Below are 115,343 nucleotides of genomic sequence, written 5' to 3'. Positions count from 1 at the left end.
GATTAGCATATCAACAGAATTATGTTTTCCTATGATAAGCTATAATATTCTAAACATAAAAAATATACAATATACTGGTTTAACTTTCCAAATATATTGCATACTCTATGTTAACTCTAAATACTATGAATCACACAACTAAAGAATTATTTTAAGCTTATTTGAATAATCAATTGCATGAGGATAAAAACATTTAAAGTCACTTTCAAGACCTTCGTAATTATTAATTAACTCCTCTATAGGATTTACTAATGGGTGCCTTGTGTTAGCAAATCTTGTAGCAATCCTATCAACTGCTGTTTGAATACCATGTATATCCTTGTAGGAAAGGAGCCAGTTTTCTTCTATAATATAATTCATCCTTCCTAATAACTTATCTGGCAGACAGTAAGAAAACTTTCTAAGTATCTTATAAAAATTATCAGCATAATCTTCTAATGATATTGAGGAATAATCCTTCCAATTTTTAGCTAAGAAATGATCATAAAATATATCAATCAATACACCTGCCAAGCGTCTATTATTTTTTGAAATTCTTTTTCTGCTCCTCATGAAGTCTGGATGTGAATCCGTAAAAGTATCAAGCTTTTTATGCATAATAATCCCTTGTCTTATGGATTGTTCAAATTCATTTTCCAAAGACTTATTTACAAAGTCCCCTAAGAAATTTCCTAACATATTTTCTTCGCTATTATCTGCGAGATATATGTGCGCTAAATAATTCATTTTTTCTCCTTTCAAATTCCTACAAATAATATTCTAAATTTATAATTTCTATAACTTATTGTTTTTCATTCTTTACCAAGATAATATCACTGATATGATCTTTGGTCATTTAAAAGTATCATATTTTTCTCTATTAATTATAAGTTCTTCTTCATATAATAGTTCTTATGGTTTTCTGAACAATTATCTAATATATAAGCATGTTATTGATAATAAGAATTACAAGTGTTAAAATTTAATAGAAATAAATTTAAATAAGGTTCTAATAAATGTAACTATTATAGTATATTATTGAGCATTTATTCTAAATTATATTAAGGAGTGACGTTAATGGAGAAGATAGCAAGTTTTACAATTAATCACCTAGAATTACTTCCTGGTGTATATGTCTCAAGACAAGATAAGTTTGGTGATACAGTTCTTACTACTTTTGATATTAGAATGACTAGACCAAACTTTGAGCCAACTATGAATACAGCAGAGATGCATGCAATTGAGCACTTAGCTGCTACGTTCTTAAGAAATCATAAAGATTATGCAGATAAAACAGTTTATTTTGGACCAATGGGATGCAGGACAGGCTTTTATCTAATTTTACATGGTGATTATAAATCTAAAGATATAGTTCCTCTACTTACAGAACTATATAAATTTATGGCTGAATTTGAAGGAGATATTCCTGGTGCTTCTGCTAAAGATTGTGGAAATTATTTAGATATGAATTTACCAATGGCAAAATATTTAGCAAATAAATTTCTTAACGATATCTTATTAAATATAACTGAGAAAAATTTAGTTTATCCTAATTAATGAAATTATGATAAACTTATATGATATAAAAAATAGGATGCTTTTATGGGCATCCTATTTTTTCTTTACTTAGTATATATACTTATAGAATCTCTTAAAGGATATTCATCTAAAAATAATCCGTTAAAATTTCTACTGCTAGATTATTCGACTCTTTTATTCTTAAAATAAAATTCTTTATCATGTTCACTTATTTTTCTTAATACGCGGCAAGGATTTCCTACAGCAATTACATTTTCAGGAATATCATGGGTAACAACACTCCCCGCACCTATTACTGAGTTATCTCCTATGGTAACACCAGGTAAAATGACTGCATTAGACCCTATCCAAACATTATTACCTATCTTTACTGGAATTGAAAATTGAGTACCTGGCTTACGAAGATCAGGATCTACCGGATGGCCTGTAGGCGTTATTGTTACATTAGGTGCTATCATAACATGCTCACCTATATATACATCAATATCATCTACAATTACAAGATTAAAATTAGCATAGAAACAGTTACCAATGTGTACATTTTTACCGTATGCCATATGTAGTGGTGGTTCTATCCAAATCTCATCCCCCATATCACCTAGTAATTCTTTTAAAAAGTCTTTCCTTTTAATTTTCTCACTTGGACGTGTATGATTATAATCATATAATAATTCCTTGCACTTTTCACGTTCTTCATCAAGACCTTCTCCTATATCGACATATAGCATACCATTTTTTATTCTTTCCCTAATTGTCATAGTAGCCTCCCAATTTATTTTATTAATCTTCTGATTATTCACGGTATTCTTTTATATAGAAATGTTCTGAATTATATCCTTCAGAACATTTTTAGTACTTAATATACGTTTATTACATTTTAGAAATTGCAAAACTATATTCTAAATCTTTACTTGAATCGATACAGAATTCAGGTAGTACTGGTGCTCCCCAGCTATCATCTCCGCCAACACCCATTTGTTTACCTATTATATTCACATGAGTAAAATTAACAGATGGTAATTCTTCTATATGAAGTGCATTTTCTAATTCCATGTTGCTGTATGGTAAAACACTAAATTCAAATGGAGCTTTACCATAAGTAAATTTAAGACCTTCATTTTTATCATTTTTAACTACTAGCCACCTAGTTCCTGTTCTGTTTCCACATTCTTGTGGGACTAGGTATCTTGATAAGTTATCTATTGGTGTGCTATCGTAAATCCCTAGTTTAGAACCTTCACATCTGTCTATATAGTTTTCTTCTGGCCCCATTCCATACCAGCTAAATGAATTAAATTCGGCTAATAATTTAAAATTCATTCCTAGTATAGGCAGTTCAGGTAATCCGCTAACTCCTTTATACTTAACATTTACTTTAATTATTCCTTCTCCAGATACTTCATAAGTTATCTTAACATTAGTAGATGGCACTGTTGGTAATTGATAAGTATAATATAATGTAATCTTCTCATCAAATTCCTCAACCGAAAAATCCACATACTTCTGCCCCATAGTAGCAGCCAGCCATTGACCGCATCTAAATTCATGTTTATTCCCTCTATCATTATCTGTTGTTGCTCTCCAATAGAAAGTTTTTGGTGTTCTTGTTATAAACTCCTTGTTATTATATCTCAAGGATGCAATTCCTCCTTCTTGTTTAGAGAATATAACCTTGAAATCTTTTCCGTGAACCCCTATGTTTACATCTCCATGAATGATCTTCATTTTAGACTCTGAATTATGATTATTCATATCTGATTTTTCTTTAATAACCTTTTGTCCAAATGCTACTTCATATCCTTTTTCTGCCCAAAGTGTATCTTGTACTAATCTTAATGAGGTTGTAAGTACAATTTCTTCAAGAAAATTATACTTTTCTATTGGAAGTTCAATATATTTTTCTTCTCCTGGAGCTACAGATACATTTAGATAACCATCTCTTACTAGTTTTCCATCTCTTTCAACGATATAGTATAAATCATATTTATCAGTGTTAACAAAAAGATTTTGATTCTTAATAGTCACCCCTTTTGCATCTGGTTCTAATTTTACGTTTTGATATAGGTACTTAACTTCCTGTGCTTTAGGCGATATAGTTCTATCTGCATAAATCAAACCATTTCCAGAAAAATTATAATCTGTTGGACGATCTGTAAAGTCTCCTCCATAAGCTAGAACTTCTTTTCCATCTGGAAGTTTTCTATATAAAGCTTGATCGCCATAATCCCAAATAAATCCACCTTGATACATCAAATATTTATCTTCAAGTTCTGTATATTTCATCATTCCACCAGTTGAGTTACCCATTGAGTGCATGTATTCGCAGCTGATATAAGGTTTCTTTGGATTATCATTAAGATACTCTTCTATTTCTGCTGCCTTTGCATACATTCTACTTTCCATGTCACTCGTGTCATCAAATTCTCTACATCTAGTTACCCCTTCATAGTGCACTAAACGTGAAGGATCTTTTTTTCTAAAGTATTCAGACATTTGATAAATATCTTCACCCGCATAAGATTCATTACCACATGACCAAATAAGGACAGATGGATGATTTTTATCTCTTTCAACCATTGATGATGCTCGATCTAAAACTGCTGCCTGCCACTGTGGAAGACTTCCTGGCACATTCCATGATGGTTCAATCTGCCCCATCTTTTGCCATGAACCATGACTTTCTAAATTTGTTTCATCTATTAAATAAATCCCGTATTCATCGCAAAGCTTGTACCATAAACTTTGATTTGGATAGTGTGATGTTCTAACAGCATTAATATTATGTTGTTTCAAGAACTTAATATCCCATAGCATATCCTCTTTCGTAATTGAGCGTCCACGCCTTGCGCTAAATTCGTGACGGTTTACACCTTTAAAAATAATCCGCTTTCCATTTAGACACATAATTTTATCCTTCATTTCAAAGTGCCTAAACCCTATCTTTTGAGTTACAACCTCAACTAAAGTACCATCTTTTTTCTTTACTAAAATATAAAGTGTGTATAAGTTAGGCTCTTCTGCACTCCATAAGCTTATATTTTGCGCATCTAAATATAAAGTCAGCTCATCAGAAAACGGAACTTTTTCAGATATAGCTATTTTATTTCCTTCTTTATCTTCTAAATATGTTTCAACTGTTGTTTCTGCATTGCCAATCATTTTAAGTTCAGCATTTAACTTTGCATTTTTGAAATCGTCATATAAATCTGTTTTTATAAATATATTATTTACATGAGTTTCTGGAACTGCATATAAGTATACATCTCTAAAGATGCCTGAAAATCTCCAAAAATCTTGATCTTCTATCCAACTTGCGCTACTCCTTTTATAAACCTCAACTGCAAGTTTATTTTCTCCCTCTCTTAAATAGTCAGTAATATCAAATTCTGATGGTGTAAATGTATCTTCACTATATCCTACAAATTCTCCATTTACCCATACATAAAATGCTGTTTCAACACCTTGAAAAGAAATAAAAGTCTGCTTATTTTTGAGTTCATCTTTAACTTCAAAAAATGTTACATAGCCTCCCACCGGATTATATGTTTTAGAAATATGAGGTGGTCTTAATTCATCATGGCCTTCCCAAGGATACATAGTATTAATATATTGACATTTATCATATCCTTGAAGCTGAATATGACCTGGAACTTCAATATAATCAAATCCCTTTATATCAAAATCATCCTTATAAAACTCTTTAATTCTTAATGATGGATTTTCACTATATGAAAATCTCCATTTTCCATTTAAATTTTGCTTAAGAGGCATGGCGTCTTCTAATTTAACATCCTCAACTTTTTCATAAAACCAATGATCGGAATGAGCATCCATTCTATTAACTCTAAATATTTCTGGATTTTCTAGCCAATCTAATGACGGCTTATTATTAATCATACTCTTACCTCACTTTCACCTTGTAGAGTTATTGCTTTTTAAAATTAAAATTGTTAATCGTATTAACTAAATGTAACTCTTTTATAAAGTCGCATTTAATTAATACTTAAACATATATGAGAATAAAAAAAATTATGGGCTAATATTATTAGGACATCTTACTTCGTAATCAATTACATTGATTTTTTAATTTATCCTATATCCTGATGTTAGGGTTATGTTATTAATTAAATTTATAATTACATTCTATTATTTTTTTAGTAAAAAATCAATTACATTTTACTAAACTTTACTAAAGTTATTTACTACTTAATTGAAAACCTTTAATTTATACTATATAATCAGTAGTAAGCAATATTAATCTATCTTGTGTTAATTTTAGAATAGGGGTGCTAACTATTGAACGAATATAGTAAAATTTTAGTTGTTGATGATGAATTTATTATGCGACAAGGCATAACTCATATGATTGATTGGGAAAAAGAAGGCTTCCAAATTATAGGACAGGCTTCTAATGGTCAAGAAGCTCTCGAAATGATAAAAAAGGATATTCCTGACATTATAATTTCTGATGTTGTAATGCCTCAAATAAATGGAATTGAATTAGCTAAATTTGTACAGGACAAATACCCTAAGATAAGAATTATCATCTTAAGTAGTTATAGCGATTTTGAATATGTTAAATCATCTTTTCAAAATGGTGCTGTTGATTATATTTTAAAACCTTCTCTAAATCCTTCTGAGTTATTAAGTACTCTAAAAAAGATTTCAATTAAAATGAAAAGAAATACTTTAGAAGGAAACTCTTTAAGTCTCACCAATAGCGCCTTAAATCGACTTATATCTGGCTTTGACAATGATCCTGACTTTAACTATTTTAATACGATATTTACTTTTCAATCATTTTGCTTATTTGGTTTAAACGCAAAGAAAATATATGATAATTATAGCAAACGCCTTGAAATTATTGATTTTACAATTTCAGAGATCGGCAAGGAATTTTCTTTAGAAGGATTAAATGCAAATTATAATATACAAGTCGCTAATATTGAAAACGAAATCATAGTTGTAATTATAAATTTTGATGATAAAAGTTATAATTCTCTATTTAGTAAGCTAGAAAATATTTCAGAAATAGTTTCAAATAGTTTTAAAGAAGCATTTTTTGTATTAAGCAACTTCTTCTATTCTAGTAGAAATATTAAGGATATATACGAAAAGGAATTCCTAGTGTTAACTCAACAATATTTTTACAACAAAAATGTTTCTTTAATGTGCTCTTCCAACTTCAAAACACCATCGCCAATAGAAAAATTTAATTTTAAGCGTTTTTCAGAATCAATTTCTATAATGCAATTTCAGAATGCATTCGAAATGCTAACAATATACGTTACAAATGCTATTGATCAAAGATCTCTTACAGAATTTGAATTAAAAACATTGATTCAAAATTCTTTTTATAATGTGATTACTTCTTTAGAATATTTAAATTTTGATTTAAATAGGCTAAATTCATTAAAGCAAGAGTGCTTTCATGACATAGATAACACTAAATATTCAGAAGACTTACTTGTGGCCTATAACTCTCTCTTAAATAGCTTTAAACAAATAATAGACACATATGAAAATAAAATAAATTCACATATGATTAATAAAATTATTCAATACATTCATGATCATTACGACGAGCAACTTACTTTAACTAATGTATCTAAGCTATTTAATTTTAATTATTCATACTTATCAACTTACTTTAGTTCCCATAACGAAGAGGGGTTTAATGAATTTCTTAATAAAATTAGAATACAAAAAGCTTGTGATTTTTTAAAACAGGACATTCCTATCTCAGATATAAGCGGAATGGTTGGCTACTCAGATCAAAGTTACTTTTGTAAGGTTTTCAAGAAATTTATCGGACTCACTCCTAGCGCTTTTAGAAAAAAAGGATATTAATACTAGTAACAAACGAAAGGACTTTTCATTATGCTAAAATTATCAAAATCAATACATTCTACGAGCCTGTTTTTTAGAGTTGCTTCAGTTGTTCTTATAAGCGTTATTTTAGTATCTATTTCAATAGGAATTATTACAATTAAAATTTCAAAGGATATACTTGCTGATACTTTCAGCAAATCAAATTATAAAGTTTTAACACAAATTAGCAATGAACTTAGTACATTTAATGATAATACAATTAACATTATGAATGCGATTGATTATATCCCTGATTTTCAGCGATACTTATCAGAAAAGGAGCTTACTCCACAGCAAAATTATCGAACTTTATACAATATGTTTACAGGCTTCCATAAAATGATCCCTGATAAAGATCTTTATGATATTACTGTACTAGCTGTAGGCGTTAATGGGAATACCTATGTAGCAAGCGATTATGACCATCTTATCCTTGATACTAATGAAGTTTTAAATAGCAGCTTTACTAAAAAAGCATTAGATAATAAGAATACTGTTCTATATCAATACTTAGATCATGGTTTTACAAAACTCACAAAAAACTCTAGTACAATTGTAGCTATAAAGGTTCTGTGTGATAAACTTACAAGAGAACCCTATGGATTTGTATATGTACTTATTAGTGAGCATACATTCCATAAATATTATGATTATTTTGTAGGTAATGGTAATAGTATTTCTATCATATCAAGTGATGGTACTATTGTTTCTTCTAGCCTTTCTTCAAAAATAGGAACGAAAAATTTAGATTTATATAATATATCAAGTGTCATTTTAAATAATAACCTCAAATACGTTAACACTAAATTAGATTCTTCTGATGTAGCAATATTATCAAAACATTTACCAACTTATAATTTTAATATAGTTGGCACGATTGATAAAAATATAGTATTAAGTGAAATATATGATTCTTCTGAAATTATAGCAGTAAGTATCTTAATTGCATCAATATTCATTGCTATTACTTTCTTCGTAATACGTAGAACAACAAAACCAATTTCAGCTCTTGTTAAAGTTATGCCTAAAATAATTCATGGTGATTTCAATAATCATATTCCCGTTGTCGGAAGCTATGAAGTTCGCGAACTATCAACTAACTTTAACTATATGTTAGATGGATTAAATAATTATGTCCATGCCCAAATAAAAATGCAGAAAGAAAAGAGAAAAGCCGAAATACATGCTTTACAGATGCAAATTAATCCACACTTTATTTACAATACTTTAGCTTCAATCAAATGGCTTATGTGGCAAGGAAGCACAGAAAAATCTATACAAACTATAGATGCATTTATATCACTTCTTAGAAATACTATTAGTAATAAAAATGAAATGATAACAATACAAGAAGAAATCGAAAATTTAAATAATTATGTTTTAATTAATCATATACGGTATGGAGATAATATTAATGTAAATTTTTTCGTAATTCCAAATTGCGAAAACTATGTAATTCCAAAATTAATTTTACAACCTTTTATTGAAAATGCATTTTTTCATGGCTTTAATGAAAGAAATAATGGATCTATACATGTGTTTGTAAATGAACAAAATCAGAATCTAATTTGTGAAATCATAGATAATGGCGTCGGAATGACAGATGAAGAAGTACAAAAGATTCTTAGAGAATCTTCTAAAAAACACGAACATTTTACAAGTATTGGAATTCAAAATGTTAATGATAGAATTAAACTTCTATATGGCGATGATTATGGTATTTCAATTAGCAGCGAATTAGGTAAAGGGACTACTGTAAGAGTAACAATTCCTGCTCAAAAGGAATTTGTGGAGAATTAGCTTTTAACTTCTTTCATTTTCGTTCACAGTAATATACATTTATCACAAAAAAATAAAAACTATAATATGTTCTGCTAAATTTTAAATGCAACATATTATAGCTTTTTTAATATTGAGACAGCCTTTATAATTCTTAACTTTTCTTCTTTAATTCACCATAGAAAAATTGACTCATCGGGACTTCTACTTGACAATTTAAAGCTAGTTCGATTAACTTTCCTGAAAAGACCTCTAATTCATTTTGTCTTCCTGCTTCAATATCTCTTTTTAATGAACTTGTTGATTCTCCAGCTTGCTTATGCATTAAGTGATAAAAATGTTCTTCTTCTAAATCATCAGAAATATTAATTTTTAATTTACGAGCTACGGCACAAGCTTCTTTTAGCAATATTTTAGTTTGCTGAACTGCTTCATCATTTTTTATAATTTCTGCTGTTGTTGCGTTATAATAAGCTGTTATTACGTTATATGCACAATTTAATATATATTTTCTCCAAATTGCAGCTTCTATATCTTTTTCTATTTTACAAATGATTTCAGCTTCTTGTAATATTTTTTGAATTCTAATTAATACATTCTCTACTTCATTATCATTTTTCAATCCATAGCCTATATGTACCTTGCAATAAGAACTTGCATGATGTATTGAAAAATCTTTTTCTGCCCCAGAAACTACATATATTAAACTATCTATAACTTGGCCATCATTTATAAATTTTCTTACTTTTTCAGATACTCCAACTCCATTCATTAATGGAATTATTACAGTATTTTCATTAATCATTGGTTTTATTTGTTTACATACTTGTTCTAAAGAAAAATTTTTAACACATATAAAAATATAATCCATTATTCCAATTTCATCAGCGCTATCGCTTGCTAATTTAGGATGTACGTTTAATTCTCCATGAAGATTACTGTATAATTTCAAACCATTATTTTTTATTGATTCTAATCTTTTGCCTCTTGCTAAAAAATAAACATTAGAAAAATGCTTTGCAAGCATACAGCCAATATATCCTCCAACTCCACCTAACCCTACAACACAAATTTTACTATTATCCATAAATAACTTATCCTTTCACATTTTATCATTTATTTAAAACATTTCATCTAATTTATACCTATTTAGTTTAATTATAGCATATCATTAAATTAATGCATTGTTAATTTTCATTCTTTCTCCTCGCTTATAAATAAGATAAAATCACTACAAACTTTTAAATTATTTATAGTGATTTTATCTTAATTGGAGGTAATATATTAACTTTCTTAATGCACAAAAAATTTTTCTCATTCTAATAATTAATTACAATTAATTTGCTTTAGTATTTTTAGACCATACTTATCTAATATGATCTTTCCACTGATTTCTTCTCCAGAAATCATATCAAAATATATTTTCTCTCCTAAATCTACCTTCTTTTCTTCTTCAGCGAAATTCATAATGAAAGTATATTTATTATTTTTATTGGAACGCATTTGAGCTGTAACACCTTGTGGCAATTCCCCATCTATAACACTCGCAATGTTTAAATCCTTAATAAGCTTTGAATAAAAATCATTGTTAAAATCTGCTCCAGTTCTTGCTGAAATATAATATGCTTTTCCATCTCCATAGTTATTAACTGTTAACGCAGGCATATTAGCATAAAAATCAGCTTTATATACTCCAAGAACTTTTGCTGTTTCTGCATGAATTAAGTCACAGTAATCTCTTACTTCATATCGGTTCTTTAATTCTTCAATTTTATCATTTTTAAATTCTATATAATTTACTTCATTATCATATAGTGAATCTATTTCTTCTGACCAAATTCCAATTACTTCTCGAAGTGGTCCTGGAAATCCTCCTAAGAAGCAAAGATCATTTTCATCCACTATTCCACTGAAATAAGTAGTTACAAAAGTTCCTCCTGCCTTTACAAATTCATTAATTCTTTCTGCAACATTTGGTCTTATCATATATAGCATTGGTGCTATTACAAGTTTATAATCTGATATATCACAATCCATATTAATAACATCTACTGAAATTCCATTTTCCCAAAATACTTTATAAGCTGCTTGACAGCTTTCTTCATAGCCCTTTCTATATTTTTTTAATCCCTGCGCATCATCGATAGCCCATAAGTTTTCCACATCAAATATAATTGCTACTTCTGAGTCTTTAATTGAACCTTGAATTTCTTTAATCTTTTTTAAGACTTCTCCAACTTCAGTAACCTCTCTAAATACTCTAGTATTCTCATGACCACAATGATCAACTACAGCACCATGGAATTTTTCTGAAGCTCCTCTTCCCTTTCTCCATTGGAAGTACAGAACAGAATCCGCTCCATGAGCCACCCCTTGCATTGATGATAATAAATGCATTCCAGGGCGCTTTAATTTATTAGTATCATGCCAATTTACGAGACTCGGAGTACTTTCCATTATTAAAAACGGCTGTCCGCCTTTTAGCGACCTGTATATATCATGCACAAAACTAACATTAGCTGCAAGATCTTCAGTACTTTCAAAATCATTATGCCATGCAGGATAGTTATCCCATGTAGCTACATCCACTTCTTTTGCAAACTTCCAATAATCTAAACCTGTGAACAAGCCCATACGTGGATAATTACCCATGAAATTAGCTGTTACAGGTATGTTAGATGTTATTTCTCTTATGGGGGCAATTTCATTTTTATAAAAATCTATTGTCTGATCTGTAACGAACCGCTTCCAATCTAAATTATGTCCATGAACAAACATCTCCCCCTTTTCAGACGGGCTTTCGATTTGTGACCAACTGTTAAATCTATGACTCCAGAAACCAGTCCACCAAGCCTCATTTAATTTATCTAAATTATTATCGTACTTTCTTTTAAGCCATTCTCTAAAAGCATCTTGACATAGATCACAGTGACATTCTCCTCCATATTCGTTAGAAACATGCCACATAATAAGCGCCGGATGATCTTTATATCTCTCAGCAAGAATTTTATTTATTTCATATGTCTTTTTTCTATAAACAGGTGAGGTAAAACAATGATTGTGTCTCTGACCATGAAGATTTTTACTTCTATCGCTATTTACTCTTAAGACCTCTGGATATTTTTCTGACATCCATGCAGGTCTTGCACCACTTGGAGTGGATAAAATTACATGAATATTGTTTTCTGCCATATCATTCATAATTTTATCTAACCACTCAAATGTATATTTTCCTTCTTCCGGCTCTATTGCACTCCAGCCAAATATGTTTATTGATACGCAATTGCAATTTGCAAGTTTCATAAGCCGCACATCTTCTTTTAACACTTCCGGATAGTTTAGCCATTGATCTGGATTATAGTCACCGCCATGTAAAAATCCATTTATTTTACTATTAAGTACTGGAAATTCCTTCTTCATAAGCTTTCCCTCCAATATTTATAAAACTCTTATTTTTTAAATTTAAATAATTTAATGAATTATATTATTTAAAATTTATATATACTTATATTTTTACTTTTATTAGATTTTATTTTATTGAACCTGTCATTCCTGCAACAAAGTGTTTTTGCATAACAAAGAATACAAGTGCAGTTGGTAATGTCGTAATTACTATAGCCATCATTATTAATCCATAATCTGGGGAGTAACTTGACGCTAACTTTGAAATTATAAGTAAAACAGTTTTCTTTTCTGGTGATTGTAATGCAATCAATGGCCATAAATAAGCATTCCATGCACTCATAAATGTTATAATCGCTGCTGCTGCATAGGTTGTTCTCATAGTTGGGAAAAATATCTTAAAGAAAATTCCAACTTCGCCTAAACCGTCAATTCTTGCTGCTTCTAAAATTTCTTTAGGAAATGATTTAGCATTTTGTCTAAAGAAGAAAATTAAAAATGCAGTACAAACACTAGGCAAAACTACAGCCCATAATGTATTCACCCCAAGAAAGCCCAATGGTGAACTTTTTAAATTTGAGAAAAATTTGAATAATGGAATCATCAAAGCTGAAAATGGAACCATCATAGACAAAAGTAAAATGTTAAATAGTCTATCTCTAGCTTTTGTTCTAAATATTTCAAATCCATATCCTGCTATTGATGAAACGAGGAGTGCAAGAATTGTAGTTATAATCGCAATTTCTGCTGAATTAACTAATGAAGAAGCAAATCCCAATTCTGGCTTAAAGAGATTATTTAAATTTTCCATAAAGCTATGCCCAGGAATTAGTTTTCCTCTTGTTACATCAACAGATTTATTAGTGCTACTTATAACCATCCAAAAAAACGGAAATATAGAAACAAAAGATGCTATACTCAAAAATATATATTTAAATACTCTATTCATTTTACTTGTCATTCTTATCTCCTCCTATTTTGAATTGGATTATAGCTAACACTATCACAATAATAACAACAAGATAAGCTACTGCTGTTGCATATCCAAAGTCTGGTGTATATGTGAAACATAAGTCATATATATATTTAGAAATGGTAGTTGTTGCATTGGCAGGACCACCTTTTGTGATATTCATAGGTTCATCAAATAACTGTAATGTACCAATTGTTGAAGTAATTGTTGTAAATAATATTATAGGTTTTAATAGTGGCACTGTTATAGATGTGAATTTTTTAAATGGAGATGCTCCATCAATTTCTGCTGCTTCATAAATCGAATGATCAATATTTTGTAAGCCTGACAAATAAAATATCATATTATAACCTGTCCATCTCCATGTTATGGCTATAATAATCAATATCTTAGCCCAAAATGGATCTGTAATCCATTCAATTGGTACTGAAATTAAATGTATATTGATAAGCAATTTATTTACTAAACCATCTGATGCAAATATGCTCTTTATAATAACTGAATATCCAACTAAAGATGCTACACAAGGTAAGAAAATTGCTGTTCTAAAAAAGCCACTAAATTTTAATTTTTTATCATTGAGAACTGAAGAAATAATAAGTGCTAAAATAATCATTATTGGAACTTGGACTATTAAAAATATAAATGTATTTCCAACTGCTTTAATCAAAGTTGCATCTGAAAACATTCTTACATAGTTACTAAAACCACTAAATTTTAAATTATTACCTTTACCTGATTGTAGTGACATTATCAAAGATTGTATCATTGGAAAAAACACAAATAGTCCTATTAAAAATGTACCTAATGCTACATAAATCCATCCCCAAAAGTTTTCTTTGCTGTTAATACCAGATCCAATTTTGCGTTTCATTTTTTCAACTCCTTTAGGATTTATAAAAGGCTATTTGCTAAACATATATTTAAACTTTTAACAAATAGCCTTTACAAATTCATATTTTTCAAATTACGGTTATTTTATCTGTGTTATTTGCTTACAGCTGCTTCTGCTTGAGCTTGAGTTTTTTGAAGAGTTTCGTCTATATCGGCTCCATTAACAATAGCCTGCATCCCTTCTGACATAACACTTTCCAATTGATATGTGTAAAGACCATAGTTTACAGATGGAACCTTTTCAGCCCAAGCTGATAAATCCTTAAATACTTGTTGATCTCCATAAAATTTTATTGGCTTACTATAATTTTCACTTGTACTTGCTGATTTTAATGTACTTACTAAACCAATTGCTGGAACTAAATCATTCATTAAAGCATCATCTGATGCAAAAGTATTTGCTAAAAAGTCAGCAGCTAAATCTGAATTTCCAACCTTATCTAGAACATACCAGCTACTACCACCAAGGTTAGCTGCATTAACTGATTTTGGATTTGAAGCCATTCTTGGAATAGCTGCTACTGCCCATTTTCCACTTTGGTCTTCAGAAGCTTGTATTGAAGATGAAACCCAACATCCACTTGGCACAGTAGCAACGTCACCTTTTTGGAATGCTGCTATAAATGCATCCCATCCTGATACTTGCTTTGTAATTCCTGCATCAACCATTTGCTTGTATATATTAATTGCATCTTTTAAAGCTTGATTACCAGCAATATTTACTGTTTTTCCATCATCTTTAACATACCATGAGCCAGCTGATTGCATCATAGCTCTTAGTTGATTTAAATCACTTGGATCTATAGTTATCATAGCTTTTCCAGTTTTAGCTTTAACAGCTTTACCGATTTCTATATATTTTTCCCAAGTAAGGTTTTGCATATCTTCTTTCTTATATCCAGCTTGTTCAATTAAATCTGTTCTATAAAATAAAGCTGTTACACCACTATCAAATGGTACTCCGTAAGTCTTATCACCTTGCTGCATAGATTTTAATTTATAATCCATGAATTTACTTTTATCTATTTTTCCACTTAAATCTTTAATCTCACCAGGATATGATTGCAAATAATTTTGAATTTTATAGTCTTCAATTAGCACAACATTAGGAAGTCCATCATATGTTCCTGATGAAAGACCTGTATTTAATTTTTGTACCACATCATCTTGTGCCATACTTACTACGTTAATAGTTACATCCGGGTGATCCTTTAGATATTTTTCTTTAGCCATATTAGCTGCCTTTATATTGAATGTATCATCCCAAGCCCATATAGTAATTGTTTTATCATCTTTTCCTTTGCTTGATGACGAAGCATTGCTACCACCTGATGATGAACCACACGCCATTAAACTAAAAGCCATCATGCCAGTTACAACTGCAGCCATAATTTTTTTAAGTTTCATTAATTATTCCCCCTTGAAATTAAAGTTTATACATAAGTAATTTTCTAATTTATATTAGTTATGTATTTGTTTACATTATAGCATTTTCAATATAGTAAACGTTATTGCATTATTGGTATTAATTTGTAATAATTTTATAATATTAATATTGGGATTTGTACTTTTTTTGTTTATTAGCATTTTTTATTGGCTTGATATAAATATTAAACTCGTCTTTTTCAATAAAAGAATTTAATCTTCACGTTAGATTTAATGGTGATGAGAATCTAACATGCTTTTTGTATTTTTTCTTTATCTAATTCTTCAAAAGTTTAAATATATATGTTGCAATTCACAATGCACATTTCATAATTATGGCTAAAATTCTTTCAATATTTTTAGAATTATGATGAAGAATTATTTTTGCAGATATATATATTTATTTAGAACAAAAAAATAGTAACCCCTTTCTACAAAAAGGCTACTGCTTATTTTTTATATTCTCTTACAACTCTCTCTAATTTTAAATTCAGTTGGTATTATTACTTTTTTATTATATTCCCTAATTCCATTCAAATTTTCAAGCAGCAAGTCAACAGCTGCTTTTCCTAAATACTCACTTGGTATTCTTATTGTAGTTAGAGCTGGTATCATATACTTTGCGCTAGGCTGATCATTAAATCCAATTATGCTTATATCATCTGGTATTGATAATCCTTCCTCTGAAATTGCTTTGTAAGCCCCGACTGCCATTGTATCATTTCCAATGAAAAAAGCTGTTATGTTATTTTTAGATTTTAATGCTTCCTTCATGAGATTATATCCAGCTTTGAAAGTAAATTTCTCTGTCTCGTAGATATATTTATTATTATAGATATTCTTGCTTTCCATAAATTCCTTATATTTTATGTCCCTTTTATCCAAATATGTATCTCTATAATCTATGCATTCTAATTTATTCCCACCAATAAAACCAATCTTTCTATGGCCTAAACTGTACAAATAATCTAAGATTTCATAAGTTGCTTTTCCTAAATCCGCCATCACTGAATTAAATTTATTTTCATCAGGTGAAAAATCTACAAATACTATATTATCATTGGCACTTGCTAATTTATCTATGATACTTGAAGAGAACTTTCCGATAGCAATTATTCCATTAACATTCTTAATATCCTCAATACTACTATCCTCACTTAGCTTCACCAAATTAAAATTATTTTCATTACATTTTTTTTCAGCAGCTAACCTTATTGATAAGTAATATGGATCTCCTAATTCTTCCTCATAGTTATACCAATAAATAATTCCTATATCCTTACTTTTCTTATTCTTAGCTTTTTTTGTTTTTGCTGAAACATAATCAAGTTCATCTGCTATTTTTAATATTTTTTCCCTTGTTGCATCACTTACATTTAATGTTTCATCAAAATTTAAAACTCTAGAAACTGTTGCTATAGAAACTTCTGCTATAGAAGCTATTTCCTTTATAGTGGCCAACTTAACTTCCTCCTTTAGCTCGCATAGTCCAAAAAAATTAAACACGAGATTTTGCTGAAAACAAATCTAAGTTAAGTGTATCTCACAAGCAAAATATAGTCAAACTGTTACAAGGCTTTTGTATATAGATATCAAGCTTTAAAACTGAATTTATATGATAACTTAACGAAATCATAAATATTTTGATTAAAAAAGAAAACTATAAGAACTTCAGAGATAATTAAGAGAAATAGGGCCCCACTTAAACTTATTCCATTTTAAATTGAATAAGCAAAGCGTTCCCCCTCTTCCCCTAAATAGCTTGGACAACTTACTTTATTTCCGCCACATAATTAATTTGACTTCTTATGTAAATGCACTTATATAATAAATCGACTATACATCTATGCTGTACTAGAAATGATATACTCTCTTATAAGCATAATTAGCCCTTAACCCTGATGTTTCCTATAAATATTTATATATGTACATATGAAAATATTTTTATACGTACATATATTTCTTTAAAAATATATAACTTTAATTCTATATAAATATATACATATATTTATAGTCTTAATTTATTTTCATAGGAGCATAGAATATATCTAAGCTATAAACTAGACTTATATATGAGTTTACTGATTCTCATCAACTTGTTTGAGGAACATGCCATGCAAAAATAGGTACAACCTTTTACTTAGAGATTTCCATCGAAATTTTCTTAAGTCTATGGAACAAATATATATTCGATTCTACTGATGTCCACATAGGCTCACCTATCATTACGCCTATGGATAAACAACTTAGGAATTTGATTTATACTTTACAATAAACGCCATACTAGAAAGCAGAAACATTTTTATGCAACAGGCATTGAAAATGAGCTGCTAAAAGTTCTTAATTGTAGGGTGTTCAACTAATGCTTGTCACAATGAAATTTGGAGCAAGCTTTAGTTGTGCAACCTGCAATTTAGCACTTTCAGTGAAATTTTCATAGTCCTGTGAAATAACAATGTTTCTGCTTTCGGTAGACTATTGCATAAGTCTAAGTCATATATTGTTTATCTATATATGCAAAAATATTTTATCCTATTGTATTAAGTAAATTGGCCATTTCTATTGCTGAAACTGCACTTTCATATCCTTTATTACCAGCTTTAGTTCCTGCTCTTTCAATTGCTTGTTCTATAGTATTTGTTGTAAGAACACCAAAAATTACTGGCTTTCCACTTTCAAGCGAAACACTCGCAACTCCTTTTGATACTTCTGAGCAAACATAGTCATAATGTGATGTAGATCCTTTTATTACTGCTCCTAAACATATTACCCCATCGTATTTAGGGCTCTTAGCCATTTTTTTAGCAATTAGTGGTATTTCAAAAGCACCTGGCACCCATGCAATATCGATATCTTCTTCTTTCACACCATGTCTCTTTAATCCGTCTATTGCGCCTTCTAAAAGTTTTCCTCCAATAAATTCATTAAATCTTCCTACTACTATCCCAAATTTTAATCCTTCTGAAACTAAATTTCCTTCAAATATATTCATTGTTTTTTCCTCCAATATTTTATATTATTTATTTTATTTTTTATCAAATTCAATTAGATTTATATGTAATCTAAATACTAGTTGAACTTATAACCAAAACTATTACAATTAACTTATCACTTCTCATATTGCTCCAAGCAGAGCAATACGTTATTAAACTTTAAGTATCCTATATATCTAGTAAATGATTCATTCTTTCTTTTTTAGTCTTTAAATAAAATTCGTCATTTTCATTCAATGGCATTTGTATTGATACTCTTTCTACAACTTTTATATCATTTTTTTCTAACCCTTCTATTTTATCTGGGTTATTAGTAATTAATTTAACATTCTTTATTCCTAAAATTTTAAGCATATCAGCGCTTATTTTATAATCTCTCATGTCTTCTCTAAATCCTAGAGCTAAATTTGCATCTACTGTATCCAATCCCTCATCTTGAAGTGCATATGCTTTCAACTTATTTAAAAGGCCAATTCCTCTTCCTTCTTGTCTCATATACAGAAGTATCCCCGAGTCCTCTTTTGCTATCATTCTCATCGAAGCTTCATATTGTTCTCCACAATCGCATTTTCTAGATCCTAGAGCATCTCCAGTTAAACATTCAGAATGAACTCTAACAAGTGTTGGTTCATCATTATTTTTAATATCTCCTTTGACTAAAGCCAAATGACATTTTGAGGAATCTTTTTCTTTAAATGCGAGTACTTTAAAATTCCCATACTTAGTTGGAAGATTAGCTTCCGTTTCCATAACGACACTTAAATGTTCTTCTTTTCTGTATTTAACTAGATCAGCTATAGTAACTATCTTTAAGTTATGCTCCTTAGCAAACTTTATCAAATCATCACGTCTTGCCATTGTTCCATCGTCTTTTACTATTTCACATATAGCTGCCGCACCTTTAAATCCTGCAAGTTTTGCAAAATCTACTGCTGCCTCTGTATGACCAATTCTCTCAAAGACTCCCCCATTCTTAGCTACCAAAGGAAATACATGACCTGGTCGTCTAAAGTCATCGCCTTCACTTGCAGTTACAAGTTTATTTATTGTATAAGCTCTTTCAAATGCTGATATACCTGTTGTCGTATCCTTATGATCTATGGATACTGTAAAAGCAGTTTCATGGTTATCAGTATTTTTTTCAACCATTGGATTTAATCCAAGTTTCACTGCAATTTCTTCTTCTACTGGTGCACAAACAAGTCCTCTCGCGTACTTAATCATAAAATTAATATTTTCTCCATTAGCCAGTTCTGCTGGAATTACTAAATCTCCTTCATTTTCTCTTCCCTCGTCATCTACAATTATTATCATTTTCCCTTCTTTAATATCCTTTAATGCCTCTTCTATACTATTAAACATAATGCTCAGCTCCTTAATTTTATATTTTATATATACTTAAAATTCATTCTGATGATTTATATGATTAGAACCCATTTTTTCTTAGGAATTCCATTGTGATATTGCTATTTTCATTTTCTTCTTTTTCTTTTCCACCAAATAACTTTTCTACATATTTCCCAATTAAATCGCACTCCAAATTAACCTTTGAATTAACTTTTTTATATGAAAGTATAGTATTATCTATAGTATGAGGTATAACAGAAACCTTAAATACTTCATCATCAACATAAGCAACAGTTAAGCTTATTCCATCTATTCCAATTGATCCTTTATATATAATGTATCTTAGTACCTCCTCAGGTGCAGATATAGTAAACCAAGTTCCATTACTTTCTTCTTTTATGGAAACTATTTTTCCAACACCATCTATATGTCCACTTACAATATGACCACCAAGCCTATCGCTTAATCTCAATGCCCTTTCAAGGTTTACTTTATCTCCAGCCTTTAAATTTCCTAAGTTACTTTTCTCTAAAGTTTCGCCCATCACTTCTGCTTTAAAAGAATCTGAATATTTTTCTTTTACTGTTAAGCAAACTCCATTGGTAGCTATACTATCTCCGACTCTAGTTTCCTTTAAAACTTCACTACACTTGATTTCCATAACTCCAAAGCCATTACCTGTGCTAAATTTCTCTAACACGCCAACTTCTTCAATAATTCCAGTAAACATCTTCTCCTCCTTATTCTTTCATCTCTTATTTAGCAACATAACCTTCTAGTACTAAGTCCTCTCCAATCGTTCTATAATTAATGTCCTTTAATCTAACTGCGTCATCTAATTTAAAGAAGCCTTTTCCTGCTATACTATTTCTGCTTTTTTGTCCCCCTATTATCTTAGGTGCTATATAAAATCTTACTTTATCTACAATTCTCTCTTCTAATGCAGAAAAATTTAAAGTTCCTCCACCTTCTATAAGTATTGAATCTATTCCTTCTTCTCCAACCCTCTTAACCAGTTCTTTCAGATTAACTCTACTATCTTTATCTGCCACCTCTATAACTTTAATGCCCATAGATCTTAATTTCTTTTTCTTTTCTTTATCTGATTTTAAAGTAGTTACTACTATTGCAGCTTTGTCACTATTTGTGAGAACTTTAGACTCTAGTGGGATTCTAAGATTACTATCTACAATAATCCTGATTAACTTCTTCTCATGGTTGATTCTGCATGTGAGTTCAGGATTATCTTCAATTACTGTATTTACACCTACCATAATCGAATGAAACCTATTTCTTAAGTGTTGTGAATCTTCTCTAGATTCTTTAGATGTAATCCATTTTGATTCTCCACTATAAGTTGCTATCTTCCCATCAATGGACATTCCACTTTTCAAAATAACAAATGGAATCTTTGATGTTATATACTTTATAAAAATCTCATTCAATTCTTTACATTCTTTTTCTTTAATACCTACTACAACTTCAATCCCATGCTGTTTTAACTTTTCCACACTTTTTCCAGAAACTAGCTCATTGGGATCTAACATACCTATTACTACTCTTTTAAACTTTTTTTCAATTATTAAATCTACGCATGGGGGTGTCTTTCCATAATGAGCACAAGGTTCTAGTGTGACGTAAATTGTACTTTCCTCCACAGATTTTGTTGCATTTTTCACTGCATTTCTTTCTGCATGAGCTTCTCCATAGCACTCATGATAACCTTCTCCTATTATCTCATTGTCTTTAACTATAACGGCTCCAACTAGTGGGTTAGGATTTACTTTACCTATTCCTCTTTTAGCTAATTCTAAAGCTATCTCCATGTACTTCTCATCCAAAGCTAATCATCTCCAATTTTTCATACTATTTCCTATAATATAATCTTATAAATACTTAGTTGAATTATAATTTAATGAATAATAAAGAAACTCCGGGATTCAAATCCTCGGAGTTTTAAAAAATTGTAATGATTATTTATATATACAAGTAAAATTTTAAAATTTATCCTATATATTACAGCATATATTTTAAGCCAGTTCTATCAATCTTATATAATTTCAAACTTAAAAATATATTGTAATAAAAAAACCCTGAATTCTAATAAATTCAGGGTACTTAAATACGAACAAATAACATTTAAAACTTTAATTTTAAATATAATTTATAACATTACTCTCTTCTTTCATCCAGACTTTACTGTCGGCTTCGGAATCTAACCGAATCTGCTTTTTAAAGCTCGCGGGCTGTACCGCCGATAGGGAATTTCACCCAACCCCGAAGATTTCTTTATTTAATTTACAATAACTATGATATCATGAAGTTTTATCTTTGTAAAGTGATTAGCTAAAATTTATGATATCGAATTCTTTCTTCTTTTCTTTAATCCATTGAAGCATCTTAGGATCATTCCAAATGTCTAAACCTAAGCTAGCATATTTCATAGCTTCTTCCTCGCTTCCAAATCTAATTAAATTAGGCAAGGTACTTGAAACTCTTTTTTGTTTTAATATGTATGGTATAACATGCGGGTTTCTCTTATATGCTCTTCTTAAAGCACTTTCTGCCGCTTTAATTTCATTAATCTTATATAATAACGCTACTCTACTATAATGTATAGCTGCCAAATTATCTTTTTCATATTTTTCTAGCAGGCTTTTTAGTTGTTCATATCTTTTCTCAATTAAAAGCCAATTAACTACTAAACTTCTAACCACTAATTCATCTTTCTCATCATACTCTAGGATTTCTAAAGCATTCTCTATTGCAGCTTCTTTTTCACCAATTTCCCATAAATGAATCGCTAAACTATACTTAGCTCCAAAAAGTTGCCTCGCTATCTTTAATCTAAGAAGCTCTGCCGGTGCATTTTTCAAATCATCTATTCTTAATAAATTCTTCGCTGCGTTAACTGCTTTTTCTAGAAGTTCTGTCCTCTGATTATTATTTAAACTAGAATCTTTTGATAATATTATATATGCATCCGCACAATCTTCATATACTTCTAATGCTTCTTTTGCATATTTTGCTTTATTTTTATAATTCTTTTGTCTCCATGCATACTCAATAGTTCTTTGAGCCATTATATAATCTTTATGGACAGCAAATTTAAAAGGAACTTTTGTTTCATCCTTAACAGCTTTATCCTCTTCTATTTTATCATTCATAGTTAATGCAACTTCTTCTTTAGCTTTTAGCATAGTACCTTCTGAAGCTTCTGCATCCTTATTTTCGCCTATTATCCATTTATTATTATCTTTTGATATATCTAATAAGCTTTTTACTTCCTTTGATTTACTAGAGCCTGTACTACTACTAACACCAAACTCCTTATATAAGTCAGCAACTTTAATATATGGCTTTTCTTTTGAATCAAATAAGTTATTTGCAGTTCCTATAGCATGCACTATTCCTGCTCCCCATGAAAAGCTCTTCCCCTTTTTAAATTGTTCTTCATAATTCAAAAATAAAGTTTCTGTTGCTAGAACACAAATATTCTTATAATCTTCATTGAGATATTCATCTGAAAAACTCTTTATTTTTTCAATTATTTCTTCATACTTGCTAGCTATTCCGTTAGATAATTCTTGCATTTCTTCTTATAGCTCCTTTATAAAAATCTTTAACAAATTTGACTTTATCCTACAACAATTATAATTTGCAAGTATAGTCACCAAATTTATAATTTTCATTTTAGATTTACAATATTCTCTATAAAAATATTATAAGTTCATTACTTTTTTCGTCCATATTACATTATAACATATTAAATATATTTGTATCTACTTTTAAATTTTTATGAACATTTTTGTTGTTTTAATCTATTATCTAGGGTATTACCAATCTTAATATATATTTTTCTGAAAATTTCAGTTCATTAATGCATACGAAATAAATGAAGTGTTATTTTTTGATTATGCCTAAAGCTCATATTAAACTATCAATCAGGTAATGCAAACAAATAATTTTATAAAAAATGAATTTATTAACACATTTCTATAATTTCCCTCATAAACATATTTAATGATAACAATTTTAAATAAGGAAACTATATGCTAACAAATAGTTTATATAATTTATCCTTTTTACTATCAATGCCTTATAATAATATCAATTTAATTTCTAAACATAAGTATAATTTAGATGATACCATATTAAAAGAAATTTACCTAAAAAAATTATTCAACTTTGAATGGGCAAAAAAATTAAACTCTTCATTTAAAGACTATAAATTTGATTATGCATATAATATACTAGAACAAATTCCAAGTTTTATTAAGGTTAAACTGATTCTGAAGACTTCTTTTATTGTTAAAACTTATCCTCAAAATATAAATTCAGTTTCAATAAATGAATATATACTCATTTTAGAGTATTTGCAAGACAAATGCAAAATACAATTTATAGCAGAGAATGAAGAAAATCCACTTTTATATGAACATATCCTAAATACTGATTTATCAAGCCTAGTAAATAGCCGTAATTTCAATAAAAACAGCAACATAAATGTATATAAGGATAAACTTTCATCAATTGATTCATTATTTGAAATGTTCATAGCTTCTAGCTGGCTTTCTACTAATAACCATGATGAAAAAAGAGCTTCCAAATTTAATGTCACAGATGCCTGCGATTATGCTGAAAGATTTTCATTAAATTATAATCCTGAATACAAATCATTTTCTGGCATCGGAGGGGATTGTACTAATTTTATGTCTCAAATAATTCATGCTGGGGGTTTCAGTCAAAATGCAACTTGGAAACCATATACTCATGCCTGGATTCGAGTTGAAGAACTATATCAATACTTAATAACGCCGAAATTAGAAGCCACTAAGCTTCCAAACGATAAATCATTAGATAGAGGCTGCTTAATTCAATTTTACACTCCGTCTATAGGACGATATTTTCATAATGGCTTTATTACTTATAGGCTTCAAAATGGTGACTGTCTTTATTGCTGTCATAGTTATGACAAATTGAATTATCCTCTTAGCCAAATTTATCCCAACAGATATCCAACACTCAGGGCCTTAAAATTCGATTGATATACAATATCTATCTCAAACTCTAGATCATATATAGATAACCCAACACTATAATCTATACTTATGCGTATAACTCACCGAAATGAATAATATACTTTTGTTCCAGTTTCTGGTTGGAAGATACTTCATAGTTTAAGTATAGTTTATGATTATTATATCTATAAATCTAAGTCAGATACATGTTTACCCGAATACTACAAAACATAACTCTGAAAGCACATAAAAAGAGGTTGCATTAAGGACCAGCTTGCTTCAACTTTAATCTTGCAAGCTAATCCTTAGCAACCTTACTTATAATTAAATCAATTTTTAATAAGTTAACTAAGTTCGTGAACTCAAATTATAAATTTGAACTTTCATTTATAACAGTTAGCTTTCAAATACATATTCATAAATATGTATCTCATTTCTTTGATTCATATATATGCTTAATTTTAACGTTTATATTGTTATACAGTTATCTCACTCTTGATTTTTAATGCATCTTCATTATTCTCAATAATAGGATCTACATATTCATCTATAAACTCAACAACTTGACTTGGTGCTCTTCCAACAAACTTATTTGGATCTATAATTGCTAGAATTTCTTCCTTAGATAGGCCAAATGAATCATCATTTATTATTCTATCTATTAGGTCATTATCTAACCCTTCTCCTTTTACTCTTTGAGCAGCAGCCATAGAGTGCACTCTAATTTGTTCATGTAATTCTTGTCTATCCTTACCTCTTTTCACAGCTTCCATCATTATATTTTCAGTAGCCATAAATGGTAATTCTCTTTGCACGTGAGATGCTATAACTTTATCATATACTACCATGTTTTCAGCAATATTTATGTATAAATTTAACACTCCATCCAATGCTAAAAATCCTTCAGCTACAGATAGTCTCTTGTTAGCTGAATCATCTAGTGTTCTTTCAAACCACTGAGTTCCTGCTGTAATTGCTGGATTTAATGCATCTACTATTACATATCTAGCTAATGCACTTATTCTTTCACTTCTCATAGGATTTCTCTTATATGCCATAGCTGATGATCCTATTTGATTTTTTTCAAATGGCTCTTCCATTTCCTTCATATTTTGAAGCAATCTTAAATCATTACTAAATTTGTAAGCACTTTGAGCAATTTCCGATAATGTATTTAATACAATAGAATCAAGTTTTCTTGGGTATGTTTGGCCTGTTACTCCATAACTTTTTTCAAATCCCATTTTTTCTGCAACAATCTTATCTAAAGACTTAACTTTATTTTCATCTCCATCAAAAAGTTCCATAAAACTAGCTTGAGTACCTGTAGTACCCTTAACACCTCTAAGCTTTAATGTTGATAATAAAAAGTCTATATTTTCAACATCCATTACTAAATCTTGCATCCATAATGTAGCTCTTTTTCCTACTGTAGTTAATTGAGCTGGTTGAAAATGTGTAAAACCTAATGTTGGCATGTCTTTATATTCTAGTGCAAAATTTTTCAAATGATTTAAAACTGTAACTATTTTATTTTTAATTAGATTTAAAGCATCTCTCATTATTATAATATCTGTATTATCTCCAACATAACAAGATGTAGCTCCTAAATGGATAATTCCCTTTGCGCTTGGACATTGAAGACCATATGCATATACATGACTCATAACATCATGTCTAACTTCTTTTTCTTTTTTAGCAGCCTCATCATAATTTATATCATTGATATGTTCTTTTAACTCTTTGATTTGTTCATCAGTTATATTTAATCCGAGTTCTCTTTCTCCTTCTGCTAAAGCTACCCATAATTTTCTCCAAGTTGTAAACTTCATATCATCAGAAAAAATAAAGCTCATTTCCTTTGATGCGTATCTTGAATTTAAAGGTGTGCTATATAAATTTCTCATCTAAAAACCTCCACACGAATATATTTTATGCTTTTTCTTTTAACATTCGTATTATATCATATTTTTTTCATTTTTGCCTATTTAATTTTAGAATTATTTGTACTCTTTTGTATTTAAATTTATTTTACATTTTTGTTATTATTGTCTCTAAGAATCATATATATATACTAAGGATCATATTAAAGATTGGAGTGAAGAAATATGTGTAAGATAGGTATCTTAGATAAACTTTCCTTTTTATTAGTTCTTATAGGTTCATTAAATTGGGGAACAATAGGTTTGTTCAACCTAAATATAGCAAAATTAATTTCTATGAATATTCCAATAATAGAGAGGTTTATCTATATTGCAGTATTTTTAGGTGCCTTAGATTTGGTTTCATTGCTATTTAGATGCAATTTAATAATGGATGAGAATTAGACTTTAATTAAAGATCTGCATGAGTAATCGATATCAAGAATTATACTTATATAAATTATTTAATATTTATACTACTAATGCACCAAAAAAGGTTCCATATTAATAATATGGAACCTTTTTTGGTATATTAGTCTTCTAAAGTTTGAACTAATTTAACGATTTCTTCTACTGCTAAAGCTTCGTCATCTCCTGAAGCAACAACCTTGATAGTAGCATCTTTAGTTACTGCTAAAGATAATACTCCGATTAAGCTTTTTACATTTGCTTTCTTGCCGTTATATTCTATACTAACGTCTGATTTAAATGAAGAAGCCTTCTTAACTAATAATGTTGCTGGTCTAGCATGAAGACCAGATGAATTTTTTACTGTAACCTCTTTTGCTATCATTATATACACCTCTTTACAAAAAATTAATAAATATAGCATTTAACTATTATAGTATAATCGTTTTTATTGATAATTTCAACTTAAAAATGATTGCTCATATGATAATTTAGAAATAATTTTAATTATCTAGGTTGTACTATTAATTTTATGGCCGTTCTTTCTTCTCCATCTATTTGTATATCTGTGAAAGCCGGTATACATACTATATCTTTTCCACTTGGTGCAACAAATCCCCTTGCTATTGCAATAGCCTTAACTGCTTGGTTTATAGCACCTGCACCAACAGCTTGAATTTCTGCAATATTTTTTTCCTTTATTATAGCTGCTAGTGCACCTGCTACAGAATTAGGATTTGATTTTGTTGATACTTTTAATACTTCCATTTTTGTTATTCCTCCTAGAATTTAATACACAAATCGTTTACATTAAATATATTCTATATAATTCCTAAAATTCCTTTTAGAATTACTAAATTAAAAAATATTTTTATTTCTAGGTATTTTGTTTTTATATACTCAATTATAGTTTAAATGAATTAATTACATCTAATCTATAATAAAACGAAGTATATTTCATCACTTAACAAAATATACTTCACTTTTTTTACTTAGCAAAATCTACTGCTCTAGTTTCTCTTATGACATTAATTTTAATTTGTCCTGGATATTCAAGTTCTTCCTCGACACTCTTAACTAAATTACGTGCCAATTCAATTGTTCCAGCATCATCTACTTTATCTGGTTTAACCATAATTCTAATCTCTCTACCAGCTTGAATGGCATATGACTTTTCTACACCTTCATGTGAATTTGCAATTTCCTCTAACTTTTCCAATCTCTTAATGTATGCTTCCAATGTCTCTCTTCTAGCGCCTGGTCTAGCCGCTGATATTGCATCTGCCGCTTGAACTAGTACTGCTTCTAAAGATTGCATTTCTACATCTGAATGATGCGCTGCTATTGCATTTATTACTAATGGCGATTCGTGATACTTTTTAGCTAGATCTCCACCAATTAGAGCATGAGGCCCTTCTTGTTCTTGATCCACAGCTTTACCAATATCGTGTAGCAATCCTGCTCTTTTAGCTAAAGTAACATCTAAACCTAGCTCTGAAGCCATTAAGCCAGCTAAGTATGAAACTTCTATGGAATGCTTTAACACATTTTGCCCATAACTTGTTCTATACTTCAATCTACCAAGAAGTCTTATAATTTCAGGATGTAGTCCATGTACACTAGTTTCAAGAGCTGCTTGCTCTCCTTCTTCTTTTATACTACTTTCCACGTCCTTAGTTGCTCTTTCAACCATCTCTTCGATTCTCGCTGGATGTATTCTGCCATCCACTATTAACTTTTCTAGTGCCATTCTCGCAACTTCTCTCCTAATTGGATCAAAGCTAGAAAGAATGACTGCTTCTGGAGTATCATCTATAATCAAATCAACTCCTGTTAATGTTTCCAAGGTTCTAATGTTTCTTCCTTCTCTACCTATTATTCTACCTTTCATCTCATCATTCGGTAGTGCAACAACGTGTACAGTTGATTCAGACACATGATCGGCAGCACATCTTTGGATCGCAGTTGTAATTACTTCCCTTGCCCTCTTGTCTGCCTCTTCTTTTGCCTTACTTTCAATATCTTTTATCATTAAAGCTGCATCGTGTGTAATTTCTTTCCTTATTTCATCTAGAAGAATCTCACGTGCTTCTTCACTAGATAGAGCCGATATTCTTTCAAGTTCTGCTCTTCTTTCTTCATAAAGCTTCTGTACTCTTGCTTCTACTTGATCTACCTCAAGCATTCTTTGATTGATTGTTTCGTCTTTCTTTTCAAGAAGTTCACTCTTTTTATCAAGTGCTTCTTCTCTTTGAATTACTCTTCTTTCAAGCCTTTGAATCTCATTTCTTCTCTCACGAGATTCCTTATCAAAATCATTTCTTAATTTATGAAGTTCTTCTTTTGCCTCAAGGATTGCTTCTTTTTTAGTTGCTTCTGCATCCTTTTTAGCTCTTACTAGAATTTCTTCTGCTTCTTTTTCAAGCGATTCAATCTTTGCTTTTGATATGTTTTGAATCGTTTTATAAACCACTATTCCTAATATTAATAAAACTATTACATCTATTAATATCATTACTGCTGTTACCACATAAACACCTCCTAATTTATCATTTTCTCATTATATTATTAACAAGAAAGTATAGTAGGTGTCATATTCTTCTCACTGCATTTGGAATATGATAAACCAGTATTCCTTTTTATTCTATATTAAAAACAAAATTATGTCAAGTTTGCGCATATAACTGTTACATACTGCATTATGCTGTTAAATACTTAATATAGCTGCATATATATGAGTTATCATAATATATGCAGCTATACATTTATTAATAAATATTATGAAGTAAATTCACATTTAAACTTTCCATTTATTGCATCTTCTTTATTCTTTTGTGTCTACAGCAACATCATCTTTATCGCTTATATCTTCTTTAGCTCCCTCTGGTGCAGCTGCCTTAAATAGTTCTGCAGGTGGAAGATTATACTTTTCTCTAATTTGATTTTCTATATCTAATGCTACTTCAGGATTTTCTTTTAGATATAATTTAGCATTTTCTCTTCCTTGGCCTAATCTTATATCTCCATAAGAAAACCAAGCTCCACTCTTTTGAACAATCTCTTCTTTTACTCCAACATCTACTATATTACCACATCTTGATATACCCTCATTATACATAATATCAAATTCTGCTTGTTTAAATGGTGGTGCAACTTTATTTTTCATTACCTTTATTCTTGTTCTGTTACCTATTATTGAATCCCCTTGTTTTATAGAATCTATTCTTCTAATATCAAGTCTTACTGATGCATAGAATTTTAATGCTCTTCCTCCAGTTGTTGTTTCTGGTGAACCAAACATAACCCCAACTTTTTCTCTTAATTGGTTAATAAATATAGCAACACAATTAGTCTTATTTATTGTTCCTGCAAGCTTTCTTAAAGCCTGTGACATAAGTCTTGCTTGAAGACCAATATGTGAATCTCCCATTTCTCCTTCAATTTCAGCTTTAGGTACTAAAGCCGCAACTGAGTCTACTACCAAAACATCAATAGCTCCAGAACGGACTAATGCTTCAGCTATTTCAAGTCCTTGTTCCCCTGTATCAGGTTGAGAAATTATTAAGCTATCTACATCAACTCCAAGTTTTTGGGCATAACTAGGATCTAATGCATGTTCTGCATCTATGTATCCTACTGCTCCACCTTTCTTTTGTGATTCTGCCGCTATATGAAGCGCAATTGTAGTTTTTCCTGAACTTTCTGGTCCATAAATTTCAATAATTCTACCTTTAGGTACTCCTCCAATTCCAAGAGCTATATCTAAATCTAAACATCCTGTTGATATAGCATCCATGTTAGAAATATTGTGATCACCCAATTTCATTACTGATCCTTTACCAAATTGTTTTTCTATATGACTCATAGCACTTTCAATTGCTTTTAACTTTTCTGCATTTATAATTCCCATAATACTAATTAACTCCCTTCCATCGAACTTATGTTCTATATTTATTATAAATTAATTACAAACCATAGTCAATAATTAATTCTAAGAAAAGCCCCTTCTTTGCTAGCAAAGAAGGAACCTTTTTAATTCATATCCATTTTTTTATATTTCTAAACATGGATCTTATATATTTTATTTATCGTAAGAAACAGCTTCCTTATTCTTTTTAAAGTAATCGTAACCTGAAAGCAGGGTTACTATAACCGCAATCATAAGCATTATCATTGGAGCGAATTTAAAAAATCCTTTCAAATAATAATTGTCTATTACAAAAATTTTTAACAGTCTTGCATCATGAATATTTACTTTTAATAATAATAAAATTATTGCTATAATTTGTATAACCGTTTTGATTTTTCCCCACCAGCTAGCTGCTATAACTCTTCCTTGCGCTGCCGCTATTGATCTTAAGCCTGAAACAGCAAATTCTCGTGCAATTATAACTACTGCTGCCCATCCTGGTACTACTTGTAAATCAACTAAAGAAATTAACGCCGCAGTAACTAATAATTTATCTGCTAAAGGATCCATAAATTTTCCAAAGTTAGTTATTTGATTTCTAGATCTAGCAATATACCCATCTAACTTATCCGTTAATGAAGCTAAAATAAATATAAATGTAGCAATAAAACTTCCATATGGTATATCTTTAACTGCTATAAATACTAAAAATACAGGAACCAAAAATATTCTAATTAAGGTTAACTTATTTGCAAGATTCATCAACAACAACTCCCACTAAATCATAATCCATAGTCTCTACTATTTTTACCTTTACAAATTCACCATTTTCTATTTTTGCATTTGATTCAAATAATACATTTGCATCTATATCAGGAGCCATTTCATAGCTTCTTCCATAATAGCACTTTCCATTATATCCCTCAACAAGAATATCATATAACTTTCCAATTTTCAATTTATTTATTTCTTCTGAAATATTCTTTTGTAAAAGCATTAAATCTTCTTCTCTTTTTTCCTTAATTTCTTCATCTATTTGCCCATCCATTTTAGCTGCTGGAGTATCTTCTTCCTGAGAATAAGTAAATGCTCCCACTTTATCAAGCTTATATTCCTTCAAGAAATCAATAATTTCATTAAAATCTTCATCAGTTTCGTTTGGAAATCCTACTATAAATGTTGTTCTTATAACAATTTCAGGAACTCTTTCCCTTAAAATTTGTATTTTATTAATTATATCTTTTTTACTAGTTTTTCTTCCCATAAGTTTTAAAATATTATCGCTTATATGTTGAATAGGTATATCTAAATACTTTACAACTTTTTCATTACAAGCAATTTCGTTTATAAGTTCATCATATATCTCTTCTGGATAACAATAAAGTACCCTTATCCATTCAATTCCTTCAATTTTGGATAATTCCTTAAGAAGAACATGCAGATTCTTTTTCCCATAAATATCACTTCCATATAAAGTAGTGTCTTGAGCTATAAGTATGATTTCCTTTACTCCACTCTCACTCAAATCTCTTGCTTCATTTATAATATTTTCCATCTTCCTACTTCTAAATTTTCCCCTTATCTTAGGAATTATACAATATGTGCAAAAATTATTGCATCCTTCTGCTATTCTTATATATGCACTCTCCCTTTGAGTTGTAATAATTCTCTTTCCTTCATTAATATTTTCATCAGAATAATTTAAGAGTTCTGTTGCTAATTTATTTCCGTCTATAAATTCAGTTATAATTTCATTTATTTTATTATAGTCATTAACTCCAAGCATTATATCTATTTCAGGTATTAATGTTCTCAACTCTTCTCCATATCTTTGAGTAAGACATCCTGTAGCTATAAGCAGTTTACATTTATAATTAATTTTATAATTAGCCATCTCTAAAATTGTGTCAATAGATTCTTGTTTGGCACTCTCTATAAATCCGCATGTATTCACTATAATTATATCTGCGTTTTTTGGGTTATTAGTTATCTCATATTCATCACTCATCTTACCTAAGATTATCTCTGAGTCAACTCTATTTTTATCACAGCCTAAGCTTACCATTCCAACTTTATACTTGCTTGAAGCTTCTTCATTATATTGTTCTCTATTCTTCGCTATTTCTATTTTAATTTCGCTCAACTTCTTATATCCTCCTACGTTCTAATAGTCTTAATTATAACAAATTAGAACTACATTTTACAAGTTGCTATTATACATATACTACTCCCAAATCTCATAAAAATCACTTATTATTTTACCTCAAAAGAGTTAAATTAAAAAAGTTAACATAATGTTTAATTTTATTTCATAATTAATCTAAAACTATAGCTTTAAACTTTTTAGACATTATTAATTAATTTTCCTCTTCATGTTCATCTTCTAATAGCTGCTGCTTAGTAATAAGCACCTGCCTTGGTCTACTTCCATCCTTTTCCGATATAATCCCCCGTTCTTCTAATTGATCCATTATTCTAGAAGCTCTATTAAACCCTATTCTGAACTTTCTTTGAATAAACGAAGTTGATGCCTGACCATACTCAACTACAACATTTATCACCTCATTAAGTAATTCATCAACATCGTCATTATTATCATTTGCATCCACAGATTTTGAATCTGACGCATTATTAATATGATCAATTATATCTTCTTCATACTTAGTATCACCCTGTTCACTCTTAATAAACGATACAACTTGCTCTACTTCTTCCTCCGATATGAAGCAACCTTGAACTCTAAGAGGCTTACTTTCTCCCACTGGATAATATAACATGTCACCTTTTCCTAACAATTTTTCCGCTCCGGATCCATCTAAGATAGTTCTAGAATCAATTTGAGATGATACTGCAAATGATATTCTAGATGGAATATTAGCTTTAATTACCCCTGTTATTACATCAACTGATGGTCTTTGAGTTGCTATAACTAAATGCATACCTGCAGCTCTTGCCATTTGTGCTAATCTTCCAATATAATCTTCTACATCATTAGGACATACCATCATAAGATCAGCAAGCTCATCTACTATAATAACTATATATGGCAGTTTTTGTTCTATTATACCCTTATTAAATAATTCATTATACGACTCCATATTTCTAACTCCAGAGTCTGCAAAGAGCTTATACCTATTGGTCATTTCATTTACTGCCCAATTTAAAGCTGCTGCCGCTTTCTTAGGATCTGTAACAACTGGAATCAAAAGATGTGGTATTCCATTATAAACATTTAACTCAACAACCTTTGGGTCTACCATTAAAAGTTTAACTTCTTCTGGATTATACTTATATAATAGGCTTATTATAAGAGAGTTTATGCATACACTCTTACCAGAACCTGTTGCCCCTGCAATCAGTGTATGTGGCATCTTACTCAAATCTCCCACAACACATTTTCCTGATATATCTTTTCCTAAAGCAAATGCAAGCTTTTTCTTAGACTCGATAAATTCATCATTTTCTAGAACTTCTCTTAAAAAGACTGGTTTTTGTTTTCCATTTGGAACTTCTATACCAACTGCCGCCTTACCTGGAATTGGTGCTTCTATTCTTATCCCAGAAGCTGCTAACCCTAAAGCTATATCATCAGATAGATTTACAATCTTACTAACTTTGACGCCCGGACTTGGCTGAAGTTCAAATCTCGTAACTGATGGACCTTTTGTAACTTGAGTAACCTTGGCATCTACTCCAAAATTAGATAATATTTCTTCAAGCTTATTAGCATTCTCTATTAATTCTTTTTTGTCACTGCTATTAAGTTTTGTATTTGAATTTAATTTTAATAATTCAAGGCTTGGATGTTTATACTCCTTAGTTTCTTTTTGTTCCATTATATGTTCTTGTATCTCTTTATTTACTACTTCCTTAACATCATTACCTAAGTTTTCTTTCTTCTTAGTATGACTTTGCGTAGGTTTTTCTATAAAACTCTCTATCTGAATATCTGATGATACTTCAGCTTTTGATATAGGTGAGATTTCTGTATCATCACTAGTATTTTTCATAAAATCTAGAATTTTTATCTTCTTTTCTACACCAGAAAGAAATGCTTCTTTTTCATTTTCTTTATCATCTTTTTCTACTATATTTATAAAGTTCTCTCTAACTGGTTTCTGCTCATCCCTTACTTTTCTACTTCTTCTGCTATTTCTTATTTTTTCACCTTTATTGTAGGCCTTTATCCCTAAATCATAAAGAGTAATATCGAAAATCAAAGTGATGGCAATTATTGAAAATGCGAGAAGAACTATATATGTCCCAAGGGCCCCTATAATTTTATACATTGGATAACATATGAGATATGCCATTATTCCACCATGAGGAGTCTGGGCGCTATCATTAAGTATGACCTTAAAATTTTCAAAAAAACTTCCTTGCCCGTCTAAACTTTGAATGTTTATTGTTCCAAATGTCAATATGGTAACAGCTACTAATATAGTTATTCCAAAAAAATTCTTGCTTAATTTAATATTTCCTCGTGTTTTTATATATTGGAATCCAAAATATATTAAATAAATAGGCAATGCATTTGCACCTATTCCAATTACTACATATGATACTCTTTGCGCTAAAGATGATAATATTCCAGCTAAAGAAGTGTATATTGCTATACCAAGTATTATTCCTGTTGCAATATACACTATTCCTACTATATCTGGATTTATTGTGTTTTCATCTTTTTTACTTTTTGTAGTGCTATGTTTGCCTTTAGTCCTACCCACCTTAAATCACCTCATAATTTTATTTCTACATTGAATAGCAATTCTCCTTTAATAAGATAACACTAAAAACAAAAATCGGCTATAGATTTTTTTCTATAACCTTAAAAATAGCTACTATTTTTCTATTAATTCATTAAGTTTGCTTAAAGCTTCCTGTATTCCTCCAACTTGGTCAATAAGTCCACAATCAACTGCTTGCTTTCCAATTAACATTGTTCCTACATCATTTAATAAATCATCTGTTTGAAGCATGAATCTTTCTAAAGTATCTGGTTTTATATTTGATGTTCTAACTATAAACTCATTTATTCTTTCTTGCATTTTCTTAAAGTATTCAAATGTTTGAGATACTCCAATCACAAATCCATTCATTCTTACTGGATGAACTATCATTGTTGCAGATGGTGTTATAAATGAAAAGTCTGCTGATGTAGCAAGCGGTACTCCTATGGAATGACCTCCACCAATTACTATAGAAACGGTTGGTTTTGACATACTTCGAATCATTTCAGAAATAGCTAAACCAGCTTCTACATCTCCTCCAACTGTATTTAAGACTATGAGTAGCCCTTTTGCATCATCATTTTGTTCGATATCTATTAATTGAGGTATAATATGTTCATATTTTGTGGCTTTTGTTTGTGGGGGAAGTACGGAATGCCCTTCAATCTGCCCTATTATAGATAAAACCTGTATTCTTTTATTTGGAGTTGCTAATGTAGTATTTCCAAGTTCTTTTACATTTTCTATTTTATCCTGTGCTTCTGATGTATTTTTATCTTCCTTTTCTTTCTCATTATTATTTAAAATATATTTATCCATAAAATAATTCCTCCTATACTCTTTTTATTTTGTACAGTAGGAATTATTTTATACATAAGTGAAATTCCAAATCTATGATTTGGCTAATTGAACTTACTCAGCGAACGAAGCGAGTCGAGTTTCCTTTTAAATTCAAAATCTATGATTTAGTTACTCGAACTTACCCAACTAGCCAATTTTCCTTTTGAATCCCAGATCTATTATTTTATTAATTTAACTTACTCTATATAAAAACTCATAGAACGCATTTAATTAAACTTCCGTTATATTAAAGTTTAAAAGTTTTATGTAAAACATTTATTGCTTCTTTTTCGTTTTCAGAGTGAACCAAGCACCAGATTGTCATATGAGAATCCGCTGTTTGTAATACTTCTATATTATTATCACTTAATGCCTTGATTATTTTAGCCATTACTCCTGGTATACCCGTCATTCTAGAACCAATAACTGCTACTTTGCTACAGTTGTCTATCAAAGTATACTTTAAGTTAGCATTATTTAGAATGTTTTCTAAAATCTCTTTATCCACTTGATTTATAGTGAAAATTTGTTCATTAGGAAATATATTTATTAGATCTAAGCTTATTTTATTTGCAGCTAATAAATCCAATACATTTTTGTATTTTACATTTCCTTGATTTTCTGCTGCCCTTATAGAAACCTGAATTCTATTCTTTTGGCTTGCGATTCCTGTCATTATCCTGTCATTGCTTTTATCTCCAAAGTTGTTTATTAAAGTTCCTTTACTATTACTCATAGTATTTTTAATTAATATAGGAATATTTCCTTCCATTGCAACTTCTACGGCTTTTGGATGAATTACTGTTGCACCCTTATCCGCTAGTTGGAATACTTCATTATAACTTATTACATCAATTAAATTTGCATTTTCAACAACTCTTGGATCTGCTGTCATGATTCCATCTACATCAGTATATATTTCAATTTCTGACGCTTTAAGGGCCACTCCTAAAATAGAAGCCGTCGTATCGCTTCCCCCTCTGCCTAAAGTAGTTAAATATCCGTTTTCAGTCATTCCTTGAAATCCAGTTACTACAGGAATTCTTCCTTGAGACACTAACTCTAGTATTTTCTTAGGTTTCACCTCAATGCAAGTTGCATCAGTAAAATTATTATCAGTTAATATTCCTGCTTGTCCGCCAGTAAGTGGTACAGCATCAATTCCTGCATTATATAAATCATTACTCATAACAACTGAGCTTATAATTTCTCCACATGTCATTAATAAGTCTTGTGCTAACTTATTAGCATTTTTAAATTTATCGCTTATTAATGATAATAATGTATCTGTTGCATATGGCTGACCTTTTCTTCCCATTGCTGATACTACCACAACAGGACTATATCCATCTTTAATTGCACTCTTAACTTTTTCAATTACTTTCTTTCTATTTTCTTCAGTAGATACTGAAGTTCCTCCAAACTTTTGTACAACTATTTTCATTAAATTTCCTCCTGAATTATAACTTTACTTTTTTTATTACTTCCTCATCTGCATCTAATATGATAGTTTTAGCACCAATTTTTTTTACACAATCCCATGGAATTTCTAAAAAATCTTTACTGCTAAATAGATTAAATTTCCCACCACTTAAATTAACTATTAAATATTTAAAATTTCCTTCTTCATCTATTATTAGATCATTATTCAATAGATAATCATACTTTTCACCATCATTTATATTAATAAGTTCGTATCTCTCTATATCACTTAAATATTTCACCTTATTTTCTTCGCTCATAATAAAAACCTCCTTTTAGTACTCATAAAATAATATGAGAAAAGGAGGTGTATTATTACATAATCTTCTATAAATTAATTTTACCATTATGATTTGAGTTATCATATGCTTTGGCACTCTTTAGTATTATAGAATCTAATTTACTATATTCTACATCTTGCCCAACATACGCTGCATTTATAACTCCCTTTTTAAAACATCTTTCTAAGACGTATTGTATATTATCTTTTCTTATATTATCTATTTTCTTTATTACTTCTTCTTGAGTTTTTATTTTATTTCTAAACAGGAATGTCTTTACATTAGAAAACATTCTTGAACTAGTACTTTCAAGCCCTAAAATATAATTAGCTTTAATTTTCTCCTTATTTATTTCAAGCTGCTTATCAGTTATTCCATTCTTACTAAATAGAGTAATTTCTTTTTCTATAACTTCTAAGGCCTTCTCTCCATAATTTCTATTTAAGCCGGCATATATATTTAAAGTTCCAACTCCCTGAAATGGTTGCAAGTAAGATGTTATAGAATAACATAATCCTAATTCTTCTCGCACTTTTTGGAAAAGGATTGAAGATGCACCACTTCCAAATATATTATTAAGTAGCACTAATGCGTAATTGTTTTCATCTCCATAAGGTAATCCCTCTAATCCCAGAGAAATATGAAGCTGCTCGATTTCTTTTTTTGCATATGCAGAATCAACTTGTATTATTGTTTTATCATATTCTGGAGTATATTCACCTTTGCTTTTCCATTCACCAAAATATTTATTAATCAATTCATCTAACTCTTTATCATTGAATTTACCACAAACTGATATTACAGAATTATATGGCGTATACTTTTCACTAATAAAATTCAATATCTTTTCTCTAGTAAATGACTTTACCAATGGTATTGTTCCTAAAATAGGATATCCTAACGACTCATTTCCAAAACAAGCTTTAGAATGCACATCATCTAATACATCTTCCGGCGAATCTTCACTCATATTAATTTCTTCAATTACTACGCCTTTTTCTTTTTCTATCTCTTCTGGATCGAATTTTGCATTTAAAAGTATGTCTGAAAGAACATCTAACGTTAAATCTAGATGGGTATCTAATGCTTTAATATAATAACAGGTAGCTTCTTTACTTGTGAAAGCATTGATCTGTCCTCCAACATTCTCAATATCCTCCATTATTTCTTTAGAAGTTCTTTTATCAGTTCCTTTAAAAAACATATGCTCAATAAAATGGGATATTCCATTAACTTCTGGACTCTCATTTCTAGAACCATTCTGAACCATTACTCCAACACTGATAGAATTTAAGTGTTCTATTTTTTCTGTTACAATTCTTAATCCATTTTTAAGGGTATATGTGTTATACATTTTGTACTTGCCCTCCTTCTTAGTTAAAAAAAAGGCAATTAATTGCCCTTTATTTCTCTTCCTTATTTTCTTGTTCTACTAAAGCATCTTTTCTTGAAAGATTTATTCTGCCTTGGTTATCAATTTCTGTAACCTTAACTAAAATCTCATCTCCAATAGATACTACATCTTCTACTTTGTTCACTCTTTCCTTAGCTAGCTTAGAAATATGAACTAATCCTTCTTTACTTGGTAAAATCTCAACAAAAGCTCCAAATGTAGTTATTTTAGTAACTTTTCCAAGATAAACTTCTCCAGCTTTAACTTCTTTAGTTAATCCTTCTATTATCTTTATGGCTTCATTAACACCATTATGATCAGTTGAGCTTACAAATACAGTTCCATCTTCTTTTATATCTATCTTAACTCCTGTATCTTGTATAATTTTATTTATAACCTTACCACCTGCTCCTATTACATCCCTTATCTTATCAGGATTTATGCTCATAATTTGTGTTTTTGGAGCATATAATGAAACATCTTCTTTAGGTGTAGAAATACATTCGTTTATTTTATCAATTATAGTAAGTCTAGCTTTTCTAGCATCTCTTATAGCATTTTCTACTACATTAAAACTAAAACCTTGAAGCTTAGTATCTACTTGAATAGATGTTATACCTTCTGTTGTTCCAGCTACCTTAAAATCCATATCTCCAAAGAAATCTTCTATTCCTTGAATATCAGTTAATACTGCTTCTTCACTTAAATCTTCTGAAGTTATTAATCCCATTGCAATACCAGCTGCTGGTCTTTTAATTGGTACACCTGCATCTAATAATGCTAATGTCGAACCACAAACTGATGCTTGTGAAGTTGAACCATTAGAACTTAAAACTTCTGATACTAATCTTATTGTATATGGGAATTCTTCTTCGGAAGGGATTAATGGTTCTAAAGCTCTTTCTGCTAAAGCTCCATGACCTATTTCACGTCTACCAGGACCTCTTAAAGGTTTTACTTCTCCAACACTGTATCCTGGGAAATTATAATGATGCATATATCGTTTTGATTGAGCTTCATCTATTCCATCTAGAATTTGAATCTCGCTAATTGAACCAAGAGTTGCAACTGTCATTACTTGAGTTAATCCTCTTGTGAATAATCCTGTACCGTGTGTTCTAGGTAAAATTCCTATTTCACATCCTAATGGTCTGATTTGATCAAATGCTCTTCCATCTGGCCTTCTCTTATCTTTTAGAAGCATGTGTCTTACAACTTTCTTTTGCATAGTGTAAAGAACTTCCTTAATATCGCCCATTTTATCAGCATATTTTTCACCAAATGCTTCATTAACTTTTTCATAAACTGCATCAACAGCAGCATTTCTTTCATCTTTTTCCATGATATACATTGCTTCTTTAATCATGTCAGATGCAAATTCTTTAACATCTTTTTCAAGTTCTGGATCTACAGCATATAATACTGGTTCATCTTTTTTCTTTCCAAACTTAGCTACTGCTTCTTCTTGGAATGCAATAATCTTTTGACACTCATCAAAACCATATTTAATAGCGTCTATCATAGTATCTTCTGGTATCTCCTGTCCACCAGCTTCAATCATCATTACTCTTTCTTTTGTAGCGCATACTGTTAAATGAAGAATGCTTTTTTCACGACCCTGAGTATCTGGATTTGTAACGAATTTACCATCGATAATTCCTACTTGAACTGCTGCAGCTGGAATTGTATAAGGAATACTTGAAAGGCATAATGCAAGCGATGCTGCATTAATTGCTAAGATTTCTGGCAAATTATCTTTTTCTACGGATACAACTGTAGTAACAACTTGAACGTCATTTCTGTATCCCTTTGGAAATAGAGGTCTTAGAGTTCTATCAACAGCTCTACCATTTAATATAGCTTTTTCTGATGGTCTTCCTTCTCTCTTGATAAATCCACCTGGAATTTTACCTACTGCATATAATCTTTCTTCATATTCAACACTTAGAGGAAAGAAATCAATTCCTTCTCTTGGCTGCTCTGATGCATTAACATTAGTTAAAATTACTGTGTCTCCATAGCTAGTAAATGTTGCTGCATTTGATAACATACCTACTTTTCCGAACTCAACTTTCAATTCTCTTCCAGCGATTTCAGTCGTTAGAACGTTATTCATAATTTATGACCTCCCTTTAGGTTCATCTAATCATTAATAATATTGTATAATTTTTCTATAATTTGTATAGTTTAAAATAATAGAGCGGAAAACTCCGCTCTAAAAATTATCTTCTTAAACCTAATTCTTTGATTAAAGTTCTATATCTTTCGATATCTTGATCACTTAAATAGTTTAAAAGACCTCTTCTTTGACCAACCATCATTAATAGCCCTCTTCTTGAGTGATGATCTTTCTTATGAACTTTTAAATGTTCAGTTAAAGATTGAATTCTTTCAGTAAGTAATGCTACTTGAACTTCTGGTGAACCAGTGTCGCCTTCGCTTCTTCCAAACTTTTTAATTAATTCTAATTTTCTTGCCTTATCCATTATAAGTGCACCTCCGTGTATTATATTAATTATCCCCTAGTTCCAAGTAAAAGATGGCACCTTACAACTTAGAATTAGGTTCCCTGTGTTATTATATCAAAAGTAACTATTATTGTAAACTATATTATTAAAGCCGACATGCAATTCTCATTTTTTGCAAAAGCTTTATCACTTTCGAGCTGGTCCTTTAACTCTTCTAAACTATTAAATTTTTCTTCGTCGCGGATTTTTTTTATAAAACTCACATCTATTTTATCTCCATATATTTCTTTATTAAAATCTAATATATAAGTTTCTACCGTTAAATTTTTACCTTCAACCGTAGGATTGTATCCAACAGATGTGATTCCTTTATATATATTATTATTTACCTTAACATTAGTATAATATACACCAATCTTAGGTAAAATGAAATTTTCATGATATTTTAAATTCGCTGTAGGAAAACCTATAGTTCTTCCAATTTTCTTTCCATGAATAATTTCACCACTTAATGTGTAAGGCATGCTGAGCATCTTATTAGCTTCCGAAACCTCACCATCTTGAATGGCTTTTCTAATTCTAGTACTGCTTACAACATCGTTATTATATGTACATGGATCCATAACATATAGTTCATACCCATATTCGTTTTGCAATTCTCTTAGAAGTTCTACATTTCCTAAATTCTTGTATCCGAATTTATAATTGAACCCTACAACAAACCCCTTGATATTATAATTAACTATCAAAAACTCTATAAATTCCTTTGGAGTCATTTTCATAAATTCAAGATCAAATTCCTTAAAGCAAACTATATCTACTTTATGTTTTTCCAGAATTTTCGCTTTTCTTTCATTGTCCATCAAAAGTTTTACTGAGTTTTCTTTATTTATAAGAGTTCTCGGATGGTTCTTAAATGTAAAAACCATACTTCTCCCTTTATTTTTTTTTGCAACTTCTACTACTTTATTTATTAAAGAAAGATGCCCAATATGAAGTCCATCAAAACTTCCAAGAGCTATATAATTATTAGAACTTTGAATATCTTTTGAATGTTTATCTATAATTATCATTATCCTTACTCCTAAATCAAGGCACCCAGAAAAACAGCTACATACCAGTCAAGATGCCTAAAGCAACAATTTTTCGATTTTGAATCCATCATCATCTTGTTTTCCAATTCCTATAAAAATGCCTTCACTATCATATACCCTATATAGAACATTTTTTTCTCTTTTTTCATTTGTCAATCTCTTATCGAATACTTTAACTCCATTTATTAATAATTTAGTAAATGTACTCTTTACTGTAATTTTAGGGTAAAAAGAAAGTGCATCCTCTATAGTCATAATATAATCTTGTATATTTTCCTTAGTTAAATCATCTATGTTTACACTATCTGATTGCTTAAAAATGGATGTTTCAGATCTATTTAATTCTGCCATAGCTGCTCCAACTTTTAGTTTTTCACCAATATCATAACATAAACTTCTAATATATGTCCCTTTTGAACAAGCTACTTTCATATATACATAAGGTAATTCAATCTTCAAATCTGATATATTAAATATTCTAATTTTTCTCGCTTCTCTTTCAACCTCAATACCTTTCCTAGCCAATTCATAGAGCCTTACTCCATTTTTTTTAAGGGCAGAATACATAGGTGGAACTTGGTCATATTCTCCGATAAAGGATAATGCAACCTCTGAAACTTCATCACTCTTAATATGATCTATTTCATTCTTCTCCAATATCTCACCTTCAAGATCATATGTGGTTGTCTTCACTCCAAGTAGAAATTTCACCTCATATACCTTATTACTGTTCATTATATAATCAATAGTTTTTGTAGCTTTTCCAAGGCAGACTGGAAGGACTCCAGTAGCTTCCGGGTCCAATGTTCCAGTATGACCGACTTTCTTCTCGTTAGCTAAGAATTTTATTTTTCTAACTACATCAAAGGAAGTCATTCCTTTATTTTTGAATATATTTAATACTCCATTTATCTGTGAAGTTTTTGTATCTTTCATATATGAATTCTCTATTCCTTCCTTATATAAGTGAAGTTATTACTTACTTTTCATAAATATAATCTATATTTATGAGTCAAGCTCTTCTTTAAGTATCTTTAGCAGATTTTCTTTTGCAGTTTCTATATCTACACCTTTTTGCATAACTCCAGCAGCTTTTATATGTCCACCACCGCCATATACTTCGGCAACTTTTCGAACATCCACATCATTTTTAGATCTTAAGCTTCCTTTAACTCCATCTTCAACTTCTTTCAAAAGCATAGAAACTTCTACACCTTTAATTCCAAGGCCAACTGAAATTATATCTGAAGTATCAGTATTTTTTAAGTTAAATTCCTCTAACATTCCCTTCGGTATCTCAAGGACTGCTACTTTATTTTCTAGAGCGAGCTTAATATTAGATAACACACATCCCATTAATTTTACTTTCTCAAATGGTTTATTATCAAAAAGATTACTATGGACTTTACTGTTGTTTACTCCAAGTTCTATAAGTTCTGATACTATTTTATGAGTTCTCTTAGTAACATTGGAATGCCTAAAAGAACCTGTATCTGTTACAATTCCTGTATAAACTGCGTTCCCTATATTTATTTCAACATCAGTTTTATTATTAAAATCAATTCCTAACTCTTCTGCTAGTAAATATGATATTTCACATGTAGCAGCTGCACTTACATCTACATAATTAATAAATCCATATTCTTCATTTGAAATATGGTGATCAATATTAATAACCTTGCCGTTATAATTACTTAGATCTGCAGATATTCTTTCAACATTACCACAATCTAATATTATTACAAGATCAGTGCCTTCTTTAGGTTCTAAAGTATTGCCATCAATTTCATTGGCAAAAGAAAGGAAAGAGAGGTTATCAGAAATAACATCTCTTGATATAATATATGAATCCTTTCCTAGATGTCTTAATGCATTTAGTAACGCTAAAGTGCTGCCTATAGCATCTCCATCTGGAGATGTATGGAATGATAATCCAATTCTTTTTGATTTTAAAATTTCTTCTTTTATTTCTTTAAGACTACTCATTACCCTTACTTATCCTTTGAATTAATTCATCCATATGCATACCGTAATTTATAGAGTCATCTAATTCAATAATTATTTCTGGTGTGTGCCTTAAATTTATTTTTTGGCCTACTGATTTTCTTATAAATCCACTTGCATTTTTTAATGCCTCTAGATTATTTTTCTTTTCCTCATCATCTTTAGAGAATATACTTACATAAACCTTAGCATATCTTAAATCTTTTGTAACTTTAACATCTGTAACTGAAATCATAGCTGTAAGTCTTGGATCTTTAACTTCATTTTGAATTAAATTACTAATTTCTCTTTTAAATTCTTCGTTAATTCTTCCACCTCTATAGTTTGCCATGTTGATCTTCACCTCTTTTAAAGTTCTTTTCTCTTAATTGCCTCCATCATGAAGCATTCAACGATGTCACCTTCTTTAATATCGTTAAACTTTTCAATTGTTAAACCACATTCGTATCCTGCATTAACTTCTTTTGCATCATCTTTAAATCTCTTTAATGATGATAATGCAGATTCAAATATTACTATTCCATCTCTTATAACTCTTGTCTCTGCATTTCTTTGAAGTTTACCCTTTAGAACATAACAACCAGCAATTGTTCCTACATTTGAAATTTTATAAGTTTCTCTTACTTCTGCTGTTCCTAATATAACTTCCTTATAATCTGGTTCAAGCATTCCTATCATTGCTGACTTAACATCATCAATTGCATCATATATAATTCTATAAGACTTAATATCTACTCCATCTCTATCAGCTTGAGCTGCCGCATTGTTATCAGGTCTTACATTAAATCCTATAACTATTGCATTAGATGCTGTCGCAAGAGTTATATCTGTTTCAGTTATAGCTCCAACGCCACCATGAATAACTCTTACCTTTACATCATCAGTAGAAAGTTTTTCTAAAGATTGCTTTATAGCTTCAACAGAACCTTGAACATCTGCTTTTACTATTATAGCAAGTTCTTTAACCTTACCTTCTTTAATTTGATTATATAAATCTTCTAACGATACTCTATGATTAGCAAGTAAAGTTTCTGCTTTTAATTTGTCTTTTCTGCTTTCAGCCATATTTCTAGCAGTTTTTTCATCTTTTACTTGATTAAATCTATCTCCAGCTTCTGGAACTTCAGAAAGTCCTAGAACCTCCACTGGTATAGATGGTCCAGCAGATTTTATTTTTTTACCAGTATCATCAAACATAGCCCTTATTCTACCATATGTAGATCCGACTAAAATGGAATCTCCTACTCTTAAAGTTCCATTTTGAACTAAAAGACTAGCAACTGCTCCTCTACCTTTATCTAATTTAGCTTCTATAACAGTTCCAACTGCTCTTCTATCTTTGTTTGCTTTAAGTTCAAGCATTTCTGCAGTAAGTAGAACCATCTCTAATAACTTATCAATATTAAGGTTTTGTTTCGCAGATACTTCTTCACATATAGTATCTCCGCCCCAGTCTTCTGCAAGCAATCCTTGTTCAGCTAATTCTTGCTTAACTCTATCTACATTTGCTCCTGGTTTATCTATTTTATTTATTGCAACAACAATAGGAACTCCTGCTGCTTTACAGTGATTGATAGCTTCCTTAGTTTGTGGCATGATTCCATCATCTGCAGCAACAACTAATATAACGACATCTGTAATTTGTGCACCTCTAGCTCTCATAGCTGTAAACGCTTCATGACCTGGAGTATCTAAGAATGTTATTTCTTCTCCGTTCAATTTAATAGTATAAGCACCTATATGCTGAGTTATACCACCTGCTTCTGTATCAGTAACTTTTGCTTTTCTTATACAATCAAGTAAAGATGTTTTACCATGGTCAACATGACCCATAACAGTTACAATTGGTGGTCTCTTTTGAAGATTTTCTTCATCATCTTCTTCTATTTTTAATACTTCTAACTCTTGAATTTCTTCTTTTCTTTCAACTAAAACTCCATATTCAGCACAAACCTTTTCTGCAGTTTCAAAATCTATTTCCGCATTTATTGCTGCCATAACTCCGGCAAAAATTAACGTTCTTATTACATCATTTGAAGGTTGTTGCAATTTTTCTGCCAATTCCTTAACAGTTATGCTTCCACCGATTTCAATTACTTTACCTTCAGCCTCTGCTTCAGCAGCTATTCTTGCTTCTTCTTGTTCTTCTTTTTTAGTCTTTTTCTTTTTCTTTATACCTTTGTTAAGTTGTTCTGCTAATTCATCTTCATATACGTCAACTATGCTTTTTGAATTCTCAGCATTATCAGCCGATGCTACTAAATCGCTTGGTGATTTTCCTGCTAATAATTCTTTTATTAATTCAGCATCTTCATCTTCAATTGTACTCATATGATTTTTTACTTCTATATTAAATTCTTCCTTTAATATAGTTATTAATTCCTTTGACTCTATGTTTAATTCTTTTGCTAATTCATGTACTCTTATTTTTGACATGCAGTCACCCCCGTATTATTATCTACTCATATATTTTTTTCCTCCTCATATAACGCTAACAGTCTTTTTGCTATATCGTTATCTAGAATTCCCAGCAACATAATTTCTTTACGTCCAATTGGAGGTCCTAGTTGTTCTTTTGAGAAGTCTTCAATATATGGTATATTTTTTTCATTACAATGCTTTTTAAATTTATCTTTAGATTTATCTGATAAATCATTAGATATGATAAAAAGATAAATTTTAGTATTATTTCTATAGTCATCACACTTGCTATATCCTTCAAGCAAGTTTCCTGACTTCTTTGCCATACTTAGAAAGTTAAAAAACTTATTCATTATTTACTTCATCCTTTAGTTTATTATAAATTTCTTCACTTATAGGAATTTCTAAATTTCTACTAAGTCTTTTTGCTTTAAATGCTTTTTCTAAGCACTCTGTGTTCTTACAAATGTATGCGCCTCTTCCTGATTTTTTACCAGTCAGATCAACACACACTTCGCCTTCTGGAGTTTTAACTACTCTTATTAATTCTTTTTTGGGTTTCATTTCCATGCAACCAGTGCACATTCTTAAAGGAATTTTCTTAACCTTCATGAAAAGCACCCCTCTATTCTTGTATTTCTTCCATTGAAGTTTCTTCATCTATTGAATCATCGACTTCAATATCATCAAAAATTTCTAATTCATTTAAATCTGTAGTTTGTTCATTTTCAATTTCTACTTCAGTATTTAGAATTCTTTCATCTTCTTCATCTTGCGCTTCTTTTTGAGATTTACTCTTTATATCTATCTTCCAATTTGTAAGTTTAGCCGCAAGTCTTACATTTTGGCCTTCTTTACCTATTGCAAGCGATAACTGATTATCATCAACAACAACCTTTGCAGATTTATTATTTTCATCAACCGCTACACTTAGCACCTTTGCAGGACTTAAAGAATTAGCTATAAATTCTTCTGGATTTTTGCTCCATTTTATTATATCTATTTTTTCATTCTTAAGTTCATTAACTATACTTTGTACTCTTACTCCTTTTGGTCCTACACAAGCGCCCATTGGATCTACTTCTTCATCGTTAGAGTATACAGCTATTTTACTTCTTGAACCTGCTTCTCTTGAAATACTTTTAATTTCAACTACGCCTTCAAATATTTCTGGAACTTCAAGTTCAAATAGTCTTTTAACTAATCCAGGATGTGTTCTTGATACATGTATTTGAGGTCCTTTATTACCATTTTTAACTTCAACTATATATAGTTTTAACTTTTCGTTGAATTTATATTCCTCATTTGGAATTTGTTCATTAGGTCCTATTATACCTTCCAATTTTCCCAAATTTACAAAAACAATACCTTTATCTTTTCTTAATATAGTTCCTGTAATTATATCAAATTCTTTTTCTTTGTATTCATCATATATTATAGTTCTTTCAGCTTCCTTAATTCTTTGAGTAACAACCTGCTTAGCAAGTTGTGCTGCAACTCTTCCGAAATTTTTAGGAGTTACTTCTAAACTTATAATATCATCAACTTCACTTTTAGGATTTAATTCTTTAGCTTCTTCTAATGAAATTTCTGTTACATCATCATATACCTCATCAACTACTGTCTTTTGAGCATATACATGTATTTCTCCTGTTTCTCTATCGATATTAACTTTCACGTTTTGTGCATTTGTATTGGCATTGGCATAATTTTTCTTATATGCTGCAACCATCGCGTCTTGAATAGTTGTAAAAAGTAAATCTTCACAAATCCCCTTTTCCTTAACTAATTCTTTAAGAGCACCTACAAACTCTTCATTCATTTTTATACCCTCCTCGTTATATTTCCCCTTCTAAATTTGCTGCCTTAATTTTATCTCTTGGTATTTTAATTTCTGTCTCGCCTTCTACTAATATAGAATCTTCTGAGACATCTCTTAATACTCCTTTTACACTTTTCACTCCATTTAGTGAACTAGTAAGCCTAATTAGCACTTCGCTTCCTATGTACTTTTTAAAATGCTCTTCTTTATATAATCCCCTATTAAGACCTGGCGAAGAAACTTCTAGATAATATGCTTCTTTAATTGGGTCTTCCACATCTAGAACCTCACTAACTCTTCTTGAAACCGCTTCACAATCATTTAATGATACTCTGCCTTCTTTATCTATATATATTCTTAAGTAAAACTCACCGTTTTCCTTAACATATTCTACATAATATAATTCACATGACAATTCTGAAACAATAGGTCTTACTAATTCTTCAATTCTTTCAATCAATACATCTTTTTTCATTTTTCTAACCCTCACTTTCATCTTTTAAAAACACATAAGATAGATATATCTTATGCATTTTTAAAATTTGTAATCAAAAACGCAACTATCTTAAGTTAGTTGCGTTACAAACAGAAAGAGCGGGTAACTTCCCACTCCTTTTTTCTAGCTATTAGAAATAAATCTTCTTATATGATATCATAAACAAATTAACTTTACAAGGGATATTCCCAAATTTTAAATATCTGCTCAATATTTTAATGCATAGTTCATAATTCACAATTTTAAAATGCATTTTATAGACATATTCATTATTATATATACTTAACTCAATGATTCTTTAATATGTGAAAAGATCCTTAATTTAATTTCGTGCTTTTTTTCATCTGTGAGTTGTTTCTAATTGCATTTCGTGCCTTTTTCATCTGTGAGTTGTTCTTAATTGTGCTCCGCACCTTCTTCATATGTGCATAATTTTTCTATTTCTTCCATTAGGGCATCAATAAGATCTTCTTCCTTTACTTTCTTTATGATTTCGCCTTTTTTAAAAATTATTCCTTCTCCTTTTCCCCCAGCAATCCCAATATCAGATTCTCTAGCCTCTCCAGGCCCATTTACAACGCATCCCATAACAGCAACTTTAATATCTTTTTTATAATTTTCAAGCCTTTTTTCAACTTCTTCTGCAATTTTTATCAAGTTTATTTGTGTTCTGCCACAAGTAGGACAAGATACGAATTCAACGCCTTTTTTCCTTAATCCCAAAGCTTTTAAAATTTCAATACCAACCTTTATCTCTTCAATTGGATCAGTGGTTAATGATACTCTTATTGTATCACCAATTCCTTCTGCAAGAAGTGTCCCTATTCCTATACTTGATTTAATTGTACCTCTTTGAATAGTTCCAGCTTCTGTCACTCCTAAATGAAGAGGGTAGTCACATTTTTCTGCTATCAATCTATAACATTCTATCATCATTTGTACACTAGATGATTTTATAGATATCACAATATCGTGAAAGTCTAAATCCTCTAAAATTTTAACATGTCTTAAAGCACTTTCAACCAACCCCTCTGCCGTTGGCATGCCATACTTTTCTAGAATATCTTTTTCTAGAGATCCAGAATTAACACCAATTCTTATTGGTATCTTTTTCTCACTACAAGCCTCTTTAAGTATTTTTATTCTATCTACACTTCCTATATTACCAGGATTTATTCTAAGAGCTGAAACACCATTTTCTATTGCTTTTAGCGCTAATTTATAATCAAAATGTATATCTGCAACTACTGGTATTGGAGATCTTTTTGTAATTTCCCCTAGACTTTCTGCATCTTCCATATCCAAAACTGCGCATCTTATGATATCACATCCAGCACTATATAGCTTTTCTATTTGATTCAAAGTACTTTCTACATCTTTAGTGCGAGTATTTGTCATTGATTGTACTGTGACAGGTGAGTCCCCTCCAACAAATACATTTCCAACTTTGACTTTTCTAGATTTTCTTCTTTCCATACAATGTATCTCCTCTAATTATAATTAATCTAAAATATAAACATTATATATATTGCAAAAATAATTCTTCATAATAATTCTAAAAATATCGCAAGAATTTTAGCCGTAATTGTGAATTGTGCATTGTAGCTTATATATTTTTGTACATTTTTCTTTTAAAAAAATATTTCTAATACTATTTTTTTAAATATTTGTCTTATAATTCTTATAAATTGTACATTATTAAAATTATGTATAGTAAGTTTAATACATTAAACTTAGCAAACTTGCATTCATATAAGAATCACTTCAAATCTGAATGCAAGTTTTTTATAGTTATAAAATCATTTTTTATTCCTAGAACTTTACAGGAAACAATATATCTTTTATTGTTACTAATATCATCAATCCTATAAGTGCAGCAAATCCTATATAATTTAAAACTCCAACTATTTTATCTGGAACCTTTCTTCTAGTTATTAACTCTATAAGTAATATCACACACCAGCCTCCATCTAAAGCTGGGAAAGGTAAAAGATTAAAAACAGCTAAATTAACACTTAAAAAAGCAGTAAAGTAAAGTAGCGGCCAAATTCCAGCTTTAGCAGTTTCTGCCGAAATCTTAACTATTGTAAGTGGACCACCTACATCAGTTTTTAGATTAGCCTTACCTGTAAATATCATCTCTAAACCTTTAAAAGTTTGAGAAACTAACGAAGCTGTCTGATTAAAACTCTGCTTAAAACTCTCTGAATATCCTGGATTTTGAACTCTTTCAAAATTAAGTCCTATTAACAATTGCCCTTGTTCATTCTTCGTTGGTGTTACTGTAAAGTCCTTCTTTTCTCCATTTCTTTCAATAGAAATATCTACTGGCTTTCCATTTGCTAATACTATTCCAGCCGAAATATTATCGTATGAGAAAGCTCTCATTCCATTTACTTTCACGATTTTATCTCCCGGTAAAATCCCTGCTTCTGAAGCTGGTGAATCTGGAGTAACGCCAGTCGGAATCTTATTTGTGTACCCAAACGCATGTATAAAGAAAGTAAAAATAACTATCGCTAATACATAATTCATAAATACACCAGCAATTATTATGCTTATTCTTCTTAATGGAGATTTTGCTGAAAAACTTCTTTCGTCTTCAACACTTTCTTCCTCTCCCATCATTTTTACATATCCACCTATTGGAAATAATCTCAAAGAATATTGTGTTTCTTTTCCTTGGTTAGAAAAAATTTTCGGTCCCATTCCAATTGAAAATTCTTCTACTCTTACCCCATTAAGTTTAGCTAATGTAAAATGTCCAAGCTCGTGAACTATTATCAAAACTCCAAATGCTAATATAGCCAAAATTATATACATATTAAATTTTTCCCTCCTTAAAGTACCGCATTTTTTATTACATATTCCTTGACTTCTTTATCTAACTCAATAATGTTTTCTAGGCTTAATTCTTTGTTTACCTGCGTTTTAAATACTTCCATGCATCTTTCTATTATGTCAGCTATTTGTAAGAATTTTATCTTTCTATCTAGAAACAACTCTACCGCTGCTTCATTTGCTCCATTTAAAATAGTTGGCATAAGTCCACCCGCTTTTCCAGCTTTAAACGCTAAATTTAAAGCTTTAAAAGTATCTATATCAGGTTTTTCAAACGTTAATTGAGATATTTCATAAAAATCTATTGTATCTGCAATACGCTTTTCCCTATTTTCGTAAAGTAGAGCATATTGTATTGGTAATCTCATATCCTGTGCTCCAAGTTGTGCAACTATACTTCCATCATTATATTCTACCATCGAATGCACAATACTTTGTGGATGAACTACGACCTGTATATTATCATAATCACAGTTAAAAAGCCAATGTGCTTCTATCACTTCAAGTCCTTTATTCATAAGTGTCGCAGAATCTATGGAAATTTTTCTCCCCATATTCCATTTTGGATGTTTCAGTGCATCTTCCACCTTTATATCTTCAAGACTTTCTAAAGTTCTTCCTCTAAAAGGTCCTCCTGAAGCAGTTAAAATTATTTTTCTCAAAGTATTTATATCATTCCCCCTTAAGCATTGAAATATAGCACTGTGTTCCGAATCGACTGGAAATATTTTTACATTGTTCTCTTTGGCAGCTTTCATCACAATTTCGCCTGCTACAACCAAAGTTTCCTTATTGGCAAGAGCAATGTCTTTTTTTGCCTCTATAGCTTTCATAGTCGGCTCTAATCCTATCATTCCAACTACAGAAGTTACTACCATATCAATTTCATCTAAAGATGCTATCTTATCAAGTCCTTCTATCCCTTCCAATACTTCAATCTTTTTATTATGCTCTTCACAATACTTTTTTATTTCGTGAGCACTTACAGCATCCATCATACCTACATAAGAAGGTTTGAACTCTTCAATTATCTCAATAACTTTTTTTACAGATGTGTTCGCCGTTACTCCTATAAGCTTTAGTTCTCCATTTGATTTTCTTATTACATCTAAGGTCTGAGATCCTATCGAACCTGTAGCCCCTAGTATAGAAATGTTTTTCATTCTTTTTCCTCCTAAAAGCAAATCTTAATCAGTACTGCTCAAGGTTTAATTCGAAGATTAAAAATCTCTTAATTAACTTTAAATAAATTATTTAAATCAAACTAAAATTCCTTATTCTTCATAATCACTCAGTACTATAAATTATTTCTTTTGCTAGAATGCTATACATTGGGCCAATTAATATACCTAAAACACCAAATATTTTTACTCCTATGTATATAGATAACAATATAACAAGAGGATGCATATCTAATTTGTCGCCTAAAAATTTAGCCTCTAGTATTTCCCTAATAACTTGCACTAGTATATATAGACATATAAGACCAAATGCAGTAAGGAAATTCTTCATTATAATATTGTATATTATAATCGGAATAAATACAATTATAGTTCCAACATATGGTAATATATCCAATATTCCACACACTATACCAAGGGCAAAAAAATTCGATACTCCAAGTATACAAAATCCCATTATTATCTCCATAGTTGAAATTATAACTAAGATCCCTTCTATTCCAATCATTTGAGTAAAATTTTCTTTTTGATCTCTAAATCTCATCATCATTTCCTTTGGAAGTAACATAGAAATTAGTTCTAAAATTTTTGACTTATCAATCAATATAAAGAAAGCACATATGTTTCCTATAAAGTAAGCTAAAACACTATCTCCAGTATTTACTGCTCCCTTCCTTATATTCTGATCATTAATTATGGATATTACGCTCTTTCCAATTTCCAAATTATTAAAACTTACATTTAGCGCAACTGAAATATCTTGAATAAATTTCTCTATCCATTCTAAATTTGTTAGGTATAATTTTTTTATTATATAAAAAATTTCACTTCCCAAATATATTGTCACAAGTATTATAATAATATTGACAGTAACAATACTTAAAGCCCCTGCAATTTTACTTGGCATTTTAGCCTTAATCATGATTTTGTATATAGGAGCGCATACTATAATTATTATAATCATGGATAAAAACGGCTTAAAATAGTATTTTATAAAAAAGGTTCCTATTAATACAAATACGAAAGACAATAAAAGTGAGAAAAGTTTCTTATAAGTTTTAAAAATATTCTTCACCTCACTAACTTAATAATTATTAATATTTGTATATTATATGCCAATCATCTCTTGTTAAAAACTTCATAACTTAAGTTATATAAAAAAAAATTAAGCCTTATATAAGTTATACTATATAACGCTTAATTTCTCTCTATTTTTTAAATTCTTATTATAAAAGTTAAGTAATAAAACACTGCTGCTGCTGCAAAAATTATACTATCAAATCTATCTAGAACTCCTCCATGACCAGGAATTAGATTACTATAATCTTTTACTCCTACATATCTTTTTATCGAGGATGCAACCAAATCTCCTAATTGTCCAAATAATCCGCATAAAATACCGATAATAAAATAATTATATATTGGCATAATATTAACATATCTTTGCACTACTATTCCAAATATACCCGTAAAAACAGTTGCTCCTACAAGTCCTCCTATTGAACCTTCTATGGTTTTCTTAGGTGACACTTTAGGCGAAAGTTTGTGCTTTCCAAAAAGCTTTCCGCTGTAAAAAGCAGCTGTATCTGAAAGCCATGACCCTATAAATATAATCCAAACTAAAAATTCACCATGTGCTTTCACATTAACAAGATACACAAAACTAAATAAAATTCCACAATATATAAATCCAAGCAATGTTAGTGATGTGTCAATAAAAGTATATTTCAAATTTATAACCGGAAATATCAATAATATGAACGTTGCAGCAACAACAACATACATCATATTTTCGAAATTGTTATTCAAAAGATAATATATTATCAACAGGATATATCCCGCACTTCTCATTGGTTTTAAATCATTCTCTTTTAATGCATTGTAAAATTCCCATAAAGCCATTGCTGACAATGCGAATATAAAGCACTTAAGATAAATTCCTCCAAGAAATACAAATACTATAAATGGAGCAATCATAGCAGCACCCAAATATCTATTATTAGACTTCAAAATCTAACCACTCCTCTATTTAACTTTTCCAAAGCGCCTATCTCTATTTTGATAATCCGCTATAGCTTTTCTTAAATCTTTTTCTTTAAAATCAGGCCAATTAATATCAGAATACCAAAATTCTGAGTAAGCACATTGCCATAATAAAAAGTTACTAAGCCTTTGTTCCCCTGATGGTCTAATAATTAAATCAGGGTCAGGTATCCTTTTTGTATATAAATACTTCTCTACTAAAGCTTCATTAATATCTTCTTCGTTTAATTTGCCATTCTTTATATCTGAATTAATAAGTTTTATAGCTCTGACAATTTCATTTCTACCACCATAATTTAGTGCAAAATTCAAATTTATTTTTGTATTATTTCGAGTAGTTTCTAAAGCTTCTTCTAATGCATTCTGGCATTCCTTGGGTAATTTCGAAGTATCTCCCAAAACATTCATTCTAACTCCATTCTCATGGCATTCTTTTAGTTCCTTTTTTAGATAAGTTACTAAAAGCTTCATTAGTGTTCCTACTTCATCTTTAGGTCTAGCCCAATTTTCAGTTGAAAAAGCATATAAAGTCAGATTTTTTATTCCAAGCCTTGTTGCTTCCTTTAAAATCCTTCTAATAGTCTCTACTCCTGCTTTATGTCCCATACTTCTAGGTAAATTCTGTTCTTTTGCCCATCGTCCATTTCCATCCATTATTATAGCTATATGATTTGGTATGTTATTCATATCCAAGTCAAAATCTTGATTAAATTCCTTTTTTGATTTAAATATATTTAACATCTTTCTCCCCCTAGTTTATTAGAAAAACTTGACCTACCCGCATATATTCTTTATATACATTATTAATACTAAACCTTTTTCATATGAAGTCAACAATAAAGTCTTTACTAATTATCCTCATTTAAACAAAATGTAATAATATGTATTACTTTTCAACAATTTCACAAATATTCTACTCTTATAGATATTGAATCTATATCTCACTTGTCCCGAGGAAAAATTTACTTTACAACTTATCTTTTATCTAAAAATGAGTTAACTAAATTAACCAATCCAAATAATATATTTAGATTTTTACTCTTCAGCTTGTTCAAAGAATAAATTATTCATATACTAAATTCTGAATTCTAAAATCTGCTTAAGGAAAAAACCTGCTTTTCTAGCAGGCTTTAAAATTTAAACCGATAAGACTTCTTTTTCTTTTGCAGCGATTATAGAATCTATTTCCTTTACAACTGCATCAGTCTTCTTTTGAACCTCATCTTCAGCTTTCTTTACTTGATCTTCTGATAAATCCTCATCCTTTTTCAAGGCTTTTATTTTATCATTAGCAGTTTTTCTTATTGATCTTATAGCTACTTTAGCTTCTTCTCCTGTTTTCTTAACATTTTTAACAAGAGTTTTTCTAGTTTCTTCTGTTAATTCTGGTATTACTAGTCTGATGATTGAACCATCACTTGAAGGATTTAATCCTAAATCTGATTTCAATATAGCTTTTTCTATCTCTTTCAATAGAGGCTTTTCCCACGGTGTTATCATAAGTACTCTTGGCTCTGGAGCTGAAACATTAGCTACTTGGCTAAGTGGGCACATGCTTCCATAATATTCAACATGAATTCTATCAAGCATCGTAGGGTTCGCTCTTCCTGCTTTCATTGTTGATAAATCTGATTTTAATACAGATATTGTTTTTTTCATTTTTTCTTCTGCATTTTGAATAATATCCTTAATCATGATTTTTCCTCCTATTTCTTTTTAAACACATAAAAGAAATAATAGACCAAAGATGCTACGTATATTTCGCGTCAGGCACGGAAATAAATTCTGCTCACAGCGATGCTATTAGTAGAGTTTACTGATGAGCAGAGAAGAACCCAAATCTATGATTTAGTGTGAATCGCTTACTCAGCGAGCGCATGTGAGTTGAGCTTCCAATGGCACAAAATAAACAAGCATACTGGTCTATTATTTTCTTGGTTGTGTTGCAACTAATGTACCTATATTTTCTCCATACATAGCTCTTCTAATATTTCCCGGCTCATCTAACCCAAATACAAGGATAGGAATTTCATTGTCCATACACAATGAAGTTGCTGTAGAGTCCATTACTTGTAATCCTTGTTCTAATACTTCTATATATGATAGTGTATCATATTTTTTTGCATCTGAATACTTATGAGGGTCTTTATCATAAACTCCATCAACCTTTTTAGCTAAAAGAATTACATCCGCTTCAATTTCAGCAGCTCTAAGTGCTGCAGTAGTATCTGTTGAAAAATATGGATTTCCTGTACCAGCAGCAAATATAACAACTCTTCCTTTTTCTAAGTGTCTCATTGCTCTTCTTCTTATGAATGGTTCTGCAATTTCCTTCATTTCTATAGCAGTTTGTACTCTTGTTTTAACTCCAACTTGTTCTAAAGAATCTTGTAGCGCTAATGCATTTATACAAGTTGCCATCATTCCCATGTAATCTGCAGTAGTTCTGTCCATGCCTTCTCCACTTCTACCTCTCCAAATGTTTCCGCCACCAACTACTGTTCCTACTTCAACGCCCATATCAATTAATTCTTTAATTTCAAGCGCAATTCTTTTTGCTACACTAAAATCAAGCCCAAATCCATTAACTCCTGCTAATGCTTCTCCTGAAAGCTTTAAAATTACTCTCTTGTATTTACAATCTGCCATTTATAATTACCTCCTGAATATTTTAGGGATCAATAAAACCTTTTTAATAAGTATATGTACTTTATTTCTTAAAAAAAGAGAACACAAAGTGTTCTCTTTAGGTTCCAACTATTTACCGATTTGTCTTGCAACTTCTTCAGCAAAGTCTACCTTTTCAACTTCGATTCCTTCTCCTCTTTCGTATCTTACGAATCTAGTTATCTTAACTGGAGAACCAACCTCTTTAGATTTCTCTTCTAAGAATTTATTGATTGTCTTATCAGAATCTTTTACCCATGGTTGTTCTAAAAGACAAACTTCTTTAAAGTACTTTTGAATTCTTCCCATTACCATTTTTTCAACGATATTTTCTGGTTTTCCTTCATTTAAAGCTTGAACTCTATAGATTTCTTTTTCTTTTTCCATAGATGTTGCATCAACATCATCTTTACCTAAGAATAATGGGTTTGCTGCTGCAATTTGCATACAAACTTCTTTTGCAACTTCATCTAAAACTTCTGAAGCCTTATCACAAGAAACTTCTACTAAAACTCCAATTCTTCCACCACCATGAATATAGCTACTAACTATTCCATTATCAATAGCGAATTTAGTAAATCTTCTTACTGACATGTTTTCACCAAGTTTTGCTATTAAAGCTTTTAAACTTTCTGCTACTGTTGCTTCTCCATCAAACTTTTCTTCAAGAAGTTCTTCTACTGTTTTAACTGAAGTTTCAGCTACCATTTTAGCTAACTTATCAGCAAAACCAACAAATTCTTCGTTTAATGCAACAAAGTCTGTTTCACAGTTGAATTCAAGAACTGTTCCTGTTTTCTTATCATCTGAAATATATGTCTTAACTATACCTTCAGCAGCAACTCTACCTGACTTCTTAGCTGCATCTGCAAGTCCTTTTTCTCTTAAGAATTCAACAGCCTTTTCAATACTTCCTTCTGTTTCAACTAGAGCTTTCTTACAATCCATCATTTTAGCTCCAGTCATTTCTCTTAGTTCTTTAACTAATTGTGCGCTTATATTTGCCATAAATTTAATTCCTCCTCTATATCGAAAGTAATCCTTAACACCTAATAAAAGGGCAGTTGGAGTGAACTCACTTACCCTTTTAAAGTTTATATAAACTACTCAGCTAATTGTTCGCCTTGTCTTCCTTCCATAATAGCATCAGCCATTTTAGCAGTTATTAATTTAACAGCTCTAATAGCATCGTCATTACCTGGGATTACGTAGTCAACTTCTTCTGGATCACAGTTAGTATCTACAATAGCAACAACTGGTATTCCTAAAATCTTAGCTTCTAAGATAGCATTTTTTTCTTTTCTTGGATCAACTATAAACATTGCTCCAACGTTTGATGCATCTAAGTTTCTGATACCACCAAGATTCTTTTCAAGTTTTTCCATTTCGCCTTTAAGCTTTATAACTTCTTTCTTAGGAAGAACGTCAAAAGTTCCATCTTCTTGCATTTTTTCAATTTGTTCTAATTTTCTTATTCTACCTCTGATAGTTGAGAAGTTTGTTAACATTCCACCTAACCATCTATTATTTACGAAATGCATGTTACTTCTGATAGCTTCTTCTTGTATTGCTTCTTGAGCTTGTTTCTTAGTTCCAACGAAAAGTATATCTTTTCCTTCTTCAGCTACTTGCTTAACGAAGTTATAAGCTTCTTCAGCTTTCTTAACTGTTTTTTGAAGGTCTATTATATAGATCCCGTTTCTTTCTGTGAAGATATATGGAGCCATTTTAGGATTCCATCTTCTTGTTTGGTGACCGAAGTGTACACCTGCTTCTAATAATTGTTTCATTGATATTACTGACATTTTGTTACCTCCTTGGTTTTTACCTCCACTATCTTCATCTTATAAATTTCCCTTAAAATAAGGGCACCAAATCTATAAATTGGATAGTGTGTGTATTTCTTACCTTAAGTAGTATATCATAAGGTATTTATGGTATCAACAAAAATTTTTCAATTTAACTTGCATAAATAAAAATATGCACATTATTTGTATTTAATAAAATTTTATTAATCATCTTAAAGTCTTCTCAAAATAGTTAAATCTTATACACAAATGGAATAAACTATATATTATTATTTGTATTATTGTGCTTCAAAATTTATTTTTTACTTTTCTTTAGAAGAAAATCTCTGAAGCTGTTAAGCAAGAGTTTTTTACGCTTCTACCTTTTCGAACACATCTAAGAGAAATATAGTCGGAGAATACGATTTATTTTTCATTCTTTTAGATACTCCCTTAGTTAATTACCCGTCCCAAAAATTGTTCACAGATTTTACCGAATTATAAATTCCAAAAGAATAAAAAAATAGCTATAGACCATTACTTGTCTATAGCTATCTATTATTTAATCTTTTTTAACTCATCTATTAGCTTTTCATTTAATATTCTAATATAAGTACCTTTCATTCCAAGTGATCTTGATTCAATCACTCCTGCGCTTTCAAATTTTCTAAGTGCATTTACTATAACGCTTCTAGTTATACCAACTTTATCCGCTATCTTTGAAGCCACTAAAAGTCCTTCATTTCCATTTAACTCATCAAAAATATGTTCAACTGCTTCCAATTCTGAGTACGAAAGAGTTCCTATAGCTAACTGAACTACTGCTTTTTTTCTAGTATCTTCTGTTATTTCATCCTGCATAGCTCTAAGCATTTCCATACCTACAATCGTTGCACTATATTCTACTATAACTAAGTCCTCATCAGTAAATGGATTACCGAATCTAGCTAAAATTAATGTTCCTAGTCTTTCTCTACTTCCTATAATAGGAACTATTGTTGATAGCTTATCTACCTTCTTGCACTTACCAATCTCTTGAAATACACATCTGCCTTCATTAGGGAGATTAGATAATGTTTCATTAACTTCCAACAATGTCTTATTATAATCTTCTGGAAATTTTTTATCCTCTATTACTTTTTTCTTCATGGCTTCACATTCAAAATCTTTACCAAAAGTATATCCAAGTACTTTCCCCTTTTTGCTTATTATGTACACATTACATTCAAGAACTTCACTTAATAATGTACATATATCTTGAAATGCTACAGGTTCTGTACCAGATTTCTGCAGAATCTTATTTAACATTCTAGTTTTAGTTAATAATGATGACATATTATAATCCTCCTTGGCAGCTGTATAACAATATTATTTAGCAAAAGAATATTATTGTTAGAAAATTCTTAATTTATTGAATTTTTTTACAAGTTGCTACCAAGACTAGTTTATCATATAAAATCTTGCTTTTCAACACTCTTTTTATTAGATTCGACAAAATAATATCACTTATTTACTTATAAAGCTGTTTTCTTCGTATTTATTTCTACTCTTCTTTTGAGTTATCTTTTTTTACTTCTTCTTTATAATTACACTCACTATTTGAGCATTGTATATAGTTTCCTTTTGTTTTCGAATACTTTGCTACCATATAGGAATTACAATTAGGGCATTTTTCTTTTACTGGTTCATACCAACTTACAAATTTACATTCAGGGTAACCTAAGCATCCAAAGAATTTCTTTCCCTTTTTGCTCTTCTTAGCTACAATTGGTTTTCCACATTCAGGACATGGAACATCTAATTCCTCAACTATAGGTTTAGCATTCTTACACTCCGGATATCCAGGACATGCCAAAAATTCTCCAAACCTTCCTCTTTTAATAACCATCATACGACCGCATTTTTCACATTTTACATCGCTGACCTTATCTTCAATTACTACTTTAGATATTTCTTTTTCAGCCTTTTCAATAGCAACTTTTAGCGGACTAAAAAATTCCTCTACTATTTGAGTCCAATTCTCAGATCCTTCTTCTACATCATCAAGCTTTCTCTCCATATCTGCCGTAAAATCAACATCAACTATTTGCCTAAAATATTCACTTACAATATTATTTACTATTTCACCAAGTTCAGTTGGAATTAGATTCTTCTTTTCACGAATAACATAATTCCTTCCTAGAAGAGTTGAAATTGTTGGAACATAAGTACTAGGTCTGCCTATACCTTTTTCTTCTAATAATTTAACAAAAGATGCTTCAGTATACCTTGGCTGTGGTTGTGTAAAATGTTGTGTTCCATTTAGTGATTCCACTTTTAACTCTTCATTTTCCTTAAGCTCTGGTAATATTACAGAATTCTCATCTTCTTCATTTGAGTATTCATATATTTTCATAAAGCCATCAAAAGAGATTACTGAACCAGATGCTTTAAATTTATAGTCTCCATTTTCTATATCTATTGAGTGTGTATTTAATTCGCATGACGCCATTTGACTTGCAACAAATCTATTCCATATTAGAGAATACAATTTATATTGCTCTGGATTTAAATTTTCTTTAGCAATTTCAGGTGTAATCTCTACATAAGTAGGTCTTATCGCTTCATGAGCATCCTGAATATTTTTCTTACCTTTATATACTCTAGGAGCACCTGGAAGATACTCTTTTCCATAAGTACCTTCTATAAATTCTTTTGCGCTTTCTTGAGCCTCTTCTGAAATTCTTACCGAATCAGTTCTCATGTATGTTATCAATCCGACTGTACCATAATTTTTAACTTCAACACCTTCATAAAGAACTTGCGCAATCGACATGGTTCTTTTTGTCATGAAATTTAATTTTCTATTTGCATCCTGTTGAAGAGTACTTGTTGTAAAAGGTGGAAGCGGATTTCTATTTTTCTTACCTTTTTTTATACTTTTTACTACAAAGTTTCCCTTATTAAGCTCTTTTATAATTCCATTTGATGTTTCTTCATTTCCAATCTCAATCTTCTTTCCTTTATATGTTGATAGCCTAACTGGAAATTTCTTTTTTTCTTTTTTAAGTGTACAGTCTATTGACCAATATTCCTTTGGTATAAATTCATTTATTTCCTTTTCTCTGTCACAAATCAATTTTAAAGCAGCTGATTGTACTCTTCCTGCACTAAGTCCCCACTTTACATTTTTCCATAAAATCGGACTTATTTCATAACCAACAAGTCTATCTAATATTCTTCTTGCTTGTTGGGCATCAACTAAATCCAAGTCTATTTTTCTAGCTTGTTTTATAGAGGCTTTTACAGCTGTCTTTGTAACCTCATTAAATACAATTCTGCATGTTTCATCCTCTGAAATTTTTAATATATTGGCTAAATGCCACGAAATCGCTTCACCTTCTCTATCGGGGTCGGTTGCGAGATAAACCTTTTCTGCTTTTTTTGCAGCCTTTCTTAGTTTATCTATTAATTCTCCTTTTCCTCTAATAGTTATATACTTAGGAGTATAGTTATTTTCTATATCAACACCTAATGTACTCTTAGGTAAATCTCTTACGTGTCCCATTGATGCTTCTACAATATAATTCTTACCCAAATATTTGCCGATTGTTTTTGCTTTAGCCGGCGACTCAACAATTACAAGTTTTTGACCCATAGTATAACTCCATAAAATTTATGAAGTATTCACCCCCTACACATTTTTAAATTGTTTTCACATAGTAATTTCCCGGTAGACAAATAATTTCACTTTTTATTTGCATTTCAAATAATAATGCGTATAAAGCTCCTCTATCAACAGACGTATTTTTAAAAATATCATCTATGTGAATTGGTGAATCTGTAATTAACTCTAGTATTTCACTTTTCTCTGGTGTAAAATTCATTGGTTGAATTTCAATATGTTCTAAACTAAGTAAAACTCTTAAATCCTCTATATCAGTACATATACTAGCACCATCTCTAATCAGTTTGTTAGAGCCACTCGCTCCAGCATATAATATAGAGCCTGGAACAGCAATAACTTTTTTCTCCTGCTGCTGCGCAAGTCTAGCTGTTATTAAAGATCCGCTTTTTTCTGAAGCTTCTATAACTATTACGCCATCACTAAGACCACTAATTATTCTATTCCTTTTAGGAAAGTTTTCTCTTAATGGCGCTGTACCAAGTAAAAATTCTGAAATTACTACGCCTTTTTCTGCTATTTTAGAAAACAACATTTTATTTTCAGATGGATAAGCTCTATCTATTCCACATCCTAATACGCATATGTTATATCCATCATTCTCTAAAGCTGTTTTATGTGCAATTGAATCAATTCCTCTTGCACCTCCGCTTATAAGCGTTATATTATTAGTAATAAGCTCCTTTGTCAAGAGTTTTGTTACAGTTAGTCCATAATTTGAGCATTTTCTTGCCCCTACTACACCTATAGATTTATTATTTATAATGTCTATATTTCCAATATAAAAAAGGAAATAAGGAGGATTTAAAATCCCGCTCAATTTCTCTTTATATAAAGGATTAGAGTATGTTATATATCCTATATTTTTTTTATATAATGTTTCTTCTAATTTTAAAACTTCATAGTATAAATCATCTTTTTGAAAATTTTTTAATTTTTTAGATATTGTTTCATTTTCTTTTAATATCTCCTCAAAATTATTATATACATTTTCTGCTGTTTTATATTTATTTATTAATTTTATTTTTTGAAAACTTGTTATATCAATAAGTATTAACCACAATTCATAATTCATTTATACACGTTCCCTTCTAAACCTATATAATTTCTCCATTAATATTTTTCCTATAACTAAAAGCTTCTAGAATATGAAACTCTAAAATATCCTTTTGATTATCTATATCTGCTATAGTTCTTGCCAATTTTATCACTTTTCCATATCCTCTTAATGATACACTTGATGTGTTATAATATTTTTTTAGAAGCTCCGAACATTTCTTACTAACCCTGCAAATTTCAAAGATATCCTTTCCCTTTATATCTGAATTATATTTATAAATGGTATCCTTAAATCTTAGTTTTTGTATCTCTCTAGCTCTAAGTACATTTTCTTTCATAGCTTTCGAATCGTATGAATCTTTTTTGTTTTCTATTTCATCATAATTGAGTCTAGGTACATAATTTAATATATCAATTCTATCTAGCAAAGCACTTGAAAATTTCTTAGAATATTTAGTAATTTTAGTATTTAAATAATATCTGCTATCATTAAAATCTTTATCATCATTGTTTTCTACTGGATTAAAAGCTCCAATTAGTAAAAAATCAGCAGGCATTTGATAGCTTCCACTTAGCCTATTAATATTCACATTTTTTTCTTCAAGAGGTTCTCTTAGAGATTCAAGAACATCCTTCTTAAACTCCAAAATTTCATCTAAAAATAGCACACCATTATGTGCAAGAGTTATTTCCCCTGGCCTTATTTCTTTTCCTCCGCCAATTAATGCTATTCTTGTAGTTGTATGATGTGGCGCTCTAAAAGGTCTGTTAAGACGAGAAATCCTTGTCATAAGACCACATGCACTATATATTTTGGCAATTTCTATTAATTCCTCTTGAGATAAAGATGGTAAAATTGAAATTAATGCTTTAGCAAGCATTGTTTTACCACATCCTGGCTCTCCATAAAGAATTATATTGTGTTTTCCCGCTGCTGCAATCTCTAATGCTCTTTTAGAAGAATACTGTCCTATAATATCTCCGTAATCTGGCGAATCTAATATTTCTTCATCTTTCCCATCTTCATCCATCTCATAAGGAAGCATATCTTCATATGTAATGTGCGAGACTACTTCTTTTAAACTTTTTAATGGGTAATATTCAACATTCTTAAAATAATAACTTTCTTCTAAGTTTTCATAAGGAAAGATAAATTTTCTAATTTCCTTCCTTGCTCCTTCAATTATTATAGGTATAGTACCCTTTACCCCTTTAAGCTCACCAAATAGAGATAATTCTCCGAATATAATATAATCTTCTAAATTCTTTCTGCAAATCTGATTTGATTCCATTAGTATACCAATCGCGATTGGTAAATCTAAAAGAGATCCAATTTTTCTCACATCCGCCGGGGCCAGATTAATAGTAATTCTACCTAATGGAAATTCAAATCCACAGTTTAATATTGCGGCTCTAACTCTTTCTTTTGCTTCTTTTACAGAAGTGTCTGGAAGGCCCACAATATTAAATACCGGTAAGCCTTTAGATATATCTACCTCTACTTTTATCAAAAAACCTTCTAATCCATTGTGCGTTGCACTAATTATTTTTACTGCCATATAAATCACCTACTAAAAATTATAGACATACATCCAAATATTAATTCCATAAAAATACATTTGTTATATTTATTTTTTAATTGTTAATAATTCAAAGATATAATAGCAATACAGTTAATAATTTTTAATATGTTTCAGTAAATAAAATTGGAAGTGATATAGTGAAAAAAATAAATAAAGATATAGGTAGTTTTAGCGAAGATTTAGCCAAGAAATATTTAGAAAAGAATGATTATAGTATTTTAGATTGTAATTTCAAAAACTTTTTAGGCGAAATTGATATTATATGCAAAAAGAATACTTTACTAATTATTGTGGAAGTTAAGAGTAGATATAATAATAATTATGGATTGCCAAGAGAATCTGTTAATTTTTCAAAACAAAGATCCATAATAAAAGTGGCTAATTCTTATATTAATTATAAAAGATTACCTAATATTAATGTTAGATTTGATGTCATTGAAGTTTATCTAAATTTAGAGAGTACAAATTTTAAAATAAACCACATAAAAGATGCCTTTAGACTCAACTAATTACTTAACTCACCTGAGTTTTTCTAACCCTTTTTGTATCCCCTTAATGTAGGATTATTGCTACAGCATATAAAATAAAAAAAATCTATAAGAATATTATTTATTTTAATATTCTTATAGACTTCAAATCAACTTCTTTATCTTAAACACATAAATACCATTCATATAAATTTCATTTGACCAAAACTTAATTACAATAATTTTGTTAAAAAACTATTTCTATGAATGTCGCTTTTTCCGTATTTTTTTAGAGCTTCTATATGTTTTGATGTGCCATATCCGACATTATTTTCAAAGTCATAATGAGGATATTTCTTAGCACACTCTTTCATAAGCTTATCTCTATACACTTTTGCCACAATTGACGCAGCAGCAATACTAGCACTTTTTGTATCACCCTTTATGACAGATTTATTCTCTATACCAATGTTCTTAATTAAATATCCATCAGATAATACTAAATCTGGTTTTATACTAAGTGCATTACAACTTTCTAAAAACACTTTATTATTTGCAAAGGCTATTCCTTTTTCATCAATTTCTTTATTAGAAGAAACTGCTATTTGATAACTTAATGCCTTTTCTTTTATAATTTCAGAAAGTTCTTCCCTTTTATGTTCTTTTACTTTTTTTGAATCATTTATATATAAGATTAAATCTTTTTCTAAAACATTTAAATCAAGAATAACACTACAAGCTACGATTGGACCTGCAAGAGGTCCTCTACCAACTTCATCTACACCAGCTATATATCGATAACTTCCAAATGATTTATCAAACTCATACATTGTTTTGACTCTTTTAACTTCATTTAAATATGATTCTAAATCTTTCTCAATCTTTTCCTTAAGTGATAATACATTTTTCCTTTTATCTTCTTCTAGCCAGTTTATAAGTTTTGTATGTTCATCATTTCTATATAAATCAACTATAGATAACTTATGTATTTCTTCCTTAATTTCCGCAAATGATAGTGATCTTATATCTTCATTAAACTGTATCATTTTCTTCTGCTGGGCGCTCCAATGTGATATTTCCCATTTTTCCTCCCCTGAATTCGTCAAGTAGTATAACAGCTATTCTATTATAGTCAATTTGTCCTCCAGAAATTAAAGTACCTCTTTTTTTGCCTATAGCATCTAATGTATCTAATGGATTTTCAAAAACTTCTTTAAGTTTATATCTTTCTTTTAATTTCTCTTCATAATTACTTTGTAATTTTTCAACAAGTTTCAAAGCTAATTCTTCTATATCCATTATTTCATCTTTTATAGCACCAGTAAAAGCTAAATTCAAAGCTGTTTCATCATCTTCAAATCTAGGCCATAACACTCCTGGGGTATCTAGCATTTCAATCCCAATTCCTGTTTTAATCCATTGTTTGCTCTTAGTAACTCCTGGCCTATCACCTGTTTTAGCTATATTATTTCTCGCCATTTTATTGATAAATGTAGATTTTCCTACGTTAGGTATTCCAACAACCATTACTCTCATTGTTATATTAACCATACCTTTTGCCTTTAATCTATCATGCTTTTCCTTAAGTAATGCTAATAATGTAGGCTTTATATTCTTAAGTCCATCACCTTTTAAACAATTAACCTCTAATACTTTAACATCATCTTTGGTTAAATAATTTATCCACTCTTTTGTAACTTTGCCATCGGTTAAATCACTCTTATTTAAAAGTATAATTCTTGGTTTTCCCTCTAACAATTTTTCAATATCAGGATTTGCAGAACTCCTTGGAATTCTAGCATCTCTTATTTCAATTACAGCATCTACTAATTTCAAGTTTTCTTTAATTTCTCTTTGGGTTTTTTTCATATGTCCCGGAAACCAATTAATTGCCATATGAATTCCTCCTTAAATTTATTTTTCAGTTCACAATGCACATTTCATACCATTTAAGGCACCCTGTAGCAAATCATAATAAAATCACTTAGACTTTTATTATTAGAAAACTCCTTGAATTTTCCATCCTTAATTATACACTGTACATTAATCACATATTAATATTAATTTTCTCATATAATAAAAAAAAGGACTGAAACAGTCCCCTTTTTAAATACTATCTAGTTAATAATTCTTTAACTTTAGCAGACTTACCAACTCTATCTCTTAAGTAGTAAAGTTTAGCTCTTCTAACTTTACCTTTTCTAGCGATTTCAATTTTGTCGATGATTGGTGCATTCATTGGGAATGTTCTTTCAACTCCAGTTCCGTAAGCAACTCTTCTTACAGTGAAAGTTTCTCTTAAACCACCATTTTGTTTTTTGATAACAGTACCTTCGAACATTTGAACTCTTTCTTTGTTACCTTCTTGAATCTTAACGTATACCTTTATAGTATCCCCGATAGCAAATTTAGGTAAGTCAGTTCTGATTTGTTCAGCTTCTATAGCTCTTATTATTTCGTTCATTGTGCATTCCCTCCTTAACGATAATTTGACGTTCTTAACACATATGTATGACAGCGGAACGCCCGTACTAGCACAAATTTAATATTATCACATAATGTTTTATATTTCAACAAAAATTATTTATTATTTTTATTTTTTAATATTTTAATATCTTCTTTGGTTAATGTAATTTTCTTATATAAATCAGGTCTAATCTTCTTTGTTACCTCAAGAGACTTAAGTCTTCTCCATTTTCTTATATTTTCATGATGCCCAGATAACAGAATTTCAGGCACCTTATCTCCTTCAAACTCTTCTGGTCTAGTGTACTGGGGATATTCTAAAAGTCCATTATAAAATGACTCTTCCATAAAACTCTCTTCTTTTCCCAAAACACCTGGAATTAATCTTAATATACAATCAATGATCGGAATTGCAGCCATCTCTCCACCAGTCAGCACGAAATCTCCAAGTGAGATTTCCATATCTATATGCTTATAAACTCTTTCATCTATTCCTTCATAATGTCCACATAAAAATATAAGTCCTTCTTCCTTAGAAAGCTCTTTAGCAATCTCTTGGTTAAAAGTTTTTCCTCTCGGCCCTAAGAAAACAACCTTACCCTTATTACTTAACTTTGCATCCCTTATAGTATCAACTATAGGCTGAGGCGCCATAACCATTCCAACACCGCCGCCATAAGGATAATCATCAACTTTTTTATGTTTATTTAACGTATAATCTCTTATGTTTAGCGTTTCTAAATCTACTATGTTGTTTTCTCTTGCTCTTCCTATTATACTATGATCGAAAATAGAAAACATTTCTGGAAATAATGTTAATATGCTAATCTTCATCTTGCCATTCACCTACTGGCTTAATAATGATTTTTTTCAAGTCTATATCTATATCTAGAACTATATCTCTAAGAACTGGTATTAATAGTTCCTTAGGTTCCTTAATCCAATATACATCATTGTTAGGAGTACTTATTACATCGAAAATTCTTCCAATTTCTTTTTCATTAGTATCATATACAGTACATTCTTTTAAATCAGAAACATAATATGTGTCAGGTGGAAGTTCCGGCTCATTTTCGCGTGGTATTTCAATATATTTTTGTTTATAAGTTTCAGCATCATTCATAGAGTCTATACCTTCAATTTTTAGTATCACTCTATCTTTTTGAAATTTAACTCCTAATATTTTCTTTTCCTCTCCACCTACTAAAACAGTTTCTAGACGTTTAAATTTATTCACATCTTCTGTTAGAGGATAGACTTTAACTTCGCCTTTAATTCCATGTGTATTTATAATCTGACCAATTTTAAATAAATTTCCCACTCTTTTCACCTCATTTTAAGCATAAGAAGAATAATGGCATAAAATAACTTAGAACGCGTATGACGAAAGATAGACCAGCATACTGACTTGTTGTTATTTTTAATAGTATCTTATACTGAAATCCATTATTTTTTTGATTATGCCCTATATAAATTATTATATACTTTTTCTTTGAACTCATTGTTAAAGATATTAGATTGCCTATATGATCTTAGTTTCACTTAACAAGTTCCGAATTGTTAATCGCACTCTTCTCATATACGTGCGCTTTTTCATATACGAATTAATATTAATTGTGCTGAAGCGCATTTTTATAGGCAAAATGTTCTCAATTGCGCTTACGCGCTTTTTTTACAGCAAATGATCTTGGTTGCGCTAACGCGCTTTTTTCTAATGTGTATATTTAAAAAGAGTTAGGTTTCCCTAACTCTCAATTTTTAGATGATTTCTACTATAACTCGTTTATTCTGTTTAACTGCTGCAGCTTTTATAACTGTTCTTATAGCTTTCGCAATTCTTCCTTGCTTACCTATAATCTTACCCATATCTTCTGGTGCAACTTTTAATTCAAGTATTATGGATTGTTCTCCATCTACCTCATTAACAGTAACTGCATCTGGGTTATCAACAAGGGATTTAGCCATAAATTCAACTAATTCCTTCATAAACGCCTACAATTAGTATGTACTAACTGCAGAATTCACCTCCAAAAATTACTTAGTAAGACCTGCATTATTGAAAAGTCTCTTAACTACTTCTGTTGGTTGTGCTCCATTAGATAACCATTCATTAGCTTTTTCTTCGTTGATTTTAACTTCAACTGGTTCAGTTAATGGATTATAGTATCCAATTTCATCGATGAACTTACCATCTCTTGGTGCTCTTGAATCTGCAACAATTATTCTATAGAAAGGAGCTTTCTTAGCACCCATTCTTCTTAATCTGATTTTTACTGCCATTTTAATTTCACCTCCTTTAAAGGATAATAAATATATATTTTAACTCTAATGCTTAGAAAGGTAACTTGCCAAATAGGCCGCCTTTCTTTGCCTGCTTCTGGAATGACTTCATTTGCTTCATGTTCTTTTTCATCATTTCATAGCCCTTCATGAGTTTGTTAACTTCTTGTATATTAGTACCTGATCCTTTAGCTATTCTGCTTTTTCTTGATGGAGATTTTAGTATAAGACTTGGATTTCTTCTTTCTTTTAATGTCATTGATTGAATAATCGCCTTAGTCTTATCAAGAGCCTCAGTCCCCTTATCAAAGTCAACTCCTTGAAGTTCCTTTGAATTTAAGCCAGGTATCATTTCCATAATCTTATTTAAAGGTCCAAGTTTTTTCATCTGTTCCATTGCCATTAGATAATCCTCAAAGTTAAATTCTTGATTTAACATTCTCTTACCTAAATCAGCTGCTTCCTTTTCATCAATGGCTTCCTGAGCTTTTTCAATAAGCGATAATACATCACCCATTCCTAAAATTCTTGATGCCATTCTATCAGGATGGAACACTTCAAAATCATTCATTTTTTCGCCAACACCGGCATATTTGATTGGCTTATCAATTATAGTCTTAATTGACAGTGCAGCTCCACCTCTAGTATCACCATCTAGTTTTGTTAAAATAACTCCACTTAAATCTAAATCATTATTAAAGTTTTCTGCAACATTGACAGCATCTTGACCTGTCATAGCATCAACAACTAATAATATTTCTGACGGGTTTACATTATCTTTTATATTTTTTAGTTCCTGCATTAATTCTTCATCAACGTGAAGTCTACCTGCAGTATCTATGATAACTACATTATTCCCATTATCTTTTGCATGAGTGATTGCATTCTTTGCAATTTCAACAGGGCTTACTTTATCTCCCATCGAAAATACTGGAATTTCGATTTGTTTTCCTACAACTTCTAATTGCTTTATAGCTGCTGGTCTATAAATATCGCAAGCTACTAATAATGGCTTTTTATTATTTTTTCTAAGGTTTAGCGCAAGTTTACCACACATAGTAGTTTTACCTGCTCCTTGTAATCCAACTAACATTATAACTGTAAGTCCTGAACTACTATAATTAAGTTTACTTTCAGTTCCACCCATAAGATTAGTAAGTTCTTCATTAACTATCTTTATTACATGTTGTCCTGGTGTTAGACTTTCAAGAACTTCACTTCCAACACATTTAGAACTAACAGAAGAAATAAATTGTTTAACAACTTTATAGTTAACATCTGCTTCTAGTAAGGCAAGCTTTACTTCTCTCATGGCTTCTTTTATATCTTTTTCAGTCAACTTTCCTTTACCTTTTAATTTTCTAAAAGTCTCCTGTAATTTTTCACCTAATCCTTCGAAAGCCATGTTTACTCCTCCTTATAAATTTTCTAGCTTTTCTTTATATTTTATAATATCCTCATCATCAATGGAATATTTATTTTTTAAGTGTTCTAAAAAATTCATAATTTCCTTTTTTCTATTTATACTCTTTTGAAGTAAGTTAAGTTTACGTTCATAGGAGAGAAGTTGTTTATAACATCTTTTGATTAAATCATGAATAGCCTGACGACTCGTTTGATTAAGCTCAGCTATTTCAGCTAACGATAAATCATCATTATAATACCACTGCATAATTTCACTTTGCTTTTCTGTTAATAACGGACCATAAAAATCCATAAGTAACGAAATCTCAACTCTATCTTCCATTTAATCACCTTACCCACAAAAAAGATTTTAACAGGATTATTTCAAAGTGTCAAGTATTTTTACTTAACACTTTTATTTTTTTATCCCTGGGCTCTATATCTCAAGTTTTTTAATGCAATTAATGATTTTTAAACTGCTTATATTTTGTATATTCATAATCAAAAACCTTGAACCCCTGATGTTTCCAATAAATATTTACATATTTTCATATGTATATTTAAAAATATGAATCTTTGAAACTATTTTTATATAAATCTATGTACCTTTAAAAATGTGTTTATAGAAATATATTTAAGGCACATGAAAGAAAATAATAGGCCAAACATACTGGCCTATTATTTCTTAGCTAACCCTATATTAATGCTTCAGCAAATCCTTCTGCATCAAATTTTTGAAGATCATCAATACCTTCCCCAACTCCTATGTATCTAACAGGAATATTTAAGCCTTGCTTTATAGATAAAACAACACCACCTTTTGCTGTTCCATCTAATTTAGTTAATATTATTCCGTCTATCGGACAAGCTTCCATGAACTGCTTTGCTTGAATAACAGCATTTTGACCTGTTGTTGCATCTAAAACTAGTAACGTTTCTTTTCTATAGCCTTGCAATTCCCTATCAATTATTCTGTTTATCTTTTCAAGCTCATTCATTAAGTTCTTCTTATTATGAAGCCTTCCAGCCGTATCACATATTAATAGATCAACATTTCTAGCCTTTGACGCTTCTATCGCATCGAAAACAACCGCAGCCGGATCCGATCCTTCCTGATGTTTAACTATATCAACTTCGGCTCTAGAGCTCCATACTTCAAGCTGATCAATAGCAGCAGCTCTAAATGTATCAGCTGCAGCCAGTAATACTTTTTTTCCTTCTTGTTTATTCTTTGCTGCAAGTTTTCCTATAGATGTAGTTTTACCAACACCATTTACCCCAATTATAAGCATTACTTTCTTTTCTTTTTCGTCATCTTCATATGTACCTTCAAGTAATATATCTCTAATTACTTCCTTTAATGCCGGTTTTACTTCTTGAGGATCGTTTATTTTTTCTTTTCTGATTTTACCCCTTAATCTTTCTATAATATCTACTGTTGTGTCCATACCGATATCAGACATGATTAATATTTCTTCTAATTCCTCATATAAATCCTCATCTATAGTTACTGCCAAATTTAAGGCCTCATTTATCTTATCTGTTAGTCCATCTCTTGTCTTTGCTAATCCCTCTTTTAGTTTATTAAATAAATTTCCAAACAAATTCATTTCCTCCTAATTAAAATTTTCTGCTCAAGTGAAACTTGATTTAAGATAAGTCATCTCATCTTAAATCTTAGTCTAACTAATCCAGAAGCTTGCAGCCGTTACCTCTCACTAAAAGTAGGAGGTTTACGGATGCTAGCTATCGGAAAAGTCTACTGAAACTACCTTTGATACACCTTTTTCTTCCATTGTTACTCCATATATAATATCACTTACCTCCATAGTTCCCTTTCTATGAGTTATAATTATAAATTGAGTATTTTTAGAAAACATTTTTAGGAACTCTGCATACCTATATACATTTGCATCATCTAAAGCCGCTTCTATTTCATCCAATATACAGAAAGGCGTTGGTTTCATCTTTAAAATTGCAAAAAGTAAAGCTATTGCAGATAGAACCTTCTCTCCACCAGACATCAGATTAATATTTTGAAGTTTTTTTCCTGGCGGCTCTACATTTATGTCAATATTGGCTGTAAGCTCATCACCTTCACCTAAAATAAGCTCAGCGCTTCCACCTTTAAACAAATCTTTAAAAGTTTTATCAAAATTATAATTCAATATTTTGAAGTTTTCTTTAAATAAACTTTTCATTTCATTAGTCATTTCTTCAATAACGGCATTTAATTCCCTTTTGGCATTTTCTAAATCCTCTGCCTGAGTAGACATAAACTCATACTTTTCTTTAATTTCTTCGTACTCTTCTATTGCTGCTAAATTTACTACTCCAAGTTTTGTTATCTTTCCTTTAGTAACAAAAATTTCTTGTTTCAAAGCTTCCTCATCAACTACTGGCTCACATTTATCTAATGCCTCTGCATAAGTTAATTCTAACTCTTCATTAAGTTTCTTATAAACATGCTCCCTATCATTTTCTTTCTTAGCTTTAATTACTTCTCGCTTATTAACTTCCATTTCTTTTAAGCTTACTTCATCCAAAATACCGCTTATTACATTATCTTTTTCTTTAAATTCTTGCTTTAACTTTTCTTTTAATATCTCATCATCTTTAAAGTTTACTTCTAAATTGCTGATATTAATATTATTTTCTTCAATATTCTTATTCTTAGCCTTTATATCTAAATTTAAACTTTCAATATTTTTTTTATTTTCCTCATTTTCATTATTTAAAAGTTCATTTTTAATCTCTAAATCCTTAATTTCTTTTTCTATTCTTAAAAATTCATTCTTTTTATTTTCTATTGCCTCATCCAACTTAGCCTTACTGATTTTCATTTCTGTAAGCTTAGTATCGCTATCGTTAACTTCTTGAACTTTGATTTTCATTAACTGTTCCAGTTCTATACTTTTGCTCTTGTTAGCTGTATTTTCACTTTCAATCACCTGAACTTCAGATTCTTTAGCTCTAATCTTTTCTAATATAGCTTCTCTTTCACCTGCTATTCTTTTTATTTCTTCTTTAGCAGTTTCTAGATTTCTCTTTAACTTATCCGTATCAGACTGTAACCCTTTAATCTCACTTTCCTTTTTTGTAAGTTCAATATTTTTCTCATGAACTTCATCCCTTTTATTCAGCATATCCTCATCTAGGTCTTGTATTTCTTTCTTGATATCTTGAACTAGTATTTTCAATTCCTCATATTTCTCTTTTTTATTGCTTATACCTAATACTAATTCTTCAATTTCTCTTTTTCTACCTAGAACATTTGAATTTTTCCCCTTTATGCTACCACCTGTTAACGCTCCCCCTGGATTTATGATTTCTCCATCCAAAGTAACGATTCTATAATTATATTTTCCGATTCTTGCGATATTAAGAGCGCAGTCCATATCACTGCAGATTATTGTTCTTCCTAGAGAATAATCCATTATATTTTTATACTCTTTATCATAAGATATTATGTCACTTGCAATCCCAATATATCCATTAGCTTCAGTTATACTTCTATCTAGTTCTAACTTCTTTCCTTTTATAATATTTAAAGGTAAAAATGTCGCTCTTCCTAGACTATTTTTTTTCAAATATCCTATAAGAACTTTTGCTATTTCTTCATTTTTTGTTATAACATTTGAAATCGCAGCACCTAAAGCTATTTCTATAGCAACTTCATACTTTTTACCTACAGTGAAAATTTCACCTAAGACTTTAGTATCATTTGCAGCCGTAATTCTTTCCCTATGAATTGATTCCATTAAAGATTTTACTGACCTGTTATATCCCTCATAATGCTTTTCCAAGTTTTCTAACATTGATCTATTTGCATCAAGTTTTGTTAAAGTCCCACTTAATTCTCTAAGTTCATTTTCTTTTTTAGTTAAATTTGCTGATAGAGAACCTATTTTTTTCTTATGCTCTACTATTTGCATATTTAGCAATTTTATATTGTCTTTATTCTTTTCAATTTCATTGGTTAGGTCTTTATAAGTCGCTAAATTAATAACAATATTATTTTCTAGAAAAGATATAGAAGAATTTAGGGTTTCTTTTTTCTCTTCTCTTAGCGAGAGATCTTTATTTAGCATAGTAATCTCATTCTTCATATCTGAGTTACTTCTTAAAAGTTCAAATTCACCTTCTCTTAGAGATTTTATTTCTTCATCTATACTTTTAAGTTCCTTAGAACTTTTTATATTGTTTTCTTCTAAATTTACTATATCTTCTTCTCTTAATCTTTGTTCCTTTAGTCTTTCACTCAATTCGCTTTCTAATAATTTCTTGTTTTCATTAAGCTGATTTACCTTAACTAAAATATCATCCAGCTCATAATTATTCCTATTGATCTTTTCTTCAAAACTCTTAATTCTTTCTTTATAAAGTTCTATACTTTTTTCATCTTCACTAACAGTTTCTTTTAAGCTATAATATTTCTCTTTTTCTTCTAAATTCTTCTTTTCTAGCTTTTCTATTTTTATCTCTAGTTCTTTAAGTTGTGACTTATAACTAGATATTTCTTTACGCTTATCTTCAATTTCTTTAATTTTTAAATTCAAATCTTCATTGAACCCTTTTAATTCTTCTTCCATTTTGTCTATGGTATGTACTATAAGTGATACTTCTTTTTTCTTCAAATTATTAGATAAGTCAGTAAATTCTAATGCTTTCTCTCTTTCAATCCTTAGGGGTTCTATTCTCTCTTCGTAAGTTGACAAAATATCATTTATTCTAACTAAATTTTCATCTGTATTGCTTAACTTTTTCTCTGCTTCTTCTTTTCTATTTTTAAACTTTACAATACCTGCAGCTTCCTCTAAGAGATTTCTTCTATCTTCCGGCTTACCACTTAATATAGCTTCAATCTTACCTTGTCCAATTAGTGAGTAACCTTCCTTACCAATTCCTGTATCCATAAAAAGATTTATTACGTCTTTTAGCCTGCACTTTGAATTATTTATTAAATATTCCGATTCTCCTGATCTAAATATTCTTCTTGATACAACTACCTCGTTATATTCTGTCGCGAGCTTTTCATCACTATTATCAAGGGTTAGTGAAACCTGAGCAAGGCCCACTGGCTTTCTAAACTGCGTTCCTGCAAATATTACATCTTCCATTTTTCCGCCTCTTAGAACCTTAACACTCTGTTCTCCGAGCACCCATCTTACCGCATCCGAAATATTACTCTTTCCACTTCCGTTAGGTCCTACAACAGCTGTAACGCCTTGTTTAAATTTTAATTCTGTTTTATCAGCAAAAGATTTAAATCCTCGTATTTCTAGAGATTTTAAAAACATGTGTCCTCTCCTTAAAAAGAAAATATACTAGGTAATAATGTTACAATAAAGATTACTACAATAAAAATAGTCATTGCAATTATCATTTTTTCTCTAGTCTTTTTTTTCATATCAAACAACTCCTTATTATAATTTAGTTTATAGTAAAGCTTATTAAATATCAATAATTCACACAAAAGAAAATGTTAAGGCATATGAAAGACAAAAACAGGATTGGCAGATGGACTTGTTATTTTTTTGATTATGCCTAAGTTAGATTCATGAACATAATTAACATTTTAAAAGCGAGAGTCTCCTCTCGCTAGTATGCTATTTCTAACTTTCTATTTTTCAAACAAAGTTTTATATGACCTCTTTCAATATCATCATCTTGTTTCACATCAACAATCTTACCATTATCTTTAAGCCTGTTAAAATATAATTTTTTATTAGCATAAAGCTTACTTACATCTTTTGAGTTAATATAAATTACTCCATTTTTTTCATCCGTCATATTTTCTAAAATAATATCTGATAGTAAACTGCCCTCAACTAATTCTCTAAATGATGGATGAAAAGGACCTGCCACTATATCTTTCCCTTCATTTATACTTTCTGTCGGCTGAAGACCAATTCTTATTACATTGATGTTATGCTTCTTATACATATCATACATAGCCTTACTTATGTTAACTGCATCTTCAAGAGAATACGGAATGTACTCGTTATTAATATACATTCTTTCCATCGGAGTATCTTTTATAACTAAAGACGGATATATTCTACAAATATCTGGATTCATCTTAATTGACTCTCTAGTTGTTTGTATATCTCTTTCAAAAGTATCTCCAGGTAGTCCCGGCATTATTTGATGACCTAATATAAATTTATATTCTTTTATTAATTTAGATGCATTTATGACATCCAGAACACTATGTCCTCTACCAGCTTTTTTTAATACCTCTTCATCCAGTGATTGAACTCCAAGTTCTATTATGTCGACTCCATACTCTTTAAGATATGTAAGTATATAATCATTGATGTAATCTGGTCTTGTAGAAAGTCTTATTTTATCTATGAGACCTTTTTCTTTAAACTCCTTAGCCACTTTTAGGAGTTCTCTTTGTTTTTCTTCTCTAATACCTGTGAATGTACCACCAAAAAATGAAATTTCAATAGTTGCATTTTTATTCTTTATAGTTTCTAAATAATCATTTATTGTGCCAATTACCGAACTCGCCGTAACCTCTTCATCATCAACACCTGTTATTCTATCCTGATTACAGAATACGCAATTATGCGGACATCCTTCATGAGGTACAAATATCGGTATTATATAATAATTTTTACTCATGCTTACCTTCCAATATATCTAATGCCTGTTTAGCCGCATTTTGTTCTGCTTCTTTTTTACTATAGCCTGAACCTTCACCCATTAATTTTTTATCTATTACTACATTTGTAAAGAATTTTCTTCTGTGAGGTGGTCCTTCAAATTTCGTAAGCTCATATTGAATTACTACTTCTCCATCTTTTTGAAGAAGCTCTTGAAGCTTTGTCTTGAAATCTAATACAATTTCATTATTTATTGCTTTATTTATTATCTCTTCAAAATGAAGCAATATAAAATCTCTTACAAAACCAATGCCTTTGTCTAAATAAACAGCAGCAATGATTGCCTCAACAGCATCTGCTTGTATTGAAATCCTTTCTCTTCCGCCTGTAATTTCTTCACCTTTACTCATTCTAATATAAGATCCTAAGTTTATCTTTTTTGCAATTTCGTAAAGAGAATTTTCACAAACTATCAAACTTCTTATTTTTGTCAGCTCACCTTCTGTTTTATGTTTGTAATTATTAAAAAGGTATTCTGTAATACAAAGCTGCAATACTGAGTCTCCTAGAAATTCAAGCCTTTCATTATACTCCGCATCCTTGAATTGATTTCCAAAAGAGCTATGAGTAAGAGCTGTTTTTAGTAATGTGTGGTTATTAAAAAAAACCCCTAAATTTTCTTCTATTTCTTTAAGTGTATATCTATTCATGTATTCCACTCCTTGAAGTTTATTCTTCAACTTGCTAACTTATTGCTATATACTTCCCATAACAAATTCAAGAATAAACTATTAATTTGATATTTTAGTTACTATAATGATTTTTCTTCCTAAATTCCAACTAAAAACATCGTTATCATAGACAGTAACATTTGTACGCCAATATATTACTAAAGTACATTTCTCACTAAAATCTATTTTAAAATGATTTTAAATTTAGTTCTCACTTTGTAAAATATAAAATCCCGCAAGATGCGGGATTATTTTATTCTTCGTGATGAGCTTTTACGTAATTGACAACATCTCCAACTGTTTTGAAGTTTTCAACGTCTTCGTCAGGTATTTCCATATCTAGTTCATCTTCTAGAGCCATTATAAGCTCAACTATATCTAATGAGTCCGCATTTAAATCTTCAATAAATGATGCTTCCATAACAACGCTTTCTACATCGATACTTAATTTATCAGCAATAATTGCTTGGATCTTTTCAAACATTTGTTTCACCTCCCAAGTTCTACATTTAGATAATATTATATATTGTTTAAATCGTCAATATTAGTTTCAATATATTTTAACTAATTTTCCGAAGAAAATTCATTTCTTATATCTTTTAATACATTATTATCATAGAAAATTTTAGTTTGTTTAATGGAATTCTTAAACGCTCTTGCATCAGAACTGCCATGAGCTTTTATACAAATCCCATCAACCCCCAAGAACGGAGCTCCACCATATTCCTTATAATCAAACTTTTTCATTATATTTTTTAGCACAGGTTTTAGCAGAACCACCCCTATTTTAGATATAATCGACGATTTAAGCACCTCATCTTTAATTATACCTAATATACTCGAAGCCGATCCTTCATACATCTTCAAAGCTGTATTCCCCACAAAACCATCACTTACTAAAATATTAGTGTCACCAGCAGGTATTTCTCTTGGCTCTATATTCCCTTTGAAGTTTATGGAACTTTCTTCCTTCAAAAGCTTAAAAGCAGCTTTTGTAAGTTCATTTCCTTTTTCTTCTTCTTCTCCAATATTTATAAGTCCTATAGTCGGATTTTTAACGTTGAAAACCTTTTGATAATATATTTTTCCCATCTTTGCAAATTGCACCAAAAATGAAGGTTTGCAATCTACATTAGCACCAACATCTACTATCATAAACTTTCCACGTCTCCCGGGCATTATAGGTGCAAGAGCAGGCCTTTCTATTCCTTTAATTCTGCCTATTATCAACGTACACCCAGCTAAAAATGCACCTGTACTGCCTCCTGATACAACAGCATCACAAATACCTTCCTTAACTAGGTTTAAAGCCTTAACTATACTTGAATTTTTCTTCTTTCGCAAAGCCATAACAGGATGCTCATTAGGTGAAATTACTTCCTTTGCATCTACCACAATAACTTTTTCCTTGGGATAAGTATATTTAGCTAATTCTATATTTAGAACCTCTTCTGGACCTGTAATATATAATTGGATATCGTCATATGCCTTAAGAGCTTGAATAGCACCGTCTATTACTGCTACAGGTGCATTATCTCCCCCCATGCCATCTATAGCTATTTTCATCTGAATACCTCCCTTCTTCCACTTTAATTATAAATAAATTAATTTAATTAATAAATAGAATATTTTCTTTTTTAGATAAAGATTATTTAACTTATACTTATGTGATAGTAAACCCAAAGTAGAAACATCGTTATTTCTCAGAACCATGAAAATTTCGCTAAGAAGTTTTAAGTATAAATCTAATAGTACAACATATATATCTATATATTTCTTTATATAAGAAAAGAAAGTCATAAAGACTTTCTTTTATTTTTCAGAAGCTACAACTTCCTTACCTTTATAATAACCACAATTTTTACATACTCTATGAGCAAGTTTCATTTCGTGGCATTGTGGACATTCAACTATGCCAGGTAAACTAGCTTTAAAAGTTTGAGCTCTTCTTGCTTTTACTTTAGCTTTTCCTGATTTTCTTGCTGGACAACCCATTCATTACACCTCCTTATTATCAAACAAACCTTTCAAGGCCTCAAAACGTATATCTACATCTTCTTTTTGACATGAACATGAATTGTGATTTAAGTTACATCCACATTCTTGACAAAGCCCTTTACAGTCGTTCTTGCAAACTCTTTTAATAGGTAGTGTTGAAATTATGCTACTTTCGACAATTTCTGTGATGTCTAAAACATCATCCATTACAACAATAGCTTCATCATCACCACTATCTCTATTAGTTGTAAACCTTTCTTCTATATCAATATCTATTGGATAGATAAAGGTATCTAAACATCTTGAACATATCATTTCTAAATCAGTTTTGATTTTAGCATTCAATATTAATATATCACCATCTGATAAGATATTCCCAACAACTTCAAAAGGTTTTATTGGTTTAATTATATCTCCTTCAAAATCAAATTGCGGTGCATCAAATATATAGTCAATTTTCTTGCTTCTATCTTTACCTGAAATAATATCTGAAATTTGTACTTTCATAAAATCACAGGATAATCATATAATAAAACTAATGTAAACTATATAATATCTCCTCTTTCACTCCTTAGCACATATATTTATAAAACAAACACAACTAATTATATAAATTGCGTGCTAAAAAGTCAAGAAATTTATTATAAATTCCTATTTCTCAATATGAAAGAAAATAACAAACTCATGATACAAATGTTTTTGTATCTATACTAACTGCTCTCCTTTACGTATATATTTTCTTCTATAAAGTAAGTACAGCCAAATATATTGTATAAAGCCATTGAAAAAACATGCTGATAAATTATAAATAAAAACCAATCAGCATGTTAACTCACTATTTTTTCAATTATGCCTTACTTAACTAATTCTAAAGTTTCTTTAGCAATCATTAATTCTTCGTTTGTAGGTATTACAACTACTTTTACCTTTGAAGTTTCTTTAGAAATTTCCATACCATCTCCGATATTATGACTTTCGTTCTTTTCTAAATCTACTTCTATTCCTAAGAATTCCATATTAGTTAAAGCTCTTGATCTTATTTCTGGAGCATGTTCTCCGATTCCTGCTGTAAATACAATTGCATCTACACCACCCATTACGGCAGCATAAGCACCTATTTGCTTCTTAACTTGATATCCGAATATATCCATTGTAAGTAATGCTCTAGGATCATTATCATTTTCCACAGCACTTCTAATATCTCTAAAATCTGTTCCTATTCCTGATATACCTAGAACCCCTGATTTCTTATTTAAGATATCATTTACTTCATCTATAGAATATCCTTTTTCTTTTACTAAATAAGTAACTATTGCTGGATCTATACTTCCAGATCTTGATCCCATTATAATACCATCTAATGGAGTGAATCCCATTGTAGTATCTACAGATTTTCCACCATCAACAGCTGTAATACTTACACCATTACCTATATGACAAGTTACTATCTTTAAATCGCTTATGTCTTTATTCATCCATTTTGCCATTTCACCTGCTACATACTTATGAGATGTACCATGGAATCCATATCTTCTTACATGATCTTCCTCATATAATTCATATGGAAGAGCATACATAAATGCTTTTTCTGGCATAGTTTGATGGAATGCTGTATCAAATACTGCTACCATTGGAGTTTTTGGCATAAGAGCCTTACATGCATTTATTCCAATTATATTTGGAGGATTATGAAGTGGTGCTAATTTTGTAAATTCATCAAGCGCCTTAATTACTTCTTCATTAATTACTACTGAAGTTGCGTATTTTTCACCACCATGAACAACTCTATGTCCAACAGCTGATATCTCATCCATTGAACTTATTACACCATGGTTTTCATCAACTAAACACTTTAAAACAAGTTCTATTGCATCTTGATGATCTTTTAATGGTGTTTCAACTATATATTTATCTTTTCCTTCAACTTTTTGAGTCAATATTGACCCAGTAATTCCTATTCTTTCAACAAGTCCTTGAGCTAAAGACTCTTCATTACTCATATCAATAAGTTGATATTTTAGTGAAGAACTACCACAATTTATAACTAATACTTTCATAACTCTACTCTCCTTTTAACATTCAAACCTTTTGTATTTTTGTTTTAACAATCTATAAGCTAACTTACTTTAAATTATCTGTAAAAATAATACTTACTATTTGTTTGTTTGAGCTTGAACTGCTGTAAGCGCGACAACACTTACAATATCATCTGAGCTACAACCTCTTGATAAGTCATTGATTGGTTTTGCAAAGCCTTGACAGATAGGTCCAATAGCTTCAGCATTTGCAAATCTTTGAACTAATTTATAACCTATATTTCCAGCTTGTAAATCTGGGAATACTAGAACATTAGCTTTTCCAGCAACAGTACTTTCTGGTGCCTTTTGAGCTGCTACTTTTGCAACTATAGCTGCATCTAATTGTAGTTCACCATCTATATCTAAGTCAGGTCTCATTTCTTTTGCTTTTTGAGTAGCATTTCTAACCTTATCAACTAATTCATTATCAGCACTTCCCATAGTAGAGAATGATAACATTGCCACCTTAGGTTCCATGTTACATAAATTCTTAGCTGTTTCTGCAGTAGCTATTGCAATTGCTGCTAATTGATCCTCGTTAGGGTTAGGGTTAACTGCACAGTCTGAGAATATTAATGTTCCTTCTTCACCATAAGATGATCCTGGAACTTGCATTATAAAGAAGCTTGAAACAACAGATACCCCTGGTGCTGTCTTTATAATTTGTAATCCTGGTCTTAATAAATCTCCAGTTGTGTGAATTGCTCCTGATACCATTCCATCTGCATCATCTAATTTAACCATCATCGTACCAAAATATAGAGGATCTCTGACTATTTTATCTGCCTTTTCCATTGTAACGCCTTTTGTCTTTCTAAGTTCATAGAAGGCTTCAATATACTTTTCTAATTTATCTGATTCATTTGGATCAATAATCTCAATTCCCGATAAATTTACATCTAATTCCTTTGCCTTATTATTTATTTCTTCTTTGTTACCTATTAAAATTGGGTAAGCTAATCCTAATTTTTGTATTTTTTCTGCAGCTGCTATATTTCTTTCCTCGTTTCCCTCTGGAAGAACAATTTTTTGTTTATTTGATTGTGCTGCAGTCCATATTTTTTTCATAAGGTCCATAATCTATTTATCTCCTCTCTATATCCTATCTCTAATACTAATATACTCCTTTATCAGTGCTTTTTTCAACACAAATTCTCTATAAAATAGAAGTCTTTAGATTTGAAATAATCTAAATTGTCAGACAATACTCCTGTAAAATAACAATATAGGAAAAGTATAATTTTTAACAATTAAATTTTATTTAAAATTATTTTATAATTTATTATTAAACGCTATCAAATGTTTTAAATTATTGACCTAATATATGAAAAATACATGTCTATTTCATATTATTTTCATTTAATTTTTCTTAAAAATCTATAGTATATTCATTCAATTAGTTATACATACGCTATTTTTTTGTCAATATTAAGCAATAATTAAAAATTCACCATTCTTTTAATGTTCTGAATATTTTTTAAACTACTTTTTAATAGAGTAATATTAAAAAAGTATATTTTTTAACAATATTTTTATAATATCTTATTGACATTTTACAAAAAATACACAACATATTAAACCTTAATAACTAATATTATAAAATTCCATAATATGCTATACTAGCTTTATAAAGGAGATGATTTTAATACTTACAGGAATAATTACAGAATATAATCCATTTCATAAAGGTCATGAATATCACCTTAGTAAAGCAAAATCCGACACAAACGCAGATGGCATAGTTTGTGTAATGAGTGGTAATTTTATGCAAAGAGGAATTCCAGCAATTATAGATAAATGGAAAAGAGCTGAAATGGCTATTAAAAATGGTGTTGATCTAGTTCTAGAGCTACCTCTAGTTTATTCCATTTCTTCTGCTGAACATTTTGCTTTCGGAAGCGTATCTCTTCTTAACTCGTTAGGCGTAATAGATCACTTATACTTTGGAAGCGAAGAAGGAAATGTATCTATATTAGAAGACATAGCCAAAGTTTTAGTTTCCGAGCCTTTAAATTATAAAAAACTTTTAAAATATAATTTGGACTCTGGCTTACCTTTTCATTTGAGCCGAGCAAATGCACTTAAAGATTATTTAAACTCAAATAAATTATTAGATACAATATCAAATTCTAATAATATCTTAGGTATTGAATATATAAAATCTCTAATTCGTTTAAATAGCGCAATAGTTCCTAAAACCATCAAAAGAGAAGGTTCATTATATAACGATGTCAACATAAGCGCTTCATTTGCTTCTGCTACATCAATAAGAAAACATCTAAAAGAGAAATCTTTAAATGATTTAGCTGATATTATGCCAAAGGCGAGCTATGACATTCTGCTTAGTTTATCTTCTTCTAACTATCCTTTTATTTTTGAGGAAGATACCTTTAAATATATAAAATATAAATTACTCACTAACGAAAGATCTCTTTTAAATTTGCCAGATGTATCAGAGGGCATAGATAATAAAATATTAAAAGAAATTGTAAGATCCAATTCACTTAACGAATTAATATTGAATTCAAAAAGCAAAAGATATACATACACGAGGATAAGTAGAATTCTTTTGCAAAGCTTTTTGAACCTTGAAAATTTTGATTTATTAAGCTTATCTAAGAGCCCCGCACCTTACGCAAGAGTTCTTGCTTTTAATTCTATAGGGCAAAGAATTCTAAAGAGTATAAAAACTAATTCTAGTATAAATTTAATAACAAAAGTGCCAAGAAACAATCAATGTGATCATCTAAAAATAGATATCTTAGGAACAAAAGCATATTCACTGCTAAATCCAAAAATAAGTCCTATGGATGATTATTTAAAAGGGCCTTTTATAATATAGTAATATTTTACATAACCATGAGAATATAAATATTATTGATTGGAGTGATTTCATGATATATATTATTATCTTATGGTTTCTTATTATTAGCTTAGTCTTTATTTTAATCAAACAACTTAATATCAAAAAAAATACTATCATTTGTATATTTATATCCGTCTTAATAGTTCTTTTTGTTTTAAACATAAACCAATGCATAGTCGCAGCTATTGATGGTTGTAAATTATGGTATAACTCAATATTGCCAACCACCTTTCCTTTTGTAGTTATATGTAATTTATTAATATACTACGATGGAATAAATCTTTATTCTAAATTTCTTGGGCCATTAATCTGCAAACCATTAGGCCTTTCTAGAAATTGTTCCTTTCCAATCGTAGCAAGTATACTATGTGGCTATCCACTAGGTGCTAAATATTGTGTAGATTTATACAAGATGGAATATATAGATAGGAATGAATACGAAAGACTTTTAAACATAGCGTCTAACGTTGGTCCCCTTTTTTTAATCGGATCTGTTGCTGGAACTTTATTAGGGAATGTATCCTTAGGTTATATCTTGCTTCTAGGAAGCAATTTATCAATAATCATAATGGGATTTTTGACAAAAAAAAAGAGAAACTTAAATACTCTAAGTTCTCTCCCTTGTCCAAAAAATGAAAGTATGAATTTCGGTAATGCTGTAAAAAATGCGGTTCAAAACGGAATAAACACCACATTATCTATAGGTGGTTTCATAATAATTTTTTCAGTTGTTATATCTCTCGTTAAAAACAATCCTTATATTCATATTGTATTTAGGCAGCTAGATAATATTTTAAAACTGCCTTCCCAAACTTTATACAGTATATTTTTAGGAAGCATTGAAATGACTAATGGGTGCAGTATAATCTCTCCCCTAGAAATTTCTATCCCCTTAAAGCTTGGTATAATAAGCTTTTTAACTTCATTTTCTGGTCTTGCTGTAATCGCACAAGTAAGTTCTTTCGTAAGCGATACTAAGATAAATTATAGCAGATATATTTTTTTAAAAGTAATCCAAGGAATCGTTAGTTTTATTATAACTTATGGGTTATGCAAAGTGTTTCCTACAAGTATTTATACATCAAACTTACAAATGAGCCATTCTTCAAGTTTATTTGTATATATATATCCTGCATTAACTATACTGTTATTAACACTTTTATTAAGTATATTTAATAGAACCTTGAAATTATTTTTTCATACCGCGTAATTCTTTAATGTTCTCTTTTATAACATCGCATGTACCAGTTAAATTTGTATCTATCTCTTTAGCTACTACTTCAAAACTTTCTTGAAGGCTTTTTATTAATTTTATTTTGTGTTCTTCTAATTCTTGATCTAATTGGGTTAATATTTCATCAGAATAATCCCTAGACCCTAATCTTATAGCCTTGGCCTCTCTCTGTGCTGAGGCTATAATTTCTTGTGCTCTCCCCTTGGCTTCCCTCACTATATCGTGATTTTCGACATTCTGTCTCATCATAGTCATTGTTTCTTTTCTAACAGAATCATACTCTTTTTTAGCTTCATTAAGGATTCTTTCTCTCTCGTTCATAACCCATTCAGCTTTTTTAAATTGGTCAGGCATATAGTTAATTATTTGATCTATTACATCAACAACTTCTCTTTTATCTATCATAACTTTACCGCTCATTGGCACTTTAGGTGAATTTTCCACCAAGTCTTGTAAATACTCTAATAACTCTATTATATTTACCTCCATTTTTTCCATAAAAACACTCCTTAGATATTTATTCTATAAATGCTCAAAATACCAGGAACAAATCTTAATCTAGCATTTTTAATTGCTTTTAGTATTATTAATAGCATAGCATTAATTTCAAGTTAATGCGGCTGCTTAAACACAGCACATTCTAATTATGAAAATACTTTTCCTTAAAAAATCACCGTTTATAGATTTATTCTGGACATTATATCTGAAATAATTTCATTGGGAACAAGTCCACTAATATCTCCTCCAAACCTTGCCACCTGCTTAACAGTTGAGGAACTAATATGTATATTTTTAGCCGATGACATCATACATACAGTTTCGGTATCATCATCTAATTCTCTATTAATAAACGCCATTTGAAATTCATACTCAAAATCAGAAGCTGTTCTTAATCCCTTTAATATTATATTAGTCTTACATTCTTTTAGAAAATTAACTAAAAGCCCATCAAAGCTTCGTATTTCAACATTCTCAATATCTCTTGTCACTCTTTTTATAAGTTCAACTCTTTCGCTGCTTTCAAAAAGATATTTCTTATCAACATTAACTAATACTGCAACTATTACTTTATCAAAGACCTTTGCTCCTCTTTTTATAATATCGAGATGTCCATTTGTTATAGGATCAAAGCTCCCAGGGTACACTGCAACTCTCATTGTTTACTTCTCCTCATGCTTGTAATAACATACTGTTGTATTTCCATACTTCTTACTTTTTGTTAATCTTATATCTTTATACCCTTCATAAATCTCTTCAATAGTATCTATTTTAGTAACTATTATTCCATCATTCTTTAAAATTTCATTGTCCTTAACAATTTTCATAGCTTCTGGAATCATTTCTTTGCAATAAGGTGGATCAATAAATATTATGTCAAATTTCTTTCCCTTCTTCGCAAGATTCTTTAAGCCTTCATAAGCATCTATATTCATAGGAAAACAGAAATCTTGAAATTTAAGGCTTTCTACATTTTCCTTTAATAAAGGAAAAGTCACAGAGCTTTTATCAAATAAATAAACTTCACTTGCCCCTCTGCTTGCCGCTTCTAATCCAAGGCTTCCTGTCCCAGCAAAAACGTCTACAACTACTGCCTCTGGTATATACATTTGAACTGAACTAAACATAGCCTCTTTAACTCTATCTAATGTAGGCCTTGTTTCCATTGTAGCTGGAGGTATTAATTTATGTCCTCTTGCTCTTCCTGCTATTATTCTCAAAATTTTATTCCTCCTAAAATAAGCATATAAGAAAATCTACTCTCTAGATTTTTAATTTACAATTTAAAACTAAACTCAGTTGCACACTCCGTGCTCTTTTCATATGTGAAAAGTTCCCAATTAAGCTTCACACTCTTTTTAAAGTGAAACAATCTTGGTTGCGCTTCGCGCTCTTTTTATAGGCAAAATGATCTTAATTGCACTTCGTGCTCTTTTTATAGGTGTATATTTTATATATTAACATATCTATACATAATATTTCAAATTAATTAAAGCAAATATATTTGCTACTTTTTTCCAAATTTTTACTAAGTTCATTGATTATTTCCCTATTTACCTCAAATTCGTTTTGTAAAATGTTATTCGCCTCTAATTTAGCACATCTTAAAATCTTCATATCATCATAAAGATTTGCAAGTACAAAGCCTTCATCACCACTTTGCTTCTTACCAAACATCTCTCCTGCACCTCTGAGTTCTAAATCTTTTTCTGATATTAGAAATCCATCACTACATTCTGTCATTATCTGCATCCTTTTTTTAGTCACATTACTTTTAGCCTTTGCTATTAATATACAATAAGATGAATACTGACCTCTTCCAACTCTTCCTCTTAATTGATGTAACTGCGACAATCCAAACCGTTCTGCATTTTCAACAATCATTACGGATGCATTGGGAACATTAACGCCTACTTCAATTACAGTTGTTGATATTAGAACATTAACTTCATTATTCTTAAATCTTTTTATTATTTCATCTTTTTCAGAGCCTTTCATTTTTCCATGAAGTATCTCAACCTTTAATTCCTTAAAAATTCCACTGGTAAGTTTATTATATAAAGTTTCTACTGAATTTAACTCCTCTTTTTCATCCTCTTCAATAAGAGGGCATACAATATATACTTGTCGACCTTTTTTTATCTCATCATATGCCAAATCATAAGCTATATCTCTTTGATTATCAGCATAAAATCTAGTATCTATTTTCTTTCTCCCAGGTGGCAGCTCATCAATTATAGATACATCAAGATCTGAATATAAGTATAATGCCAATGTTCTTGGAATCGGAGTAGCCGTCATAACTAAGCAATCAGCCCTTTTTCCTTTGTTTATAAGTTTACTCCTTTGCTCAACACCAAACCTATGCTGCTCATCAGTTACTATAAGCCCTAACTTTCCAAATTCCACATCATCTTGGAAAAGTGCATGAGTTCCTATCACTAAAATTGGTTCTTTAGTTCTAATTCTTTCTTTGATCCTCTGCTTTTCTTTTGCTGAAGTTGTTCCCGTTAATAATTCGATTTCTATATTAAATTCATCATAAACTTTCCTTGCTTCTTCAAAGTGTTGATTTGCAAGAATCTCTGTTGGAGCCATAAATGCACATTGGTAATCATTTTTGATCACATTAAAAATAGCTATAAGTGCAATTATTGTCTTTCCACTACCAACATCTCCTTGTATAAGTCTATTCATTGATGAATTTGATTTTTGATCTCTCAATATTTCACGTATGACTCTTGTTTGAGCATTAGTAAGAGGAAATGGTAACTTCTCTTTAAATAAGCTAAGTTCATCTACCCACTGAAAAAGTATACCATTTTTGTTTTTCTTAATTTTATGTTTAAGAAGTAATAACTTTAGTGAATATGTAAATAATTCCTGAAATTTAAGCCTTATTATAGCCTTTTCCAGCACTTCCTTATTATCAGGAAAATGGACGCTTCTAATAGCTTCATTTAATGAAATTAGAGAATATTTATCTAATATATTTTGTGGTAAATTCTCCTTAACTGTCATCTTGGACAAAATTTCATTAATTAATTTTTCAAACAACTTATTGCTTATATCACCTTTTAAAGGATATTTAGGTATGATCTCATTAGAAATAGCTTCTTCACATGTGACCATAGGATTAACCACCTCTAAAGTATTTCCTACCCTTTTAAATTTACCCATCAAATTATATATTTCTCCTATTTTAAAGGAGTTTTTTATATACCTTTGATTAAACCACTTTCCAGATACTTTATGTCCATTATAATCAAATTCTACAGTTGTTAATAATTTACCAGTTTTAGTTTTTACATCGCTTCTAAATCTAATGACTTTACACTTTAAAATCTGCTTGTCTTCTCCTGTAATATTTTCAAATTCCACATTACTATCTACAAATTCATAATCTCTTGGAAAATATAACAGAATATCTAGTATATTAAAAATTCCACATCTATTTAATTTTTCTGTGGCCTTTGGGCCTACTCCTTTTAATGTTGAAATATTGCTATATATATCCAAAGCCCTTCTCTTCCTCCCTAAACAATAAGAGCACCTAGCATTAGGCGCCCTTACTATTTCTTATTCTACTGATATTAAAAAGTAATATAGTGGTTGATTTCCTTTGTAAAATTGAATATCTAAGTCTTCGTACTTTTCTTGTAGCTCAACTTCGAATTCATTTGCATCTTCATCACTTACATCTTCACCATAATATACAGTAATAAGTTCACTTTCATCATCTATCATATCTTCTAGAACTTTACCGGCAACAACCTTCTTGTCTTCGCCTACCTCTTTTATTTTACCTTCTACAAGTCCTAACATATTTCCTTGTTTAATATCTATTCCATCAATTTCTGTATCACGTACTGCATATGTCACCGAACCAGTTTTAACTACTTCAATTGCATCCTTTAAATTAGTGAAATTTTCTTCAACTTCAGAATCATGGTTAAACATTGTGGCACATGCTATTCCTTGAGGAATAGTTGTTGTAGGTACTACTAATATATTTTTACTTGATATTTCTGCCGCCTGATTAGCTGCCATAATTATATTCTTATTGTTCGGCATAATGAAAATATGTTCAGCATTTATTTTCTCAACAGTATCTAAAATGTCCTGAGTAGATGGATTCATTGTCTGGCCACCTTCAATGACATAGTCTATTCCCAAGTCCTTAAAGATATTTGAAATTCCATCTCCCATAGCAACTGTTATAAAGCCATACTTTTTCTTTTCACCATCACCAACTTCATCTTCAGATGAAGTTTCTGTTAATTCCTTAGTATTTATTAATAGCTCTCTGTGCTCTTCTCTCATATTATCAATCTTTATCTTTGATAATTCCCCTATAGCAACTGCCTTTGATAAGACTAATCCAGGATCATTAGTATGTATGTGCACCTTTATAACATCATCATATCCAACAACTATCATGGAATCTCCAAGGCTCTCTATCTCATTTTGGAAATCTTGTGCACGTTTGGCGTCACCAAGTATTATAAATTCAGTACAATACCCAAACTTTATATCAATTTCTTCTGTAGATTTAGCTAAAGTACCATTTGCGCCACTTATTTTTATATCACTTAATTCAGCTTTAATATCATTCTTTAATGCTTCAAACATACCTCTAAGTATAATGTAAAGCCCCATTCCACCTGAATCAACTACTTTAGCCTTTTTTAGTGCGGGTAATAATTCTGGAGTTCTATCTAACATTTCTTTCGATTTAACTGTTATCTCTTCCATAAAGCCAACCATATCCTTAGCATCAGATGACACTGCTGCTTCAGCAGCGGCTCTAATTACAGAAAGTATAGTACCTTCAGTCGGTCTCATTACCGCTTTGTATGCTGACTTTGATCCCTCTGAAAAGGCTACTGCAAACTCTTTAATATCTACTTCTTTTTTTCCTTCTAGGCCTTTAGAAAAACCTCTAAGTATTTGCGATAATATAACACCAGAGTTACCCCTAGCTCCCATTAAAGCACCTTTAGCTAATTTTTTTGATATTTCCCCTATAGAATCACTATCCATATCTTCTATCTCTTTAACTGCTGCCTTAAACGTCATAGACATATTAGTTCCAGTATCTCCGTCTGGAACAGGGAATACGTTAAGTGCATTTACGAAATCACTTTGCTCTAGCAATTTATTGCTAGCATTCACAACCATGTTATAAAAATCATGGCCATTTATCTTTGTATATTCCATTTAGTTTAACCTCCTAAACTCTAACCGCTTGCACATTTACTGTTATGGACGACACCTTAAGTCCTGTATAGTTTTCAACACTATAACGTACTTTTTGAATTATATTATTAGATATAACCGATATCTTTGTTCCGTATTCAACCATTACAAATAATTCTATTTGTAATTTCTTCTCGCTTGTTAGCTGTATCTTTACACCCTTACCAAAATTCTCTATACCAATAAGTTCCCAAAAGCCTTCACCAGCATTTCTAGAAACCATTCCAACTACTCCATAACATTCCATTGTGGATAATCCAACAATTTTTGCTATAACTTCCTCTGAATAATTTATATTACCATTTTCGTTTGAAAATCCAACCATCCATATTCCTCCTAAATTCTTATATCTTATTTTCTATTCTATATTTACATCTTATTTTCTATTCTATATTAGAACAATATTTTATTCAAGTATTCAAAAAATATACACCTTTAAAAAGAGCACGAAGTGCAATTACGATCATTTGCCTCTAAAAAAGCGCGCAGCGCAACCAAGATCATTTTTCCTTAAAAAAACACAAACTGAAATTAAGATCCTTTCCTAAAAAAGCTAAAATTAAAATCAAGATCACAAATTTATAAAAAAGCATGCATATATGAAAAGAGTTAAAAGCATAATTCGGAACTTATTAACTACAATCAAGCTTACTTCCTAGAGAAAAGAATCGAATCCAATTAATATAATTCTCAATAAAAAAGCACAAACTGCAACCTAGATCATAAATTTATAAAAAACATACATATGAAAAGAGTGTAGATCACAATTCAATACTAACTAACTGCAATCAAGATCTTTTCCCCAGAAAAAAGTATTAAGTTCACTCAAGATTATACTCCACTTAGAAAACATAAAGTACAACCACATCATTTCCTTCTCTTCTTTAAAAATCTATCTCTACAAAGTCTTTCCTTCCAAAAAGTTTTTAAAACATAATCAAGAGAATAATTTACCTATGAAATAAATATATATTGCAAAAATAATTCTTCATCATAATTCTAAAAATATTTCAAGAATTTTGGCCGTAATTGTGAATTGTGAATTACAACATAATACATATCAAATTTCGGCAGGTATTCACATAAGTTTCATTTTCGCTGTAAAGCCGCATATTAACTGCCAATACATAATTTTTAATTTATAATTAATAATTTATCTTGCCTATTACATTTTCCTATGATATAATTTACACTGTCCTATTGAAGATGATTATCTTTGGAATATAAGGAGGTGTTTTCTAATGGCAAGAAGATGCGAAATTTGTGATAAGGGTGTTGTAGCTGGAGTAAGCTATAGCCATTCACATCGTCAATCAAAGAGAACTTGGGCTCCTAACATAAAGAAAGTAAAAGCTTTAGTTAACGGAACACCAAAAACTGTTCATGTATGTACAAGATGCCTTAGATCTGGAAAGGTTCAAAGAGCAATATAAGTTCATAATAAAAAATGCAATTGTTATCCCAATTGCATTTTTTATTTTTAAGGCATATGAAAGAAAATAACGAGTCTAAAATGCCATGGTTATTTTTCATCAGGCGAAGAAGCAGATCGGGCTCATAGCGAGCCTATTAGTTCAATCTGTTGATGAAGCATGATGAAAAGAGCAGCTATGCTGCAACAAGGAACTTTTCTTGGCAGATGGACTTGTTATTTTTTTGATTACGCCTAAAGCTATTTAGAAAGCTTAAAACTAAATTATACATTATGTACTTCTAGCCTTTTTTTCTAAAAAACTTTATTATATTAGATAGAAACTTAGGTAGTTTAAAAGCTATTATTTTCATTTACAAGTCCTCCCAAATATTAATATATTAAAAATTAAAATGAAAATTTAATCCGTCTTATTATATTAATATTCAGTTACTACTCAAAATGTTCCACTTTTAAATATAAAAAATAATTAAATAAGTTCATGAATATTTAGTCTATGGAATGAATAACTAATAACTCTCCTTTTTCATAAGTTATATCTATTGGTGTATCAATAAATTCATTACATATAGCTCGTGGATCTAATAAACCCAAATCATAACTTGGTAGATTGTATTTTCCACCACTAATTTGAAGTTTGCTTACTTTATCGCTTAATGCATGAAATGATATATTTTCACCATATTTGCCGTATAACCTCATTTTATTTTCTCCAAGGTAAAGTCTATTATTATCGTCTAATATTTCTAAATTAGCACCTTTTTTTTTCGTAGTTAGCATAAGTCCTATATTTCCTAGTGTATGATCCATTCTAGTTCCAGTTGCCCCGAATAGATATATCTTTTCTGCGCCTCTTTTTATCGCTTCCATAACTGCAATTTCAGTGTCAGTATAATCTTTCTCTGGTTGAAATTCCAAGACTTCCTTAACCTTTAACTTCATATTATCTAAAATTTCCTTTTTGGCAGAGTCAAAATCACCTAAAAGCAAGTCTGGAATAATATTATACTTATAAAGGCATTCACTTCCCTTATCAGCTGCTATTATAAATTCAACTTCACTAATATATTTCTTTAGTAACTTCTCTGAAGGTGGGTTTCCTCCACTTACAATTGCAACATTCAAATTATTACCCCCTTAGAGCTTTTATATTCTCATCAATTTCCCCACCATTAAACACTGCTGAACCTGCAACAATGACATTTGCACCTGCTTCTATAACCTCTTTAACATTTGTCTTATCAATACCACCATCAACTTCTATTAAAAGCCCTGGGTTCAATCTATCGCTAAGTTCTTTTATCTCTCTAATCTTATCTAGAGAATAAGGTATGAATTTTTGTCCTCCAAATCCTGGGTTAACAGACATTATCAACACCATATCCAAACTTGGTATTAAATCTTTCAATACACTTGTTGGAGTTCCTGGATTTAAAGAAATCGCTGCTTTTTTTCCTTTTGACTTAATATAATTAATTGTTCTATCTATATGTTTATCCGCCTCATGATGAATTGTAATTATATCAGCCCCAGCCTCTATAAAAGCATCTATGTAATTTGATGGATTATTTATCATTAAATGAACGTCAAATACCTTCTTTGTTCTATTTCTAATAGATTTTATAACTGGCAAACCAAAAGATATATTAGGAACAAAAGATCCATCCATTACATCTATATGAATAAAATCCGCTCCTCCTTTATCTATTCTTTCTATGTCCTCTCCTAATTTTGAAAAATCCGCTGATAATATTGATGGTGCAATCTTTACCATTTATTTTTTTCCTCCTCAATTATTTCTTCTAATGCTCTTACATAAAATTCGTATCTGTATCTATTAATCTTTTCGCTTTCTACAGCCTCTTTTAGAGCACAATTTGGTTCTTTATAATGTAAACAACCTCTATATTTACACTTATCATTATACTGTGTAAATTCAGGAAAACAATATTTTAAAGAATTTTTATCCATTAAATCCTTTATTTCTAGTGTAGAAAATCCAGGTGTATCAACAATATATCCATCTGCCACCTCAATTAACTCACTATGCCTTGTAGTATGCTTACCTCTCCCAAGCTTCACGCTTACATTACCTGTTTCCATATGTTCTTTGTTTGAAAGCTTGTTTATTAATGTTGACTTTCCTGCTCCCGATGGTCCACAAAAAACTGTTATATTTCCTCTAATCTTTTCTTCTAAACGCTCTATCCCTATTCCTTTTTTAGCATTTATAAAGAGAACCTCATAACCTATGACATTTATTCTCTTCTTTATTTCTTCTCTTTCTTCTTCCGATACTAAATCTATCTTATTTAAGCAAACTATAACCTCAATGTTATTATATTCACATAGAATTAAAAACTTATTTAATAAATCAAAATTTATGTCTGGATTCTTAACTGCAAAAACAACAAATGCTAAAGAAACATTTGCTACAGTGGGCCTAACCAATTCAGATTTCCTCTCATGTATCTCTTCAATAACGCCTTTTCCATGTTCCATCTTAATTGTAACATCATCCCCTACCATAGGTTTTATGTCCTTATGTCTAAATTTCCCTCTAGCTTTGCATTCTATTAAGCCTTGGTCTGTCTTAATATAATAAAAGCCTCCTATGCCCTTTATTATTTTTCCATTCATAATTTCCCTCCATAACTTATAAAATAAATTTATATATTCTTTTATAGAATGTTAATATATGCAGCAATGATAAATTAGATAACTTTAGGTTTAAGATTTTAATAAGCCAAATGCATAAATACAACTAGAACTTAGCAACTTAATTGCAAAATATATTAAATTCCTAAATTAGTATTTTCTATCATAGTATATTTTCTTTTTAGAGATTTAATGTAGATCTAACTATAAATATATATTGCAAAAAATAATCCTTCATCATAATTCTAAAAATATTGTAAGAATTTTAGCCGTAATTGTGAAATGTGCATTGTGAATTGCAATATATATATCATAGAAGGAGAGGTTTTTATGAACCTCTCCTTACTTATTATTGATGGTTTTGATTTGATGTTTTAGGTTGAGTGTTGTTTTGGCTGTTATTTGTATCATCCCATGGGCCTGTAGGATTAGTTGTGCCTGGAGTATTAGGAGTCTTTCCTGGTGTATCAGTAGTACCACCTGTTCCTCCAGTATTTTTATCAGGAGTACTTCCATTTCCACCCGGCTTAGTATTTCCTTGAGTAGGATTATTAGTTACAGGTGGATCTTGTTTTGCAACATATTTACCAACTGTTATAACAATTGTAGTTCCCTGCTCCACTCTATTTCCTTCTCCTGTTTGTTTTAAAACTTTACCGTTTTGACTCTCATCTTGTGTTTCTTGGGAATTTACAGATACTTTTAAACCAGCATCTTGTAATTCGCCTGTAGCTGTATCTTGGTCTTTACCAACTACGCTAGGTACTTTTGTAGTCTTAACTTCCGGTCCTTTACTTACAACAACTGTTATCTTATCATCTGCTGTTACTTCAGTATCTTTTTTCGGAGTTTGACTTATTATTTGTCCCTCTGGTACACTATCGCTAAAAGCTTCGCTTTTATCACTAATCTTAAGTCCAAAGGATTTTAAAATAGTAGTTGCAGTATCTATATCATACTCCTTCAAATCAGGCATTTTAAGTTTTGTTGCTCCTCCACTTACAATAACTCTAATCTGACTTTTTTCTTTAACCTTAGTTCCAGCATCCGGATTCATCTTAAGAATAGTTCCTTCTGGCTGATCGCTTGCTTCAGTTCCACCTTCCACTAAAACTAAATTTATAGCTTCAAGTGCTTTCTTTCCATCATCAACATTCTTTCCTACTATATTAGGAACCTCAACTTCTTTGCTGTTAGCACTAGCAGAACTAACCATTTTAAAAGCTGCAACACCTAAAACTATTAACAATAATGCTAAAACTACACCTATTGTTATTTTCATTATTCTCTTCTTGTTTATTCCACTGCCTTTTTCATCTTCATCGTCTTCATAGTAATAATCATCATCGTCTTCATCATCATAGTCATCATCTTTTTTATTAGGCAACTTTTCCTCTTGCTTTGCTATCTGTTCGGTCACAGCAGACATTATTATAGTATGATCATTGTCGTCTTCTTTATCTATCTTTGCATTAGGATCATCCTTTATTCTTTGGAGATCTGAGATCATTTCTTTAGCATTCTGATATCTCTTAATAGGATCCTTTTCCATTGACTTTAAAATTAATTGATTTAAACTCTCAGGAATCTTTGAATTAACACTTTTTGGCGGAACAACTTCTTCTTGAAGATGTTTTAAAGCTATAGTTACAGCAGTATCTGCTTGGAATGGGAGATTTCCAGTAACCATCTCATATAATACAACTCCTAATGAATATAAATCCGTTCTACAATCAATAAAATTTCCTTTTGCTTGTTCTGGAGAAAGATAATGAGCAGATCCCATTATTGTACTAGTATTTGTAATAGTTTCAGAATTTGATGATTTTGCTATTCCAAAATCAGTTACTTTCATAACTCCATCTTCTGTTACTAAAATATTTTGTGGCTTAACATCTCTATGTATTATATTGTTTCTATGAGCACAATCTAAAGCTTTGGCTATTTGAATTGCAACTGATATAGCTGTTTCATAATTCATCTTTCCAACTTGTTTTATAATATCTTTTAATGTTTTTCCTTTAACATATTCCATTACAATATAATTTATTTCATCCTGTGTTCCTACATCTAGTATATTTACTATATTATTGTCAGATAAGGCTGCAACAGCTGTTGCTTCACCTTTAAATTTTTCTACAATATCAGGGTTGTCGCAAAGTTCTTTCTTAAGTATTTTAACTGCAACAAACCTATTTAATTTATTGTCTCTTGCCTTAAATACTTCTGACATTCCGCCTTCCCCTATTTTTTCTAACAACTCGTATCTGTTTCCAAGTACAATTCCATCCATGCTACATCTCTCCTCCAAACAACAATACTGTTATATTATCTCTGCCACCGTTTTGCTTTGCCAAGTATACAAGTTTATTAGCAATGTTTACATAACTTTCTCCTTCAGTGACGACTTGTAGAATCTCTTCTTTAGTTAATTCATTTGTCAATCCATCTGAACACAATATATAAAGATCATATTCTCTGTTCTCTAACTGAAATATATCTACATTCACATTAATGCTAGTTCCTAATGCTCTTGTAATAATATTTTTCTTAGGATGATTTTCCGCCTCTTTTTCACTTATACTCCCAATATCAACTAGTTCTTGTACTAAAGAATGATCTTTAGTAATCTTCTTAATTTCATTATTTTTAACTGCAAAACAACAGCTATCACCTACATTTGCAACCTGTATAAAATTTTTAGTCATAAAACAAGTTGTAACAGTAGTTCCCATTCCACTTAAATTTTCGCTAGTGTTAGAAAAAGTAAATATATCTTTATTTACTTTTTCTATAGCTTCTACAAGCAAATTTTCTGCTCTACTCGAAGAAAAATTTTCTCTTACATAGTCAACAATATTTGTTGCAGCCATCTGACTAGCGACTTCTCCTGCATTATGTCCACCCATTCCGTCTGCCACTACATAAATTTTGAATTCGTCTCTTTCTAAATACGAAGCAGAGTCTTCATTTAATGTTCGCCTTAACCCAACATCACTAACTAAACCTACCATTTTGCTCCCCCTCTATTTCTTGGGTATTTATGTAACTTCTTCTAAGTTGTCCACACGCTGCATTAATGTCACTTCCCATTTCACGTCTTGTAGTAACTTCTATTCCATGATTTTTTAGTATTTCTGAAAAATCTTCTATTGCCTTTTTTGAAGATCTCTTATATGTATTTTCTTTTATTTCATTTACTGGAATCAAATTAACATGACAAAGCATACCTTTTAACAATTTGCCTAATGCCTTTGCATCTTCTCTGCCATCATTCACGTCTTTCACTAGCGCATACTCAAACGTAATTCTTCTATTAGTTTTATTTATATAATATCTGCAAGCCTCTAATATTTCCTCAATGCTATACCTATTAGCTATAGGCATAATTTCTTTTCTCTTATCATTACTAAATGCATGTAGTGATAAAGCTAGAGTTATGCTAAGTTCCTTATCTGCTAATTCGTATATCTTAGGTACAATTCCACAAGTAGATAATGTTATATGTCTCTGCCCAATATTTAATGCATATTCAGCAGAAACTATTTCTAGAAACTTTATAACGTTATTATAATTATCAAGTGGTTCGCCACTTCCCATTAATACGACGTTAGAAATCCTTTCATTGATATAATCTTGAACAACCATAATTTGCGATAAAATTTCTCCAGTTGTAAGATTTCTAACTTTACCTTCAATTGTGGATGCACAAAATTTGCATCCCATTGCACATCCAACTTGAGTGGATATGCATATGGAATTTCCATGCTTATATCTCATTAGTACGGATTCTATTAAGTTTCCATCCTTAAATCCTAACAAGAACTTTTCTGTACCATCTATATTAGATTTATATACTTCTATTATCTTTGGCAGACCTACAAAAAAATTTTCTTTTAGTTTTTGTACTAATGGCTTTGGTATATTCTTCATATTATCAAATTCTTTAACACCTTTATAAATCCATGATAATATTTGTTGACCTCTAAATGCACTTTCACCATTTTCCTTCATCCATGCTTTAAGTTCTTCTAAAGTAAAATCTAGCAAATTGTTCATTTATTCACCTACTATTGTCTTTTTTCTAATTTAGTCACAAAGAATCCATCCATATTTTCATTTGGCATAATAGTTAGAGAGCCATCTCTATTGTATACTAAGTTATCTTGTTTACCAATAAAGATCTTTTTCACGCTACAGTCTTTATGTCTGCTAACAAACCACTCAATATTTTCTTCATTTTCTTCTTTATTTAATGTACAAGTTGAATATATCATTATTCCATCCTCTTTTAAATACATCCATGCACATTCCATTATATCTCTTTGAACTTTTATAATTTCTCTTAACTCATTTCTTGTCTTGTTCCACTTTATTTCTGGTTTTTTTCTTATTATTCCAAGCCCTGAACAAGGAACATCTATTAAGATTCTATCACTAGATGCTATTAAATCTGGGTTTAATTTAGTTGCATCACTTGTATTAACTTCAACGTTAGTTATACCCAATCTCTCACAATTTTCTTTTATTAATCCAAGTTTAGATTCATGAAGATCATACGCTAATACTTTTCCAGTGTTTTGAAGTATTTCAGCAATATGAGTAGTTTTACCACCAGGTGCACTACACAAATCTGTAACTGTCATTCCTTCTTCCAATTCTAATAATGGTGCTATAATCATTGCACTTTCATCTTGAACTGTGATTTTTCCTTCTTGGAATAACGGATTATTTTCTATAGATTTACCACCTTTTATGCAAATTGCTTCTGGGCAAATAACACCTTCTTCAACTTCATATTCAAGTTCTTCTAATTTTTCAAATACTTCATCATAATCAGCTTTAAGTTCATTTACTCTAACACTTACTTGTGGAATTGAATTTAATCCAGACATTATTTTCTTTGATACATTTTCACCATATTGCTTTATTAAAAGTCTTATCATCCAAGGTTCAAATGAAAACTTATATGCATATTCGTCAATTTTATTTCCTACAACTTCAATATCATCAGGATTTTTAGTGAAATTTCTAAGTATTCCATTTACTAACTTTGAATCATTTTCTGATATTTCTTTTGCTTCCTCTACCGCTTCATTACAAGCAGCATAGCTAGGTATTTTATCCAAAAAGTTCATTTGGTATATTGCTACTCTTAAAATATTTAAGATATCTTTGTTCATTAACTTAAGATCTTTTACAAAGTTCGAAATTATAATATCTAATGTTTTTTTCCTTCTTAAAACTCCATAAACAATTTCAGTTAATAGTGCTTTATCTTTATCACTTAATTCTGCTTCATTTAACTCTTTTGCTAATACAATATTAGAGTAAGCCCCTTCATTTAAGACTCTTCCTAATATCTTTACTGCTAATTTTCTACAATTCATACGCTACCTCTTTACTAATCATTTCTTCTATTGCTTATAGCAATTAATCTTATTAATTGTGATACTGCCATTAATGTCGCAGCTACATATGTCATTGCTGCTGCGTCTAAAACCTTTTGTGCACTTTTAGTTTCGTCACCATATAGTATTCCTCTTGACTTTAATATATTCAAAGCCCTTGTTGATGCATCAAACTCTACCGGTAATGTTATTAGCTGAAAAATTACAACCCCTGAAAATAAAATTATTCCAAGTGTAGTTAATCCCTTAAAACCTAATAATATACCAACAAAGAATAGCATCCATGATACATTTGAGCCAATATTTACAATTGGCACAATGGAATTTCTTATTACTAGTGGAGCATACCTTTCTTTATGCTGCAATGCGTGCCCGACCTCGTGGGCAGCTATGCCTGCTGAAGAAATAGATGCACCTGAATATACCTCCGGAGACAATCTAAGGATTTTACTTGCAGGATCATAATGATCTCCAAGCTTTGAATTTATCAATTCTATTCTAACATCAAAAAGACCAGCTTCATCTAACATCATTCTTGCAACTTGTTGACCAGTATATCCATTTATTGTTCTTACTTGGCTATACTCGCTATAAGCGCTATTAATTTTGGATTGAGCCCAAAATGAAATTATTATAGCTGGAACTAATAATATCATTGTCGGATCAAAAAACGGATAAAAATGCATTATACATCAACTCCATTATTGTAAAATTATATTTTCCTCTATTTCATGTCCATTAATATATTGTTCTATCGTCAAAGGCTTACCATTAGGAAACTGTACTCTTTTTATTAATAGAACATCTTCCTTACATGAAACTTTTACTCCATTTTTGCTTACATCTATAATAGTACCAGGCTCTTTAGTGCTTTTTTCTTTTAGAACTTCTGTTTCATATATCTTCATTCTTTCGTTCTTATAATCAGTGTAAGCAATTGGCCATGGATTTAGTCCTCTAACTAAGTTATGAATCTCTTCAGCACTTTTATTCCAATCTATATTAGCGATATTCTTATCAAGCATCTTGGCATAAAAAGTCTCATTTCCTTGCTTTTCTGGGACTATATCGCCTTTTGAAATTCCCTCTATACTTTTTACAAGTAAATCTGCTCCTCTAACCATTAATATATCATGTAATTCACCAGTTGTCATATTATTAGTAATTTCAACTTCATCCTTAAGAATCATATCTCCTGTATCTAAACCAACATCCATAAGCATTGTGGTATTTCCAGAACTCTTCTCTCCATTTATTATTGCCCAATTTAGTGGTGCAGCACCTCTATACATCGGAAGCAAAGATGCATGAAGATTTATACATCCATATTTCGGTATATCTAATACTTCCTTAGTTAAAATCTGCCCAAATGCCACTACTATAATAAAATCTGGTTTTAGCTCTTTTAATTTCTCTATCAAATCTCTATCGTCTTTTAACTTTATTGGTTGGTATATTGGGATTTCATGTTTTAATCCTTCTTCTTTAACTGCAGAGTACGCCATTTTCTTTCCTCTACCCTTTGGTTTGTCTGGTTGAGTCAAAATAGCAGTAACATTGTACTCTTTAATCATTCTTTGCAAAGAAGGAACTGCAAAATCAGGAGTACCCATAAATACTATATTCATTATATTATCCTCCTATCAGTATTTATTTTTTTGAAGCTCCCCTACCTTTAACTCTATCTATAAATAGAGTTCCATTTAAATGATCATATTCGTGCAAAATAGCTCTCGCAAGTAATTCTTCAGCTTCTATTTCGAATTCTTCTCCCTTTTCATTTAAAGCTCTAGCTCTAACGTAATTAGGTCTCATAACTTCTTCTGTTTCCCCTGGTAAGCTAAGGCATCCTTCTTCGTCTATTTGAGACCCATTTGTTTCTATTATTTCTGGATTAATAAATACTAGTGGCCCATCTCCAATATCTACAACAAATAGTCTCTTTAATATTCCAACTTGAGGAGCTGCAAGACCAACACCATCAGCATCATACATTGTTTCTTTCATATCTTCAATTAATGTCAATAATCTATCATCTATTTTATCAACTTCTCTGCATTTCTTTCTTAGTACGTCATCACCATATTTTCTTATATTTCTTAATGCCATTTTGTATTCCCCCTAAGTCATATTGTTAGGATTAATATCTATACTAACCCTTATTTCATTATATACACTCTTATTTAATAGATAAAGTGTATCTTTAACTTTTTCACTAAACTCATCATCAAAATTTCCTTTTATTATTATCTGCCATCTGTAATTTTCTTTTAATCTAGAAATTATACAAGGAACTGGTCCGAGAATATTAAGATCATCTACTACTAATTTTTTCAAATCGGCTTCTAAAGTATACATAAATTTTGTTAATTTTTCTTCAAATTTTGAAGATCCAACAATTAATAATATTTTACCAAAAGGAGGATTTTCCATCAACCTTCTAATCTTTATTTCTTCTTTAAATAGAGATTCATAATCCTCTTCTTGAGCACACTTTAAACTATAATGGTTTGGCGTATAGCTTTGAACTATTACCTTGCCTTCATCTTCACCTCTTCCAGATCTGCCTGCAACCTGCGTTATTATTTGATATGTTCTTTCAGAAGCTCTGTAATCAGGCAGATTTAAAGACATGTCTGCCGCTAAAACTCCAACCAGTGTAACATTTTTAAAATCTAATCCTTTTGACACCATTTGTGTTCCAATTAAGATGTCTGCTTCTCCATTTTTAAAACAATTATAAATTGATTCATGAGAATTTTTATGTCGTGTAGTATCAACATCCATTCTTAATACTCTTGATTTCGGAAAATACTTTTTCACTTCTAATTCAACACGTTCTGTTCCTGCTCCAAAAAATTTCACATATTTACTATTACATTTTGGACATACAGTTTTTGATTTTTCTGCTCTTCCACAGTAATGACATATCAAATATCCATTCTTATGATACGTCATAGAAACATCGCATTCTGGACATTTGAATACATATCCACAACTTCTACACGAAATAAATGTTGAATACCCTCTTCTGTTTAGAAACAAAATTACCTGCTTTTTATCTTTTAAAGTTGCCTCTATTTCAGCCAAAAGTTTCCTACTGAACAATGATAAATTCTTACTCTTCAATTCTTCCCTCATATCTACTATTTCCATATGCGGCATTTCTTTCCCATTAGTTCTTTTATGCATTTCTATTAGTTTATATTCACCACGAATAGCTTTATAGTAACTTTCAATGCTCGGAGTTGCTGACCCCATAACTAATTTACAGTCCTTAATTTCACATATGAACTCACTTACTTCTCTAGTATGATATTTAGGATTATGTTCTGATTTATATGTATTTTCATGTTCTTCATCAATTATAATAAGTCCAAGATTCTGAAGCGGCAAAAACAAGGCACTTCGTGCTCCTATAACTAATTTAGCTTTCCCTTCTTTTACTCTATACCACTCATCAAATCTTTCACCATCACTTAACCTGCTATGAAAAAGTGCAACATTTTCTCCAAATCGTCCCTTAAATCGTTCAATCATCTGAGGGGTTAATGAAATTTCCGGAACTAAAACAATTGTACTTTTATTTTGACTTAACATTTCTTCAACCAGTCTTATATATACTTCTGTCTTCCCAGATCCCGTAACACCTTTTATTAGATATTTTTGATCAGGACTGTTTAAAATCGTATTAAGACAGTTTTCCTGTTCTCTTGTAAGTTTCTTATTACTATCAGTATCATATATTCGAGTATTGTATCTAAATACTGTTTGTTCTTCTGTTTTTAGTATACCTTTTTCTATTAACTTATTTAATAGGTATAAAGAAAAGCATCCATTACTAACAATTTCTGTTTTTGTATAAATCCCATTGTTGCTAGCTACGAAATCATATAATTTTTTGTAATTTTCTTTATCAAGCTGATCTTCATGTATTTCTTCATTTACTAAAACTACTTTTTTCTTTTTTTCCCTTAACCCCTTCATAATTCCAACAGGAATCATAAGTCGGATTGCATCAATAAATTTACATAAATACTTTCTTCTTAAAAATTTAATTACTTCCATATCATAGTTTGTTAATATAGCATAATCATCGCATATATTTAAAATCTCTTTCACTCTATAATTGAAATTAATTAAATCATCTTCCTGCAATATTGAAAATACAAAGCCTTCTATTGGTCTGCTTTTAGGCCCAAAAGGCACTTTAACTCTAAATCCTATTCCTATTTTATCCTGAAGTTCGCTAGGTACTTTGTATGTAAATGGCTTATCAATCTCCAAAGCATCACTATTTATAATTATTTCAGCATACATGATATTTATACCTACCACCTCACATCTAATCTTATATTAACAATATTCAATATTAGATAATTAACATTCTGATTATTACATAAAAACTAATAATCAGAACTATTTCATACTTATACATCTACCTTCATTTGCGTATCATATGTATAAGTATTTCCAATATTAATAAAAGAAGCGCAAATTCTAGCGCTTCTCAAGTATAATATCAAATAAGTTAGTTGCAATTTTTTCTTTGCTCATCTTATCTAAGTAAATTTCCTTACCTTCTTTAGACAAGATTATTACTTTATTATCTTCTGAGGCAAACCCAGTGTCACTTGCTGTTATATCGTTTGCTACAATATAATCTAAATTTTTTCTTTGTAGTTTTGACATAGCATTATCTTTTAACTCTTGGCTTTCAGCCGCAAATCCTACTAGAATTTGATTTTTCTTTTTGCTTCCAAGCTCCATTAGAATATCATTATCTCTAATAAATTCTATGCAAAGCTCTCCATCACCTTTTTTTATTTTTTGTGTGCTATAATTTTTAGGCTTATAATCTGCAACTGCAGCTGACTTTATTACTATATCTGCTTCATCAAATATGTTCATAACTTCATTTTTCATTTCTTCATTTGTAGAAACCTCTACAACATTAATATCTTTTGGAGCTATTATTGATGTTGGTCCAGATATTAATGTTACATTGGCTCCTCTATTTCGTGCTTCCTTTGCTATAGCATAACCCATTTTTCCAGTTGATCTATTTGTAATAAACCTCACCGGATCTATAGGTGCTATAGTTGGACCTGCTGTTACTACAACATTTTTATTTAGCAAATCTTTATTTTCATTTAATTCCATTAAAACTTTGTCAACAATAATTTCAGGACTTTCAAGTTTACCTTTACCGCTTGTTCCACAAGCAAGTCTTCCTTCAGCTGGGTCTATGAATTCATATCCAAGTGACTTTAATTTCTTAATATTTTCTTGGACTATAGGATTCTCATACATATTGGTATTCATTGCAGGCGCAAAAATCACTTTTGCCTTAGTTGCCATTATTGTAGTCGAAAGCATATCATCTGCTATTCCATTTGCAACTTTACCTATTATATTAGCTGTAGCAGGTGCTACTAAGAATACATCTGCCTTTTCTGCTAAACTTATATGTTGAATCTCCCAAGCTTTCGGTTCTGCAAACATATCGCATGTAACCATATTCTGACTTAAAGATTGAAATGATAATGGAGTCACAAATTTAGTAGCTGATTCTGTCATAATTACATTAACATTAATATCTTTTTTAACAAGTAAACTTACTATTTCTAATGCCTTATATACTGCAATTCCACCACTTACACCCAACACTAAATTCTTTTTCATTTTATTTAAGACCTTCTTCTAAAATTTCAAATTCAACTGCATCTTGATCTACTTCATTTATTGCAATTGTTAAAGGTTTATTTGATTTTATTGAAATCTGAGGTTCTGCACCTTCTATTATTTGTCTAGCCCTTTTTGATGTTAAAATTACTAAAGAATATCTGTCATGTATCTTTTCTAATAAGTCTACTACTGATGGACTAATCATAGAGTTGTTCATGAATAATTCCCTCCTTTGAATCTAATATACTATCTTTTATTCTATCTACTCTGCATTTTTCAGCAGATATTATAGCTTCTAATTTTTCTACAGCTATCTCTACTTTATCATTTACTACTGCATAATTATATTTTGAAATAAAATTAATTTCCTTATACGCTGATTTAAATCTCTTCATTAGAGATTCGTTAGTTTCACTGCCCCTGTTAATGATTCTTTGTTTTAACTCTTCCATAGATGGTGGAAGAATGAATACAAAAACTCCTTCTCTTGTGTTTTCTTTAACTTTTAATGCACCTTGTATATCTATTTCTAGAATAACATCTTTCCCACTTTGTAACATTTCTTCAACGTTAGATTTAGGTGTACCATAGTAATTATCATACACTTCTGCATATTCTAAGAAATCATTACTTTCTATCTTTTCTACAAACTGCTCTTTGGACATAAAAAAGTAATTAATGCCTTCTACTTCTCCAACTCTTGGAGATCTTGTAGTAGCTGATACAGACAACATTACATCCTTATTTTTCTCCATAAATCTTTTACATATAGTACCTTTTCCAGCACCAGACGGTCCTGATATAACTATTAATAGACCTCTCCCTTTAGTAATCATTATTCATCATCCTCATCAACTGCCATATCATCTTTTGTAGATAATCTATGAGCTACTGTTTCAGGTTGAACTGCTGATAAAATAACATGATCGCTATCTGTTATTATTACAGCTCTAGTTCTTCTTCCATAAGTAGCATCTATTAGCATACCTCTATCCCTTGCCTCTTGAATAATTCTTTTAATAGGTGCTGATTCAGGACTCACAATTGCAACTAATCTATTAGCAGAGACTATATTCCCAAAGCCTATGTTTATTAACTTTATTCCCATTTTTTACCTCCTAATTATTCAATGTTTTGAACTTGTTCTCTTATCTTTTCAATGGTATTTTTTATCTCTATTACTTTGTTAGTCATATTTATTTCTGTTGATTTAGATGCTATAGTATTAGCTTCTCTATTCATTTCTTGAATTATGAAATCTAACTTTCTTCCAATAGGTTCATCTAAATCTAACGTACTTTTCATTTGGCTTAAATGACTTCTGAGTCTTGTTATTTCTTCATCTACTGCTGCTTTATCTGAAAGAATAGCCACTTCTAATGCTATCCTGCTTTCATCTATATCAACACCAGATAATAGTTCTTCCAATCTTTCTTCAAGTTTCTTCTTGTAATTCTTTGGAATACTATCAGCTACCTTTTCTATTTCTTCAACATAATTCTCTATAATCTCAATTTTTGATAAAATATCAACTTTTAATTTTTCGCCTTCTTTGCATCTCATATCATTCATTAAATCTAGAGCCGATTCAATCAGAGGCGATATCTCGCTAAAAATATCATCTAAATCATCATCCAACTCTTCCAATGTAATAACATCAGGAAATTTAGCTATTTTAGTTGTAGATATATCATCAATAACGTTCAATTCACTTTGGATTTGTTTTAAACATTTATAATACTCTTCAGCTAACTTCATATTTAGATTTGCTTTTCCAATGTTATTTCCATATGCTTTATAATTAATAAAAACATCAACTTTACCTCTATTTAGTCTTTTACTAATTATCTTTCTTATCTTCTCTTCTAAAGCCAACATCGTTCTAGGCATTCTTATATTTATATCTAAATATCTATGATTTACGCTCTTCATCTCTATAGAGAAACTTGACTTTCTTCCATCTTCGCTTTGAGCCCTTCCAAAGCTAGTCATACTTTTTATCAACTGTACACCTCCTTTTAACTTTTAAACAATTTGGAGTTTGCTTTACTAAGTATAATCATAATAAATTTCTATGTCAACATTCTGTTCACAAATTGTTAACATTTATATTTACAAACCTTATAAAACCTTAAATTCATCTCTTTACTAGAGATTAGTGAAGGGTTGTTCGGTTTGCCGTTTGTCATCAACTTGCTTGAAATCACGCAAAAACAAGTATAACCAATAATATTTTTCATAATTAAAGATAATATCTTGATTAGTGACAAGTTATTTAAAATAATTGTATCTAGTAAAGGTACATTATTATAAACTAGACAGAATACTCACTTTATATATAAAATTTAAAGGTTTCATATTTATGAAAAAATTTATTTATGCATTTATAGAGATACCTTATTGCAGTGGTTGCTAATTTAAATAACAAATGTATTTTAATACGATTGAATCCAAAGGAATATGTAACAATATTTACTAATTTCTGTGACATAATTGTAATATTAGCTATTTATAATTAAGGCAAATAAAAGCTAATAAACAAAATTTTATTGAAAAAGGTTTAGAAAGGAAGTAATCAATATGAAAAGTAAAAGCATAAATAGTAAGGTTATAACAGGAGCCATTTTAGCAAGCCTAATTATAGGATCAAGTAGTATAGGGGTATTTGCAGCAGATACATCTAATACGACAAGTGATACATCAACAACTCAACACCAAAGAATGCAAGGTAGAGGATTTGCAACTAAGTTAGATGCATTAGTTACAGCAGGAACTCTAACATCAGATCAAGAAACAGCAATAGAAAACACTCTAAAACCACAAGGTAATTTCAATGGCAGAGACCACAAAGACATGTTTAAGAATAAGTTGTCAGAATTGGTGACAGCTGGAACCCTAACATCAGATGAACAAACAGCAATAGAAACTGCATTAACTAATGCTGGTAATGAAAAAGGTGGATTTAAAGCAGCTTTAGACAGTTTAGTAACAGCTGGAACTTTAACATCAGAAAAGGAAACATCAATAGAAAATGCTCTAAAACCACAAGGTAATTTCAATGGCGGAAACCACAAAGACATGTTTAAGAACAAGTTAGCAGAATTAGTAACAGCTGGAACCCTAACATCAGATGAACAAACAGCAATAGAAACTGCATTAACTAATGCTGGTAATGAAAAAGGTGGATTTAAAGCAGCTTTAGACAGTTTAGTAACAGCTGGAACTTTAACATCAGAAAAGGAAACATCAATAGAAAATGCTCTAAAACCACAAGGTAATTTCAATGGCGGAAACCACAAAGACATGTTTAAAACTAAACTTGATGCATTAGTAACTGCTGGAACTATAACTGCAGACCAAGAAACTGCTGTATTGAATGAATTTACTCCCTCAAAATAATATTCTTTATGGAATATATACAGAACGTAACATTATAGCATAGGTTATTCAACAACTAATTTTTGCAAATAGTTAATTGAGAAAATATTCTTAGGAATCAAAGATTCCTAGTATTCTATAAATAGCAAAAGATTACTTAACAACTATTTATTAAACCATTGTTAAGTAATCTCTCTAATATAATTTATTTTTTGGCAGGTCGGCGTATCCTGCATCTCTGATTACTAAGACTAGCGCGTGAGGAGCCTTTTCTCACCTCAAAAAACAAAATTTATTTCAAAATTAATTATAATATATTTTCTTTTAATTCACTATCTTCAACTTTTATTAATCTTCCTTTATATATTCTAGCATTCATTTTTGATAATGTTATTGGATACATAGTTGCGACATATATATATTGATCTTCTAAATCAACTTCCAATCCTAAAAGTAAGATAATATTATCAACCTTCTTAACTAATTCAAGAGAGTCACCAACTGATCTCTTATAATTCACACCAACATATTGTGGATCTTTAATCACTTTTTCTATAGTATCTATTATATTATCCTTGATTTTTTTTGTGAATTGCCTACCATGTCTTTTTTTTATATGGTTTACAACACCTGGAGAGGCATAAACTATTCTAGGTAAATCAAGCTCTAAGAGCTCACTTATAGAGATTTTAATTTTACCAACTTTCTTATAAGCTTTATACTCTCTTTTCATAATACCCCTCATTTATATCCTTTCTTTTATTATATCCCAGTAGTATGTATTTTTCCACCACTTAAATAAAAAATCATGGTAAAAAAAGTGTTGATTTTATTACTTTACAATACATAAGGCATATACGAGAAAAACGAACCCAAGATACCATGATCATTTTCATTAGGCATGGAAGCAGATTCCTCTTATATCTAGCCTATTTTGGTTCTCTGCCTCCGTGAGCCGAGAACCAAAACCTATGATTAAGTGTAAATCGCTTGCTCATGGACCTTAGAGAGTGGAGCCTCCCCATGTACTTGAAAATAGGCTTGGCATATGCACTCGTTATTCTCTTTATTATGCCTAATATGTAGTATCACTAATATAACTAATTTACTTAACTACAATATAAAATCAACACTTTGTTAGGATTAAATTATAAAAATCTTTATATCAGATTTTTTAAAGTATTATACAGATTAATCCACCATTACCTTCATTAATAATTTTCTGCAAAGTTTTTTGAATCTTAACTTGAACATCTTCTGGCATTTTATATAGCTTATTTTGTAATCCTTCTTTTACTAACACTTCTAAAGATTTTCCAAACATATTACTTTGCCAAAGAAGGGCTGGATCTGTTTCAAATTGTTCTAGAAGGCCTTTTACTAGTTCTTCGGATTCCTTTTCTGATCCCATTATAGGGCTTATCTCAGTTTTAATATCACACTTTATAAGATGTAAGCTTGGAGCACTTGCCTTTAATTTAACTCCATATTTATTACCTTGTTTAACTATTTCAGGCTCCTCAAACTTCATTTCCGAAAGTTGTGGTGCAACTAATCCATAG

The 115,343-nt window shown here is 30.3% G+C and carries 105 protein-coding genes and 1 riboswitch (1 of these 106 only partly in view); of the genes, 10 read left to right on the top strand and 95 right to left on the bottom strand.

Translation table 11 applies throughout. The features are described from left to right. Positions 1-138: 138 nt before the first annotated feature. On the bottom strand, positions 139-726 hold the full coding sequence (locus L1S46_RS03435) for an ACP phosphodiesterase (protein ID WP_238899220.1): 588 nt from the start codon (positions 724-726) through the stop codon (positions 139-141). Positions 727-1,056: 330 nt separating this feature from the next. Between L1S46_RS03435 and L1S46_RS03430 the strand changes: the two genes are divergently transcribed. Beyond that, on the top strand, positions 1,057-1,536 hold the full coding sequence (locus L1S46_RS03430; RefSeq protein WP_026889258.1) for an S-ribosylhomocysteine lyase: 480 nt from the start codon (positions 1,057-1,059) through the stop codon (positions 1,534-1,536). A 143-nt stretch (positions 1,537-1,679) separates the two neighbouring features. On the opposite strand, the gene L1S46_RS03425 is transcribed toward L1S46_RS03430, so the two are convergent. Beyond that, the gene (locus L1S46_RS03425) at positions 1,680-2,276 is read right to left on the bottom strand and encodes a maltose acetyltransferase domain-containing protein (RefSeq protein WP_238858602.1); all 597 of its coding nucleotides are present in this window, start codon (positions 2,274-2,276) and stop codon (positions 1,680-1,682) included. A gap of 112 nt (positions 2,277-2,388) precedes the next feature. Next, positions 2,389-5,415: a glycoside hydrolase family 2 TIM barrel-domain containing protein gene (locus L1S46_RS03420; protein ID WP_238899219.1), complete on the bottom strand. Its 3,027-nt coding sequence runs from the start codon at positions 5,413-5,415 to the stop codon at positions 2,389-2,391. A gap of 399 nt (positions 5,416-5,814) precedes the next feature. On the opposite strand from L1S46_RS03420, the gene L1S46_RS03415 reads away from it, so the two are divergent. After that, complete coding sequence (locus L1S46_RS03415) at positions 5,815-7,368, top strand: response regulator (protein ID WP_238899218.1); 1,554 nt, start codon at positions 5,815-5,817, stop codon at positions 7,366-7,368. A 30-nt stretch (positions 7,369-7,398) separates the two neighbouring features. Next, complete coding sequence (locus L1S46_RS03410) at positions 7,399-9,189, top strand: sensor histidine kinase (protein ID WP_077868688.1); 1,791 nt, start codon at positions 7,399-7,401, stop codon at positions 9,187-9,189. A 133-nt stretch (positions 9,190-9,322) separates the two neighbouring features. Here the strand turns inward: L1S46_RS03410 and L1S46_RS03405 are convergent, their stop codons facing one another. From L1S46_RS03405 to L1S46_RS03355, 11 genes are all read right to left on the bottom strand, one after another. Beyond that, positions 9,323-10,255: a 2-dehydropantoate 2-reductase gene (locus L1S46_RS03405; RefSeq protein ID WP_238899217.1), complete on the bottom strand. Its 933-nt coding sequence runs from the start codon at positions 10,253-10,255 to the stop codon at positions 9,323-9,325. A gap of 239 nt (positions 10,256-10,494) precedes the next feature. Further along, entirely contained in the window at positions 10,495-12,588 is a 2,094-nt protein-coding gene (locus tag L1S46_RS03400; protein ID WP_238899216.1) for a beta-galactosidase, read from the bottom strand. A 109-nt stretch (positions 12,589-12,697) separates the two neighbouring features. Continuing rightward, the gene (locus L1S46_RS03395; RefSeq protein ID WP_238899215.1) at positions 12,698-13,531 is read right to left on the bottom strand and encodes a carbohydrate ABC transporter permease; all 834 of its coding nucleotides are present in this window, start codon (positions 13,529-13,531) and stop codon (positions 12,698-12,700) included. Continuing rightward, positions 13,521-14,417 carry a sugar ABC transporter permease gene (locus L1S46_RS03390; protein WP_017210717.1) on the bottom strand — a complete coding sequence of 299 codons (897 nt, stop codon included), beginning with the start codon at positions 14,415-14,417 and terminating at the stop codon, positions 13,521-13,523. Before L1S46_RS03390 ends, L1S46_RS03395 begins: the two co-directional genes overlap by 11 nt. A 113-nt stretch (positions 14,418-14,530) precedes the next feature. Further along, positions 14,531-15,844 (bottom strand): extracellular solute-binding protein, encoded by a 1,314-nt coding sequence (locus L1S46_RS03385; RefSeq protein ID WP_238899214.1) that lies wholly within the window; start codon positions 15,842-15,844, stop codon positions 14,531-14,533. A 474-nt stretch (positions 15,845-16,318) separates the two neighbouring features. After that, on the bottom strand, positions 16,319-17,323 hold the full coding sequence (locus L1S46_RS03380) for a LacI family DNA-binding transcriptional regulator (RefSeq protein ID WP_238858608.1): 1,005 nt from the start codon (positions 17,321-17,323) through the stop codon (positions 16,319-16,321). A gap of 1,066 nt (positions 17,324-18,389) precedes the next feature. Further along, on the bottom strand, positions 18,390-18,854 hold the full coding sequence (gene ribE / locus L1S46_RS03375; protein WP_023973304.1) for a 6,7-dimethyl-8-ribityllumazine synthase: 465 nt from the start codon (positions 18,852-18,854) through the stop codon (positions 18,390-18,392). A 169-nt stretch (positions 18,855-19,023) separates the two neighbouring features. Next, complete coding sequence (locus L1S46_RS03370) at positions 19,024-20,220, bottom strand: bifunctional 3,4-dihydroxy-2-butanone-4-phosphate synthase/GTP cyclohydrolase II (protein ID WP_343217237.1); 1,197 nt, start codon at positions 20,218-20,220, stop codon at positions 19,024-19,026. A gap of 61 nt (positions 20,221-20,281) precedes the next feature. Then, on the bottom strand, positions 20,282-20,932 hold the full coding sequence (locus tag L1S46_RS03365; RefSeq protein WP_011968561.1) for a riboflavin synthase: 651 nt from the start codon (positions 20,930-20,932) through the stop codon (positions 20,282-20,284). A 25-nt stretch (positions 20,933-20,957) separates the two neighbouring features. Continuing rightward, positions 20,958-22,043 carry a bifunctional diaminohydroxyphosphoribosylaminopyrimidine deaminase/5-amino-6-(5-phosphoribosylamino)uracil reductase RibD gene (gene ribD, locus L1S46_RS03360; RefSeq protein ID WP_238858610.1) on the bottom strand — a complete coding sequence of 362 codons (1,086 nt, stop codon included), beginning with the start codon at positions 22,041-22,043 and terminating at the stop codon, positions 20,958-20,960. 332 nt (positions 22,044-22,375) lie between these two features. Beyond that, positions 22,376-22,491: riboswitch (FMN riboswitch) on the bottom strand. Between the two features lie 53 nt (positions 22,492-22,544). Continuing rightward, complete coding sequence (locus tag L1S46_RS03355) at positions 22,545-23,795, bottom strand: DUF6398 domain-containing protein (RefSeq protein WP_065415757.1); 1,251 nt, start codon at positions 23,793-23,795, stop codon at positions 22,545-22,547. 501 nt (positions 23,796-24,296) lie between these two features. Between L1S46_RS03355 and L1S46_RS03350 the strand changes: the two genes are divergently transcribed. After that, on the top strand, positions 24,297-25,250 hold the full coding sequence (locus tag L1S46_RS03350) for an amidase domain-containing protein (protein WP_236895216.1): 954 nt from the start codon (positions 24,297-24,299) through the stop codon (positions 25,248-25,250). Positions 25,251-25,699: 449 nt separating this feature from the next. On the opposite strand, the gene purB is transcribed toward L1S46_RS03350, so the two are convergent. Next, positions 25,700-27,130, bottom strand: coding sequence for an adenylosuccinate lyase (purB, locus tag L1S46_RS03345; RefSeq protein WP_238858613.1), 1,431 nt, complete (start codon positions 27,128-27,130; stop codon positions 25,700-25,702). Positions 27,131-27,331: 201 nt separating this feature from the next. On the opposite strand from purB, the gene L1S46_RS03340 reads away from it, so the two are divergent. Further along, positions 27,332-27,550, top strand: a complete 219-nt coding sequence (locus tag L1S46_RS03340) for a DUF378 domain-containing protein (protein WP_011968556.1) — start codon at positions 27,332-27,334, stop codon at positions 27,548-27,550. Between the two features lie 127 nt (positions 27,551-27,677). On the opposite strand, the gene L1S46_RS03335 is transcribed toward L1S46_RS03340, so the two are convergent. The 36 genes from L1S46_RS03335 to L1S46_RS03160 form a co-directional block, all read right to left on the bottom strand. Further along, positions 27,678-27,938: an HPr family phosphocarrier protein gene (locus tag L1S46_RS03335; protein ID WP_011968555.1), complete on the bottom strand. Its 261-nt coding sequence runs from the start codon at positions 27,936-27,938 to the stop codon at positions 27,678-27,680. Positions 27,939-28,060: 122 nt separating this feature from the next. Continuing rightward, the gene (locus L1S46_RS03330; RefSeq protein ID WP_171786550.1) at positions 28,061-28,321 is read right to left on the bottom strand and encodes a stage V sporulation protein S; all 261 of its coding nucleotides are present in this window, start codon (positions 28,319-28,321) and stop codon (positions 28,061-28,063) included. A 220-nt stretch (positions 28,322-28,541) separates the two neighbouring features. After that, positions 28,542-30,083: a ribonuclease Y gene (rny, locus tag L1S46_RS03325; RefSeq protein ID WP_011968554.1), complete on the bottom strand. Its 1,542-nt coding sequence runs from the start codon at positions 30,081-30,083 to the stop codon at positions 28,542-28,544. A gap of 294 nt (positions 30,084-30,377) precedes the next feature. After that, entirely contained in the window at positions 30,378-31,463 is a 1,086-nt protein-coding gene (gene recA, locus L1S46_RS03320; protein ID WP_041895002.1) for a recombinase RecA, read from the bottom strand. Between the two features lie 171 nt (positions 31,464-31,634). After that, complete coding sequence (pgsA, locus tag L1S46_RS03315) at positions 31,635-32,225, bottom strand: CDP-diacylglycerol--glycerol-3-phosphate 3-phosphatidyltransferase (RefSeq protein WP_011968552.1); 591 nt, start codon at positions 32,223-32,225, stop codon at positions 31,635-31,637. After that, the gene (gene rimO, locus L1S46_RS03310; RefSeq protein WP_238899271.1) at positions 32,209-33,528 is read right to left on the bottom strand and encodes a 30S ribosomal protein S12 methylthiotransferase RimO; all 1,320 of its coding nucleotides are present in this window, start codon (positions 33,526-33,528) and stop codon (positions 32,209-32,211) included. Before rimO ends, pgsA begins: the two co-directional genes overlap by 17 nt. A 292-nt stretch (positions 33,529-33,820) precedes the next feature. Further along, positions 33,821-36,190, bottom strand: a complete 2,370-nt coding sequence (locus L1S46_RS03305) for a DNA translocase FtsK (protein WP_238899212.1) — start codon at positions 36,188-36,190, stop codon at positions 33,821-33,823. Between the two features lie 114 nt (positions 36,191-36,304). Next, positions 36,305-37,012 (bottom strand): ATP-dependent Clp protease proteolytic subunit, encoded by a 708-nt coding sequence (locus L1S46_RS03300; RefSeq protein ID WP_011968549.1) that lies wholly within the window; start codon positions 37,010-37,012, stop codon positions 36,305-36,307. 268 nt (positions 37,013-37,280) lie between these two features. Beyond that, entirely contained in the window at positions 37,281-38,477 is a 1,197-nt protein-coding gene (gene dapG / locus L1S46_RS03295; RefSeq protein WP_238899211.1) for an aspartate kinase, read from the bottom strand. A gap of 16 nt (positions 38,478-38,493) precedes the next feature. Next, the gene (locus L1S46_RS03290; RefSeq protein WP_011968547.1) at positions 38,494-38,775 is read right to left on the bottom strand and encodes a YlmC/YmxH family sporulation protein; all 282 of its coding nucleotides are present in this window, start codon (positions 38,773-38,775) and stop codon (positions 38,494-38,496) included. A 67-nt stretch (positions 38,776-38,842) separates the two neighbouring features. Continuing rightward, entirely contained in the window at positions 38,843-40,150 is a 1,308-nt protein-coding gene (locus tag L1S46_RS03285) for a pitrilysin family protein (RefSeq protein ID WP_238899210.1), read from the bottom strand. 49 nt (positions 40,151-40,199) lie between these two features. Then, on the bottom strand, positions 40,200-42,305 hold the full coding sequence (locus tag L1S46_RS03280) for a polyribonucleotide nucleotidyltransferase (protein WP_011968545.1): 2,106 nt from the start codon (positions 42,303-42,305) through the stop codon (positions 40,200-40,202). Positions 42,306-42,411: 106 nt separating this feature from the next. Continuing rightward, positions 42,412-42,675, bottom strand: a complete 264-nt coding sequence (gene rpsO / locus L1S46_RS03275; protein ID WP_011968544.1) for a 30S ribosomal protein S15 — start codon at positions 42,673-42,675, stop codon at positions 42,412-42,414. 119 nt (positions 42,676-42,794) lie between these two features. Next, positions 42,795-43,730, bottom strand: a complete 936-nt coding sequence (locus tag L1S46_RS03270; protein ID WP_238899209.1) for a bifunctional riboflavin kinase/FAD synthetase — start codon at positions 43,728-43,730, stop codon at positions 42,795-42,797. Between the two features lie 57 nt (positions 43,731-43,787). Beyond that, on the bottom strand, positions 43,788-44,687 hold the full coding sequence (gene truB / locus L1S46_RS03265) for a tRNA pseudouridine(55) synthase TruB (protein ID WP_238899208.1): 900 nt from the start codon (positions 44,685-44,687) through the stop codon (positions 43,788-43,790). Positions 44,688-44,756: 69 nt separating this feature from the next. Then, positions 44,757-45,737 (bottom strand): bifunctional oligoribonuclease/PAP phosphatase NrnA, encoded by a 981-nt coding sequence (locus tag L1S46_RS03260; protein ID WP_238899207.1) that lies wholly within the window; start codon positions 45,735-45,737, stop codon positions 44,757-44,759. Further along, a complete protein-coding gene (gene rbfA, locus L1S46_RS03255; protein WP_011968540.1) occupies positions 45,730-46,086 on the bottom strand; it encodes a 30S ribosome-binding factor RbfA in 357 nt (118 codons plus the stop codon). Before rbfA ends, L1S46_RS03260 begins: the two co-directional genes overlap by 8 nt. 17 nt (positions 46,087-46,103) lie before the next feature. Further along, complete coding sequence (infB, locus tag L1S46_RS03250) at positions 46,104-48,191, bottom strand: translation initiation factor IF-2 (RefSeq protein ID WP_011968539.1); 2,088 nt, start codon at positions 48,189-48,191, stop codon at positions 46,104-46,106. Positions 48,192-48,217: 26 nt separating this feature from the next. After that, positions 48,218-48,529, bottom strand: coding sequence for a 50S ribosomal protein L7ae-like protein (locus L1S46_RS03245; protein ID WP_011968538.1), 312 nt, complete (start codon positions 48,527-48,529; stop codon positions 48,218-48,220). Further along, on the bottom strand, positions 48,522-48,788 hold the full coding sequence (locus L1S46_RS03240) for a YlxR family protein (protein ID WP_017210732.1): 267 nt from the start codon (positions 48,786-48,788) through the stop codon (positions 48,522-48,524). Before L1S46_RS03240 ends, L1S46_RS03245 begins: the two co-directional genes overlap by 8 nt. A gap of 13 nt (positions 48,789-48,801) precedes the next feature. Then, on the bottom strand, positions 48,802-49,998 hold the full coding sequence (gene nusA, locus L1S46_RS03235) for a transcription termination factor NusA (protein WP_011968536.1): 1,197 nt from the start codon (positions 49,996-49,998) through the stop codon (positions 48,802-48,804). A gap of 16 nt (positions 49,999-50,014) precedes the next feature. Next, a complete protein-coding gene (rimP, locus tag L1S46_RS03230) occupies positions 50,015-50,473 on the bottom strand; it encodes a ribosome maturation factor RimP (protein WP_017210734.1) in 459 nt (152 codons plus the stop codon). A 417-nt stretch (positions 50,474-50,890) separates the two neighbouring features. Then, the gene (gene ispG, locus L1S46_RS03225) at positions 50,891-51,970 is read right to left on the bottom strand and encodes a flavodoxin-dependent (E)-4-hydroxy-3-methylbut-2-enyl-diphosphate synthase (RefSeq protein WP_238858618.1); all 1,080 of its coding nucleotides are present in this window, start codon (positions 51,968-51,970) and stop codon (positions 50,891-50,893) included. 336 nt (positions 51,971-52,306) lie between these two features. After that, positions 52,307-53,317 carry an RIP metalloprotease RseP gene (rseP, locus tag L1S46_RS03220; RefSeq protein ID WP_077305295.1) on the bottom strand — a complete coding sequence of 337 codons (1,011 nt, stop codon included), beginning with the start codon at positions 53,315-53,317 and terminating at the stop codon, positions 52,307-52,309. A 17-nt stretch (positions 53,318-53,334) separates the two neighbouring features. Further along, positions 53,335-54,498 (bottom strand): 1-deoxy-D-xylulose-5-phosphate reductoisomerase, encoded by a 1,164-nt coding sequence (gene dxr, locus L1S46_RS03215; protein ID WP_238899206.1) that lies wholly within the window; start codon positions 54,496-54,498, stop codon positions 53,335-53,337. 124 nt (positions 54,499-54,622) lie between these two features. Next, positions 54,623-55,591: an AI-2E family transporter gene (locus L1S46_RS03210; protein ID WP_238899205.1), complete on the bottom strand. Its 969-nt coding sequence runs from the start codon at positions 55,589-55,591 to the stop codon at positions 54,623-54,625. A 140-nt stretch (positions 55,592-55,731) separates the two neighbouring features. After that, positions 55,732-56,526, bottom strand: a complete 795-nt coding sequence (locus L1S46_RS03205; RefSeq protein WP_023973317.1) for a phosphatidate cytidylyltransferase — start codon at positions 56,524-56,526, stop codon at positions 55,732-55,734. Positions 56,527-56,541: 15 nt separating this feature from the next. Then, complete coding sequence (locus tag L1S46_RS03200; protein ID WP_238899204.1) at positions 56,542-57,300, bottom strand: isoprenyl transferase; 759 nt, start codon at positions 57,298-57,300, stop codon at positions 56,542-56,544. Positions 57,301-57,696: 396 nt separating this feature from the next. Next, entirely contained in the window at positions 57,697-58,254 is a 558-nt protein-coding gene (gene frr / locus L1S46_RS03195) for a ribosome recycling factor (RefSeq protein WP_011968528.1), read from the bottom strand. Between the two features lie 231 nt (positions 58,255-58,485). Further along, a complete protein-coding gene (gene pyrH / locus L1S46_RS03190; protein ID WP_011968527.1) occupies positions 58,486-59,208 on the bottom strand; it encodes a UMP kinase in 723 nt (240 codons plus the stop codon). Positions 59,209-59,316: 108 nt separating this feature from the next. Further along, positions 59,317-60,234 carry a translation elongation factor Ts gene (gene tsf / locus L1S46_RS03185; protein WP_011968526.1) on the bottom strand — a complete coding sequence of 306 codons (918 nt, stop codon included), beginning with the start codon at positions 60,232-60,234 and terminating at the stop codon, positions 59,317-59,319. A gap of 95 nt (positions 60,235-60,329) precedes the next feature. Next, entirely contained in the window at positions 60,330-61,031 is a 702-nt protein-coding gene (rpsB, locus tag L1S46_RS03180; RefSeq protein WP_011968525.1) for a 30S ribosomal protein S2, read from the bottom strand. A gap of 540 nt (positions 61,032-61,571) precedes the next feature. Then, on the bottom strand, positions 61,572-62,348 hold the full coding sequence (gene codY, locus L1S46_RS03175; RefSeq protein WP_011968524.1) for a GTP-sensing pleiotropic transcriptional regulator CodY: 777 nt from the start codon (positions 62,346-62,348) through the stop codon (positions 61,572-61,574). A gap of 208 nt (positions 62,349-62,556) precedes the next feature. Beyond that, entirely contained in the window at positions 62,557-64,650 is a 2,094-nt protein-coding gene (gene topA, locus L1S46_RS03170; RefSeq protein WP_039772254.1) for a type I DNA topoisomerase, read from the bottom strand. A 46-nt stretch (positions 64,651-64,696) separates the two neighbouring features. Beyond that, positions 64,697-65,752 (bottom strand): DNA-processing protein DprA, encoded by a 1,056-nt coding sequence (gene dprA / locus L1S46_RS03165; protein ID WP_017210744.1) that lies wholly within the window; start codon positions 65,750-65,752, stop codon positions 64,697-64,699. A gap of 22 nt (positions 65,753-65,774) precedes the next feature. Continuing rightward, on the bottom strand, positions 65,775-67,295 hold the full coding sequence (locus L1S46_RS03160) for a YifB family Mg chelatase-like AAA ATPase (protein ID WP_077305287.1): 1,521 nt from the start codon (positions 67,293-67,295) through the stop codon (positions 65,775-65,777). A gap of 161 nt (positions 67,296-67,456) precedes the next feature. Between L1S46_RS03160 and L1S46_RS03155 the strand changes: the two genes are divergently transcribed. Beyond that, positions 67,457-67,828, top strand: a complete 372-nt coding sequence (locus L1S46_RS03155) for a YraN family protein (protein ID WP_011968520.1) — start codon at positions 67,457-67,459, stop codon at positions 67,826-67,828. A 191-nt stretch (positions 67,829-68,019) separates the two neighbouring features. Here L1S46_RS03155 and L1S46_RS03150 read toward each other — a convergent pair whose 3' ends face one another. From L1S46_RS03150 to pta, 20 genes are all read right to left on the bottom strand, one after another. Beyond that, positions 68,020-68,832 (bottom strand): ribonuclease HII, encoded by an 813-nt coding sequence (locus tag L1S46_RS03150; RefSeq protein WP_077305283.1) that lies wholly within the window; start codon positions 68,830-68,832, stop codon positions 68,020-68,022. Next, positions 68,819-69,682 carry a ribosome biogenesis GTPase YlqF gene (ylqF, locus tag L1S46_RS03145; RefSeq protein WP_011968518.1) on the bottom strand — a complete coding sequence of 288 codons (864 nt, stop codon included), beginning with the start codon at positions 69,680-69,682 and terminating at the stop codon, positions 68,819-68,821. The genes L1S46_RS03150 and ylqF overlap by 14 nt, the downstream gene beginning before the upstream one ends. A gap of 217 nt (positions 69,683-69,899) precedes the next feature. Continuing rightward, on the bottom strand, positions 69,900-70,250 hold the full coding sequence (gene rplS, locus L1S46_RS03140; protein WP_011968517.1) for a 50S ribosomal protein L19: 351 nt from the start codon (positions 70,248-70,250) through the stop codon (positions 69,900-69,902). Between the two features lie 116 nt (positions 70,251-70,366). After that, a complete protein-coding gene (gene trmD, locus L1S46_RS03135) occupies positions 70,367-71,086 on the bottom strand; it encodes a tRNA (guanosine(37)-N1)-methyltransferase TrmD (RefSeq protein ID WP_238899203.1) in 720 nt (239 codons plus the stop codon). Further along, positions 71,076-71,573 (bottom strand): ribosome maturation factor RimM, encoded by a 498-nt coding sequence (gene rimM / locus L1S46_RS03130; protein WP_077305279.1) that lies wholly within the window; start codon positions 71,571-71,573, stop codon positions 71,076-71,078. Before rimM ends, trmD begins: the two co-directional genes overlap by 11 nt. A 437-nt stretch (positions 71,574-72,010) precedes the next feature. After that, a complete protein-coding gene (locus tag L1S46_RS03125) occupies positions 72,011-72,238 on the bottom strand; it encodes a KH domain-containing protein (protein WP_011968514.1) in 228 nt (75 codons plus the stop codon). Positions 72,239-72,286: 48 nt separating this feature from the next. Continuing rightward, positions 72,287-72,532: a 30S ribosomal protein S16 gene (gene rpsP / locus L1S46_RS03120; protein ID WP_008424801.1), complete on the bottom strand. Its 246-nt coding sequence runs from the start codon at positions 72,530-72,532 to the stop codon at positions 72,287-72,289. A gap of 52 nt (positions 72,533-72,584) precedes the next feature. Continuing rightward, entirely contained in the window at positions 72,585-73,937 is a 1,353-nt protein-coding gene (gene ffh, locus L1S46_RS03115) for a signal recognition particle protein (RefSeq protein WP_238899202.1), read from the bottom strand. A gap of 12 nt (positions 73,938-73,949) precedes the next feature. Next, the gene (locus tag L1S46_RS03110) at positions 73,950-74,279 is read right to left on the bottom strand and encodes a putative DNA-binding protein (RefSeq protein ID WP_065415735.1); all 330 of its coding nucleotides are present in this window, start codon (positions 74,277-74,279) and stop codon (positions 73,950-73,952) included. 352 nt (positions 74,280-74,631) lie between these two features. After that, positions 74,632-75,540, bottom strand: coding sequence for a signal recognition particle-docking protein FtsY (ftsY, locus tag L1S46_RS03105; protein ID WP_023973327.1), 909 nt, complete (start codon positions 75,538-75,540; stop codon positions 74,632-74,634). A gap of 138 nt (positions 75,541-75,678) precedes the next feature. Further along, positions 75,679-79,236: a chromosome segregation protein SMC gene (gene smc, locus L1S46_RS03100; RefSeq protein WP_077305275.1), complete on the bottom strand. Its 3,558-nt coding sequence runs from the start codon at positions 79,234-79,236 to the stop codon at positions 75,679-75,681. 11 nt (positions 79,237-79,247) lie between these two features. After that, positions 79,248-79,346, bottom strand: a complete 99-nt coding sequence (locus L1S46_RS03095) for a hypothetical protein (RefSeq protein WP_023973329.1) — start codon at positions 79,344-79,346, stop codon at positions 79,248-79,250. 191 nt (positions 79,347-79,537) lie between these two features. Continuing rightward, positions 79,538-80,569: a radical SAM protein gene (locus tag L1S46_RS03090; RefSeq protein WP_238858625.1), complete on the bottom strand. Its 1,032-nt coding sequence runs from the start codon at positions 80,567-80,569 to the stop codon at positions 79,538-79,540. Beyond that, positions 80,562-81,260 (bottom strand): ribonuclease III, encoded by a 699-nt coding sequence (gene rnc, locus L1S46_RS03085; RefSeq protein WP_011968508.1) that lies wholly within the window; start codon positions 81,258-81,260, stop codon positions 80,562-80,564. Before rnc ends, L1S46_RS03090 begins: the two co-directional genes overlap by 8 nt. A 274-nt stretch (positions 81,261-81,534) precedes the next feature. After that, a complete protein-coding gene (gene acpP, locus L1S46_RS03080; protein WP_009169140.1) occupies positions 81,535-81,765 on the bottom strand; it encodes an acyl carrier protein in 231 nt (76 codons plus the stop codon). A gap of 80 nt (positions 81,766-81,845) precedes the next feature. Then, on the bottom strand, positions 81,846-82,847 hold the full coding sequence (gene plsX / locus L1S46_RS03075; RefSeq protein WP_238899201.1) for a phosphate acyltransferase PlsX: 1,002 nt from the start codon (positions 82,845-82,847) through the stop codon (positions 81,846-81,848). A gap of 246 nt (positions 82,848-83,093) precedes the next feature. Further along, positions 83,094-83,276: a 50S ribosomal protein L32 gene (gene rpmF, locus L1S46_RS03070; RefSeq protein ID WP_011968506.1), complete on the bottom strand. Its 183-nt coding sequence runs from the start codon at positions 83,274-83,276 to the stop codon at positions 83,094-83,096. A 3-nt stretch (positions 83,277-83,279) separates the two neighbouring features. After that, positions 83,280-83,786: a DUF177 domain-containing protein gene (locus L1S46_RS03065; RefSeq protein ID WP_011968505.1), complete on the bottom strand. Its 507-nt coding sequence runs from the start codon at positions 83,784-83,786 to the stop codon at positions 83,280-83,282. Positions 83,787-84,133: 347 nt separating this feature from the next. Then, the gene (locus L1S46_RS03060; RefSeq protein ID WP_077305191.1) at positions 84,134-85,336 is read right to left on the bottom strand and encodes an acetate kinase; all 1,203 of its coding nucleotides are present in this window, start codon (positions 85,334-85,336) and stop codon (positions 84,134-84,136) included. 96 nt (positions 85,337-85,432) lie between these two features. Next, positions 85,433-86,434, bottom strand: a complete 1,002-nt coding sequence (gene pta / locus L1S46_RS03055; protein WP_077305189.1) for a phosphate acetyltransferase — start codon at positions 86,432-86,434, stop codon at positions 85,433-85,435. A gap of 559 nt (positions 86,435-86,993) precedes the next feature. Between pta and L1S46_RS03050 the strand changes: the two genes are divergently transcribed. Both L1S46_RS03050 and ylbJ read left to right on the top strand, forming a co-directional pair. After that, entirely contained in the window at positions 86,994-88,199 is a 1,206-nt protein-coding gene (locus L1S46_RS03050; RefSeq protein ID WP_077305187.1) for a nucleotidyltransferase, read from the top strand. 52 nt (positions 88,200-88,251) lie between these two features. Further along, positions 88,252-89,433 carry a sporulation integral membrane protein YlbJ gene (ylbJ, locus tag L1S46_RS03045; protein WP_077305185.1) on the top strand — a complete coding sequence of 394 codons (1,182 nt, stop codon included), beginning with the start codon at positions 88,252-88,254 and terminating at the stop codon, positions 89,431-89,433. Here the strand turns inward: ylbJ and L1S46_RS03040 are convergent. From L1S46_RS03040 to L1S46_RS03015, 6 genes are all read right to left on the bottom strand, one after another. Next, positions 89,413-89,955, bottom strand: a complete 543-nt coding sequence (locus L1S46_RS03040; protein ID WP_011968500.1) for an ATPase — start codon at positions 89,953-89,955, stop codon at positions 89,413-89,415. The genes ylbJ and L1S46_RS03040 overlap by 21 nt on opposite strands. Positions 89,956-90,134: 179 nt before the next feature. Then, positions 90,135-90,614: a pantetheine-phosphate adenylyltransferase gene (coaD, locus tag L1S46_RS03035; RefSeq protein ID WP_238899200.1), complete on the bottom strand. Its 480-nt coding sequence runs from the start codon at positions 90,612-90,614 to the stop codon at positions 90,135-90,137. A gap of 3 nt (positions 90,615-90,617) precedes the next feature. Next, positions 90,618-91,175 carry a 16S rRNA (guanine(966)-N(2))-methyltransferase RsmD gene (gene rsmD / locus L1S46_RS03030; RefSeq protein WP_011968498.1) on the bottom strand — a complete coding sequence of 186 codons (558 nt, stop codon included), beginning with the start codon at positions 91,173-91,175 and terminating at the stop codon, positions 90,618-90,620. A 265-nt stretch (positions 91,176-91,440) separates the two neighbouring features. After that, positions 91,441-93,474 carry an ATP-dependent DNA helicase RecG gene (recG, locus tag L1S46_RS03025; protein WP_077854309.1) on the bottom strand — a complete coding sequence of 678 codons (2,034 nt, stop codon included), beginning with the start codon at positions 93,472-93,474 and terminating at the stop codon, positions 91,441-91,443. 60 nt (positions 93,475-93,534) lie between these two features. Next, positions 93,535-95,175, bottom strand: coding sequence for a DAK2 domain-containing protein (locus L1S46_RS03020; RefSeq protein WP_238899199.1), 1,641 nt, complete (start codon positions 95,173-95,175; stop codon positions 93,535-93,537). Between the two features lie 13 nt (positions 95,176-95,188). Next, positions 95,189-95,539, bottom strand: a complete 351-nt coding sequence (locus L1S46_RS03015; RefSeq protein ID WP_077305179.1) for an Asp23/Gls24 family envelope stress response protein — start codon at positions 95,537-95,539, stop codon at positions 95,189-95,191. Between the two features lie 916 nt (positions 95,540-96,455). Between L1S46_RS03015 and rpmB the strand changes: the two genes are divergently transcribed. Continuing rightward, complete coding sequence (gene rpmB, locus L1S46_RS03010) at positions 96,456-96,647, top strand: 50S ribosomal protein L28 (RefSeq protein WP_008424849.1); 192 nt, start codon at positions 96,456-96,458, stop codon at positions 96,645-96,647. Between the two features lie 488 nt (positions 96,648-97,135). On the opposite strand, the gene L1S46_RS03005 is transcribed toward rpmB, so the two are convergent. The 16 genes from L1S46_RS03005 to L1S46_RS02930 all read right to left on the bottom strand — a co-directional run bounded on the left by L1S46_RS03005 (position 97,136) and on the right by L1S46_RS02930 (position 112,407). Then, the gene (locus tag L1S46_RS03005) at positions 97,136-97,771 is read right to left on the bottom strand and encodes a thiamine diphosphokinase (protein ID WP_017210765.1); all 636 of its coding nucleotides are present in this window, start codon (positions 97,769-97,771) and stop codon (positions 97,136-97,138) included. A gap of 4 nt (positions 97,772-97,775) precedes the next feature. Next, positions 97,776-98,420 carry a ribulose-phosphate 3-epimerase gene (gene rpe / locus L1S46_RS03000; protein WP_011968493.1) on the bottom strand — a complete coding sequence of 215 codons (645 nt, stop codon included), beginning with the start codon at positions 98,418-98,420 and terminating at the stop codon, positions 97,776-97,778. After that, positions 98,414-99,286, bottom strand: a complete 873-nt coding sequence (gene rsgA / locus L1S46_RS02995) for a ribosome small subunit-dependent GTPase A (protein WP_011968492.1) — start codon at positions 99,284-99,286, stop codon at positions 98,414-98,416. Before rsgA ends, rpe begins: the two co-directional genes overlap by 7 nt. Before the next feature lie 367 nt (positions 99,287-99,653). Then, on the bottom strand, positions 99,654-101,597 hold the full coding sequence (gene pknB, locus L1S46_RS02990; protein ID WP_238899198.1) for a Stk1 family PASTA domain-containing Ser/Thr kinase: 1,944 nt from the start codon (positions 101,595-101,597) through the stop codon (positions 99,654-99,656). Between the two features lies 1 nt (position 101,598). Then, positions 101,599-102,318 carry a Stp1/IreP family PP2C-type Ser/Thr phosphatase gene (locus tag L1S46_RS02985; RefSeq protein ID WP_011968490.1) on the bottom strand — a complete coding sequence of 240 codons (720 nt, stop codon included), beginning with the start codon at positions 102,316-102,318 and terminating at the stop codon, positions 101,599-101,601. Further along, positions 102,302-103,363 carry a 23S rRNA (adenine(2503)-C(2))-methyltransferase RlmN gene (gene rlmN, locus L1S46_RS02980; protein WP_011968489.1) on the bottom strand — a complete coding sequence of 354 codons (1,062 nt, stop codon included), beginning with the start codon at positions 103,361-103,363 and terminating at the stop codon, positions 102,302-102,304. Before rlmN ends, L1S46_RS02985 begins: the two co-directional genes overlap by 17 nt. 11 nt (positions 103,364-103,374) lie before the next feature. Further along, positions 103,375-104,694, bottom strand: coding sequence for a 16S rRNA (cytosine(967)-C(5))-methyltransferase RsmB (gene rsmB / locus L1S46_RS02975; RefSeq protein WP_017210768.1), 1,320 nt, complete (start codon positions 104,692-104,694; stop codon positions 103,375-103,377). 14 nt (positions 104,695-104,708) lie between these two features. After that, complete coding sequence (locus L1S46_RS02970; protein WP_017210769.1) at positions 104,709-105,401, bottom strand: zinc metallopeptidase; 693 nt, start codon at positions 105,399-105,401, stop codon at positions 104,709-104,711. A gap of 15 nt (positions 105,402-105,416) precedes the next feature. Beyond that, complete coding sequence (gene fmt, locus L1S46_RS02965; RefSeq protein ID WP_238899197.1) at positions 105,417-106,343, bottom strand: methionyl-tRNA formyltransferase; 927 nt, start codon at positions 106,341-106,343, stop codon at positions 105,417-105,419. 22 nt (positions 106,344-106,365) lie between these two features. Beyond that, a complete protein-coding gene (gene def, locus L1S46_RS02960; RefSeq protein ID WP_017210771.1) occupies positions 106,366-106,824 on the bottom strand; it encodes a peptide deformylase in 459 nt (152 codons plus the stop codon). 12 nt (positions 106,825-106,836) lie between these two features. After that, positions 106,837-109,035 carry a primosomal protein N' gene (gene priA, locus L1S46_RS02955; RefSeq protein WP_238858632.1) on the bottom strand — a complete coding sequence of 733 codons (2,199 nt, stop codon included), beginning with the start codon at positions 109,033-109,035 and terminating at the stop codon, positions 106,837-106,839. A gap of 180 nt (positions 109,036-109,215) precedes the next feature. Further along, positions 109,216-110,400 carry a bifunctional phosphopantothenoylcysteine decarboxylase/phosphopantothenate--cysteine ligase CoaBC gene (gene coaBC, locus L1S46_RS02950; protein ID WP_011968483.1) on the bottom strand — a complete coding sequence of 395 codons (1,185 nt, stop codon included), beginning with the start codon at positions 110,398-110,400 and terminating at the stop codon, positions 109,216-109,218. Position 110,401: 1 nt separating this feature from the next. Further along, positions 110,402-110,620 carry a DNA-directed RNA polymerase subunit omega gene (rpoZ, locus tag L1S46_RS02945; protein WP_011968482.1) on the bottom strand — a complete coding sequence of 73 codons (219 nt, stop codon included), beginning with the start codon at positions 110,618-110,620 and terminating at the stop codon, positions 110,402-110,404. Next, on the bottom strand, positions 110,601-111,239 hold the full coding sequence (gmk, locus tag L1S46_RS02940; RefSeq protein WP_017210773.1) for a guanylate kinase: 639 nt from the start codon (positions 111,237-111,239) through the stop codon (positions 110,601-110,603). Before gmk ends, rpoZ begins: the two co-directional genes overlap by 20 nt. Continuing rightward, entirely contained in the window at positions 111,239-111,511 is a 273-nt protein-coding gene (locus L1S46_RS02935; RefSeq protein ID WP_011968480.1) for a DUF370 domain-containing protein, read from the bottom strand. The genes gmk and L1S46_RS02935 overlap by 1 nt, the downstream gene beginning before the upstream one ends. Before the next feature lie 14 nt (positions 111,512-111,525). After that, a complete protein-coding gene (locus L1S46_RS02930) occupies positions 111,526-112,407 on the bottom strand; it encodes a YicC/YloC family endoribonuclease (protein WP_017210774.1) in 882 nt (293 codons plus the stop codon). Between the two features lie 576 nt (positions 112,408-112,983). Between L1S46_RS02930 and L1S46_RS02925 the strand changes: the two genes are divergently transcribed. Continuing rightward, positions 112,984-113,802 (top strand): hypothetical protein, encoded by an 819-nt coding sequence (locus tag L1S46_RS02925; protein ID WP_238899196.1) that lies wholly within the window; start codon positions 112,984-112,986, stop codon positions 113,800-113,802. Positions 113,803-114,088: 286 nt separating this feature from the next. Here the strand turns inward: L1S46_RS02925 and L1S46_RS02920 are convergent, their stop codons facing one another. Together L1S46_RS02920 and spoIVA are read right to left on the bottom strand one after the other, a co-directional pair. Next, the gene (locus L1S46_RS02920) at positions 114,089-114,514 is read right to left on the bottom strand and encodes a hypothetical protein (RefSeq protein ID WP_011968477.1); all 426 of its coding nucleotides are present in this window, start codon (positions 114,512-114,514) and stop codon (positions 114,089-114,091) included. Between the two features lie 441 nt (positions 114,515-114,955). Next, positions 114,956-115,343, bottom strand: partial view of a stage IV sporulation protein A gene (gene spoIVA, locus L1S46_RS02915; RefSeq protein WP_238899195.1) — the 3' end only. 1,091 nt of this gene lie beyond the right edge of the window; only the last 388 of its 1,479 coding nucleotides appear in the window; its start codon lies off the right edge, out of view; the stop codon is at positions 114,956-114,958.

It is taken from the genome of Clostridium sp. YIM B02500, from assembly GCF_022324665.1.
GTDB classification, from domain to species: Bacteria; Bacillota; Clostridia; order Clostridiales; family Clostridiaceae; genus Clostridium; species Clostridium beijerinckii.
This window is presented reverse-complemented; position numbering and strand designations above follow the sequence as displayed.

Excerpts from the sequence above, each read along its gene's own strand:
- gmk (WP_017210773.1), bottom strand. The coding sequence starts at position 111,239 with ATGATTACTAAAGGGAGAGGTCTATTAATAGTTATATCAGGACCGTCT.
- rpsP (WP_008424801.1), bottom strand. The coding sequence starts at position 72,532 with ATGGCAGTAAAAATCAGATTAAGAAGAATGGGTGCTAAGAAAGCTCCT.
- L1S46_RS03280 (WP_011968545.1), bottom strand. The coding sequence starts at position 42,305 with ATGAATAACGTTCTAACGACTGAAATCGCTGGAAGAGAATTGAAAGTT.
- rimO (WP_238899271.1), bottom strand. The coding sequence starts at position 33,528 with ATGGTAAGCTTAGGCTGTGATAAAAATAGAGTTGACTCAGAGATAATC.
- L1S46_RS03290 (WP_011968547.1), bottom strand. The coding sequence starts at position 38,775 with ATGAGCGAAGAAAATAAGGTGAAATATTTAAGTGATATAGAGAGATAC.
- pgsA (WP_011968552.1), bottom strand. The coding sequence starts at position 32,225 with ATGAATCTTGCAAATAAGTTAACCTTAATTAGAATATTTTTGGTTCCT.
- L1S46_RS03065 (WP_011968505.1), bottom strand. The coding sequence starts at position 83,786 with ATGAAAGTACAAATTTCAGATATTATTTCAGGTAAAGATAGAAGCAAG.
- trmD (WP_238899203.1), bottom strand. The coding sequence starts at position 71,086 with ATGAAGATTAGCATATTAACATTATTTCCAGAAATGTTTTCTATTTTC.
- L1S46_RS02985 (WP_011968490.1), bottom strand. The coding sequence starts at position 102,318 with ATGGTAGGTTTAGTTAGTGATGTTGGGTTAAGGCGAACATTAAATGAA.
- L1S46_RS03435 (WP_238899220.1), bottom strand. The coding sequence starts at position 726 with ATGAATTATTTAGCGCACATATATCTCGCAGATAATAGCGAAGAAAAT.
- priA (WP_238858632.1), bottom strand. The coding sequence starts at position 109,035 with ATGTATGCTGAAATAATTATAAATAGTGATGCTTTGGAGATTGATAAG.
- rlmN (WP_011968489.1), bottom strand. The coding sequence starts at position 103,363 with ATGAACAATTTGCTAGATTTTACTTTAGAAGAACTTAAAGCATGGATG.
- L1S46_RS03160 (WP_077305287.1), bottom strand. The coding sequence starts at position 67,295 with ATGGCAGTAAAAATAATTAGTGCAACGCACAATGGATTAGAAGGTTTT.
- coaBC (WP_011968483.1), bottom strand. The coding sequence starts at position 110,400 with ATGAAAAAGAATTTAGTGTTGGGTGTAAGTGGTGGAATTGCAGTATAT.
- L1S46_RS02920 (WP_011968477.1), bottom strand. The coding sequence starts at position 114,514 with ATGAAAAGAGAGTATAAAGCTTATAAGAAAGTTGGTAAAATTAAAATC.
- L1S46_RS02925 (WP_238899196.1), top strand. The coding sequence starts at position 112,984 with ATGAAAAGTAAAAGCATAAATAGTAAGGTTATAACAGGAGCCATTTTA.
- L1S46_RS03385 (WP_238899214.1), bottom strand. The coding sequence starts at position 15,844 with ATGAAACTTAAAAAAATTATGGCTGCAGTTGTAACTGGCATGATGGCT.
- L1S46_RS03365 (WP_011968561.1), bottom strand. The coding sequence starts at position 20,932 with ATGTTTACTGGAATTATTGAAGAAGTTGGCGTGTTAGAGAAATTTAGC.
- dprA (WP_017210744.1), bottom strand. The coding sequence starts at position 65,752 with ATGAATTATGAATTGTGGTTAATACTTATTGATATAACAAGTTTTCAA.
- L1S46_RS03395 (WP_238899215.1), bottom strand. The coding sequence starts at position 13,531 with ATGACAAGTAAAATGAATAGAGTATTTAAATATATATTTTTGAGTATA.
- pknB (WP_238899198.1), bottom strand. The coding sequence starts at position 101,597 with ATGGATGGAATTGTACTTGGAAACAGATACGAGTTGTTAGAAAAAATA.
- L1S46_RS03125 (WP_011968514.1), bottom strand. The coding sequence starts at position 72,238 with ATGAAGGAATTAGTTGAATTTATGGCTAAATCCCTTGTTGATAACCCA.
- L1S46_RS03060 (WP_077305191.1), bottom strand. The coding sequence starts at position 85,336 with ATGAAAGTATTAGTTATAAATTGTGGTAGTTCTTCACTAAAATATCAA.
- L1S46_RS03015 (WP_077305179.1), bottom strand. The coding sequence starts at position 95,539 with ATGGTTGGATTTTCAAACGAAAATGGTAATATAAATTATTCAGAGGAA.
- rpmF (WP_011968506.1), bottom strand. The coding sequence starts at position 83,276 with ATGGGTTGTCCAGCAAGAAAATCAGGAAAAGCTAAAGTAAAAGCAAGA.
- rpsB (WP_011968525.1), bottom strand. The coding sequence starts at position 61,031 with ATGTCAGTAATATCAATGAAACAATTATTAGAAGCAGGTGTACACTTC.
- L1S46_RS03405 (WP_238899217.1), bottom strand. The coding sequence starts at position 10,255 with ATGGATAATAGTAAAATTTGTGTTGTAGGGTTAGGTGGAGTTGGAGGA.
- ispG (WP_238858618.1), bottom strand. The coding sequence starts at position 51,970 with ATGGAAAGAAGAAAATCTAGAAAAGTCAAAGTTGGAAATGTATTTGTT.
- truB (WP_238899208.1), bottom strand. The coding sequence starts at position 44,687 with ATGAAAGATACAAAAACTTCACAGATAAATGGAGTATTAAATATATTC.
- smc (WP_077305275.1), bottom strand. The coding sequence starts at position 79,236 with ATGTTTTTAAAATCTCTAGAAATACGAGGATTTAAATCTTTTGCTGAT.
- L1S46_RS03040 (WP_011968500.1), bottom strand. The coding sequence starts at position 89,955 with ATGGAAAAAATGGAGGTAAATATAATAGAGTTATTAGAGTATTTACAA.
- coaD (WP_238899200.1), bottom strand. The coding sequence starts at position 90,614 with ATGAGAGTTGCAGTGTACCCTGGGAGCTTTGATCCTATAACAAATGGA.
- topA (WP_039772254.1), bottom strand. The coding sequence starts at position 64,650 with ATGGGTCAAAAACTTGTAATTGTTGAGTCGCCGGCTAAAGCAAAAACA.
- L1S46_RS02970 (WP_017210769.1), bottom strand. The coding sequence starts at position 105,401 with ATGCATTTTTATCCGTTTTTTGATCCGACAATGATATTATTAGTTCCA.
- ylqF (WP_011968518.1), bottom strand. The coding sequence starts at position 69,682 with ATGGCAATTAATTGGTTTCCGGGACATATGAAAAAAACCCAAAGAGAA.
- dapG (WP_238899211.1), bottom strand. The coding sequence starts at position 38,477 with ATGAAAATAGTTGTACAAAAGTTTGGAGGAACTTCAGTATCTACTGAA.
- purB (WP_238858613.1), bottom strand. The coding sequence starts at position 27,130 with ATGAGAAATTTATATAGCACACCTTTAAATTCAAGATACGCATCAAAG.
- infB (WP_011968539.1), bottom strand. The coding sequence starts at position 48,191 with ATGTCAAAAATAAGAGTACATGAATTAGCAAAAGAATTAAACATAGAG.
- tsf (WP_011968526.1), bottom strand. The coding sequence starts at position 60,234 with ATGGCAAATATAAGCGCACAATTAGTTAAAGAACTAAGAGAAATGACT.
- acpP (WP_009169140.1), bottom strand. The coding sequence starts at position 81,765 with ATGTTTGAAAAGATCCAAGCAATTATTGCTGATAAATTAAGTATCGAT.
- fmt (WP_238899197.1), bottom strand. The coding sequence starts at position 106,343 with ATGAATATAGTATTTATGGGTACTCCTGATTTTGCAGTTCCTTCTTTG.
- codY (WP_011968524.1), bottom strand. The coding sequence starts at position 62,348 with ATGTCATCATTATTAACTAAAACTAGAATGTTAAATAAGATTCTGCAG.
- rsmB (WP_017210768.1), bottom strand. The coding sequence starts at position 104,694 with ATGAATTGTAGAAAATTAGCAGTAAAGATATTAGGAAGAGTCTTAAAT.
- L1S46_RS03270 (WP_238899209.1), bottom strand. The coding sequence starts at position 43,730 with ATGATAATTATAGATAAACATTCAAAAGATATTCAAAGTTCTAATAAT.
- recA (WP_041895002.1), bottom strand. The coding sequence starts at position 31,463 with ATGGGAATTATAAATGCAGAAAAGTTAAAAGCAATTGAAAGTGCTATG.
- L1S46_RS03430 (WP_026889258.1), top strand. The coding sequence starts at position 1,057 with ATGGAGAAGATAGCAAGTTTTACAATTAATCACCTAGAATTACTTCCT.
- rseP (WP_077305295.1), bottom strand. The coding sequence starts at position 53,317 with ATGTATATAATTTTGGCTATATTAGCATTTGGAGTTTTGATAATAGTT.
- L1S46_RS03340 (WP_011968556.1), top strand. The coding sequence starts at position 27,332 with ATGTGTAAGATAGGTATCTTAGATAAACTTTCCTTTTTATTAGTTCTT.
- rpsO (WP_011968544.1), bottom strand. The coding sequence starts at position 42,675 with ATGGATAAGGCAAGAAAATTAGAATTAATTAAAAAGTTTGGAAGAAGC.
- def (WP_017210771.1), bottom strand. The coding sequence starts at position 106,824 with ATGGCATTAAGAAATATAAGAAAATATGGTGATGACGTACTAAGAAAG.
- rsgA (WP_011968492.1), bottom strand. The coding sequence starts at position 99,286 with ATGAATGGAAAAATAATAAAGGGCATAGGAGGCTTTTATTATATTAAG.
- L1S46_RS03240 (WP_017210732.1), bottom strand. The coding sequence starts at position 48,788 with ATGAAGGTTAAGAAAATTCCTTTAAGAATGTGCACTGGTTGCATGGAA.
- frr (WP_011968528.1), bottom strand. The coding sequence starts at position 58,254 with ATGATTAAGGATATTATTCAAAATGCAGAAGAAAAAATGAAAAAAACA.
- ribE (WP_023973304.1), bottom strand. The coding sequence starts at position 18,854 with ATGAATATATTTGAAGGAAATTTAGTTTCAGAAGGATTAAAATTTGGG.
- L1S46_RS03330 (WP_171786550.1), bottom strand. The coding sequence starts at position 28,321 with ATGGAAGTATTAAAAGTATCAACAAAATCAAATCCTAATTCTGTAGCA.
- ylbJ (WP_077305185.1), top strand. The coding sequence starts at position 88,252 with ATGATATATATTATTATCTTATGGTTTCTTATTATTAGCTTAGTCTTT.
- L1S46_RS03020 (WP_238899199.1), bottom strand. The coding sequence starts at position 95,175 with ATGGAATATACAAAGATAAATGGCCATGATTTTTATAACATGGTTGTG.
- L1S46_RS03285 (WP_238899210.1), bottom strand. The coding sequence starts at position 40,150 with ATGTATAACACATATACCCTTAAAAATGGATTAAGAATTGTAACAGAA.
- nusA (WP_011968536.1), bottom strand. The coding sequence starts at position 49,998 with ATGAATGAAGAGTTTGTAGGTGCTCTTAAAGAATTAGTTAAGGAAAAG.
- L1S46_RS03150 (WP_077305283.1), bottom strand. The coding sequence starts at position 68,832 with ATGATACAGTTTAATGAAGATATAAGATCACTATCATTTGCGGAAATT.
- L1S46_RS03200 (WP_238899204.1), bottom strand. The coding sequence starts at position 57,300 with ATGTTAAATATATTTAAATCAAAAAAGGAATTTAATCAAGATTTTGAC.
- L1S46_RS03355 (WP_065415757.1), bottom strand. The coding sequence starts at position 23,795 with ATGCAAGAATTATCTAACGGAATAGCTAGCAAGTATGAAGAAATAATT.
- L1S46_RS03425 (WP_238858602.1), bottom strand. The coding sequence starts at position 2,276 with ATGACAATTAGGGAAAGAATAAAAAATGGTATGCTATATGTCGATATA.
- dxr (WP_238899206.1), bottom strand. The coding sequence starts at position 54,498 with ATGAAAAACATTTCTATACTAGGGGCTACAGGTTCGATAGGATCTCAG.
- pyrH (WP_011968527.1), bottom strand. The coding sequence starts at position 59,208 with ATGGCAGATTGTAAATACAAGAGAGTAATTTTAAAGCTTTCAGGAGAA.
- rpe (WP_011968493.1), bottom strand. The coding sequence starts at position 98,420 with ATGGTAAAGATTGCACCATCAATATTATCAGCGGATTTTTCAAAATTA.
- L1S46_RS03390 (WP_017210717.1), bottom strand. The coding sequence starts at position 14,417 with ATGAAACGCAAAATTGGATCTGGTATTAACAGCAAAGAAAACTTTTGG.
- L1S46_RS03300 (WP_011968549.1), bottom strand. The coding sequence starts at position 37,012 with ATGGATAAATATATTTTAAATAATAATGAGAAAGAAAAGGAAGATAAA.
- rbfA (WP_011968540.1), bottom strand. The coding sequence starts at position 46,086 with ATGGCAAACTATAGAGGTGGAAGAATTAACGAAGAATTTAAAAGAGAA.
- L1S46_RS03095 (WP_023973329.1), bottom strand. The coding sequence starts at position 79,346 with ATGAAAAAAAAGACTAGAGAAAAAATGATAATTGCAATGACTATTTTT.
- ffh (WP_238899202.1), bottom strand. The coding sequence starts at position 73,937 with ATGGCTTTCGAAGGATTAGGTGAAAAATTACAGGAGACTTTTAGAAAA.
- L1S46_RS03350 (WP_236895216.1), top strand. The coding sequence starts at position 24,297 with ATGCCTTATAATAATATCAATTTAATTTCTAAACATAAGTATAATTTA.
- rplS (WP_011968517.1), bottom strand. The coding sequence starts at position 70,250 with ATGAACGAAATAATAAGAGCTATAGAAGCTGAACAAATCAGAACTGAC.
- pta (WP_077305189.1), bottom strand. The coding sequence starts at position 86,434 with ATGGACCTTATGAAAAAAATATGGACTGCAGCACAATCAAATAAACAA.
- rpoZ (WP_011968482.1), bottom strand. The coding sequence starts at position 110,620 with ATGAACAACTCTATGATTAGTCCATCAGTAGTAGACTTATTAGAAAAG.
- L1S46_RS03400 (WP_238899216.1), bottom strand. The coding sequence starts at position 12,588 with ATGAAGAAGGAATTTCCAGTACTTAATAGTAAAATAAATGGATTTTTA.
- L1S46_RS03335 (WP_011968555.1), bottom strand. The coding sequence starts at position 27,938 with ATGATAGCAAAAGAGGTTACAGTAAAAAATTCATCTGGTCTTCATGCT.
- plsX (WP_238899201.1), bottom strand. The coding sequence starts at position 82,847 with ATGAAAATAGCTATAGATGGCATGGGGGGAGATAATGCACCTGTAGCA.
- rnc (WP_011968508.1), bottom strand. The coding sequence starts at position 81,260 with ATGAATAGATATACACTTAAAGAAATAGAAGAAAATTTAGGGGTTTTT.
- L1S46_RS03110 (WP_065415735.1), bottom strand. The coding sequence starts at position 74,279 with ATGGAAGATAGAGTTGAGATTTCGTTACTTATGGATTTTTATGGTCCG.
- rimP (WP_017210734.1), bottom strand. The coding sequence starts at position 50,473 with ATGAAAAAAGATGTATTGATTGAAAGAATTGAAGAATTAGTAAGACCT.
- L1S46_RS03050 (WP_077305187.1), top strand. The coding sequence starts at position 86,994 with ATGATTTTAATACTTACAGGAATAATTACAGAATATAATCCATTTCAT.
- L1S46_RS03245 (WP_011968538.1), bottom strand. The coding sequence starts at position 48,529 with ATGAATAAGTTTTTTAACTTTCTAAGTATGGCAAAGAAGTCAGGAAAC.
- L1S46_RS03090 (WP_238858625.1), bottom strand. The coding sequence starts at position 80,569 with ATGAGTAAAAATTATTATATAATACCGATATTTGTACCTCATGAAGGA.
- L1S46_RS02935 (WP_011968480.1), bottom strand. The coding sequence starts at position 111,511 with ATGGGAATAAAGTTAATAAACATAGGCTTTGGGAATATAGTCTCTGCT.
- rpmB (WP_008424849.1), top strand. The coding sequence starts at position 96,456 with ATGGCAAGAAGATGCGAAATTTGTGATAAGGGTGTTGTAGCTGGAGTA.
- L1S46_RS03260 (WP_238899207.1), bottom strand. The coding sequence starts at position 45,737 with ATGAGTAGTCTTAAAGAAATAAAAGAAGAAATTTTAAAATCAAAAAGA.
- L1S46_RS03420 (WP_238899219.1), bottom strand. The coding sequence starts at position 5,415 with ATGATTAATAATAAGCCGTCATTAGATTGGCTAGAAAATCCAGAAATA.
- L1S46_RS03410 (WP_077868688.1), top strand. The coding sequence starts at position 7,399 with ATGCTAAAATTATCAAAATCAATACATTCTACGAGCCTGTTTTTTAGA.